This window comes from Streptomyces sp. NPDC097617 (assembly GCF_044761485.1).
Classification (GTDB): Bacteria; Actinomycetota; Actinomycetes; order Streptomycetales; family Streptomycetaceae; genus Streptomyces.
In genome coordinates this window covers 1-112,089 of sequence record NZ_JBIWCL010000002.1, presented here as the reverse complement: position 1 = coordinate 112,089, position 112,089 = coordinate 1, and the positions used below count along the sequence as shown (strand labels likewise).

General features: G+C 72.9%; 100 protein-coding genes, 1 tRNA gene, 10 pseudogenes and 1 riboswitch (1 of these 112 only partly in view). Of the genes and pseudogenes, 55 read left to right on the top strand and 56 right to left on the bottom strand.

Annotated features, from left to right (window positions below; translation table 11 throughout):
- Positions 1-588, bottom strand: the 5' portion of a protein-coding gene (locus tag ACIQZO_RS03745) for an IclR family transcriptional regulator (protein WP_403619549.1). It extends 231 nt beyond the left edge of the window; the window shows 588 of its 819 coding nt (coding positions 1-588); its start codon is at positions 586-588; its stop codon lies off the left edge, out of view.
- A 211-nt stretch (positions 589-799) separates the two neighbouring features.
- Between ACIQZO_RS03745 and ACIQZO_RS03740 the strand changes: the two genes are divergently transcribed.
- Together ACIQZO_RS03740 and ACIQZO_RS03735 are read left to right on the top strand one after the other, a co-directional pair.
- The gene (locus tag ACIQZO_RS03740; RefSeq protein WP_403619546.1) at positions 800-1,420 is read left to right on the top strand and encodes a bifunctional 4-hydroxy-2-oxoglutarate aldolase/2-dehydro-3-deoxy-phosphogluconate aldolase; all 621 of its coding nucleotides are present in this window, start codon (positions 800-802) and stop codon (positions 1,418-1,420) included.
- A 3-nt stretch (positions 1,421-1,423) separates the two neighbouring features.
- Positions 1,424-2,428, top strand: a complete 1,005-nt coding sequence (locus ACIQZO_RS03735) for a PfkB family carbohydrate kinase (protein ID WP_403619543.1) — start codon at positions 1,424-1,426, stop codon at positions 2,426-2,428.
- 198 nt (positions 2,429-2,626) lie between these two features.
- Here the strand turns inward: ACIQZO_RS03735 and ACIQZO_RS03730 are convergent, their stop codons facing one another.
- Both ACIQZO_RS03730 and ACIQZO_RS03725 read right to left on the bottom strand, forming a co-directional pair.
- Positions 2,627-3,955: a glycoside hydrolase family 18 protein gene (locus tag ACIQZO_RS03730; protein WP_403619540.1), complete on the bottom strand. Its 1,329-nt coding sequence runs from the start codon at positions 3,953-3,955 to the stop codon at positions 2,627-2,629.
- A gap of 108 nt (positions 3,956-4,063) precedes the next feature.
- On the bottom strand, positions 4,064-4,549 hold the full coding sequence (locus ACIQZO_RS03725; RefSeq protein WP_403619537.1) for a hypothetical protein: 486 nt from the start codon (positions 4,547-4,549) through the stop codon (positions 4,064-4,066).
- Between the two features lie 382 nt (positions 4,550-4,931).
- On the opposite strand from ACIQZO_RS03725, the gene ACIQZO_RS03720 reads away from it, so the two are divergent.
- Positions 4,932-5,005, top strand: a tRNA-Trp gene (locus ACIQZO_RS03720).
- Between the two features lie 165 nt (positions 5,006-5,170).
- On the opposite strand, the pseudogene ACIQZO_RS03715 reads toward ACIQZO_RS03720, so the two are convergent.
- The 4 genes and pseudogenes from ACIQZO_RS03715 to ACIQZO_RS03700 form a co-directional block, all read right to left on the bottom strand.
- Positions 5,171-5,481, bottom strand: a pseudogene (locus ACIQZO_RS03715) (hypothetical protein).
- Positions 5,478-5,930 carry a hypothetical protein gene (locus ACIQZO_RS03710; protein WP_403619534.1) on the bottom strand — a complete coding sequence of 151 codons (453 nt, stop codon included), beginning with the start codon at positions 5,928-5,930 and terminating at the stop codon, positions 5,478-5,480. Before ACIQZO_RS03710 ends, ACIQZO_RS03715 begins: the two are co-directional and overlap by 4 nt.
- Positions 5,931-6,038: 108 nt before the next feature.
- The gene (locus tag ACIQZO_RS03705; RefSeq protein ID WP_403619532.1) at positions 6,039-6,191 is read right to left on the bottom strand and encodes a hypothetical protein; all 153 of its coding nucleotides are present in this window, start codon (positions 6,189-6,191) and stop codon (positions 6,039-6,041) included.
- A 31-nt stretch (positions 6,192-6,222) separates the two neighbouring features.
- A complete protein-coding gene (locus ACIQZO_RS03700; protein WP_403619529.1) occupies positions 6,223-6,414 on the bottom strand; it encodes a hypothetical protein in 192 nt (63 codons plus the stop codon).
- Between the two features lie 196 nt (positions 6,415-6,610).
- Here ACIQZO_RS03700 and ACIQZO_RS03695 point away from each other — a divergent pair.
- From ACIQZO_RS03695 to ACIQZO_RS03650, 10 genes and pseudogenes are all read left to right on the top strand, one after another.
- A pseudogene (locus ACIQZO_RS03695) lies at positions 6,611-6,867 on the top strand (hypothetical protein).
- Positions 6,842-7,361, top strand: a pseudogene (locus ACIQZO_RS03690) (DUF6879 family protein). Before ACIQZO_RS03695 ends, ACIQZO_RS03690 begins: the two co-directional pseudogenes overlap by 26 nt.
- 19 nt (positions 7,362-7,380) lie before the next feature.
- Entirely contained in the window at positions 7,381-8,235 is an 855-nt protein-coding gene (locus ACIQZO_RS03685) for a helix-turn-helix domain-containing protein (protein ID WP_403619526.1), read from the top strand.
- A gap of 209 nt (positions 8,236-8,444) precedes the next feature.
- Positions 8,445-9,050, top strand: coding sequence for a DUF4352 domain-containing protein (locus ACIQZO_RS03680; protein WP_403619523.1), 606 nt, complete (start codon positions 8,445-8,447; stop codon positions 9,048-9,050).
- Between the two features lie 223 nt (positions 9,051-9,273).
- Positions 9,274-9,413: riboswitch (cobalamin riboswitch) on the top strand.
- Positions 9,414-9,461: 48 nt separating this feature from the next.
- The gene (locus tag ACIQZO_RS03675; protein WP_403620865.1) at positions 9,462-10,457 is read left to right on the top strand and encodes an ABC transporter substrate-binding protein; all 996 of its coding nucleotides are present in this window, start codon (positions 9,462-9,464) and stop codon (positions 10,455-10,457) included.
- Complete coding sequence (locus ACIQZO_RS03670; protein ID WP_403619520.1) at positions 10,454-11,482, top strand: FecCD family ABC transporter permease; 1,029 nt, start codon at positions 10,454-10,456, stop codon at positions 11,480-11,482. Before ACIQZO_RS03675 ends, ACIQZO_RS03670 begins: the two co-directional genes overlap by 4 nt.
- Positions 11,479-12,366: an ABC transporter ATP-binding protein gene (locus ACIQZO_RS03665; protein ID WP_403619517.1), complete on the top strand. Its 888-nt coding sequence runs from the start codon at positions 11,479-11,481 to the stop codon at positions 12,364-12,366. The genes ACIQZO_RS03670 and ACIQZO_RS03665 overlap by 4 nt, the downstream gene beginning before the upstream one ends.
- Positions 12,367-12,504: 138 nt before the next feature.
- Positions 12,505-12,930 (top strand): annotated as a pseudogene (locus tag ACIQZO_RS03660) (ATP-binding cassette domain-containing protein); the annotation flags it as partial.
- Complete coding sequence (locus ACIQZO_RS03655; protein ID WP_403620863.1) at positions 12,931-13,344, top strand: AAA family ATPase; 414 nt, start codon at positions 12,931-12,933, stop codon at positions 13,342-13,344.
- Complete coding sequence (locus ACIQZO_RS03650; protein ID WP_403619514.1) at positions 13,241-13,534, top strand: DUF6193 family natural product biosynthesis protein; 294 nt, start codon at positions 13,241-13,243, stop codon at positions 13,532-13,534. The genes ACIQZO_RS03655 and ACIQZO_RS03650 overlap by 104 nt, the downstream gene beginning before the upstream one ends.
- 144 nt (positions 13,535-13,678) lie before the next feature.
- On the opposite strand, the gene ACIQZO_RS03645 is transcribed toward ACIQZO_RS03650, so the two are convergent.
- The 3 genes from ACIQZO_RS03645 to ACIQZO_RS03635 all read right to left on the bottom strand — a co-directional run bounded on the left by ACIQZO_RS03645 (position 13,679) and on the right by ACIQZO_RS03635 (position 16,191).
- The gene (locus ACIQZO_RS03645) at positions 13,679-14,077 is read right to left on the bottom strand and encodes a VOC family protein (protein ID WP_403619511.1); all 399 of its coding nucleotides are present in this window, start codon (positions 14,075-14,077) and stop codon (positions 13,679-13,681) included.
- A gap of 154 nt (positions 14,078-14,231) precedes the next feature.
- The gene (locus ACIQZO_RS03640; RefSeq protein ID WP_403619508.1) at positions 14,232-15,875 is read right to left on the bottom strand and encodes a N,N-dimethylformamidase beta subunit family domain-containing protein; all 1,644 of its coding nucleotides are present in this window, start codon (positions 15,873-15,875) and stop codon (positions 14,232-14,234) included.
- Positions 15,876-15,885: 10 nt separating this feature from the next.
- Complete coding sequence (locus ACIQZO_RS03635) at positions 15,886-16,191, bottom strand: hypothetical protein (protein WP_403619505.1); 306 nt, start codon at positions 16,189-16,191, stop codon at positions 15,886-15,888.
- Positions 16,192-16,476: 285 nt separating this feature from the next.
- On the opposite strand from ACIQZO_RS03635, the gene ACIQZO_RS03630 reads away from it, so the two are divergent.
- The 7 genes from ACIQZO_RS03630 (at position 16,477) to ACIQZO_RS03600 (ending at position 22,960) form a co-directional block, all read left to right on the top strand.
- The gene (locus ACIQZO_RS03630; RefSeq protein WP_403619502.1) at positions 16,477-16,692 is read left to right on the top strand and encodes a hypothetical protein; all 216 of its coding nucleotides are present in this window, start codon (positions 16,477-16,479) and stop codon (positions 16,690-16,692) included.
- Positions 16,693-16,804: 112 nt separating this feature from the next.
- Entirely contained in the window at positions 16,805-16,930 is a 126-nt protein-coding gene (locus ACIQZO_RS03625; protein WP_403619499.1) for a hypothetical protein, read from the top strand.
- A 282-nt stretch (positions 16,931-17,212) separates the two neighbouring features.
- Positions 17,213-17,497: a hypothetical protein gene (locus ACIQZO_RS03620; RefSeq protein ID WP_403619496.1), complete on the top strand. Its 285-nt coding sequence runs from the start codon at positions 17,213-17,215 to the stop codon at positions 17,495-17,497.
- 13 nt (positions 17,498-17,510) lie between these two features.
- Positions 17,511-18,554, top strand: coding sequence for a galactose-1-phosphate uridylyltransferase (galT, locus tag ACIQZO_RS03615; protein WP_403619493.1), 1,044 nt, complete (start codon positions 17,511-17,513; stop codon positions 18,552-18,554).
- Positions 18,551-19,711 (top strand): galactokinase, encoded by a 1,161-nt coding sequence (gene galK, locus ACIQZO_RS03610; RefSeq protein WP_403619490.1) that lies wholly within the window; start codon positions 18,551-18,553, stop codon positions 19,709-19,711. The genes galT and galK overlap by 4 nt, the downstream gene beginning before the upstream one ends.
- 523 nt (positions 19,712-20,234) lie before the next feature.
- Complete coding sequence (locus ACIQZO_RS03605; protein ID WP_403619487.1) at positions 20,235-21,851, top strand: sigma-70 family RNA polymerase sigma factor; 1,617 nt, start codon at positions 20,235-20,237, stop codon at positions 21,849-21,851.
- A 155-nt stretch (positions 21,852-22,006) separates the two neighbouring features.
- The gene (locus ACIQZO_RS03600; RefSeq protein WP_403619485.1) at positions 22,007-22,960 is read left to right on the top strand and encodes an aldo/keto reductase; all 954 of its coding nucleotides are present in this window, start codon (positions 22,007-22,009) and stop codon (positions 22,958-22,960) included.
- Between the two features lie 34 nt (positions 22,961-22,994).
- On the opposite strand, the gene ACIQZO_RS03595 is transcribed toward ACIQZO_RS03600, so the two are convergent.
- The 3 genes from ACIQZO_RS03595 to ACIQZO_RS03585 form a co-directional block, all read right to left on the bottom strand.
- Entirely contained in the window at positions 22,995-23,726 is a 732-nt protein-coding gene (locus tag ACIQZO_RS03595) for a carbonic anhydrase (RefSeq protein ID WP_403619482.1), read from the bottom strand.
- A gap of 212 nt (positions 23,727-23,938) precedes the next feature.
- Complete coding sequence (locus ACIQZO_RS03590) at positions 23,939-24,829, bottom strand: ABC transporter permease (RefSeq protein ID WP_403619479.1); 891 nt, start codon at positions 24,827-24,829, stop codon at positions 23,939-23,941.
- Positions 24,826-27,549: an alpha/beta fold hydrolase gene (locus tag ACIQZO_RS03585; RefSeq protein WP_403619476.1), complete on the bottom strand. Its 2,724-nt coding sequence runs from the start codon at positions 27,547-27,549 to the stop codon at positions 24,826-24,828. Before ACIQZO_RS03585 ends, ACIQZO_RS03590 begins: the two co-directional genes overlap by 4 nt.
- 153 nt (positions 27,550-27,702) lie before the next feature.
- On the opposite strand from ACIQZO_RS03585, the gene ACIQZO_RS03580 reads away from it, so the two are divergent.
- Entirely contained in the window at positions 27,703-29,235 is a 1,533-nt protein-coding gene (locus ACIQZO_RS03580) for an ATP-dependent DNA ligase (RefSeq protein WP_403619473.1), read from the top strand.
- A gap of 69 nt (positions 29,236-29,304) precedes the next feature.
- Here ACIQZO_RS03580 and ACIQZO_RS03575 read toward each other — a convergent pair whose 3' ends face one another.
- Positions 29,305-30,285: a CorA family divalent cation transporter gene (locus tag ACIQZO_RS03575; RefSeq protein WP_403619471.1), complete on the bottom strand. Its 981-nt coding sequence runs from the start codon at positions 30,283-30,285 to the stop codon at positions 29,305-29,307.
- Positions 30,286-30,487: 202 nt separating this feature from the next.
- Here ACIQZO_RS03575 and ACIQZO_RS03570 point away from each other — a divergent pair, with 202 nt between their 5' ends.
- The 4 genes from ACIQZO_RS03570 to ACIQZO_RS03555 all read left to right on the top strand — a co-directional run bounded on the left by ACIQZO_RS03570 (position 30,488) and on the right by ACIQZO_RS03555 (position 33,068).
- Positions 30,488-31,171: a helix-turn-helix domain-containing protein gene (locus ACIQZO_RS03570; RefSeq protein ID WP_403619468.1), complete on the top strand. Its 684-nt coding sequence runs from the start codon at positions 30,488-30,490 to the stop codon at positions 31,169-31,171.
- 16 nt (positions 31,172-31,187) lie between these two features.
- Entirely contained in the window at positions 31,188-31,439 is a 252-nt protein-coding gene (locus ACIQZO_RS03565; protein WP_403619465.1) for a DUF6126 family protein, read from the top strand.
- Between the two features lie 70 nt (positions 31,440-31,509).
- Entirely contained in the window at positions 31,510-32,592 is a 1,083-nt protein-coding gene (locus ACIQZO_RS03560) for a dihydrodipicolinate reductase (RefSeq protein WP_403619462.1), read from the top strand.
- Positions 32,589-33,068, top strand: coding sequence for a carboxymuconolactone decarboxylase family protein (locus ACIQZO_RS03555; RefSeq protein WP_403619459.1), 480 nt, complete (start codon positions 32,589-32,591; stop codon positions 33,066-33,068). Before ACIQZO_RS03560 ends, ACIQZO_RS03555 begins: the two co-directional genes overlap by 4 nt.
- Before the next feature lie 155 nt (positions 33,069-33,223).
- Here ACIQZO_RS03555 and ACIQZO_RS03550 read toward each other — a convergent pair whose 3' ends face one another.
- From ACIQZO_RS03550 to ACIQZO_RS03540, 3 genes and pseudogenes are all read right to left on the bottom strand, one after another.
- A complete protein-coding gene (locus tag ACIQZO_RS03550) occupies positions 33,224-34,876 on the bottom strand; it encodes a GMC oxidoreductase (RefSeq protein WP_403619456.1) in 1,653 nt (550 codons plus the stop codon).
- Between the two features lie 91 nt (positions 34,877-34,967).
- Positions 34,968-35,593, bottom strand: a pseudogene (locus tag ACIQZO_RS03545) (DUF6629 family protein).
- A 4-nt stretch (positions 35,594-35,597) separates the two neighbouring features.
- Positions 35,598-37,082: a DHA2 family efflux MFS transporter permease subunit gene (locus tag ACIQZO_RS03540; protein ID WP_403619454.1), complete on the bottom strand. Its 1,485-nt coding sequence runs from the start codon at positions 37,080-37,082 to the stop codon at positions 35,598-35,600.
- 164 nt (positions 37,083-37,246) lie between these two features.
- On the opposite strand from ACIQZO_RS03540, the gene ACIQZO_RS03535 reads away from it, so the two are divergent.
- The 5 genes from ACIQZO_RS03535 to ACIQZO_RS03515 all read left to right on the top strand — a co-directional run bounded on the left by ACIQZO_RS03535 (position 37,247) and on the right by ACIQZO_RS03515 (position 44,871).
- The gene (locus tag ACIQZO_RS03535; protein WP_403619452.1) at positions 37,247-40,852 is read left to right on the top strand and encodes a S8 family serine peptidase; all 3,606 of its coding nucleotides are present in this window, start codon (positions 37,247-37,249) and stop codon (positions 40,850-40,852) included.
- 153 nt (positions 40,853-41,005) lie between these two features.
- On the top strand, positions 41,006-41,752 hold the full coding sequence (locus tag ACIQZO_RS03530; RefSeq protein ID WP_403619450.1) for a hypothetical protein: 747 nt from the start codon (positions 41,006-41,008) through the stop codon (positions 41,750-41,752).
- A 4-nt stretch (positions 41,753-41,756) separates the two neighbouring features.
- Entirely contained in the window at positions 41,757-42,128 is a 372-nt protein-coding gene (locus ACIQZO_RS03525; RefSeq protein WP_403619448.1) for a protein phosphatase, read from the top strand.
- A gap of 90 nt (positions 42,129-42,218) precedes the next feature.
- Positions 42,219-43,739: a cytochrome P450 gene (locus ACIQZO_RS03520; RefSeq protein WP_403619446.1), complete on the top strand. Its 1,521-nt coding sequence runs from the start codon at positions 42,219-42,221 to the stop codon at positions 43,737-43,739.
- Positions 43,740-43,902: 163 nt separating this feature from the next.
- Positions 43,903-44,871, top strand: coding sequence for a hypothetical protein (locus ACIQZO_RS03515; RefSeq protein WP_403619444.1), 969 nt, complete (start codon positions 43,903-43,905; stop codon positions 44,869-44,871).
- On the opposite strand, the gene ACIQZO_RS03510 is transcribed toward ACIQZO_RS03515, so the two are convergent.
- Together ACIQZO_RS03510 and ACIQZO_RS03505 are read right to left on the bottom strand one after the other, a co-directional pair.
- The gene (locus tag ACIQZO_RS03510) at positions 44,857-46,236 is read right to left on the bottom strand and encodes a gluconate:H+ symporter (protein WP_403619442.1); all 1,380 of its coding nucleotides are present in this window, start codon (positions 46,234-46,236) and stop codon (positions 44,857-44,859) included. The two genes, ACIQZO_RS03515 and ACIQZO_RS03510, sit on opposite strands and share 15 nt — an antisense overlap.
- A 12-nt stretch (positions 46,237-46,248) precedes the next feature.
- On the bottom strand, positions 46,249-46,770 hold the full coding sequence (locus ACIQZO_RS03505) for a gluconokinase (protein ID WP_403619440.1): 522 nt from the start codon (positions 46,768-46,770) through the stop codon (positions 46,249-46,251).
- Between the two features lie 131 nt (positions 46,771-46,901).
- On the opposite strand from ACIQZO_RS03505, the gene ACIQZO_RS03500 reads away from it, so the two are divergent.
- Complete coding sequence (locus ACIQZO_RS03500; protein ID WP_403619438.1) at positions 46,902-47,618, top strand: FadR/GntR family transcriptional regulator; 717 nt, start codon at positions 46,902-46,904, stop codon at positions 47,616-47,618.
- Positions 47,619-47,846: 228 nt separating this feature from the next.
- Here ACIQZO_RS03500 and ACIQZO_RS03495 read toward each other — a convergent pair whose 3' ends face one another.
- Positions 47,847-48,731, bottom strand: a complete 885-nt coding sequence (locus ACIQZO_RS03495; protein WP_403619435.1) for a sigma-70 family RNA polymerase sigma factor — start codon at positions 48,729-48,731, stop codon at positions 47,847-47,849.
- Between the two features lie 135 nt (positions 48,732-48,866).
- On the opposite strand from ACIQZO_RS03495, the gene ACIQZO_RS03490 reads away from it, so the two are divergent.
- Positions 48,867-49,220, top strand: coding sequence for a hypothetical protein (locus ACIQZO_RS03490; RefSeq protein ID WP_403619432.1), 354 nt, complete (start codon positions 48,867-48,869; stop codon positions 49,218-49,220).
- A gap of 2 nt (positions 49,221-49,222) precedes the next feature.
- Here the strand turns inward: ACIQZO_RS03490 and ACIQZO_RS03485 are convergent, their stop codons facing one another.
- From ACIQZO_RS03485 to ACIQZO_RS03470, 4 genes are all read right to left on the bottom strand, one after another.
- A complete protein-coding gene (locus tag ACIQZO_RS03485) occupies positions 49,223-49,753 on the bottom strand; it encodes an HIT family protein (protein ID WP_403619430.1) in 531 nt (176 codons plus the stop codon).
- Positions 49,754-49,781: 28 nt separating this feature from the next.
- Positions 49,782-51,155: an AMP-binding protein gene (locus tag ACIQZO_RS03480; RefSeq protein WP_403619427.1), complete on the bottom strand. Its 1,374-nt coding sequence runs from the start codon at positions 51,153-51,155 to the stop codon at positions 49,782-49,784.
- 239 nt (positions 51,156-51,394) lie between these two features.
- Positions 51,395-51,778, bottom strand: coding sequence for a VOC family protein (locus tag ACIQZO_RS03475; protein WP_030766748.1), 384 nt, complete (start codon positions 51,776-51,778; stop codon positions 51,395-51,397).
- Positions 51,779-51,785: 7 nt separating this feature from the next.
- A complete protein-coding gene (locus tag ACIQZO_RS03470) occupies positions 51,786-53,675 on the bottom strand; it encodes an ABC transporter ATP-binding protein (protein ID WP_403619424.1) in 1,890 nt (629 codons plus the stop codon).
- Between the two features lie 140 nt (positions 53,676-53,815).
- Here ACIQZO_RS03470 and ACIQZO_RS03465 point away from each other — a divergent pair, with 140 nt between their 5' ends.
- Positions 53,816-55,909 carry an AMP-binding protein gene (locus tag ACIQZO_RS03465; protein ID WP_403619421.1) on the top strand — a complete coding sequence of 698 codons (2,094 nt, stop codon included), beginning with the start codon at positions 53,816-53,818 and terminating at the stop codon, positions 55,907-55,909.
- Positions 55,910-55,963: 54 nt separating this feature from the next.
- On the opposite strand, the gene ACIQZO_RS03460 is transcribed toward ACIQZO_RS03465, so the two are convergent.
- The gene (locus ACIQZO_RS03460) at positions 55,964-57,763 is read right to left on the bottom strand and encodes a GNAT family N-acetyltransferase (RefSeq protein ID WP_403619418.1); all 1,800 of its coding nucleotides are present in this window, start codon (positions 57,761-57,763) and stop codon (positions 55,964-55,966) included.
- Between the two features lie 95 nt (positions 57,764-57,858).
- Between ACIQZO_RS03460 and ACIQZO_RS03455 the strand changes: the two genes are divergently transcribed.
- Complete coding sequence (locus ACIQZO_RS03455; RefSeq protein ID WP_403619415.1) at positions 57,859-58,281, top strand: DUF350 domain-containing protein; 423 nt, start codon at positions 57,859-57,861, stop codon at positions 58,279-58,281.
- A gap of 91 nt (positions 58,282-58,372) precedes the next feature.
- On the opposite strand, the gene ACIQZO_RS03450 is transcribed toward ACIQZO_RS03455, so the two are convergent.
- From ACIQZO_RS03450 to ACIQZO_RS03430, 5 genes are all read right to left on the bottom strand, one after another.
- Positions 58,373-59,605 (bottom strand): acyltransferase, encoded by a 1,233-nt coding sequence (locus tag ACIQZO_RS03450; RefSeq protein ID WP_403619412.1) that lies wholly within the window; start codon positions 59,603-59,605, stop codon positions 58,373-58,375.
- On the bottom strand, positions 59,602-60,645 hold the full coding sequence (locus ACIQZO_RS03445; RefSeq protein ID WP_403619409.1) for an alpha/beta hydrolase: 1,044 nt from the start codon (positions 60,643-60,645) through the stop codon (positions 59,602-59,604). Before ACIQZO_RS03445 ends, ACIQZO_RS03450 begins: the two co-directional genes overlap by 4 nt.
- Positions 60,646-60,761: 116 nt before the next feature.
- A complete protein-coding gene (locus ACIQZO_RS03440; RefSeq protein ID WP_403619406.1) occupies positions 60,762-61,685 on the bottom strand; it encodes a CDP-diacylglycerol diphosphatase in 924 nt (307 codons plus the stop codon).
- Between the two features lie 176 nt (positions 61,686-61,861).
- Entirely contained in the window at positions 61,862-62,542 is a 681-nt protein-coding gene (locus ACIQZO_RS03435) for a response regulator (protein ID WP_403619403.1), read from the bottom strand.
- Positions 62,539-63,906: a sensor histidine kinase gene (locus tag ACIQZO_RS03430; RefSeq protein ID WP_403619400.1), complete on the bottom strand. Its 1,368-nt coding sequence runs from the start codon at positions 63,904-63,906 to the stop codon at positions 62,539-62,541. The genes ACIQZO_RS03435 and ACIQZO_RS03430 overlap by 4 nt, the downstream gene beginning before the upstream one ends.
- A 65-nt stretch (positions 63,907-63,971) precedes the next feature.
- Here ACIQZO_RS03430 and ACIQZO_RS03425 point away from each other — a divergent pair, with 65 nt between their 5' ends.
- A complete protein-coding gene (locus tag ACIQZO_RS03425; RefSeq protein ID WP_403619397.1) occupies positions 63,972-64,934 on the top strand; it encodes an AEC family transporter in 963 nt (320 codons plus the stop codon).
- A gap of 297 nt (positions 64,935-65,231) precedes the next feature.
- Positions 65,232-65,627: a hypothetical protein gene (locus ACIQZO_RS03420; RefSeq protein ID WP_403619394.1), complete on the top strand. Its 396-nt coding sequence runs from the start codon at positions 65,232-65,234 to the stop codon at positions 65,625-65,627.
- Here ACIQZO_RS03420 and ACIQZO_RS03415 read toward each other — a convergent pair.
- Both ACIQZO_RS03415 and ACIQZO_RS03410 read right to left on the bottom strand, forming a co-directional pair.
- Positions 65,578-66,768, bottom strand: a complete 1,191-nt coding sequence (locus tag ACIQZO_RS03415; protein WP_403619391.1) for a serine protease — start codon at positions 66,766-66,768, stop codon at positions 65,578-65,580. The two genes, ACIQZO_RS03420 and ACIQZO_RS03415, sit on opposite strands and share 50 nt — an antisense overlap.
- Before the next feature lie 12 nt (positions 66,769-66,780).
- Positions 66,781-68,295: an FAD-binding oxidoreductase gene (locus ACIQZO_RS03410; RefSeq protein ID WP_403619388.1), complete on the bottom strand. Its 1,515-nt coding sequence runs from the start codon at positions 68,293-68,295 to the stop codon at positions 66,781-66,783.
- A gap of 161 nt (positions 68,296-68,456) precedes the next feature.
- Here ACIQZO_RS03410 and ACIQZO_RS03405 point away from each other — a divergent pair, with 161 nt between their 5' ends.
- Positions 68,457-69,650: a cytochrome P450 gene (locus ACIQZO_RS03405; RefSeq protein ID WP_403619385.1), complete on the top strand. Its 1,194-nt coding sequence runs from the start codon at positions 68,457-68,459 to the stop codon at positions 69,648-69,650.
- Positions 69,651-69,660: 10 nt separating this feature from the next.
- Here ACIQZO_RS03405 and ACIQZO_RS03400 read toward each other — a convergent pair whose 3' ends face one another.
- Positions 69,661-70,320: a class I SAM-dependent methyltransferase gene (locus tag ACIQZO_RS03400; protein WP_403619382.1), complete on the bottom strand. Its 660-nt coding sequence runs from the start codon at positions 70,318-70,320 to the stop codon at positions 69,661-69,663.
- A gap of 58 nt (positions 70,321-70,378) precedes the next feature.
- Entirely contained in the window at positions 70,379-71,893 is a 1,515-nt protein-coding gene (locus ACIQZO_RS03395; RefSeq protein ID WP_403619379.1) for an IucA/IucC family protein, read from the bottom strand.
- Positions 71,894-72,001: 108 nt separating this feature from the next.
- On the opposite strand from ACIQZO_RS03395, the gene ACIQZO_RS03390 reads away from it, so the two are divergent.
- Positions 72,002-73,570: an IucA/IucC family protein gene (locus tag ACIQZO_RS03390; protein WP_403619376.1), complete on the top strand. Its 1,569-nt coding sequence runs from the start codon at positions 72,002-72,004 to the stop codon at positions 73,568-73,570.
- A 25-nt stretch (positions 73,571-73,595) separates the two neighbouring features.
- On the opposite strand, the gene ACIQZO_RS03385 is transcribed toward ACIQZO_RS03390, so the two are convergent.
- The 4 genes from ACIQZO_RS03385 to ACIQZO_RS03370 form a co-directional block, all read right to left on the bottom strand.
- Complete coding sequence (locus ACIQZO_RS03385) at positions 73,596-74,555, bottom strand: amidohydrolase family protein (protein WP_403619373.1); 960 nt, start codon at positions 74,553-74,555, stop codon at positions 73,596-73,598.
- A 99-nt stretch (positions 74,556-74,654) separates the two neighbouring features.
- Complete coding sequence (locus ACIQZO_RS03380; RefSeq protein ID WP_403619370.1) at positions 74,655-75,527, bottom strand: NmrA family NAD(P)-binding protein; 873 nt, start codon at positions 75,525-75,527, stop codon at positions 74,655-74,657.
- Between the two features lie 62 nt (positions 75,528-75,589).
- Positions 75,590-76,099: a hypothetical protein gene (locus tag ACIQZO_RS03375; protein WP_403619367.1), complete on the bottom strand. Its 510-nt coding sequence runs from the start codon at positions 76,097-76,099 to the stop codon at positions 75,590-75,592.
- 112 nt (positions 76,100-76,211) lie between these two features.
- The gene (locus ACIQZO_RS03370) at positions 76,212-76,730 is read right to left on the bottom strand and encodes a MarR family winged helix-turn-helix transcriptional regulator (RefSeq protein WP_403619364.1); all 519 of its coding nucleotides are present in this window, start codon (positions 76,728-76,730) and stop codon (positions 76,212-76,214) included.
- Positions 76,731-76,965: 235 nt separating this feature from the next.
- Between ACIQZO_RS03370 and ACIQZO_RS03365 the strand changes: the two genes are divergently transcribed.
- The 3 genes from ACIQZO_RS03365 (at position 76,966) to ACIQZO_RS03355 (ending at position 81,014) form a co-directional block, all read left to right on the top strand.
- On the top strand, positions 76,966-77,793 hold the full coding sequence (locus ACIQZO_RS03365; RefSeq protein WP_403619361.1) for a GntR family transcriptional regulator: 828 nt from the start codon (positions 76,966-76,968) through the stop codon (positions 77,791-77,793).
- 366 nt (positions 77,794-78,159) lie between these two features.
- On the top strand, positions 78,160-79,221 hold the full coding sequence (locus ACIQZO_RS03360; RefSeq protein WP_403619358.1) for a glycine betaine/L-proline ABC transporter ATP-binding protein: 1,062 nt from the start codon (positions 78,160-78,162) through the stop codon (positions 79,219-79,221).
- Positions 79,221-81,014: an ABC transporter permease/substrate binding protein gene (locus ACIQZO_RS03355; RefSeq protein WP_403619355.1), complete on the top strand. Its 1,794-nt coding sequence runs from the start codon at positions 79,221-79,223 to the stop codon at positions 81,012-81,014. Before ACIQZO_RS03360 ends, ACIQZO_RS03355 begins: the two co-directional genes overlap by 1 nt.
- Positions 81,015-81,112: 98 nt before the next feature.
- Here the strand turns inward: ACIQZO_RS03355 and ACIQZO_RS03350 are convergent, their stop codons facing one another.
- Positions 81,113-83,320 (bottom strand): MMPL family transporter, encoded by a 2,208-nt coding sequence (locus tag ACIQZO_RS03350; RefSeq protein WP_403619352.1) that lies wholly within the window; start codon positions 83,318-83,320, stop codon positions 81,113-81,115.
- A gap of 258 nt (positions 83,321-83,578) precedes the next feature.
- Here ACIQZO_RS03350 and ACIQZO_RS03345 point away from each other — a divergent pair, with 258 nt between their 5' ends.
- From ACIQZO_RS03345 to ACIQZO_RS03330, 4 genes are all read left to right on the top strand, one after another.
- On the top strand, positions 83,579-84,826 hold the full coding sequence (locus ACIQZO_RS03345) for a sensor histidine kinase (RefSeq protein ID WP_403619349.1): 1,248 nt from the start codon (positions 83,579-83,581) through the stop codon (positions 84,824-84,826).
- Positions 84,823-85,491: a response regulator gene (locus ACIQZO_RS03340; RefSeq protein WP_403619346.1), complete on the top strand. Its 669-nt coding sequence runs from the start codon at positions 84,823-84,825 to the stop codon at positions 85,489-85,491. Before ACIQZO_RS03345 ends, ACIQZO_RS03340 begins: the two co-directional genes overlap by 4 nt.
- Before the next feature lie 143 nt (positions 85,492-85,634).
- Positions 85,635-85,853, top strand: a complete 219-nt coding sequence (locus ACIQZO_RS03335) for a hypothetical protein (RefSeq protein ID WP_403619343.1) — start codon at positions 85,635-85,637, stop codon at positions 85,851-85,853.
- A gap of 434 nt (positions 85,854-86,287) precedes the next feature.
- Positions 86,288-87,472: an ETX/MTX2 family pore-forming toxin gene (locus tag ACIQZO_RS03330; RefSeq protein WP_403619341.1), complete on the top strand. Its 1,185-nt coding sequence runs from the start codon at positions 86,288-86,290 to the stop codon at positions 87,470-87,472.
- A gap of 67 nt (positions 87,473-87,539) precedes the next feature.
- On the opposite strand, the gene ACIQZO_RS03325 is transcribed toward ACIQZO_RS03330, so the two are convergent.
- Positions 87,540-87,668, bottom strand: a complete 129-nt coding sequence (locus ACIQZO_RS03325; protein WP_403619338.1) for a hypothetical protein — start codon at positions 87,666-87,668, stop codon at positions 87,540-87,542.
- Between the two features lie 325 nt (positions 87,669-87,993).
- Here ACIQZO_RS03325 and ACIQZO_RS03320 point away from each other — a divergent pair, with 325 nt between their 5' ends.
- On the top strand, positions 87,994-90,813 hold the full coding sequence (locus ACIQZO_RS03320; RefSeq protein ID WP_403619335.1) for a TIM-barrel domain-containing protein: 2,820 nt from the start codon (positions 87,994-87,996) through the stop codon (positions 90,811-90,813).
- Between the two features lie 40 nt (positions 90,814-90,853).
- On the opposite strand, the gene ACIQZO_RS03315 is transcribed toward ACIQZO_RS03320, so the two are convergent.
- Positions 90,854-91,384: a DUF6817 domain-containing protein gene (locus tag ACIQZO_RS03315; protein WP_403619332.1), complete on the bottom strand. Its 531-nt coding sequence runs from the start codon at positions 91,382-91,384 to the stop codon at positions 90,854-90,856.
- A 223-nt stretch (positions 91,385-91,607) separates the two neighbouring features.
- Between ACIQZO_RS03315 and ACIQZO_RS03310 the strand changes: the two genes are divergently transcribed.
- On the top strand, positions 91,608-92,516 hold the full coding sequence (locus tag ACIQZO_RS03310) for a LysR family transcriptional regulator (RefSeq protein WP_403619329.1): 909 nt from the start codon (positions 91,608-91,610) through the stop codon (positions 92,514-92,516).
- A gap of 144 nt (positions 92,517-92,660) precedes the next feature.
- Here ACIQZO_RS03310 and ACIQZO_RS03305 read toward each other — a convergent pair.
- Positions 92,661-93,440: pseudogene (locus tag ACIQZO_RS03305) on the bottom strand (MFS transporter); the annotation flags it as partial.
- A 38-nt stretch (positions 93,441-93,478) separates the two neighbouring features.
- Entirely contained in the window at positions 93,479-94,078 is a 600-nt protein-coding gene (locus ACIQZO_RS03300; RefSeq protein WP_403619326.1) for a TetR/AcrR family transcriptional regulator, read from the bottom strand.
- 115 nt (positions 94,079-94,193) lie between these two features.
- Between ACIQZO_RS03300 and ACIQZO_RS03295 the strand changes: the two genes are divergently transcribed.
- The gene (locus ACIQZO_RS03295; protein ID WP_403619323.1) at positions 94,194-94,436 is read left to right on the top strand and encodes a DUF6158 family protein; all 243 of its coding nucleotides are present in this window, start codon (positions 94,194-94,196) and stop codon (positions 94,434-94,436) included.
- A 51-nt stretch (positions 94,437-94,487) separates the two neighbouring features.
- On the opposite strand, the pseudogene ACIQZO_RS03290 reads toward ACIQZO_RS03295, so the two are convergent.
- From ACIQZO_RS03290 to rpmG, 4 genes and pseudogenes are all read right to left on the bottom strand, one after another.
- Positions 94,488-94,670 (bottom strand): annotated as a pseudogene (locus ACIQZO_RS03290) (cobalamin biosynthesis protein CobW); the annotation flags it as partial.
- Entirely contained in the window at positions 94,598-94,897 is a 300-nt protein-coding gene (locus ACIQZO_RS03285) for a hypothetical protein (protein ID WP_403619320.1), read from the bottom strand. The pseudogene ACIQZO_RS03290 and the gene ACIQZO_RS03285, both read right to left, overlap by 73 nt.
- Positions 94,894-95,142 carry a type B 50S ribosomal protein L31 gene (locus tag ACIQZO_RS03280; protein ID WP_403619317.1) on the bottom strand — a complete coding sequence of 83 codons (249 nt, stop codon included), beginning with the start codon at positions 95,140-95,142 and terminating at the stop codon, positions 94,894-94,896. The genes ACIQZO_RS03285 and ACIQZO_RS03280 overlap by 4 nt, the downstream gene beginning before the upstream one ends.
- A gap of 51 nt (positions 95,143-95,193) precedes the next feature.
- Positions 95,194-95,358 carry a 50S ribosomal protein L33 gene (gene rpmG, locus ACIQZO_RS03275; RefSeq protein ID WP_403619314.1) on the bottom strand — a complete coding sequence of 55 codons (165 nt, stop codon included), beginning with the start codon at positions 95,356-95,358 and terminating at the stop codon, positions 95,194-95,196.
- A gap of 110 nt (positions 95,359-95,468) precedes the next feature.
- On the opposite strand from rpmG, the gene ACIQZO_RS03270 reads away from it, so the two are divergent.
- On the top strand, positions 95,469-96,050 hold the full coding sequence (locus tag ACIQZO_RS03270; protein WP_403619311.1) for a TetR/AcrR family transcriptional regulator: 582 nt from the start codon (positions 95,469-95,471) through the stop codon (positions 96,048-96,050).
- A gap of 47 nt (positions 96,051-96,097) precedes the next feature.
- Complete coding sequence (locus ACIQZO_RS03265) at positions 96,098-97,621, top strand: MFS transporter (protein WP_403619308.1); 1,524 nt, start codon at positions 96,098-96,100, stop codon at positions 97,619-97,621.
- Here the strand turns inward: ACIQZO_RS03265 and ACIQZO_RS03260 are convergent.
- Positions 97,584-98,963, bottom strand: coding sequence for a tetratricopeptide repeat protein (locus ACIQZO_RS03260; protein WP_403619305.1), 1,380 nt, complete (start codon positions 98,961-98,963; stop codon positions 97,584-97,586). The genes ACIQZO_RS03265 and ACIQZO_RS03260 overlap by 38 nt on opposite strands.
- Positions 98,964-99,101: 138 nt before the next feature.
- Here ACIQZO_RS03260 and ACIQZO_RS03255 point away from each other — a divergent pair, with 138 nt between their 5' ends.
- Positions 99,102-100,466, top strand: coding sequence for a M64 family metallopeptidase (locus ACIQZO_RS03255; RefSeq protein ID WP_403619302.1), 1,365 nt, complete (start codon positions 99,102-99,104; stop codon positions 100,464-100,466).
- Positions 100,467-100,637: 171 nt separating this feature from the next.
- Here the strand turns inward: ACIQZO_RS03255 and ACIQZO_RS03250 are convergent, their stop codons facing one another.
- Together ACIQZO_RS03250 and ACIQZO_RS03245 are read right to left on the bottom strand one after the other, a co-directional pair.
- Positions 100,638-100,826 carry a DUF6381 family protein gene (locus ACIQZO_RS03250; protein WP_189965219.1) on the bottom strand — a complete coding sequence of 63 codons (189 nt, stop codon included), beginning with the start codon at positions 100,824-100,826 and terminating at the stop codon, positions 100,638-100,640.
- Positions 100,827-100,957: 131 nt separating this feature from the next.
- Positions 100,958-101,704, bottom strand: coding sequence for a VOC family protein (locus ACIQZO_RS03245; RefSeq protein WP_403620860.1), 747 nt, complete (start codon positions 101,702-101,704; stop codon positions 100,958-100,960).
- A gap of 245 nt (positions 101,705-101,949) precedes the next feature.
- Between ACIQZO_RS03245 and ACIQZO_RS03240 the strand changes: the two genes are divergently transcribed.
- Positions 101,950-102,927: an isopenicillin N synthase family dioxygenase gene (locus ACIQZO_RS03240; RefSeq protein ID WP_403619297.1), complete on the top strand. Its 978-nt coding sequence runs from the start codon at positions 101,950-101,952 to the stop codon at positions 102,925-102,927.
- A gap of 91 nt (positions 102,928-103,018) precedes the next feature.
- Complete coding sequence (locus tag ACIQZO_RS03235) at positions 103,019-104,230, top strand: alpha/beta hydrolase family protein (protein ID WP_403619294.1); 1,212 nt, start codon at positions 103,019-103,021, stop codon at positions 104,228-104,230.
- 53 nt (positions 104,231-104,283) lie between these two features.
- Here ACIQZO_RS03235 and ACIQZO_RS03230 read toward each other — a convergent pair whose 3' ends face one another.
- Positions 104,284-105,579, bottom strand: coding sequence for a sulfite oxidase (locus tag ACIQZO_RS03230; protein WP_403619291.1), 1,296 nt, complete (start codon positions 105,577-105,579; stop codon positions 104,284-104,286).
- A 149-nt stretch (positions 105,580-105,728) separates the two neighbouring features.
- Between ACIQZO_RS03230 and ACIQZO_RS03225 the strand changes: the two genes are divergently transcribed.
- Complete coding sequence (locus tag ACIQZO_RS03225; protein ID WP_403619288.1) at positions 105,729-106,262, top strand: GNAT family N-acetyltransferase; 534 nt, start codon at positions 105,729-105,731, stop codon at positions 106,260-106,262.
- A gap of 445 nt (positions 106,263-106,707) precedes the next feature.
- Here ACIQZO_RS03225 and ACIQZO_RS03220 read toward each other — a convergent pair.
- The 3 genes and pseudogenes from ACIQZO_RS03220 to pip form a co-directional block, all read right to left on the bottom strand.
- Positions 106,708-106,962, bottom strand: a pseudogene (locus ACIQZO_RS03220) (pyridoxamine 5'-phosphate oxidase family protein); the annotation flags it as partial.
- 567 nt (positions 106,963-107,529) lie between these two features.
- Positions 107,530-108,300, bottom strand: a complete 771-nt coding sequence (locus ACIQZO_RS03215) for a restriction endonuclease (RefSeq protein WP_403619285.1) — start codon at positions 108,298-108,300, stop codon at positions 107,530-107,532.
- 439 nt (positions 108,301-108,739) lie between these two features.
- Positions 108,740-109,695, bottom strand: a pseudogene (pip, locus tag ACIQZO_RS03210) (prolyl aminopeptidase); the annotation flags it as partial.
- Between the two features lie 817 nt (positions 109,696-110,512).
- Between pip and ACIQZO_RS03205 the strand changes: the two are divergent.
- Positions 110,513-111,094, top strand: coding sequence for a hypothetical protein (locus tag ACIQZO_RS03205; RefSeq protein ID WP_403619282.1), 582 nt, complete (start codon positions 110,513-110,515; stop codon positions 111,092-111,094).
- A 173-nt stretch (positions 111,095-111,267) separates the two neighbouring features.
- Here the strand turns inward: ACIQZO_RS03205 and ACIQZO_RS03200 are convergent, their stop codons facing one another.
- Both ACIQZO_RS03200 and ACIQZO_RS03195 read right to left on the bottom strand, forming a co-directional pair.
- Positions 111,268-111,774: a GNAT family N-acetyltransferase gene (locus tag ACIQZO_RS03200; RefSeq protein ID WP_403619279.1), complete on the bottom strand. Its 507-nt coding sequence runs from the start codon at positions 111,772-111,774 to the stop codon at positions 111,268-111,270.
- 52 nt (positions 111,775-111,826) lie between these two features.
- A pseudogene (locus ACIQZO_RS03195) lies at positions 111,827-111,994 on the bottom strand (ISL3 family transposase); the annotation flags it as partial.
- Positions 111,995-112,089: the final 95 nt, after the last annotated feature.

Genomic DNA, 112,089 nt, shown 5'->3' with positions numbered 1-112,089 from the left:
CGCGGTGGTGAGCGTGCGCGGGGTCCGCCGCGGCAGCCCGGTGGCCCCGATCAGCTCCTTGGCCTCGTCGGCGGGGAGGTGGGCCAGAATGCTCTTGCCGATTGCGGTCGTGTGCAGCGGCATGCGCATGCCGACGCGGGACGCCGTCCGGAAGGGCTGGTCGTCACCGCCCTCCAGTTTGCGGATGTAGGTGATGGCCTCTCCGCTGTGCAGGGCGAGATGGACCGTCTGCCCGGTGGACCGCCGCAGTTCGCCGAGGATGCGACCGATGCTGGCCGGTTCCCCGGCGCCGACGAGGGCGGACAGCCCGCGCAGTCGCGGTCCGACGCCGTACCGGCTGTCCGCCTCCTGGCGCACGAAGCCCTGGTCGATCAGCGAGGCCAGGATGCGGAACGTGCTCGACTTGGGCACCGCGGCCGCCGCCGTCAGATCGGCGAGCCGGTGCGGTCCGCCGGGTGCGGCCACCGCCTCCAGGACGCGCAGGGACTTCTCCAGGGCGGAACCGGCCGCGGAGGTCCGCCCGGTCCGCCCGGTCCGCCCGGGCTGCACGGTCCGCCCCGCATGGCCGCCCGCTGCCGCTTCATCCATTGACACAGGTACTCCTGGCGTGGGTAGGGTCTAGACCATGTGGTTCCGTTACACAGTACGCTGTTCCACTACGTGGAACGAAGGGGAGGGTCCGTTGCCCGCTCACCCGTCCGCTCACGGGTCAGCCGGCCCGTCCGGTCACGCATCCGTTCCTGCGTCCGTTCCTGCGCCGGTTCCTGCGCCGGTTCCTGCGTCCGGTCACCTGTACGCGGTGCTGGCCGCCCAGCGCGTACTGCCCGTGCTGCGCAACACCGACGCCGACGAGGCCGTTCGCGACACCACCGCCCTCCTCGCCGCCGGCTGCCGCGCCGTCGAACTCACCACCTCCACCCCAGGCTGGGCCGCCGCCGTCACCCGCACCGCCGCGCTCCGCGACGTCCACGGCCGCCCCGCCCTGATCGGCGTCGGCACGGTCACCACCACCGCGCAGGCCGATACCGCCCTGGACGCGGGCGCCGCCTTCCTGATCTCCCCGTACCCGGCCCCCGAGGTCCGCGCCGTCGCCGTACGCCGCGAAGCCCTGTTCATCGAGGGCGGGTTCACCCCCGGCGAGATCGCCGCCGCCGTCCGGGCCGCCGGAGCCGCCAAGGTCTTCCCGGCCCATGCGGTCGGCCCGGGGTTCCTCCGCTCCCTGCGGGCCGTCCTGCCCGCGGCGGTGATCATCCCGACCGGTGGCATCCGGCCCGCCGAGGTGCCCGAGTGGCTCGCCGCGGGTGCGACGGCCGTCGGCATCGGCGGCGGCCTGCCGACCGACCCCGCCGAACTGGCCGACGTCTTCGCCCCGGTGGCCGACGCGTCCGGCGGGCCCCACGACGCCGCCGCGGAGCGCTGACCCGTGCCCGGAGGGTCCGCCGAGCGCTACGACGTCCTCGTACTCGGAGAGGTCCTGGTCGAGATCCACGCGGGCACCGCCCTGCGCGAGGCCGCCGACGGCACCCCGGCCCGTATCTCGTACTCCGGGGACGCGCTCAACGCGGCGGCCGCCGCGGCCGCCGCCGGCGCCCGGACCGCCCTGCTCGCGGTGGTCGGCGACGACGAGCTCAGCGTTCCGCTGCTGCGCCGGGCCGCCGGGCTCGGTGTGGACGTCACCCATGTCCGCCGCGCCCCGCACCCCAACGGCGCCTACCTGCTCTCCGCCGACACCGACGGCGACCGGGAGTTCGTCTACTGGCGCACGCACAGCGCCGGATCGACCCTGGGACCCGGTCACATCGCGTCCTGGCGCGAGCTGCTGACCGGCTGCGGTGCCCTCATCACCAGCGGTATCACCGGCGCCCTGTCCCCGAGCAGCCGCGACGCCGTACTGGCCGCAACCCGCCTCGTGCACGGGGCGGGCGGGCACGTGACGTACGACCCCAACTTCCGCGCCCGGCTCACCGGTCCGGCCGAGGCCCGGGAACTGCTGGCCCGGATCGCACCGCTGACCGGGCTGCTCAAGACCTCCTGCCCGGCCGACGCGCGGGCCCTCGTCGACACGGCAGACCCGCGCGCCGCCGCCGCCCGCTGCCGCGCGCTGGGCGCCCGTACGGTCGCGGTCACCGCGGGCGCCGACCGCCTCCTGCTGGACGACGGCACGCGGGCCGTGTTCCACCCCGTGCCCGTCAATCCCGAGCCGGTGGACGCGACCGGCGCGGGCGACTGCTTCACCGGAACCGTCACCGCCCGGCTCGCCCTCGGCGACACCCTCGCGGACGCCGTGGCCTACGGCATGGCCGCCGCCGCCCTGTCGGTCTCCGGCCGCGGCGGCACCGGGCGCGTCCCCGCCTTCACCGAGACGGCCGCGCTGGCCGCCTCGCACCGACGTACCCGCCCGCCTCGACCGGGGTCTGCGGATCGGTGACCCGGCCCGCGGCGAGAACCAGCCGCGAGGCCCGGTGTCGTGAGGCGGTTGACCGCCCGTACCGTCTCGTGGTTCTCGTGGTTCTCGCGGCGGAGCGTGGGTGGAGGGACGCCGCCGGGCCGGATGGTCTCCGCGGCCCGGCGGCGCCGGTCAGGGGCCCGGGGGACGAGCCCGGGGGTCGGTCCGGGTCGGCGGCGGTCAGCGGCCGCGCAGGCCCCGGTCGACGGCCGTCATCAGCTCGCCGTCGGAGGTGTCCGCGTCGAGCGACCAGAACATCGCACCGCCGAGGCCGTGTTCGCGGATGTACCCGGTCTTGGCGCGCAGCACCTGCGGGTCGTCGTACGTCCACAGGGTGGTGCCGTCGAAGAGCCAGGCGTGGCCGCCGCGCCGGTCCCGGTGGATCGTGTAGGTGCCGGAGTCGGCCAGCTTCTTCAGCGCCTTGTAGTCCTCGTACCCGGCGGCCCAGGTGGCCGGTGCCGGGCCCGTGGCCGGTTGCCCCATGCCGTCCCCGCCACCGCTGACGCCGGTCCAGCCCTGGCCGTAGAACGGCATGCCCATCACCAGCTTGCTCGCGGGGGCGCCGCGTCGCAGCCAGGCGTCCACCGTGCCGTCGACACTGAAGTCGCCGCGGGCGCGGAGCGCGGACTGCTGGGCGGTCGTCGGTTCGCCGGAGACGTGGAAGTCGTAGCCCTGGAGGGTCACGAAGTCGAGGTCGCGCATGATCCGGCGGACGTCGAAGCCCGCGTCGATCTTGGCGGGGGCGGTCGGGACGAAGGCGCTCAGCTCGTACGTGGTCTTCTTCTTCTGGCTCCGCGCGTACGCGTCGAGCTGTGTGCGGAACTCCTTGACCAGCGCGGTGAAGTTCTGCTTGTCCTCCGGCCGGTACTTCGTGTCGGTGTCACCCGCGGAACCGGGCCACTCCCAGTCGAGGTCGATCCCGTCGAAGACGCCGGCGGCCGCTCCCGCACCGCCGCGGGCGCCGTCCTGGGGAAGGTTGCCCTTGATGTAGAGGTCGATGCAGGACTCGACGAAGGCCTTGCGGGAGGCAGGGGTGAGCGCGGCGTCCGAGAAGTGCGTGGACCAGCTCCAGCCGCCGAGCGAGATCAGCACCTTGAGGCCGGGGTGCTTGGCCTTGAGCTCGCGCAACTGGTTGAAGTTGCCGGCGAGCGGCTGCTCGCCGGTGTCGGCCACCCCGTCGACGGAGTTCGCCGCGTCGAGCGGACGTACGTAGTCGGCCCAGGCGTCGGCCTCGCCGGGCACGTTCCCGGTGAAGCACTTGCCCTGCGGGCTGACGTTGCCGAAGGCGTAGTTGATGTGGGTGAGCTTTCCGGCGGAGCCGTTCGCCTCCAGGTCCTGGACCTGGAAGTCCCGTCCGTAGACGCCCCATTGGGTGAAGTAGCCGACCTTCTTGTACGAGCGGTCGTGGCCGCCGCCGTCGGCCTGCGCGACAGCGGCGGGCGCGAAGGCGGTCAGCAGGGAGAGGGAGCAGGCGGCGACGGCCAGCCTGCCGAGCATGCTGCGGCGCATGGGCTTCCTTTGCGGATGCGGGGAGCGGGGCGTGTGCGCGTGCGCTGTGCATGCCGGAAACTATTGGTCTGGACCAGATGGGTCAAGGGCGCGGCCGAAACTCGTCCACTACGGGATCGGCAGGCTCCACTGGCCGACGTCGTCGGCCAGACCGCCGTTGAGGGCGAACTGGACCGCGGCCGGTTCGGCGTCGGCGGGGAGCCGGAAGGTGATGAAGCCCTCCGCCGTGGCGCCGGGGTCGAGCGTGACGGTGCCGGGGAAGGCCGGCCCGGCCGTGGTGGGGAGGCCGAGCCCGGTGGACCGCTGCCCGGCGGTGTCCAGTAGATGCGCGGCGGGCGCGGGGGAGTCCTGGTAGACGGCGGTCCCGGTGTTCTCCAGGCGGAAGCGCGTGGCGACGAGCCGGTCGGTGGCGGTGGGCCGGTCGGGCCCGGTGGCGGTCGCGGGGTCCACCACCTGCGTCAACGTGACGTCGAGCCGCTGGCCGGGCAGGGTCCCGGCGAGGGAGATCGTCTCGCCCGAGCCACCGGGGGCGGCGCCCAGCAGAGCGGTGGTGAGGAGCGCGAGAGCGACGAGGGGTCGTCGACATCGGAGCATGACGGAACCTCCCGCTGCACAGGTCCCCCCGCCCACCATCCTCCGCGCCCCCGAGCCGCGCCACCGTTCACTGCCCGTAGCCCCCGGAGCCCGGCCGCGTCACGACCTCGCTCGGCCGAGCCTCCCGTACCCGGCGGTACCGCCGCACGCCTCGCCGGCGGACGTGAGAAGAGTGTGGCGGCGTCCAGCCGCGGCGGTCACGCTGCCGGCCCGAAGCCGGCGCACAAGGTCTCCCTCGTGCCGATCGGCCCTCTTCCGCCGAGCCCACGGCGGGTACGGGGCTCCGACGGCCAGGGTCGGAGTGCCCGCTGCTTCCCCGACACGCTGAGCGGGCTATTCAGTGGATCTCCGGATCCGGCTGTGCCAAGGTTGGTTTCACCGAAGGGGTGTAGCTCAGCTGGCCAGAGCGCCGGTCTCCAAAACCGAAGGCCGCAGGTTCGAGTCCTGCCGCCCCTGCAATGCGGTGAGTGCCCCACTTGGGGCCTGCCCTGCGAAAACACCGAAGCCCCGCCGAGACATCGGCGGGGCTTCGCTCTGTTCACGATCGACGGCTGGCCCCCTGCTGGCCCGAGCGGCTGCTGATCTCAGCCGTCGAGCCTGACACCTGTGGGGCCCGTCGACCTACACCGGCGGGCGGCCGGGGGTCGGCGCGGGCGGCGGCGACGGCAGCGCCGGGCCCGGGTTCGGCGGCATCTTCGGGCTCCCGGTGCCGTGCTTGCCCATCTTCAACTTCCTTCCGTTGAGCCCGTAGATACCGAGCGGGGGGGGAACAGGTCCACGCGGGCCGGATAGCCGCCCTGCGCGCAGGGGATGCACAGCAGGTCGCCGCCGTGGCTGTGTGGGCGGGGGCGCGCCGTTTCTACCTGCGCCCGCCAGCAGGCTTCGCAGGTCGTGACGTCCGTCGGGGAGGCCACGTACTCGGTGGTGATCACCACAGGTCCGGAGAGGCGTCGAACCCGGCGGCCTTGACAGCGGTCATGCTGCGGTCCTGCCAGCCGGGGGCCGGGGACTCTGTGCCGGTGACGGCCGGGTAGTGGTGGACGAACACGCCGAGCCGTACGCAGAGTCGGGCGGAGATGGCGGTGTTGTCGATGAGGGCGTGCCAGCCGGCGTCGACGGGGCCGGACGGGGCGAGGCCCACGTCCGGGTAGCAGGCCATCGCGGCCACGAACTTCAGAGCTTCGAGTACCCGCTGCTCTGCGGCGACCCAGCCCAGCTCGGGGTGGGTTGTAGCGAGGGTGGCGGTGACGATCGTGAAGTCGTCCCCGGACAGCAGTGAGCGGGCGTCGTGGATGTCGATCGTCATGGCGGAGCCGTACGAGGGCGGCGGCGGGCGCTCGCCCTTTCCGGCGCTGCACGGGGGCGGGGGTGGACTGGCCATGGGCGTCTCCTCCGGGGATGTGTGTTCGGTGTGTGGTGGTGCAGGCCCGCCCCGGGCGCCCGACGGGGGGTTTGCCGGACGCGCGGGGCGGGAGTTGAAAGGCCGGGATCAGGCGATCCCGTATCGGCCACCCAGACGGCAGCCCAGCGCGTGGACCAGGACGCCGCCCTCGGGGCCACCGAGCGGCAGGGACGTGGCCTTGCACTCCGGGCAGAGGCGCGGCTCGGTCTTGCCCTGCGGCGGGTACGTGCGGGCGCTCACGCGATTGCCTCAATGTTCGCGACGGCTGTGGTCAGCTCGCGGCCGCCGCCGTGCGGGCGGATGTAGGCGACTCCGCCCACCGGTCCTCGTAGCTCGGGGCGGCGGCGGTGTTCTCGACGACCACGGCCATGAGCGTGCCCTGCGTGCCGGACGCGATATCCCGCACCGGGCGCCGGAGCAGCGGGTGAGGGACCTCGGTGTTCGCATCGTGCGGGGTGGCCATGCCGGTGCTCCCTACCGTCGTCAGCGGGTGGTGCATCAGAGCGTGACGAGGCCGGGATCGCTGCCGCCAGGGATGTGCAGATCTGTGCATCAAGTCAACCCGCCAGGGAACTTGGCCACATCGGGACCTTGACCGGGCACCCGCCGCCCACAACGCTGATGCACAGAAGTGCACAGGCCGATAGCAGGAGGCAGGCATGCCGCTACTGTTCGTAGGGATCGACCCCAGCACCGGAGACAAGCAAAGCCCCACGGGTGGGCCGACGTAGAACACGGCGAACTCGTGCTCCAAGGATGGAAGCCCAGCCCGGAACTGGAGGCCGAGTGCGCAGCCACCGAAGTACCGGGGCACGCGATCGGAATCCCCGAAGGAGAAGCGGTCATCCGCATCCCCGCCCGCATGCTGCACATGATCAGGGAGACGTGCGATGCGCTCGACGCCCACGTTCGATGAGCTGATGGCCAGCTGCACCACGGCCGTCCACCTGGAGATGCGCGACAGCTACGCCGTGGACTACGAGACCGGCCCGTTCGCGGACTGGCGTGCGGGGTACCGGCACGATCCGGCCAACCGGGCAGCCTGGTGGCGGCCGTGGCTTGACCTCGTGGCGGAGGCGACAGGCCGCGGCGTCACGATCCACCGGGCCCGGATCGTCTCCGAACCCGTCAGCGAGTACACCCGCTTCCTCTCCGGCGGCGACGTTCACCAACGTCGCCGCCGGAGAGGAGGTGCGCTGGCTACCCCGCCGCCGAGCCTCGGACATCGCCCTGCCGGGCAACGACTTCTGGCTGTTCGACGACGAGTGGGTCCACTGGAACCACTTCGCCGGCGACGGGTCGTCCCTCGGCGAGGAGATCACCAGCGACCCGGTGTCCGCGAAGCTGTGCGTTGAGGCCTTCGGCGCGGTCTGGGCGAGGGCCACGGCGCACGCCGAGTACAAGATCTGACAGGACGGTCCGACGCTCGATGCCCGCCTCCCCGTCGTCCTCCGCGCAGGCCGCCCGCGCAGCCGTGGCAGCACGGCTGCGTGACCTCCGCAAGGGCGCGGGGCTGACCGTCGCCGAGCTAGCCGGGCTCTGCGGCTGGCACCACTCCAAGACGTCCCGCATCGAGAACGCGCGGACCGCCCCTTCGGCCCGGGACATCCACCACTGGTGTCGCGCCTGCGGCTGCCCGGATGAGGCGCCGGACCTCGTCGTCCGCTCCGTGAACGCCGAGTCGATGTACAGCGAGTGGCGCCACCAGGTACAGGGACTGAAGAAGCTCCAGAACTCCTGGCCCCGGGTCTTCCAGGAGACGCGGCTGTTCCGAATCTACTCGTCCACCCTCGTGCCCGGCCTGCTGCAGACCGAGGGGTACGCGGGCGGCCTGCTCGGGACGATCGCACGGTTCCGCAGCTACCCGGAGGAGGGGGCAGAGGCGGCGCACGCCCGCGTCGACCGCTCCCGGGTCATCCACGACCAGGGGCGCCGCGCCGTCTTCCTCGTCGAGGAGGCCGCGCTGTACTACCGGATGGGCACCCCCGACGCGATGGCGGCCCAGCTCGGCTACCTCCTGACCGCGGGCGCCCTGCCATCGGTGTCCCTGGGAGTGATCCCGCGTGCGGTGGAGCAGCGCACGGTCCGGCCGCTGGAGACCTTCCACGTCTACGACGACACGTTCGTCTCCGTGGAGCTTCTCTCGGCGGAGGTCAACATCATGCAGCCCACGGAGATCGCGCTTTACTTGAAGGCGTTCGAGCAGCTGCGCGGCATGGCCGTATACGGCGCCGCCGCCCGCGCGCTGGTCGTCAGCGCCATCGAGGCGCTCGGCCACGCCTGACCCCGGACGCACGAAAGCGCCCATTCCCCGTTTGGTGGATCCGTTCACCCGCTCCCGGGGCGAGTGCGGAGCAACCCCCGTGGGAACGTTCGAGGATGGATCCGACCCAGTGGTTGAACTTTTGATTGTCACGGTTCGGACACTGCCGCCCCTTGTCACCCGTCCGCCCATACGGTGACCGCATTCGCACCAGTCCCCTGGGGGTTCTCATGTCGCAGCAGTTTCCACCGACCGGCCAGCAGGGCGGATTCGGATACCCACCCCCACCGCAGCCCAAGAAGGCCAGCGCCGGAAAGATCGTTGGGTTCTCGTGCCTCGGCATCGTGGGCCTGTTAGTCCTCCTCGGCATCATCGGCGCGCTACTCGGCGGCGGCGACGGGGACGACAAGGCAACGGCAACGAAGGATCCTGACACGTCGCAGGCCGCAGCGCCGTCGGTGCCCGCGAAGTCGGCCGACACGAAGACATCGGCCGCGCCCGAGAAGAAGTCGGCGGTCGCCGTGGTGGCGAAGAAGGCGGCGTTCAAGGCGTCGATTCTGGCGAAGGGCGATGGCTACACCAGCGTGTCCGTCACCGTCACCAACAACAGCAGCAAGGAGATCAGCGTCAACCCGCTCTATTTCACGATCACCGACACCGCGGGTACCAAGCACACCATCGAACTGGCCGCTGACGAGAACCAGATCGCAACCGTCGACCTCGCCCCCGGGGAGAACGTCACGGGCAGCATTACGGGCAAGGGCAGCTTCACAGCGAAGACCGTGACCTACACCGACGGACTCATCGGGGACGCAGTTCGAGCTGACGTCTCGTAAGGCGTCGCCACACCTCCGCAGTGGATCGCCTGTGGCTGCGTTCCGCTGCGGGGAGCGAACGTTCGACGGTACCTACGCGTCAGGCGCCGAGTGGTGCGGGAGGAATTCTCGGACCTCAGATCGCTGCAGGCGGCAACTCACCGACGCGGCCTCCAACGGCGGGGCCCGGCGGATGTGGGGCAGGCCGGGGGGGCCGGGCCTTGGGGGCCGGTGGCCTGGCCGCCTTCTGGCAGACTGGGCGCGTTACCCAGGCGGTGCAGGACAGGAAACCGGTGTGATTCCGGTGCGGTCCCGCCACTGTGACCGGTCGTTCCCCCGTGGGGGGCCGGGAGTCAGACACTGACGCACCGCCTCTGCTCGCTCTTTCACGTCGACCAGGGGACGCGGATCCCCCGGAGAGGCCCCGTCATGCTGTCGCGTTCCCGCGCCGCCCTGCGCGCGCTCATACCCGTCGCACTCCTGATACCCCTGGCCGCGTGCGCCGGTTCCCCCGAGGCGTCGAAGGACAAGGCCGCCGGGGACCCCGCCGCCGCGCCCGGCTTTCCGTACACCCTCACCAACTGCGGTGTGAGCAGCACCTACCAGGCCCCGCCGCAGCGCGCGGTCGCCATGAACCAGCACGCCACCGAGCTGCTGCTCGCCCTCGGGCTGGAGGACCGGATCGCCGGGTCCGCCTACCTCGACGACGCCGTGCTTCCCGTGTACCGGCCCGCCTACGACAAGATCAAGGTGCTGGCCAAGGAGTACCCCTCCAAGGAGGTCCTGCTCGGCGCCGACCCCGACTTCGTCTACGGCGGCTACGCCAGCGCCTTCGACAAGGGGCAGGGCCGCGACCGCGAGGGACTCGCCAAGACCGGTATCAACTCCCGTCTCAACGTGGAGTACTGCACCGAGGGCAAGGTCGGCCTCGACCAGCTGAAGACCGAGATCACCGAAGTCGCGCGGACCTTCGGCGTGCCCGAGCGTGGCGCGAAGCTCGTCGAGGACGAGCAGCGCCGCATCGACGCCGTGACCACCCGGGTCAAGGACCGGGCCCGGCCGTCCGTCTTCGTCTACGACTCCGGGGAAGCCTCCGCCGCGACCTCCGGCGGCAACGGCATCGGCAACGAGATCGTCTCGCTCTCCGGCGGCACGAACGTCTTCGCCGACCTCAAGGACACCTTCGGCGACGTCTCGTGGGAGCAGGTCATCGAGCGCCGGCCCGCGGTCGTCCTCATCTACGACTACGGCGGCACCACGGTCGAGGCCAAGAAGCAGCGCCTGTTGAACGACCCCGCGCTCGCCGAGGTTCCCGCCGTCAAGAACAAGCGGTTCGTCGTGCTGCCGCTGTCCTCGGCCGTCCTCGGCGTGCGCGTCGCCGACGCCGTCGAGTCGCTGGGCAGCCAGCTCCACCCCGCCGCCCCGTGAGGCTGCGCACCGCCGCCGTCCTCCTCGTCCTGGTCGTCGCGCTCATCGCCTCGGCGGTGGCGGGCCTGGTGCTGGGGGCGGTACGGATCGCCCCCGACCGGGTCTTCGACATCATCCTCGGCGGCCTGTCGGGTGAGCGGCGCACCGGTGCGTTCGCCGCCATCGTCTGGGACGTGCGGCTGCCGCGCGTCCTCCTCGGGGCCGTCGTCGGCGCCGGGCTGGCGGTCGCGGGCACCGTGCTGCAAGCCCTCGTACGCAATGAGCTCGCCGACCCCTTCCTGCTCGGCGCCTCGTCCGGAGCCTCCGCCGGAGCCGTCCTCGTGATCGTCTTCGGTACGGGGGCCTTCGCGTTCGGCATGGGCCTGCCGCTCGCCGCCTTCGCCGGCTCCATGGCCGCGCTCGTCGCCGTCTACGCGATGGCCCGGCGCGGCGGAACCATGACCACCGGACGGCTCACCCTCGCCGGCGTCGCCGTCCAGTACGTCCTGTCCGCGCTCACCAGCCTCGTCCTCGTGCTCTCCGCGCACCCCGACCAGATCCGCTCCGCCCTCTTCTGGACGCTCGGCGGCCTCGGCGGGGCCCGCTGGGACGAACTGGCCCTGCCCGCCCTCGCGCTGCTCCTCGGCACAAGCCTGCTCATCGCCCTTGCCCGGCCGCTCGACCTGCTGCTGGCGGGGGAGGAGGGCGCGCGCACCCTGGGCCTCGACACCGCGCGCTTCCGCGCCGCCGCCTTCGTGCTCACCTCGCTCGTCATCGGCGTGCTCGTCGCCTACAGCGGAGCCATCGGCTTCGTCGGACTGATGGTGCCGCACGCCGCCCGGATGGTCGTCGGCGCCGGGCACCGGGCGCTGCTGCCGGTGGCCGCGCTGGGCGGGGCGGTGTTCCTGACCCTGGCCGACCTGGTCGCCCGTACCGCCGCCGCGCCCGCGGAGATACCCGTCGGCGTGGTCACCGCGCTCGTCGGCGGGCCGTTCTTCCTGTGGATGCTGCGCCGCTCCACCCGTACCGAAGGGGTCACCGGATGACCGGGAAGAGGGATGCGGCCCCGCCGGTGGAACTCGGCGTCGAGGGCGTGCGTTATGAGATCGACGGGCACACGCTGCTGCACGGGATCGACCTCGCCGCCCGCCCCGGTGAGACGGTGGGTGTGGTCGGCCCCAACGGCAGCGGCAAGACCACCCTGCTGCGCTGCGTCTACGGCGCCCTGCGCCCCACCGCGGGCCGGGTGCTGCTGGACCGCGCGGACGCCGCCGCGCTCAGCGTCAAGGACCGGGCCCGGCGCGTGGCGGTCGTACCGCAGGACGCGAGCGGCACCCTCGGGCTGACCGTCCGCGAGGTCGTCGCCATGGGCCGCAGCCCGCACAAACGGTTCTGGGAACAGGACGGACCGGGCGACGCCCGGCGGGTGGCCGAGGCCCTGGAGAGCGTCGGCGCGGGCCCCTTCGCCGCCCGCCGCTTCGACGAGCTGTCCGGCGGCGAACGCCAACGCGCCCTGGTGGCCCGCGCCCTGGTCCAGGACACCGGCCTGCTCGCCCTGGACGAGCCGACCAACCACCTCGACATCCGCTACCAGCTGGAGATCCTGGCCCTGGTCCGCGCCCTGCCGGCCACCGGCCTGCTCGTCCTGCACGACCTCAACCTCGCCGCCGCCTACTGCGACCGCCTGTACGTCCTGTCCGGCGGCCGGGTCGCCGCCTCGGGCCCGCCGCACGAGGTGCTCACCGAGGAACTGCTGGCCGAGGTGTACGGGGTACGGACCCGCGTCGAGGTCCACCCGGACACGGGCGCGCCGAACATCGTCTACCTGCCCGTGAACGGCGACAGGCGACAGGCGCACGAAGACCGGATGACACCGGGTGGCGAAGCCGGGGCCGGTCCCGGGGCCGGATCCGCCGCGTCCGATGCGTAAGCCGCGCTGGCTTGTTTCAAGCGGCGGGTCCGGAAAACGTCCGGCTCTTTTCCGCCAAACGACTGCGTGACCGGCGAAGCATCTCGGGTTCCGGAGGTGCTTCGACAGGTATCTCCGGGCCTTGCGGCGCACGGAGGAATGAATAATCAGGACCGTACGTTTCGCTACGGTCGCCGCACACGTCCCGTCCTGAACGGACTGGACCTGGTCCTCACTCCGGGCCACACCGTTCTGCTCGGTCCGAACGGGGCGGGAAAGAGCACCTTGCTCGCGCTCGGTGCGGGCGCGCTCGAGCCCGGTTCCGGGCGGGTGGGTCTCGGGCCGTTGTCCGCCGGCGGCTCTCGCGACGCCCGGACCTACCGCCGCAAGGTCTCCTGGCTGCCGCAACGCCCGGGCTTCCTGCCTGGGTTGACCTGACGTGAGCACGTGGCCTACATAGGCTGGCTCAAGGGTATGCAAGAACGTGAGGCCTGGGCAGCCGCCCCCGCAGCGATCGAACGAGTCGGCCTGGCTGAGAGGCTGAACGACCACATCAAGACCCTTTCCGGTGGCCAGCAGCAGCGCGTGGCCATCGCCGGGGCGCTCGTCCACCAGGCGGAGGTGCTGCTCCTGGACGAGCCGACCGTGGGGCTCGACCCGCACCAGCGCCGCCGCTTCCTCGACCTGCTGGTATCGCTGCGCGGCACCGTGCATGTCATCGTCTCGACCCACGACATCGGTGACCTCGACGGGGCATTCGACGAGGTGGTGGTCTTCGAGTCGGGCAGGGCGAGGTTCCAGGGACCTGTAGCGCTCTTCGACAGCTACGCCGCACCCGACTGCGCCCCGGCCGCCGACTGGAGAGCGCGTACGCCTCCGTGCTGGAGGCCGCGGAATGATCACCTGGGCCAATCTCCGCGCCTCGGCCGCCCCATGGGTGGTGCTGCCCGCCCTCGTCTTCTCGGGCCTCTACATCACCGCCAACCTGACGGACAGTGAGAGCTGTCGGAAGGTCGCAGGGATCGTCGCGGAACGGTGGCAGGAGTTCCTGGGGTTCGGGACGGACGTGATCGACTCCGCCATGGTGCGAGCCGCGTACGAGCAGCAGCGGCTCCGGGTGCTCCTCCCCGGGGTCAGCCACGGCATCCTCCACCTCAGCCGGTGCACGGGCACGAAGGACGACCTGTGACGGCGACGCCGGTGGTCGGAGTCGTGGCTGACAGTTGAAAGGTGACAGCTGACAGTCGTCGTGGCGGAGGGACCGGGCCGGACCGAGCTCCGGTCCGGTCCCGGTCCTGGCTCGCGCCGCGCACTCGGTGGAAGCCGGCCGGTCCTACGCGGCGCCGGGTTCCTGGTAGCCGTACGGGCGGGTGATGATCTCCATCCCGTGTCCGCTCGGGTCCGTGAAGTAGACCCCGCGACCCCCGTCGTTGTGGTTGATCTCGCCGGGGTGCTTGCCGTGCGGGTCGGCGAAGTACGGGACCCGCGCCGACCGGATCTTCTCGAACGCCGCGTCGAACTCCTCCTCGGAGAGGAGGAACGCGTAGTGCTGCACGGTGATGGACGCGACCGGGATGGTCGCGAAGTCCAGGGTGACACCGTTCGCGGTCTCGACGGGAATGAAGGGGCCCCACTCGGCGCCGACTTCGAGGTCGAGGATGTGTGCCAGGAAGGTGGCCGACTCCCGGTTGTCACGGGAGTGGATGATCGTGTGGTTCAGCTGAACGGACATGAGTGAATGCCTCCGAAAGGCACGTCACGGCGCCTCCATGCCTCACCCGGTCGGTGACCGACACGCGATGCCGTGATCACGATCCTAGACACCCGGTTCGGGCGAAGTCCACCCTTTCCACCCCCGCGCCCCGTCCCTGTCCGCGTGCCGCGCCTCACGAACTCCCGTACACCGCCTTGACGTTGTCCTGCGCCGGGTGCGTCCGGCCGGCCGGGCCCGCCGCGAACACCCGCAGGAGGTTCTCGGTCACCCGCGTGGTCAGCGCCCCCGAGCGCGCGTCCAGACCGTGGTTGCGCCCGCTGCGCCCGTCGCCGGTCGCGTCCAGCGCCTCCACCCACCGCATCGTCCCGGTGGCGAACACCCCCGCCCCGCTCGGCACCGTGTAGTAGGCCGTGTCCTGGTGGCTGGGCCGGCCCTCGCACACCACGGGGGAGTGGGCCAGGATCTCGATCGGCCGGGGCGTCGGGAAGCCGGTGTTGACCTTGTCGTACTCGACGCCGACCAGGTGCTCGAAGCGGTCGCCCGCCTGTGCGCCGGCGCCCTCGAAGAGCCAGTGCCCCGGGTTGGTCACCACGTACGGGGCGTCCACCGGATAGCCGTCGTAGATCACGCCGAGCAGTGAGCTCTCCGGATCCGCGCCGGGCGCCGAGCGGAAGTCCACCGTCGCCGGATGGCCCCGCTTGAACCCCGGATCCTGCTCGTAGGAGGACTTGTAGCAGACGAGCGTACGGTCCGGCCCCAGGTCGGAGGCCTCCAGTCGGATCCGGCGGAAGCAGCAGTTCGCGCCCAGGATCGCGATGTTGGTGCCGGCGTCGCGCGCGGCCGTGAAACGCTCCCGCTGCTCCGGAGACCAGTACTCGTCGTGCCCGAGGGAGAGCACCGCGGCCGCTCCCTCCAGGAGCCGCTTCTCCCGTGCCACGTCGGTGGTGGTCGTGTACGCGAGGGGTATGCCGAGCCGCTCGGCCAGAGCCACGAGCGGAGCCTCGTACACCAGGAACAGGCCCGCGCCGTCGTCGTACTCGTACGGCCGGTCGAAGCTCACGGCGAGGGAGCGGGAGGCGAACCCGCCGCTGGGGCCGTCGTAGCTGCCGTAGCCGCCCCAGCGGTTGTAGGCCTGCCAGGTGGCCACGGCGTTGACCACGACCGTACGTCCGTCCGTCGTCGCCGAGCGGACGGTGAGCGGGACGAAGCGCTGGCCCTCGCCGCCCTGCGCGTCCAGCCGCAGGAGGTAGCAGCCCTCCGGCCAGCCCTTCGTCTCGACGGTTGCGGAACGGGTCCACCGCGTGCGGACCATCCTGGTCCCGGCGTCCACGGTGTGCTCCGGCTGCCGGGCCCCGGGCAGGGCCTCGGAGCGCCACACCAGCCGCGCGCGGGCGCCGCCGTACCAGCCCATCCGGTAGGCGGAGACGGTGAAGCGGGGTGCGGTCGTCGACACGTGCAGCCCGAAGGACTCGCCGGACAGGACGCTGACCCGGTCCGCGAACCCCTCGATCGCCCGCGTCGGGCCGGCCTTGGTCACCGGCCAGTCGGCGTGGCCCGGGCGGGCATTCTCGGCCTTGACGTCGAAGCCGTGCGACCCCGCCGCCGACGGCTTCCCACCCGGCGCGGCGGACTCCGGCTCGGCTCCTGCAGCCGCCCCGGATTCGCCGTCGCCGCTCGCGCAACCGCCGACGGATCCGAGCCCCGCGGCCGTGGCCGCCCCCGTCGCGATGGCGAGGAACCGCCGCCTGCCTGCGCCTTCGCCTGCGCCTTCGCCTGCGCTGTCCGCGGTGAGCCCGGCCGTGTACTTCCGATCCATGGAGGGCACGTTATGTGACGCTTGGGCCCACGTTTCCACCGGCCTGCTCGCTCCGGCCGGTCTCCGGGTGGGGCATGATCCGGATCGTGACGCGCCCGCCTCTGCCGACCACCGAGTCCGCCGTCGCCGCGATCCGGGCCATCGCGGCCGAGTACGGGCTGCCCATGGCCGTCACCGACGACATCGGCGCCGACCGGATCTCGCGCAGGACTTCCGCGCCCCTGTTCTCCGTCCTCGACCCGGACGGATCGTGGACGGAGTGGAGTTCCTCGACGTGCCCCGGGTCGCCGTCCCGCCGTCCCGCCGTCCCTGACATCCGTCTACAGCCGACTGGCCTTCGCGCATCGAGGGCCCCGCGCTCACGCCCTGGCTCGCCGACCGCATCCGCGACCGGTGAGGTGTCCGGCCGACGGACAACCGGGCGAGCGGCGGTCGGGGCGACCGGACCGATCAACCGTCACGAGCCGCCGGCCCCGGCAGTCGGTCGGCGTGAGACTCGACCTTCCGGTGGTCAGGGCCGTACGTTGGCGTGCAGCCGACCGGCGACGGGGCAGCGTGCCCCGGGAGTCCGGTGACGGGCTCGGACTACGGAGGAGCGACTGTGGACGGTTCACCCGAGGGCCAAGCGGACGTGCTGAACGCGGTGGTGCTGGCGATGAGGTTCCGGATGGCGTACGAGGACGTCTGCACCGCCTACTGGGGCCGCCCGGCCGGGGAGTTCGAGCAGGCGCTCATGGAAGCCGCCCACCGGCGCGGTGTGCCCGTCGACGAGACCTTCGCGAAGCGAGCCGCGTTCGAGCTGTTCGCGTGGGAGTAGCCGGGTCAGGCCCCCACGGGACTTCCGCGCGCCGAAGTGCCGTGCCCGGACGAGGCGAAGTCGGCCTGGGGCGGCCCCCGTCGGACCAGGACCAGCAGACTTCGGGTAGCGCGTGGTGACATACCGCGGCGCACACGGACGGTGCGCGGTACAGCAGTTGTGGCAGCTGCTCGAACCGGTCCACGCCGACGTCCACTTCGACCCGGAGACCTACGAGGAGGCCGGCGCGCCCGGCTAGCCACCGAGGACCGGTGGCCGACGTACTTCGCCCAACACGCCGCCCCGCCCGCCCGGCTGCTCTCGGCCGGACCGTCTCCGCCGAGCGCTCCCTGCGCGCCCTGTTCGGCGAGCGCGCCCCTCCCCTCCCCTCCCCCCTCCCCTCCCCCCTCCCCTCCCCGCTCGAGCGGCGCGCCGCCCTGGCGGCGACCCACGGCTTCCACGGCCTCGAACTGCGCGCCACCCCGGGGAACCCCTGCACCCCGGCATCGCGGCCTCCGACCGCAAGGGCATCCGGGGCAGGGTGCGCGCCACCGACCCGGCAGCTGTTCGCCCGGCAGTTCCGGCCGACGCCTACGTCGACCTGTCCGGCCGGGAGACCGGCCCGGTCCGGCTGAACGGCTTCCTCCTCGGCCACCACGACACCCCGCGCGGGCCGCAGCGCCCGCTCTACGCCCCGGCACCCCTCTGGCGGACCGCGGCGGACGCCGACGAGATCATCGTGCTCGAACTGGAGCGCCCCGGCACCGAACCGCACCTGCGCCACCGGCCCGACCTGGGCCGCACCACGGTCGTCACCCTCGAATGAGAGAATTCCCCATGTGAAGCGCACGAGCACCCGCCTGGCCGACGGCCGCGAGATCCTCTATTACGACACCGGCGACGGCGCCGCGCGCGCCTTCCCCGACACCCGCCCGCTCGGCACGTCGGCGTCCGCGACCAGCTCCGAGGTACGGCGCGATCCACTCCTCGGCGACCGCGTCGTCATCGCCTCCCACCGGCAGGACCGCACCTACCACCCGCCCGCCGACGCCTGCCCGCTGTGTCCCTCCACCGAGGGACACGTGAGCGAGATCCCGGCCCCCCACTACGAGGTGGCCGTCTTCGAGAACCGCTTCCCTTCGCTCGCCGCGGACACCGGCCGCTGCGAGGTCATCTGCTTCACCCCCGACCACCTGACCTCCTTCGCCGAGCTCGACGAGGAGCGCGTCGCTCTCGTACTCGCCGCCTGGAGCGACCGCACCGCCGAACTCTCCGCCCGCGAGGGGATCCGGCAGGTCTACTGCTTCGAGAACCGCGGCGCCGAGATCGGCGTCACTCTCGCCCATCCGCACGGCCAGATCTACGCCTTCTCCTTCGTCACCCCGCGCACCGCCCGCATGCTCGCCACCGTCGCCGCCCACCGCGCACGCACCGGGGGCAACCTCTTCGATAAGGTGCTGGCCGCCGAACGCGCCGAAGGCACCCGGGTCGTCCTCGAAACGGAGCAGTGGACCGCCTTCGTCCCCTACGCGGCGCGCTGGCCGTACGAGGTCCACCTCTACCCACGCCACCGGGTCCCCGACCTGCCCGCCCTCGGCGACGCCGCCCGCGCCGAGTTCCCGCGGGTCTACCTGGAGCTGCTGCGTCGCTTCGACCGGCTCTTCGACCGGCCCGAGCCGACCCCGTACATCTCCGCCTGGCACCAGGCCCCGACCGGCGAGGGCCGCGAGGACTTCGCCCTCCACCTGGAGCTGTTCACGATCCGCCGGACCGCGGACAAGCTGAAGTACCTGGCCGGGACCGAATCCGGCATGGAGGCCTACATGAACGACGTGCGGCCCGAGGACGCGGCCGCGCGGCTGCGAGAGGTGGCGAGCGCGTGAGCAGCACCGCGCAGGACGGCTTCCGGCAGCTGTACGGGTATGCGCCCGAGGGAGTCTGGGCGGCACCGGGCCGGGTCAACCTGATCGGCGAACACACCGACTACAACGACGGCTTCGCCCTGCCCTTCGCCCTCCCGCAGCGCACCGAGGTGGCCGCCGCCCGGCGCACCGACGCGATCCTGCGGGTCCACTCGGCCGACGCCCCCGGCGGCGCGGTCGTCCTCGACCTCGCCGGTCTCGATCCGGCGAGCCCTCCGCGGGCCGCCGCGAGCTGGGCCGCGTACCCCGCCGGGGTCGTGTGGGCCCTGCTGGACGCCGGACTTCCGGTCGGCGGCGCCGACCTGCACGTACGGTCCGACGTACCGACGGGCGCCGGCCTGTCCTCCTCGGCCGCCCTGGAGGTGGCCACCGCACTGGCCCTCACCGACCTGTACGGGATCCCGCTCACCCGCCCCGAACTGGCCGTGCTCGCCCGCCGCGCCGAGAACGCGTACGTCGGGGTCCCCTGCGGGATCATGGACCAGATGGCCTCGGCGTGCGCCACCGAGGGACACGCCCTCCACCTGGACACCCGCAGCCTCGAGCTGCGCGGCATCCCCTTCGACTGCGCGGCGGCCGGTCTGCGCCTCCTCGTCATCGACACCCGGGTCAAGCACGCACTGGCCGACGGGGCCTACGCCGAGCGCCGGGCCTCCTGCCACCGGGCGGCCGAGGACCTGGGCCTGCCCGCCCTGCGCGACATTGCGTACGAGGGTCTGGAGCGGGCGCTGGCCCGCCTCGGGGACCCGGTGCGGCGCAAACGGGTCCGGCACATCGTGACCGAGAACGAACGGGTCCTGCGCATCGAGGAGTTGCTGCGCGCCGGCCGACTGCGCGAAGCGGGTCCACTGCTCACCGAAGGACACGTCTCGCTGCGCGACGACTACGAGGTGTCCTGCCCGGAGCTCGACCTCGCGGCGGCCACCGCCGACGCGGCGGGTGCGTACGGGTCCCGGATGACGGGCGGCGGCTTCGGGGGCTCGGCGCTGGCCCTGATCGACGCGGAGGCCGAGCAGACGGTGACGCGCGCGGTGACGGAGGCCTTCCGCCGCGCGGACTTCGCCCCACCCCGCATCACGCCGGCAGCCCCGTCCCCGGGCGCCACCCGCGTCGTCTAGGCCGACGCGCGGGTCATGGGGGACGCGGTCGGCCGCCCTGCACGTGGCGGGGGTGCCGGAGCGGATCGCCGAGGACGCGTCCTCGGGGCAGGCCCGACACTCCGGTTCGTGTCATTCTCCTCACCCGCGCGGAGGCTGGAGAAGAGGAATCCACGAAACGCGTTCCCGCTCCGGAGAACGACGCCGCTGTGCCCGAGGGCGGTGGCCGCGGCGATCGGGAGCGATCGCATCCCCTGCGCAGAATCCTGGTGACAGCCTCAACACACTTACCGGGCCCGCTTGTTGGGCACCTGGGCGCATCTCATGGCATCGCGGACCGGGTGCGTCCACCCGGCTGGTCCCGTCGGTCGGCCCGCGGATACCGCTACTGTCCGAGTCGCGCGCCCACGACAGGTCGGTTGCTTGCGGCCCGGCAAGGGTGCACACTTGCGCGAATTCCGGTTCGGGCGCAGCGTCGCACCCTCATGACGGATGTACCCGGGAGCGACGCCCGGGTCGTCAAAAAGCTACACGGGAGCACGTGTTGAGTACGCCGAGTACCGTCCGCCAGCAGCATCTCCGAAGCCTCAGCGACGGCGAACTCTGCGCCCTGTTGCGTGGGCACACTTCGGAGACCGACGCGGCGGTCAGCGACGTGATGGATGAGGTGTTCGCCCGTCACCATCCCTCGGTGCTCGCCTACGCCCGTACGTGCTGCCGGGAGCTGTCCACTGCCCAGGACCTCGCTGCCGAGGCCTTCGCCCGTACGTACCGAGCCATTGCCTGGGGTGCCGGACCCGAGTACGCCTGGCGGCCTTACCTGCTGACCTGCGTTCGCCGTCTGGCGGCCACCTGGGCGCGGCAGGCCGCCCGTACCCGGCTGTCCGACGACTTCGAGGAATGGGCCGCCCGCCTCTCGGACGGCCAGGACACAGAGGACGCCGTCTTCACGGCGGAGGAGGGATCACTGGTCCTGCGTGCCTACCGGTCACTGCCCGAGCGCTGGCAGGCCGTGCTGTGGCATTCCGTTGTCGAGGACGAGCCGGCGGCTGATACCGCGGTACGCCTGGGGATATCGGCGGGAGGTGTCGGCTCACTGGTCGCGCGTGCGCGGGAAGGCCTGAAGGAGGCGTACCTGCGTGCTCACCTGGACCAGACCACCAGCGACGAGTGCCGGCACTACGGAGGGCAGATCGCCGCCAGGCTGCGCCGACCGGGCAAGCGCCTCACCCGGGACCTCGGCCGCCACCTCCAGGGGTGCGACGAGTGTGTGCGGGCCGAGCGCGACCTGCGTGACGTCAACGGCCGTCTGGGCGTGCTGCTGCTGGGTGGAATCCTGCTGTGGAACCCCGCTTCCTTCCTGTCGGCCCTGGGTGGGAACGGCACCCAGGTCGTCGCAGCCACACTGAGCGGGACGCAACTGGCCGGATCCAAGGCCGGTGCCGTGAAATGGGTGGCTGCGGCTGCGGCAGCGGTGGTGGGAACCGCGGCCATGGTGGTCGCCCTGCTGCCGGCCGACTCCGGGAGCGGCAGATCCGGCGAGGCCGCAGCCCCCGCCAGAACTCCCGCGGCCCAGCGCGGCCCGCTCCCGGAGGCAGCACCGATCGTGGCCATCGGCCCGGCGGCCTTCGCCACGGCTCCCGCCACAGGCCTCCCTTCCGCCTCCCCGTCCGCCTCGCCGACTTCGGCGTCGCCCTCGCCGGATCGCACCGGGGCAGCTCTGGTCAACGTGGGCTCGGGGCTGTGCGTCGGCATGGGCGGCGCCGGTTCCGGCGGCCCGTTGCAGCTCGAGAAGTGCACCGGTAAGGCCGATCAGGCGTGGCAGCGGCTGCCCGCTCAGCGGAACACGTACCAGCTCCGCAACGCGGACACCGGCACCTGCCTCGACGGAACCACCGGCGGCGGGAATCTTGCCGCGGTCACCCTCCGCCCCTGCCGGACCGGCGCGGACCGGGCGACGCAACTCTGGCGGTTCGAGCCGGACGCGCGAGCCGGCGCCTACCGCGTCTGGTTCGTGCCGAAGGTCCCGAACAGCGATTACTGCGACCATCTGCTGGGCCCGCGGAACTGGCCGAAGGCCGACCCGCCGCGTCCGGGATCGGCGATGGTGCACCTGCCCAACTACTACAACTCGGTCAACCTGCTCTTCGCCCTGCGGTGACCGAGGGCGGGCCGGGCGGCGAGTGGGGACGGAGTCCGCGCGTGTCACGCGGAGTTCACAGCCGGCTGCCCGGATTTCCGTCCCGGGCCCTGGCGGGACGCCTAGACTGACTGCTCAGTTGATCATGTACCCGTCGAGTCGGAGGAACGAAACGCATGCGCTATCTCCCCCTGGGCAGTTCAGGACTGCAGGTCTCCGCCGTCGGCCTCGGCTGCAACAACTTCGGTGGCCGACTGGACGCCCAGGCCACCCGCGCTGTCGTCGACGCCGCCCTGGACGCGGGCATCACCCTCCTGGACACCGCCGACATCTACGGCGGCGCCGGGGGCTCCGAGGTGCACCTCGGGCAGGCCCTCAAGGGCCGTCGCGACCAGGTCGTCCTCGCCACCAAGTTCGGCTACGACGGCGTGGACATGAAGTACGGGCCCGCGGCCGGATCCCTCGGCGGCCGTGCGTACATCCGGCGGGCCGTCGAGGAGTCCCTGCGCCGCCTCGACACCGACCACATCGACCTCTTCCAGCTGCACAGCCCCGACCCGGCCACCCCGATCGCCGAGACCCTGGCCGCGCTCACCGAGCTCGTCGCCGAGGGCAAGGTCCGTTACATCGGCCACTCCAACCTCTCCGGCTGGCAGCTCGCCGAAGCGGCCCACGTCGCCCGCGAGACCGGCTCGGTCCCCTTCGTGTCGGCGCAGAACGAGTGGTCGCTGCTGGAGCGGTCGGTCGAGCGCGAACTGGTCCCGGCGGCCCGCCACTACGGCGTCGGCGTGCTCCCGTACTTCCCGCTCGCCAACGGCCTGCTGACCGGCAAGATCCGCCGGGGTGCGCCCGTACCGGCCGGCTCCCGCCTCGAGGGACGCGACTCGTACGTCACCGAGGAGCGCCTCGACGTCGTCGAAGCGCTCGCCGCGCTCGGCGAGAAGCACGACCGGACGGTCCTGGAACTCGCCATCGGCTGGCTCTCCGCCCAGCCCGGCTGCGCCTCGGTCATCGCGGGCGCGACCTCCCCCGAGCAGGTGCGGGCCAACGCGGCCGTCGCCAACCGCCCGCTGGACGCGGAGCTGCTGGCCGCGATCGACGCGATCCCGGGGGCGCGCAAGCCCGAGTGACGCCGGGGGCCGGCACGATCCGAAAGAGACGGTTCTAGGCGGGCGCGCCCGTCAGGACGTCCACCTTGCCGCTGTCCAGCGAGTAGTAGGCGCCGACGACGGCCAGGTCGCCCTTCTTCACGAGGGGCGCCAGGTCGGCGTTGGCGCGCAGTTCGTCGGCGGTGATCCGGATCTGCTGGTGGATCATGGTGTCGACGGGGTCGGCGCCCGGGTTCCGGGCCGTCAGCCGGTAGGCAGGTTCCACCGCCTTCACGATGGCCTGGAGGTTCCCGGGCAGGGGCGCGTCGTCCTTCAGCGACTTGTACGCCGCTTCGATGGCGCCGCAGCGCTGGTGCCCGAGCACGACGATCAGCGGAGTGCCGCCCGTCATGGGCCCGTACTCGACGGAACCTGTGACCACCGGGCCGATCGCCTGCCCGCCCGTGCGCAGGACGTACAGATCGCCCAGCCCGGTGTCGAAGACGAGCTCGGGCGCCACCCGGGAGTCGATACAGGTGAGGACCACCCCGAACGGGTTCTGCGCCTCGGCGACGAGCTCGCGCCGCTCGGGATCCCGGTCGGGGTGCTCCAGGTTCCCGCTCACCCAGCGCGCGTTGCCCGCCATCAGGCGGGCGTACGCGGCCTCGGGAGTGTCCGGCCCCGGCCGAGGGGCGGCGGCCGTGGCCCTCGGGGTGCTCGCCGAGGAGCATCCGGAGAGTGCGACGGCGGCGGCCGCGAGGCCACCGGCCAGCACGGTCCTGCGAGCCGGAAGTCCTGCTGTGTCCATGGGCCGTACCCCTCGGTCGTGATGACCGCGATTGTTCAGCGTGCCGAGGGTGTTCCGACCGGTGCCACACACGGACGCGGCCGCATTGCCACGGACGGCCCCACGGGAACGGCCCACGGTCGGCCCCCGCGCGGCCCACGGGAACGGCCCACGACCCCCGGTGCGCCGGGGGTCGTGGGCCGCAGGTCGTGGACCGTGCGCCGTGGGGCCGGTCAGGACACGATGTCCTTGCGGGAGAAGCCGCGGAAGGCCAGGGCGAACAGCACCAGCGCGTACGACACCGACACCACCGTCCCCTTGACCATCCCGCCCCACTCCAGCTGCGGCTGCAGGGCGTCCGCCCAGGCGAACTGCCAGTGCGCCGGCAAGAACTCCCGCCACGAGCCGAGCGCTGTCACCGCGTCCAGGACGTTGCCGACGATCGTCAGCCCGACCGCCCCGCCCACCGCGCCCAGCGGCGCGTCCGTCCGCGTCGACAGCCAGAAGGCCAGACCCGCCGTCACCAGCTGCGACACGAAGATGAACGCCACGGCCAGCGCGAGCCGCGGCACCGCGTCCCCGGCCGCCAGGGCCCCGCCCGTCGGGAGTTTCAACGGCCCCCAGCCGTACGCGGCCGTACCCGCCGCCAGCGCCACCACCGGCAGCAGCACCATCGCTGCCAGGCTGAAGCCCAGGGCGACGACCAGCTTGCTCCACAGCAGCCGCGCCCGTGGCACCGGCGAGGCCAGCAGATAACGCAGCGAGGACCAGCTCGCCTCGGAGGCCACGGTGTCCCCGCAGAACAGCGCCACCGGCACCACCAGCAGGAAGCCGGCGGAAACGAACAGGCAGGTCGCGGCGAAGTTCGCGCCCGAAGCCGTCGCCGTGTCGATCAGCGTGATCCGGTTGTTCCCGCCGCGCCCGCCGCGCCCGCCGCGCCCGCCGTCCGGCCCGCCGCCCACCGCGAACGCGATGATCATGATGAAGGGCAGTGCGGCCAGTACCCCGGCCATCACCAGCGTCCGCCGCCGGCGCCACTGCCGCAGCGCCTCCACGCGCAGCGGCAGGGTGCGGCTCGCCCGGTAGCCCGGGGCCACCTCCTGCACCGTCGTCACCGTGCTCATGCCGCACCTCCGATCAGGGTGAGAAACGCGTCCTCCAGTCGCCGGTGCGGTCCCACTCCGGTCACCGGCACCTCCAGCCGCACCAGTTCCGCGATCAGCCCCACGGCCGTCGCGCCTTCGAGCCGCACGAGCAGCCCGTCATCGGCGACCACCACGGAACCCACTCCCTCCAGCGCCGCGATCTTCTCGACGCTCACCTCGTCCGCCGGCTCCGCCAGCGTCACGAGCAGCATGTCCCCGCCACCGGTGATCTCGGCGACCTCGCCCGCCGCGACCCGCTGCCCGCGGTCCATGACCACCAGGTGCGTGCAGGACTGCTCCACCTCCGACAGCAGGTGGCTGGAGACGATGACCGTCCGCCCGCCCGCGGCGTAGCGGATCATCACGTCCCGCATCTCCCGGATCTGCGGCGGGTCCAGACCGTTCGTCGGCTCGTCGAGGATCAGCAGGTCCGGCATTCCGAGCATGGCCTGTGCGATCGCCAGCCGCTGGCGCATGCCCTGCGAGTACGTGCGTACCGCGCGCTCCAGCGCGTCGCCGAGCCCGGCGATCTCCAGGGCCTCGGCCATGTGGGAGTCCTCGGCCGGCCGGCCGGTGGCCTGCCAGTACAGCTCCAGATTGGCGCGCCCCGTCAGGTGCGGCAGGAATCCGGCGCCCTCCACGAAGGCCCCGACCCGCGAGAGCACCGGCGCGCCCGCCCGTACCGCGTGCCCGAACACCCGGATCTCCCCGGCGTCCGGCGAGATCAGCCCCATCAGCATCCGCAGCGTGGTCGTCTTCCCGGCGCCGTTGGGCCCGAGCAGCCCCAGGACCTGCCCCTTCTCGACGCGGAAGGACAGGTCCCGCACCGCGTACCGGTCCTGCGACTTCGCGTACCGCTTGGTCAGTCCGGTGATCTCCAGCGGTACGTCGGCCAGCGCGGCCTCCGGGTGCGCCGCACCGGACCGGGGCCCCGTCGACCCCCGGCCGGTGCGCCGGATCCCCAGCAGTGCCGCGGCCAGTGCCACCGCGCCGAGCGGCAGCCACCAGAGCCAGGCGGGCAGCACGGCCGGCGCGGTCCGCACCTGCGCGGCCACGGGAACGGCCAGCGGGCTCTCCACCGCGACGGTGTAGGCGGCCGGCGCCGCCGGGGTCGCGTAGCCGAGGTCGGTCGCGGCCACCACCAGCCGCAGTCGGTGGCCGGCCGATGCGGAGTGGTCGATCGCGGGCAGCGTCAGCCGCACGGTCGTGCCCTGCTGGGCGTTCTCCACCCGTACGGGGGCGACCAGCTGGCTGGGCAGCACCTGCTGCCGGCCGTCGGGCCCCACGTCGTACACCTTGCCGAACAGGACGGCCGAACCGTCCGCAGCTGTCGACCTCACCTTCAGGGTGAGGGTCGGGGTGCCGGTGATGCGCAGGTCCTCGGTGAGCGGCGCCGTCTCGAACCGGGCGTTCTGTCCGGGGAAGTCCAGCGAGAAGCCGGCCCCGAAGGCAGCGAGCTGCCCGCCGATCCCGGGCAGCGCGGACAGGGCGGGCGGCGCGCCGCCCGCCGGATTGGCGAAGGTCTGCTCCCGCCCGGTCAGGGCGAACTCCTGCGGACCCGACATCAGCCCGGGGTAGCGATCGCCGCTCGCACCGCGCAGCGTCACCTCGCCGTCTGTGGAGTCGATGCCACCGGAGCGGGTGACCCGGAACGCCGGGCCGGTGTCGGCGCCCTCGTCCTCCTTGAGGTGGCGGTCGAACCAGGAGGCCACCCGGGCCTCGACCCGGTCGGCCTCGCGCATACCGCCGTCGTGACCACCGGCCGCCCAGTCCACGGAGACGGGCGCGCCGTTCGCCGCGATGGCCTTGGCCATGGCATCGGCCTGGTCCAGCGGGAAGAGGGAGTCGTCCTGGCCCTGCACGATCAGGGTCGCCACCTTGATCCGGTCACCGACGGCCGAGGGGCTGCGCTGCTCCAGCAGGGCGCGCGCCTCGGGATCCGGCTTGCCCGCCACCGCGACGCGTTCGTACATCGCGCAGAGCTCGGCCTGGAAGCGCCCGCAGCCGGGCGCGGCCGCCGGGCCGGCCGGCCCGCCCGGGCCGGCCTGCTGCATCCCGTCGGTCGAGCCGCTGGTGAAGAAGATGCCGGACCACAGCTTCTTGAAGACGCCGTTCGGGAAGAGGGCGTCCGCGAGGTTCCAGTAGGTGATCTCCGGGGCGATCGCGTCCACCCGGCGGTCGTGACCGGCCGCGAGCAGCGAGATCGCGCCGCCGTACGAGGCTCCGGAGACGCCGACGCGCGGATCACCGGCCGCGTCGAGCTTCACCTCCGGCCTGGCCGCGAGCCAGTCGATGAGCCGGGAGACGTCCTTGACCTCGTACTCGGGGTCGTTCAGGCCGATCCGGCCCTCGGAGCGGCCGAAGCCGCGCGCCGACCAGGTCAGGACGGCGTACCCGTCCCGGGCGAGGCGCTCGGCCTGCTCGCGGACATCGTCCTTGCTGCCGCCGAAACCGTGCCCGAGCAGGACGGCGGGACGCTTTTCCCTACCGTCGCCGTCCCCCTTCCCGTCGTCCGCGGTGAAATAGGAGGTGTCGATACCGGCGCCGGGCATGGCCAGCACCTGGTCCTGGCGGTGCACGGCGGGCGCGTCGCCGGATGCGGACGCGGCCGTCCACGTACCGGCGCCCGCCACGACGGCGAGCGCGGCGGCGCCCGCGAGCAGGCGGTCTCGGCGGCGCCGGGGCAGTCGGAGCTTCATACGAGCACCCTAAAGGCCCGCTACCCGGGCTCCGAGCACCCACAGGCGGAACCCCAGACCTTCTCAAGGACTAGTCCGGACCCCGGGCGTACCGCACCCGCGGTACACGCCCCCGACCTGCGCGGTACCTCGGCGGGCGGGAGGATGGGCCGCATGCTGCTGGCCGACGTCGCTCGCGTGTCCCGGGAGGTCGCCGATACCTCCGCCCGGTCCCGCAAGACCGCCCTGCTCGCCGAGCTCTTCGCCGCGGCGCCGCCCGACGAGGCCGGCCTGGTCATCTCCTACCTCTCGGGGCGCCTCCCGCAGGGCCGCCCGGGCATCGGATGGCGCACGCTCGGCCAGGAGATCGAGCCGGCCGCCCAGTCCGGCCTGAGCGTCCGGGACGTCGACACGGCGGTGAGCGAACTGGCCGCGGTGGTTGGCACCGGGTCCGTGGAGCGGCGCGGCAGGATCCTCGCCGACCTCCTGGGCCGGGCCACCGAGGCCGAGCAGGCGTTCCTGCGCAGCCTGCTGTCCGGCGAGGTGCGCCAGGGCGCGCTCGACGCGGTGGCCCTGGACGGCGTGGCCGCGGCCGCCGCGGTGCCCGCCGCGGCACTGCGCCGGGCGGTGATGCTGGACGGCTCGCTGCCCCGGGTGGCGGCGGCCGTACTGGCCGAGGGCGAGCAGGCCCTGCGCGCGGTCACACTGCGCGTGGGACAGCCCGTACAGCCGATGCTGGCGGGTACGGCGAAATCGGTCGCGGAGGCCCTCGACGTCCTCGGGCCGTGCGCGGTGGAGGAGAAACTGGACGGGATCCGGGTCCAGGTCCACCGCGAGGGCGACGACGTACGGATCTACACGCGCTCCCTGGACGAGATCACCGGGCGGCTGCCGGAGGTGGCGGAGCTGGCCCGGGGGCTGCCGCAGGAGCGGTTCATCCTCGACGGGGAGGTCATCGGACAGGCCGCGGACGGCCGCCCGGTCCCCTTCCAGGAGATCGCGAGCCGCGTCGGCTCCCGGGTCGACGTCGAGGCGGCCCGGCGGACGCTTCCGGTCGTCCCGTACTTCTTCGACGTGCTGGCCGTGGGCGAGGAGGTCCTCCTCGACCTGCCGGTGCGCGAGCGGTACACGGCCCTCGCCGCGCTCGTATCCGAAGGCGCGCGGGTCCGCCGGCTCGCCGTCGAGGACCCGGGGGAGCAGGTGGCGGCCGCCGAGGAGTTCTGGGCCGAGACCTTGCGCCGCGGCCACGAGGGCGTCGTCGTCAAGGCGCTGGACTCCTCCTACGCGGCCGGCCGGCGCGGCAAGCACTGGCTCAAGGTGAAACCGGTGCGCACCCTGGACCTGGTGGTCCTCGCCGCCGAATGGGGCCACGGGCGGCGCACCGGCCTGCTGTCGAACCTGCACCTGGGGGCGCGCGGCGGCGACGGTACGTACGCCATGCTCGGCAAGACCTTCAAGGGGCTCACCGACGAGATGCTGCGCTGGCAGACGGAACGGCTGCGCGAGCTGGCTATCGAGGATGACGGCTTCACCGTCCGGGTCCGACCGGAGCTGGTCGTCGAGATCGCCTACGACGGCCTCCAGCGCTCCTCCCGCTACCCGGCCGGAGTGGCCCTGCGCTTCGCCCGCGTCCTGCGCCACCGCCCGGACAAGACGGCGGCCGAGGCGGACACGGTGGACACGGTCCGGGCGGCACATGCCAGCTAGAGCGGGCAACCGCCTGGGTCGAGGACAACCTCCTGGGGCGCGGGCGACCGCCCGGGGCGAGGAGACGACCTACTCGTCGTCGAGGCCGCTGTCGTCCTCGCGCAGCCTGCGCCACAGCCGGGTGCGGTGGAGCGCGTAGAGGGCCGCGAGGAGGAAGACCACCTGCAGGCCCACGGCGAGCAGCCAGAAGACGGCTCCGCTCTCCAGCTCGTCCGTCAGGTAGGCGAAGTTCATGCCGAAGAACCCCGTCAGGAAGGTCAGCGGCAGGAAGATCGTGGAAACCACCGCCAGGCGGTTGATCACGCCGTTCTGATCGCCCGACACCAGGGAGGAGTAGCTGCCGAAGGCCCGTCGGGCGGTCTCCTGGAGGGATTCGATGTCCGTGAGCACCAGACTCGCGGTGCGCCGGTATTCGCGGACGAGCTGCTGGCGCTCCTTGTGGAAGCCCCCGTTCATCACCCGGCGCGTGACGCTCTCCTCCGCCACCCGGTGGTAGGGCAGGAGGGTGTGGTGCAGGAGGGCCGCCGTGCGCCGCAGCCGTGCCAGGCGGTAGAGCTGCTCGGGCTCGCGGCGCCGGAACATGGCGTCCTCCAGGTCCTCCACCTCAAGCAGGGCCTGGACGGCGGCCCGGCGGTAGGTTTCCATGGCCTCGTCCAGCAGCAGGAACAGCATGGCCACGGAGTCCGGCGGGTTCTCGAACGGGAACCGGGCGGTGACGTTCCCGATCAGGGGGGCCGGCCCCCGGTGCACCGTGACGAGGTACCGCTCGGTCACCAGGGCGTGGACATCTATGACCCGGTCGGTGTCGACGGCGGGTACGACGAACGCGGCGCTCTCACCGAAGAGCTCCGCCCGCGCGGACTCCCCCTCGCGCCCGAGCCACGCCACGTCCTCGGCCTCCAGGCCGAGCAGATGGGCGAGCGGCTGCTCGCCGGGCGCGGCCTCCTCGGGCAGTTCCACGTCCACGAACAGGAAGCGGGACGAGGCGAGGCGCTCGCGTGCCTCCGACACATGGCCGCGCGTCAGGGTGCCCTCCGGCATGGACATCATCGATACGATCATCGTCCCTCGCCGTAGGTCATCCGGTGCGCTGCCTCCCAGCCTGTACGGAGCGGGAAGCCGCGCAACCGCGGTGGCGCATTCGCCCGGCGAGGGACCCACGAACAGGTGAGGGCCGGGTCGCCCGACGGCCTGGTTTGCCTCAGAGGCAAGGCGGTTTGCCAGGGAGGCAAGAGTCTGGCTCAATCGGGGTATGACACCCGGATCCGACACCGGCCCCGAAGGCGCGGCCGGTACCGACGAGCCGGCGGACGAGCTTCCCGCCGTGGCCCCGCAGCTGCGCGAACTGCGCCGCCGCGCGGGCCTGACCCTGGAGGCCGCCGCCGCGCGGGCCCGGCTCTCGCCCGCCCACCTGTCCCGGCTCGAGACCGGCCGGCGCCAGCCCTCGCTGCCGCTCCTGCTCGGACTGGCCCGCACTTACGGCACGACCGTCTCCGAGCTGCTCGGCGAGACTCCCGCCGTCGCGGATCCCATCGTACGGTCCGGCGGTCCGGGCGCCCGCGAGGCCGACGGCTGGACCTACTGGCAGGCGGGCGGCTCCGGCCGGGGGATGCAGGCGCTGCGCGTACACGTGCCCCACGGCCGCAGCCAGGGCGAGCTGGTCCGCGTACACCCCGGCGAGGAGTGGCTGTACGTCCTGGAGGGGCGGCTGCGGCTGCACCTGGGCGAGGCCGAGCACCTGCTGGAGCCGGGGGACAGCGCGCACTTCGACTCGCTCACACCGCACCGGATCGGTGCGGCCTCCTCGGGCGGCGCCGACCTGCTCTTCGTCCACACCCTGCTGCAGAGCAGCCTCGCCGGGCTGTGCCTCGGCGGCGCCACCACGACCGCGCCCGCGCCCACCGGGCCGGCGCCCATGACCACGCACCACCGATAGCGGAGGAGCCGTACCCATGTCCCAGGCCGAGAAGCCCGCGACCGTGACCGCGAACACGACCGTGACCGCGAACACGAACACGAACACGACCACGGACGCGACGACGACCACGGACGCGGCCGTCACCGCGCCCGCGACCATACGGGCCCGCTTCGAGTCCAAGTTTCCGCGCGGCCTGATCATCCGGCTGGTCGCCTACCTGTTCGTCGGCCACCTCTTCGCCTTCTTCGTCTACCTCCTCTTCGTCCTGGGCGGCCAGAACCAGTAACCCGCCCGGGAAGTCGAGTTCAGGCCGCGCGACTCTGGCAACGTAAGGGCCCTGTGGCTACCCTCCGCGCATGATTTCCACGGTTGTCTGGGGTACCGGCAACGTGGGCCGTCTGGCGATCCGTGCCGTCGAGGCCCATCCCGCGCTCCAACTCTGCGCAGTCATCGTCCACAATCCAGCCAAGGTCGGCCGCGACGCGGGTGAACTCGGGCAACTCGACCGCCTGTTGGGGGTCGAGGCCACCGACGACATCGAAGCCGTACTGGCCGCCCGCCCCCAGGCGGTGGTGTACGCCGCGTCCGGGGATGTCCGGCCTGACGAGGCCCTCGCCGACATCACCCGGGCCGTCCGGTCCGGGGCGGTCGTCGTCAGCCCCGCCCTGTACCCGCTCTACGACCACCGCAACGCCCCGCCCGAGTTCCGCGACCCGGTGCTCGCCGCCGTCGCGGAGGGCGGCGGCTCGCTCTTCGCCTCCGGTGTCGACCCCGGGTGGGGCAACGACGTGCTCCCGCTCCTGCTCAGCGGACTCGGCAGCAGCATCGACGTCATCCGCTGCCAGGAGATCTTCGACTACTCCACCTACGACCAGCCGGACTCCGTCCGCCACCTCGTCGGCATGGGCCGGCCCATGGACCACGAGCCGATGATGCTCATGCCCTCGATCCCCACCATGGTGTGGGGTGGGCAGATACGCATGATGGCCCGGGCTCTCGGGGTCGAACTCGACGAGATCCGCGAGACCTCGGACCGCCGGGCCCTCGATACCACGGTGACCACCCGGACCATGGGCGAGTTCGAGGCGGGCACCCAGGGTGCGATCCGCTTCGAGGTGCAGGGCATCGTCGAGGGCGAGCCGCGCATCGTCATCGAGCACGTCACCCGTATCCACGCCTCGTGCGCACCGGACTGGCCCGCACCGCCGGGCGGCGGCGACGGCGCCCACCGGGTGGTCATCGAGGGCCGCCCGCGCATCGAGGTCACCATCGAGGCCACCGACGAGGGCGAGAACCGCTCGGCGGGCGGCAACGCCACCGCCGTCGGCCGCCTCGTCGGCGCCATCGACTGGCTCGTCGAGGCGGAACCCGGCCTCTACGACGCCCTCGACATCCCGCTGCGCCCCGCCATCGGCAGACTCGGAAGGAAACAGTCATGAGGATCGACATCCCTGAAGGCCGGCACCCGATCGAGTACGTGTGGGGTGACATGGTCCCCGGCATCGGCATGGCCGCCGCCAACTTCTCCCTTTCGGTGTACGCCCACACCACCCTGGGACTGCGCGAGTTCGAGGCGGCCCGGCTGCGCGTCGCGCAGATCAACGGGTGCGTCTTCTGCCTCGACTGGCGCACTGAGCGGGAGGGGGAGAAGGTCGAGGAGAAGTTCTCCGAGGCGGTCACCGAGTGGCGTACGACCGACGCGTTCGACGAGCGCACCCGGCTGGCGGCGGAGTACGCCGAGCGGTACACGCTCGACCACCACGGGCTCGACGAGGAGTTCTGGGAGCGGATGACCGCCCAGTACAGCCAGCTCGAGATCGTGGAGCTGACGATGAGCATCGGGTCCTGGCTGGCCTTCGGCCGGCTCAACCACGTGCTGGGTCTGGACAGCGTCTGCGTACTGCCCGGGCACTGAGCGGCGGATCGCGGTCCCGAGAGCGGTCCCGGGAGCGGCGCGTCGCGGCGCGAGCGCGGCGACGGGCTCGGCCACGGGCGCGGCGATGAGGGCAAGAAAAAGGGGGCCGTTCGGTTGATCCGAACGGCCCCGGCCGCTGGGGGGAGGACGCGGCCCTACGGGAGGTCGGTGGCGATGATCTTCTCTATGTTGCGTTCGGCGAGTGCCGTGATGGTGACGAAGGGATTCACGCTCGCGTTCCCGGGGATGAGCGCGCCGTCGATCACGTACAGGCCGGTGTAGCCGTGCAGGCGCCCGTAGTTGTCGGTCGCCCTGTTCAGGACCGCGCCGCCGAGCGGGTGGTAGGTGAGGGTGTCGTTCCAGATCTTGTTGAGACCGAACAGGTCGGTCCGGTAGATCGTGCCCTCCTTCGAGTTGATCTTGTCGAAGATCGTCTTGGCCATGGAGATGGACGGCTGCTTCCAGGCGGTCTGCCAGCTCAGGTCGGCCTTGCCCGTCGCCGCGTTCCAGGTGAATTCGGCGCGGTTCGGGTTCTTGGTGATCGACAGGTAGAACGAGGCGTACGTCTCGATCCCGGTGGGGAGGGGCGCGACCTCGGCGAACGCGCCGCCCGCGTCCCAGTTGTCGATGCCCGAGCAGGGGATGGTCGACTGGAGCTTGCCGGTCGGGTCCCACAGGTGGTTGGCGCGGCCGCACATGACGTTGCCGTTCTCCCCCCAGCCCTTGCCCACCTCGCCGTTGAGGTTCGGCAGTGCTCCGGTGGCCTTCAGCTTGACCAGGAGCTTGCTGGTGCCGACGCTGCCGGCGGCGAAGAAGACCCGGTCCGAGGTCACGGTCTTGGTGGCGACGGTGTCGCCGGTGGTGTTGATCTGTTCGATGGTCACCGTGTAGCCGCCCCCGGCGGCGGGGGAGACCGAAGTGACCTTGTGCAGCGCCGAGATGGCGACCCGGCCGGTGGCCTTCGCCTGGGCGAGGTAGGTCTGCACCAGCGACTTCTTGCCGTGGTTGTTGCCGTAGAGGATCTCTCCGGCCAGGGCCGACTTGGTCGCGGTACCGGCGGCCTCCCGCTTCATGTAGTCCCAGTCGTACACGTCGGGCACGAAGGTCCAGGCGAATCCGGAACGCTGGGCGTGCTTGCGGCCGACGCGGGAGAACTGGTAGCAGTCGGCGGTGTCGAACCAGGCCGGGTCGATCATGCCGACCCCGAGACCGGCGTTGGCCCTGGGGTAGTAGGTGTTGTACATCTCGTCGGCGTCCACCGAGGGGAGGACGGCGGCGAAGTTCGCGCGCTTGGGCGTGACCGCCATACCGCCGTTGACCAGCGAACCGCCGCCGACCCCGCGGCCCTGGTAGACCGTGATGCCGGCGAAGTCCTCGGCGTCCAGGATCCCGGTGTACTTCGGGACGTCCTTGTCGATCGGGAAGCCGAGGAAGTTGCTGAGCGGGGCCTTGGTCCGGGTGCGCAGCCAGAACGAGCGGTAGTCCGGGGTGGTCACCTTCGGGAAGATCTTGCCGTCCGAGCCCGGGGTGTCCCAGGACATGCCCATCTCGATCATCTGGACGTCCACGCCCGCCTGCGCCAGCCGCAGGGCCGCGACGGATCCTCCGTAGCCGGTGCCGATCACCAGAGCCGGTACGCGGGCCCCGTCGGCGATCGGGCCGGGTGGGGCGGCCTCGGCCGAGGCCGCGTGCGCCGGGGTGATGTGAGCGGCCAGGGTCACCGCCCCGATAATAGAACCTGTTCTACCGAGGAAACCGCGACGGGAAAGCCCGTTGGAGCCGTTTTTGGGCAGGGATCTTTCGCTCATGTGACGTTCCTCACTCGTGGTGGAATGGGAACGAGTTCTACTGCTGACCGCGCGTGAAGTCACTACATACGTCTAGGTAACTTTCGGTCGATCACGTGACAGGGGAAGCGGCCGGAGGGCGCCGGACCCAGCCCAGGACCAGCAGCGACGCGACCGCAGCGAAGGTGCACCAGGTGGAGGCGAATTCCAGCCGCCACGGCGCTGAGCAGGCCAGCGCCCCCGCCGCCAGCGCCAGGCCGAGGGTCCGCAACCGCCGGTCACCGCCGAGCAGCAGGGAGCCCAGAGTGGAGAACAGGTAGCCGGCCAGCACCAGCGGCATCCACGGAACATTCACGCCGTAGCCGATGGTGTGGCCCCGGATCTCGGCGGTCACCGGCCGGGTCGCGAGGCAGTACGCGAGCACCGCGGCGGTGGCCAGACCGGTGGCCAGCGGCCCCCACAGGCGGCGCCGGGCCCCGGCGCGGCCGCCAGCAGGACCCCGGCCGGCACCCAGAGCGCCAGCAGCGGCAGGGCGATCACGGCCCAGGCGGTGGCGGCCGGGGAGCAGCCGCCGCCCGTACGCCAGACGGCCGCCTCCACCACCTGGTGGAGGCCCAGCAGCAGCGGCAGCGCGGCGACCGGCAGGTCGCGGGCCCGCCGCACCCGCGCCACGCACACGATCCCGGCTGCGGAGATCGCCGTGCCCGCCACCAGGTCCGCCGTCGCGCCCCAGCACACGGGATCAGCCGCGCCGCTCGGGAGGCTCGAGCGGCGGCGAGACCAGTGCGCAGTGCGTCTGGCACTGCGGGTGGCACACCGCCCCGGGCGCGGGGGAGCGTACAGTCGTCCAGGCCACGACCGCGCCGACCAGCAGCGCCCCCGCGCACCAGGGCATGGCCCGGCCGAACGCGGCGTCGAACTGGCTCGCCGAGCGGTACGACTCCGGGCCCATCCCGGCCAGCAGTGGCAGCGCCGCCACCGCGAGCAGTCCGGCGGCGCGCGCCGCGGCGTTGTTGATGCCGCTGGCCAGGCCCGCCCGGCCCGGGTCCACCGAGGAGAGCACGGTCGCCGTCAGCGGGGCCACCAGGGTCACCATGCCCATGCCCATCACCAGCATCGCGGGCAGCACGTCGGTGATGTACGAGGCCTGCGGCCCCACCCTCAGCATCAGCAGCATTCCGGCCGCGCACAGCAGCGGCCCCAGTGTGAGCGGGATCCGCGGCCCGATCCGCTCCCCGAGCTCGCCCGAGCGGGCCGACAGCAGGAGCATCAGCACGGTCGTCGGCAGCAGCGCCGCCCCGGCGGCCAGGGCCGAGTATCCGGCCACCACCTGGAGCTGGAGCAGGATGAGGAAGAAGAACCCGCCGAAGGCCGCGTACACGCACAGCGTCACCAGGTTGACGGCCGTGAACTGCCGGGAGCGGAAGATCTCGGGCGGCACCATCGGATCGGCCCGCCGGCGTTCCACGAGGACGAAGGCGATCCCCAGCAGGACGCCGCCCACGGCCGCGACGATCACCGACGGCGACCCGGTGGGAGCCTCGATCAGCGCATAGGTGATCAGGGCGAGGGAGCCCGCGCCGAGGGCCGCCCCGGCCACGTCGAAGCGCCCGTGCGCCTGCGGGTCCCGGGATTCCGGTACGTGCCGCAGTGCGACCGGCACGCACAGCGCGGCCACGGGCACGTTCAGCAGGAACACCCACCGCCAGCCCGGCCCGTCCACCAGCCAGCCGCCGAGGAAGGGGCCCACCGCCGCGCCCACCCCGCCCAGCCCCGACCACAGGCCCACCGCGCGGCCCCGGTCATCGGCGCGGATCGACCCCTGGATCAGCGCGAGGGAGCCGGGTGTCAGCAGCGCCCCGCCGACGCCCTGCAGGGCCCGGGCGGCGACCAGTACTCCGGCGTTCGGTGCGATGCCGCAGAGCAGCGAGCCCACCGCGAACCACACGACACCCACTACGAAGATCCGGCGCCGCCCGAAGCGGTCGCCGAGGGCCCCGCCGACCAGGATCAGTCCGGCCAGGGTCAGCAGATAGGCGTTCACCGTCCACTGGAGCACGGCCAGGTCGGCGTCGAGGTCCTCCCCGATGCGGGGCAGGGCCACGTTCACCACGGTCGAGTCGAGCATGGCCATGGTCGACCCGAGCACGGTGGTCAGCAGGATCCACCGGCCGCGTGCGGACGCGAGCACGACGGAAGGGACATCCGGCTCGGCGGCGGCGGTCATGACTTCAGGCTGGCCCGTGCGGCCGGTACGGGCCACCGGGGCGCGCCGCAGGACGGCCGAAAAGCCCCCCTTGTAATGAGCATGACGCCTCATTCACCATGACCCGCGCACGTCACGCGCACCCTTCCCGCACAACCCGCACACGGCGTACGAGGAGACAACACGTGGCCCAACGCAACAACCGGTCCTCACGGTGCTCAGGATCAGCAGGATCGTTACGGCCCTCCCGGTCCTTACGCACGGCGCTCGCCGCCCTCACCTCGGTCCTGCTCCTGCCGATCGGCGCGGGCGTCGCCGCGGCCGCGCCGGATCCGGTCCCCGGCCCGAGCGCGGCCGAGCTCAAGATCGAACCCAAGCTCCGCGCCCAGCTCGACGACTCCGCCAAGGCCGCCTTCTGGGTCTACCTCGACAGCGCCGCCGACCTCACCGCCGCGGGGAAGCAGCAGACCCGCGCCGCCAAGGCCGAAACGGTTCTGCGGATCAAGAAGGACCACGCCGCGCGCAGCCAGGCGGAGGTCGTCAAGACCCTGCAGGGCGCAGGAGCCGAGTACACCTCGTACTGGATCGTGAACGCCGTGCGCGTCGTCGGCAGCCAGAAGCTCGCCGGGAGCCTCGCCCAGCGCCCCGAGGTCGCCCGGATCGACGCCGACGACAAGGTCGACCTCCCCAAGCCCACCGAGGGCAAGCGCGAGAAGGCCGTCGCCGACGCCATCGAGTGGAACATCGACCGGATCAAGGCCCCGCAGGTCTGGGACCAGGTGGGTGTGCGCGGCGAGGGCATCGTCGTCGCCAACATCGACAGCGGCGTGGACTACACGCACCCGGCCGTGAACAACCAGTACCGCGGCAAGAAGGCGGACGGCACGTACGACCACGCCTACAACTGGTTCGACCCGGCGGGCGTGTGCACCACCGCGGCGCCCTGCGACAACAACGACCACGGCACCCACACCATGGGCACGATGGTCGGAGACGACGGCGGCGCCAACAAGATCGGCGTGGCTCCCGGCGCCAAGTGGATCGCGGCCAAGGGCTGCGAGTCGAACTCCTGCTCCGAGGCCTCCCTCCTCGCCTCGGGCCAGTGGATCGTCGCCCCGACCGACCCGAGCGGTCAGAACCCGCGCCCCGACCTCGCCCCGCACATCGTCAACAACTCCTGGGGCGGTGGCGGCGGCGACACCTGGTATCAGCAGGTCGTCGACACCTGGCGGGCGGCCGGCATCTTCCCGGCCTTCTCCAACGGGAACTCCGGCCCGAGCTGCAACACCGCCGGCTCACCCGGCGACTACGCCAGCTCCTACAGCTCCGGCGCCTTCGACATCAACAACGCCATCGCGTCGTTCTCCTCGCGCGGCGCCGGCCCCGGCGGCATCGTCAAGCCGAACATCGCCGCCCCGGGCGTGAACGTGCGCTCCTCCGTCCCCGGCGGCGGGTACGAGGCCTTCTCCGGCACCTCGATGGCCTCGCCGCACACCGCGGCCGCGGTCGCCCTGCTCTGGTCCGCCGCGCCCGCCCTGGAAGGCGACGTCGCCCAGACCGAGTCGCTCCTGGACGGCACCGCCCTGGATACCGACAGCAGCCAGTGCGGCGGCAACGCTGCCGACAACAACGTCTTCGGTGAGGGCCGCCTCGACATCCTGGCCGCCGTGAACGCCGCCCCGCGCGGCGCCATCGGCTCGCTCGGCGGCACCGTACGCGCCGGCGACCAGCCCGTCGCGGGCGTGAAGATCACCGCCGACGGCCCGATCGACCGTACGACCACCACCGCGGCCGACGGCAGCTACCGCTTCGCCTCCCTCTCGGTCGGCGACTACACCCTGACCGCCGCCAAGTTCGGCTACGGACAGCAGACCGCGACGGCCACGGTGACCGAGAACGGCACCGCCACCGGCGACTTCACCCTCACCCAGGCCGCCTCCGGCAAGCTCACCGGCACCGTTTCCTCGGCCGCCGGCCCCGCCGCAGGCGCCTCCGTCACCATCGCGGACACCCCGGTGACCGCGACCGCCGACGCTCAGGGCCGCTTCGAAGTCACCCTGCCGCACGGCACGTACGACGTGAACGCCACCCACGCCTCCCGCTGCGTCACCGGCGGCACGGCAAAGGTCACCGTCGCCGGCGATGCCACCGTCGCGGTGAACCTGCCCGAACGCACCGACGGCTACGGCTACGCCTGCGCCGCCGCGGGCGACCGCCCGTACGTCGAGGGCACCCGCCAGCTCGCGCTCACCGGTGACAACACCACCGAGCGCGTCGACCTGCCCTTCCCGCTGCCCCTGTACGGCAAGACGTACGGCCAGGCCTGGATCGGCACCAACGGCACCGTCAGCTTCGGCGGCAACAACACCAGCGACATCAACGGGGACCTCCCGAGCACGGCCACGCCCAACGCGGCCCTGTACCCGTTCTGGGACGACCTCGTGGTCGGCGCCGCGGGCAGCGGCTCCGGCGTCTTCACCGCCGTCACCGGCACCGCTCCGCACCGCAGCTACGTGATCGAGTGGCGCCAGGTGGCCCACTGGTCGGCGCAGACCGACAAGTTCTCCTTCTCGGCCACCATCGGCGAGGACGGCACCGTCTCCTACTCCTACAAGGGGACCGGCGGAACCGGGATCAAGGGCGGCTCCTCGGCCACGGTCGGCGTGGAGAACGCGGCCGGCACCGACGCCTTCAAGTACTCCTTCAACACGGCGGTCGTCACGGACGGCCTGTCCATCGCCTTCCGCACCACCAAGAGCGGTGTGGTGGCCGGCCGGGTGCTCGACGCCAACGACGGCAACGGTGTCGCGGGCGCGACGGTGACCGTCGGCACGGGCGACTCGGCGGTCTCCGCCACCACGGCGGCGGACGGCGGATACGTCGTCCAGAGCCCGTCCGGCTCGCTCTCCGTCTCGCTGGCGGCGCCGCAGTACGAGTCCGCCACGACGACGGTGAACGTGAAGGCCGCCGACGTCACGGCCGTGACTCAGTCCCTGCGCACCGGAAGGGTGACGGCCTCCAAGCCGTCCGTCGAGGTCGTCCTCCCGGCGAACCAGCAGCGGACGCGGACCCTGGACCTGACCAACCCGGGCCTCGGCACGGAGTTCACCGTGTCCGAGGATGCCACCTGGCTGACCGCCACCCCGGCGACCGGCAGCCTCGCGACCGGCGCGAAGGTCCCGGTCACCCTTTCGGTGGACACCACCGGGCTGACCCCGGGGGCGGTCCTCACCGCCGACCTGAAGATCACCTCGGCGAGCGGCCGGGCGCCGGTCCTCTCCGTCCCGGTCAAGGTCGTCGTTCCGCGCTACCAGGTCGGCGTGGACGCCGGATCCGGCTACGCCACCACGGACAGCCTGGGTGACACCTGGTCCCCGGACCGCAAGTACACGAAGGGCTCCTACGGCTACCAGGGCGACGGCTCCGTCCAGTCCACCGGCCGCACCATCGCCGGCACGGACGACCAGCGGATGTTCCGCAACGCCCGTGAGGGCATGTACGAGTACCGCTTCGACAACGTGCCGAACGGTATCTACACGGTGGAGCTGGGCTTCGCGGAGCTCTCCTCCACCAAGCCGAACAAGCGCGTCTTCGACGTCCTGGCCGAGGGCACGCAGGTCCTGCCCTCCCTGGACATCTCCCTGGAGGCGGGCACGTACACGGCCCTGACCCGTACGTACACGGTCACGGTCACGGACGGAGTGCTCAACGTCCGCTTCGTCACGCACAGCAAGTTCGGCAAGCCCCTGCTGAACACCCTGCGGGTGACGGACCGCCCGGACAAGAGCTAGTCCGAAGGCAGGCGGGGGCGGGGCGCCGGCGGGCGCCCCGCTCCTTCCTGCTTCCCGCCGCAGGAGAGCGGGCCACGGCATTCGGGTGGGGGAGCGCGGACTCTGCCGCCACCTGCCGGGAGCCCGCCGTCCGGCTCGTTAACGTGGGCGACCATGACCCCCCTGTGCGACCAGGCCACCGCCGTCCGGGCCCTCGTGGAGTCCGCCGACCCCGGGGCGGTGTGGGCCATCGGCGGTCCCGAAGGCCCCCGGGCGGGTTCGGAGGACGGACACCCGGCGGGCGCCGCCCTCGACGTCGGCGGCCTGACCGACGTCCTCGCGCTCTGGCCGGTCGTCGGCAGCCTCGTCGAGGAGGGCGCGCTGCGGCTGCACACGCCGCTCACCGCCTACGGGGGCGCGGCCGCCGCGGACACCCCCGCCGGGACCACCGCCCACCACCTCCTCACGCATCCGGGCGGGACGGCCGCCCTCACCCGGCTTTCCGAGCACCTCTCCGGCAGCCCGCTCGCCGACCTCGCGGCCACCCGCGTCTGGCGCCCCCTGGGGATGACCGACACCCGGTTCGCCGACGGCACCCTGAGCGCGCCCCTCACCGACCTGGCCCGCTTCCTGTGCCACCTCCTCGCACCGGCGTCGGCTCCGGCCCCGGCGGGCATCAGCCGCGCCTGGACGGCCGAGTCGCTCCGCATCCGCACCGGCGAACTCACCCCCGCCCGCGGCCTGCTCTGGCACCCCGCCCCGCACGGGGTCTGGACCCACCACGCCCCGCACGACGGCGGCCCGGCCCTGTGGATCTCCCCCCGTCACCACCGCTGGGCGATCCTCCTCCCGACGGCCGGGCAGGGCGCGTTGCGCACCGCCTTCCGAGAGGCGGCCTTCGCCTCAACCGCCTTTGAATGACCGCTTGTTGGATGCGGGCCGTGCGATGCTGGGAGCCGCCCGCCAGGAGGTCGGACCCCGCGCCGAGCACCTCGTGGAGGAGATTCCGGACGCGGAGCTCACCGCCGACCCGCTCCGCACGGTCCAGCGGCTCGCCGGCGTCGCCGGGCTCGCCCTCGATGCGGGCCTCACCACGCTCGTGCGCTGCCACTCGGGCTACAACAGGTCCGGCCTCGTCGTCGCCCAGTGCCTCGTCGACCGGGGCCTGACCCCCGCCGCGGCCATCGCCCGCGTACGCGGCGGGCGCTCCCCGTGGGCCCTGCACAACGAGGCCTTCGCCGCCTACTTCACCGCGGGACTCGACATCGCCGCCCTGCTGGTCGGCCTGGACCCCTGACGTGGTCCTCGGGGCGCGGGGTGCGCAGGTGGGACGTACGGTGATGCCGTTGTCGCCGAGCGTTGTCGCTCCCGCCGCGGAGGTACACGGATGCGTACGGTCCAAGGGACCGCCCTCGACGGGCTCCGAGCCCGGGTGCGGGCCCTCGCCGCCCGGCGGCGGCCCGAGCGAGTCGGTCGTTCCCCCCGCGGCGAGGCACCGCTCGCGGACCGAGGGCCGGCCGTGCCGGGGATGGGCGCGGGAGGCGCCGGCCGGCGGACCTTCGTCAAGGAGTCGCCGCGGTACGCCGCCCTCGTCTCCGGCACCGCCCGCCGCGCCACCCTCGACGGACTCGGCGACCTGCTGCGCGGCCTCGCCCGGCCCCGTCCCGACGAGGTGCGCGCCTCCGCCGCCGCGCTGCGCGCCCTGCGGGCCCGCCACGGGGAGGCGCCCGTCCTCGTACGCACCCGCTCCGGGCGCACCGTCCTCGTCCTCCTCGACCCGCGGGACCTGCACCGGTTCTACGCCGAACCCGTCAGCCTCCTCGCCCCGGCCCCGCCGGGCAAGTGCCGGGGCCCGGTCCCCGAGGAGCCCGCCGACTCGGGCTGCTCCCGCGGCGAACCCGGCGCGGAGCGGCGGCAGGCCGGCGCCGAGGTGCTGGCCGCGGGCCTGCCCGTGCACCCCTCCTGCCGGCCCTTCCTGGCAGCCCTCGCCGAGGAGGCCCGGCACCTGACCGCAGGCTCGGGTACCCGCTCGGGTTCCGGCTCGGGCTCGGGCTCCGCCACCCTCGACCTCGCCCGGGCCCGGAACGCCGTGCGCCGGGCCGCCCGGCGGATGGTGCTCGGCGACGCGGCCGCCGCGGACGAGGAGCTCACCGGATGGCTCACCCAGCTGAGCGCCCAGGGCGGCAGTCAGCGTGGCGGACGGGTGCGCGCCGCCCGTTCCGTGCACGACAAGGCCCGCCTACGCATCCAGGAGTACGCAGCCCGCGCCGACGCGGACACCCTGGCCGGCCGGGCCGCCCGCCACGCCGACCCCACCGGGACCCTGGACCCCGTGGCGCAGGCCGAGCACTGGCTGCTGGCCATGGACGCCGTCCCGGAGACGCTGCTGCGCACCCTGCTCCTGCTCGGGGCACACCCCGCGGAGCAGGACCTGGCCGCGGCCGAGGCGGCCGCGGAGGTCGCCGCCGGCGGGGACCGGGGCGAGCTGCCCCGGCTGCGGGCCTGCGTACGGGAGTCCCTGCGGCTGTACCCGGTGGTGCCCGACCTGATCCGCGTCACCCGCGCCGAGACCGAATGGCGGGGCGTGCGCTACCCGGCCGGCACCTCGGTGCTGCTGCCCGCCGCGTTCCACCAGCGGGACCCCGAACGGGTTCCGGCCGCGCACGTGTTCGTGCCCGGCCGGTGGAAGAACCCGGGCGCGGACCAGGACCTGCGGATGGCGCCCTTCAGCCACGGCGGCGGCCGCTGTCCGGGCGACCAGCTCGGTCTGATGATGACGGCCGCGCTCTGCGCCGAGGTACTGCGGAGCCACCGCATCGCGGGCACCCGCCCGGTCCTGGACCCGGTGGGACCGCTGCCCGCCACCCTCGACCCGCACCGGATCAGGCTCACGCTCACCCGCCGCTGACGGCGCCCCGGACCCGTCCGACCGAACCGCCGAACCGCCGGACCCCGACCGAACCGCCAAACCCGTCCGACTGAACCGCCGGACCCCGTTCGACCTGCCGGACCCGCCCGACCCGCCCGACCCGCCCACCCCCGAACCCCCTGCCGAGCCCCCCGAGGATGACATGCCCGACGCCGCGACCTCCGCGTTCACCGCCCCGGACATCGACCTGCTCGACGCCCCGTGCCGCGCACTCGCCGAGGCCGCCGACGCGGTCGGCGAGGCCGCCCGCCACGCCTCCGGCCTGGCCCTCGGCGCGCGGTTGCCCGCAGCCGCCCTCGCCCGGGGCGGCCGGACCAGGCTCGGCTGGCGCACTCTGCTGCGTACGCTCACCGACCCGTCGGGTCTCGGCTGGGCACCGCGCGGCCGCGGAGTGGCCCGGGCCGGCCGGCTCGCCGGAATCCTGGCGGGCCGGGAGAGCCTCGCAATCAGCATCGCGGTCTGCGGACTGAAGGCCCGGATCCGCGCCGCGAGCGCGGGCCGACCCGAACTGCTCGACGATCCCGGGGCGGCCGCCGTCCTCGGCGCGGTCGGAGCGGGACGCCAGGGCGAGGCCGTCCGGTTGTTCCGCGCCATCATGCGCGAGCAGGGCGCCGAGCACGCGTTCTCGCTGCTGGCCCCGTCCTTCGCGGACATCCTCGCCTGGAACGCCCTGACCGACGCCAACCCCTTCAACGACCACGCGGGCTGGCAGGTCGCCACCGGCCGGGCCGAGACCGCCGAACCCGTTCTCGGACTCGGCGCCGCCTTCTGGGCCTTCTGCGACCGCGGCCCGGGTCTGCCCGAACGGCCCCCGACGGGGCCCGCGCCCGGCGGCCGCCCGGCCCGCCGACGTATCACGCAGGCGCCGTCGCGGCCGGCGCCCCGACCGCCGGACGGCGGCGGCCTGAGCGGACACGCGGCGGCGCTGCGCACGCACGCGTTCCGGCTGCACGCGGTGGCCGGGGCGCCGGAGTGGTACGGCCCGGAGGCCGAGGCGCTGCGCGCCGAGGTCGCCAGGCTCGCGGCCCGCTGCGCGAGGGCCGCGGGCGGCCTCGCCCTGGCCGCGGCCCAGCTGAAGGAACCGCTGAGGGAACCGCTAAAGGACCAGTGACAGCAGCAGGACGAGAACCAGGCCGACCACCGAGATGATGGTCTCCATCACCGACCAGGTCTTCAGCGTCTGCCCGACGGTCATCCCGAAGTACTCCTTGACCAGCCAGAAGCCGGCGTCGTTGACGTGGCTGAAGAACAGCGAGCCGGAGCCGATGGCCAGGACCAGCAGGGCGGTCCCGGTGGTGGACATGTCGGCGGCGAGCGGGGCCACGAGCCCGGCCGCCGAGCCGGTGGCCAGGCGGATGGCCACGGCGATCAGCCAGGCCAGCAACAGGGTCGGAACGGCCCAGTCCTTCGACACGTCCAGGATCATCTGACCCACGCCCACGTCGATCAGCGTCTGCTTGAAGCCGCCGCCCGCACCCACGATCAGCAGGATGCCGGCGATCGGGGCCAGGGACTTCTCCACCGTGGTCGATATTCGGGCCCGGGTGAAGCCGGCCGCCCGGCCGAGGGTGAACATGCCCACCAGGACCGCCGCGAGCAGGGCGATCATCGGCGAGCCCGCGACATCGGTCACGCGCTGCACCGGGCTCGCGGGGTCGTCGACCACGATGTCGACCAGGGCCTTGACGAGCATCAGGGCCACCGGCAGCAGCACGGTGAACACCGTGGCGCCGAACCGGGGGCGGTGCTCCGGGTCCGCCGCGGGGCGCGGCGCGATCATGTTCTCGGGCGGCGCGATGTCCACCCAGCGCGCCGCGTACCGGGAGAACAGCGGCCCGGCGATGATCACGGTCGGAACGGCCACGACCACACCGAGCGCGAGGGTGACCCCCAGATTGGCGTCGAGGGCGTCGATCGCGACGAGGGGTCCGGGATGCGGCGGGACCAGCCCGTGCATCACCGACAGCCCGGCCAGCGCCGGGATGCCGATCCGCATCAGGGAGTAGTTGCCCCGCTTGGCCACCAGCAGCACCACCGGGATCAGCAGCACGATGCCGACCTCGAAGAAGAGCGGCAGCCCGATCACCGAGGCGATCAGCACCATCGCCCACGGCATGGCCCGGCCCTTGGCCCGGGCGAGGATCGTGCCCACGATCTCGTCCGCGCCGCCCGAGTCGGCCAGCAGTTTGCCGAGGATCGCACCGAGCGCGATCAGTACGCCGACGCCCGCGACGGTGGCGCCGAGTCCGGCGGTGAAGCTGGCGATCGTCTTGGCCAACGGCGCGCCCGCGAAGACCCCGAGGGTCAGCGAACCGACCGTCAGGGCCAGGAAGGCATGCATCTTGAGGCGGGTGATGAGCAGGACGATGACGGCTATGCCCGCGAGGACGGCGATCCCCAGCTGGGTGTTCCCGGCCGAGGTGATCGGTCCGGTGGCGGCCGCTGCCAAAGTCTCGACGATGAGAGCGGTGGTCACGGTGACGTTTCCTCAGTTCTGACGGGTGGGCAGGCGGCGCAGCGCGGCCAGCGCCCGCTCGGTGATGTCCTGCGGGGATCCGGACACCTCGACGACGACGCCGGGTTCGTCCTCCTGGAGCGGCTCCAGCGCGGCGAACTGAGAGTCCAGCAGGGTGGTGGGCATGAAATGGCCCTTGCGGTCCGCCATGCGCCTCTCGATCAGCGGGCGGTCGCCGGTGAGGTGGACGAAAACGGCCCCGGGCGCCGCGGCGCGCAGCCGGTCGCGGTAGGCGCGCTTGAGCGACGAGGCGGCGATGACCCCGCCGTGCAGGTCGCCGCTGTTGCGGATCCACTCGCCGATGGCGTCCAGCCACGGCCCGCGGTCCGCGTCGTCCAGCGGGATGCCGGCCGACATCTTGGCGACGTTGGCCGCCGGGTGGAAGGCATCGCCCTCCGCGTACGGAATGCCGAGTGCCTCGGCGAGCAGTCGGCCCACGGTCGTCTTGCCCGTGCCGGCCACGCCCATCACCACAATGACGCGCTGAGTGCTCACGCCTACCTCGCTGTCCTCGTCGACATCGGTTCGTGTGGCCCCACTGAAGCGCATTAAGTACTACGTATTCAAGCCTCCGGTCGGAAACATCATATCTTTCGTTGCCGAGGACGTCACCGTACGCTTACGCCATGACCACCGAAGGCAGTCCTGGACCTGGGCAGGGGCTCCACACCCACGTGCTGGACACCCTCGGGCTCGCGATCACGGCGGGGGAGTACCCGCCCGGCAGCGTCCTGCGCACCGACGAGATCGCCGAGCGCTTCGACGCCTCCCGCACCGTGGTCCGGGAGGTCGTCCGCGTCCTGGAGTCGATGCACCTGGTCGAGTCCCGCCGCAGGGTCGGCGTCACGGTGCGCCCCACCGACGAGTGGAACGTCTACGACCCGCGCGTGATCCGCTGGCGGCTGGCCGGCACCGACCGGCCCCGGCAGCTGCGTTCCCTCACCGTGCTGCGCTCCGCGATCGAACCGGTCGCGGCCGGACTCGCCGCGACACTGGCCACGCCGCAGCAGTGCGCCGAACTCACCGAGGCGGCCCTCGGTATGGTCCGCACCTCGCGCGGCCACCAGCTCGAGGGCTATCTGCGGCACGACATCGCCTTCCACCGCGTCGTGCTGAACGCATCCGGCAACGAGATGTTCGCCCGCCTCGGGGACGTCGTCGCCGAAGTCCTCACCGGCCGCACCGAGCACGCGGTGATGTTCCACGATCCCGACCCCGCCGCCGTCACCCTGCACGTGCAGGTGGCCGAAGCGGTGCGCGAGGGCGACGCGGCGCGCGCCGAGGCGCTGACCCGCCGGATCGCGGTGGGCGCGCTGGAGGAACTGGACGTACTGGCGCCCTGAGCGTCCGGCCCGGGGCCGGCGGGTCAGCCGCAGCCGCCGCACCCTCCGCCGCATCCCCCTCCGCAGCCACCGCCGGTGGAGGAGTCGGAGCCGCGCGACTCCTTCCGTTCCCGCGCCCGTTCGCGCCCGCGCTCCTGCGGCCGCGGCACGGAATCGCTACGGCCGCTTCCGGCCGTCGGATCTCCTGCGGTCCTGCGGTCCTGCGGTCAGGGGTCGAATGGTCAACGGTCAGACGTCGAGCGCGGCGATCTCCAGCGCGCCCAGACGCTCCGGTTCCGCCACGATGTCGATTTCGGTGATCAGGCCGTCCTCGATCGTGAACCCGAGGACCAGGAACAGCCGGCCCAGCGGGGCCATCGCCAGGCCGACCGCTCCGTCGATCAGGGCGGGCGCCGTCGCCCCCGCCCGCCGCATGGCGGCCATCGCACTCGTGGCGACGGTGCCGGCGCCGCGCAGGAGGATCGGGGCGGCGCTGGGCACGACGGCCGTGTCGGCACGGAGCACCACGTCGGGGTGGAGCAGGGCGACGAGCGCGTCGAAGTTCCCGCCGCGGGTGGCGGCGAGGAAGGCCTCCACGACGTGGCGTCGGCGCGTCGGATCGGCCTCGGGTGCCGGCGGGGCCCCCTTGACCCGGCGGCGGGCGCGGCTCGCGAGCTGACGGGTCGCCGCCGGGGTCTTCTCGATCATCGGGGCGATCTCGTCGAAGGGCACGGCGAACAGGTCGTGCAGGACGAACGCGAGCCGCTCGGCGGGCGCCAGCCGGTCGAGCACGACGAGCAGCGCCAGCCCGACCGAGTCGGCCAGCACGGCCTCCTCCTCGGGGTCGACCGCGGCCTCGCGGTCGGCGACGGGGTCGGTGGGGTACGCGTCCACGGAGTCCTCGCGCCGGGATTCGCGCGAGCGCAGCATGTTGAGGCACACGCGCGAAACGACGGTCGTCAGCCAGCCTCCGAGGTTCTCCACCTCGCTGACGTCGGACCGGCTCAGCCGCAGCCAGGCCTCCTGGACGGCGTCATCGGCCTCGGCGAGGGAACCGAGCATGCGGTAGGACACCGCTCTCAGGTGAGAGCGGTGCTCTTCGAAACGCTCCGTCAGCCACGCGTTCCCGTCCACGGGTCCCCCACATCGATTGCGCACACCGGATGATCAAAACAGATCATGGCGGCTGCTGGATAATGGCTCCCGAACAACAGAAGCGAGTGGAGACGCCGGGTGCACAGGGTGGCCCGGCAGAAGAGGGAGCCCCCGATGGACGTGCAGCACTTCGAGCGGATCACCGCATTCATCGAGGCGCGGCTCACCCCGCTGTTCGACGAGGCGACGGGCAGCGAACACGGTTTCGCCATGGACGACACCTCCCGCGCCCTGCGCGCGCTGCGCAACTCCGTCCTGGAGGCCTCCGCCATCAAGGGCCTCATCGAGAAGCGGGAATCCGCCGAGCCCGCCATGCGCCGCGTCATCGACCAATCGGTGGAGCACAACTGGGACGTGCTGCGCGGGATCGCCCGCCAGTGGGAGGACCACGCGGACTTCCGCCACGAGTTCAAGCACCACGCGTGGGAGCTCGACCACCACCACACCCCCGCGCCCGCGCAGGCCTGATCTCACCGAGGCGGTACGAGTGCTCCGCGCGCGGCCACGGCCGCGCGCAGGAGCGCTGCCGTGGCGGCCCGCTCCTCGGGCGACGGCGACAGCACGCCGTTCTCGGTCATCAGGGCGTGGAACTGCTGCCGCTCGTACGGAACACCGGGCGGCAGCGCCGCGACGTGCCAGTGCAGGTGGGCGTTGCCCAGCCGGCTCCCGAGCGAGTACAGGTAGGTCCGCTCGCAGTCGAGGACGTCCTCCACCGCGAGCGCGACCTCCCGTACGACGAGCATCAGCCGGGTGTAGGCCGACGCGTCCAGATCGCGGACGGCATGCTCGATGTGCGCCCTGGGGGCCACCAGCACCTTTCCGGGGAGCGTGGGCCAGCGGTCGAGGAAGGCCACATGGTGCTCGTCCTCGAAGACGCTCTCGTGCGCGAAGTCGGGGTGTCCGGCAAGAAAGGCGCAGACGAAGCACGGCCCGCCGCGCGTCCGTTCGACGTACGCCTCGAGGTCCATCGGTTCACGGTCCATCGGCATCGGTGTCGGCACCGGCGCATCCTCTCACCGGCCCCGCCCCTCAGCGGCCGGACGCCACATCCCGCAGGCGCCCCGTCACCACCAGGTTGCCGTCGGGGGTGCGGCGTGCGAGGTCGCCGGTACGGAAGAAGCCGTCGGTGGTGAAGGCGCGCGCGGTGCGGTCGGGCGCCCGGTAGTAGCCGCGCGGGGTGCCGGGACCGCGGGCGAGGAGTTCGCCGGACTCCCCGTCGGGCACGTCCCCGCCGTCGACGCCGACCACGCGGATCTCGTCTTCGGGCGAGAGCGGGCGCCCCCGTGTCGTGAGTACGGTCTCGTCCGGGTCCGCGGGCCGGGTGACGGTGAAGAGCCCCTCGGCCCTGCCCGACACCCGCTGCAAGCGGCCCAGTTCGGGGCCGACGCGTTCGGCGGTCGTCCGCGCCAGATGCTCACCGCCGATCTGCACGAGGCGCAGGCTGCTCACGTCGACCCGGTCCGCGGCAGCGGCATCGGCAGCGGCGTCGAGCCAGAGGCCCGCGGCGGCGGGCAGCAGCGAGGTGACGGTGACCCGCTCCCGTGCGACGACCGGGAGGCACGCGGCCGGGTCCGTGTCCTCGGCGAGGACGACGACGCCACCGACCGACAGGGTGCCGACGATGCCGGGGCAGCCGAGCGCGAAGTTGGACTCGGCGGGAAGCGCGGCGAGGTACACGTCTTTCTCGGTGAGCGACACCAGATCGGCTGCGGCCCGCACCTGGTAGGCGTAGTCGTTGTGGGTGCGCGGTACGAGCACGGGCTCCGCGTCCGTACCACCGGAGAGCAGGAGGAACGCGACCTGATCGGCGCTCTGCGGGAGCGGCCGCTCCGGTGGGGAGTCGATGGAGGCCAGGGGGTAGTAGTGGCAGCCCGCCGCGTCGATGGTGAAGCCGCCGTACGGGGACGCCTCGCCCGGGGCCTCCAGGGTGAACACGCGTCGCAGGAAGGGCCCTTGGGCCGCGATCTCCGCCGCCATCGCCGTGAGGTCGAAGCCCTGGTGGGTCGGGGGGCCTACGTGGCCGACGGCCTGGCTGACCCGTACGAGGCGGGACACCTCGGCCGCCCGGTGCGTCACCGGGCAGAGCACGGGGACCGCACCCATGCGCATCAGCGCGAACACGGTGATGACGAACTCGGGGACGTTCGGCAGCTGGACGACGACCCGCTGACCGGGACGCAGGCCGCGCAGCCGGAACCCCGCGGCCATCCGGTCCACCCGCCGGTTCAGCTGCCCGTACGTGATGCGGGTGCAGCCGTGCACGAGCGCGGTCCGCGGCCCGTTGTGCCGGGCCCAGCCGCGGAGCAGGTTGTCCAGCGTGTTGCCGCGCCAGTGGCCGGCCGCCCAGTAGCGGTCGACGAACGCCTCGGGCCAGGGAGTGCAGCCGTCGAGCATGGATGTCATTCGCTTCCTCGGGACCGACCTCGCCGTGTTGACCTCGGCAAGCCAAGCTCTCAACACGCCGCGACGCAATGCGCGTTCCCGACCAAGGACGCGCCGCGCCCTCGGTCGAAAGTCCAATGACAGGCCGGGAGGGAGGGCCGCAGCCCGCGCCGCGCCCGAAGACGCGGCACGGGCTGCGGCGGTCGTGTGACCCGGCGACCCGGGGGTCGGGCCGTCGGGCCGTCAGGGACGGTCGGGGCTCAGGCGGTGTCCGCCGTCTTGCGCGGGGTGGTCTGCTGGACCGCCCAGCCGTTGCCGTCGGGGTCGGAGAAGTAGACGAAGGAACCCCACGGCAGGTCCTGGATCTCCGTCACCTCGACCCCGCGGCCGCGCAGGTCCTCGTACGCCTCCTCGATGTCGGTGACGACGACCTGCATGTTGTCCAGCGACCCCGGGGTCATCCGGGTCAGCCCCTTGCCGATGGCGATCGAACAGGCAGAGCCCGGCGGGGTCAGCTGGACGAAGCGGATGTCCTCACTGACGGTGACGTCGTGGTCGGCGTTGAAGCCGAGCTTCTCGTAGAAGGCCTTGGCCCGGTCGATGTCGGTCACGGGGACGGCGACGAGTTCCAGTTTGATGTCCATGACAGCATCATGCTCCCGACACCGGTGCCTCGCCGTCCGACACCGCGAACTGCGTGCGGTACAGCTCCTCGTAGCGCCCGCCCGCCGCCAGCAGCGCGGTGTGCGTGCCCCGTTCCACGATCCGGCCGTCCTCGACCACCAGGATCAGGTCCGCCGCCTGCACGGTCGACAGCCGGTGCGCGATCACCACCGCGGTCCGGCCGGCCAGGGCCTCGCCCAGGGCTTCCTGCACCGCGGCCTCCGAGGTCGAGTCCAGGTGCGCGGTGGCCTCGTCGAGGATCACCACCCGCTGCCGGGCCAGCAGCAGCCGAGCGATCGTCAGCCGCTGCCGCTCCCCGCCCGACAGCCGGTAGCCGCGTTCCCCGACCACCGTGTCCAGTCCGTCCGGCAGGGAGGCGACGAGCCCGTCCAGCCGCGAGCGCCGCAGGGCCTCCCAGATCTCCTCCTCGGAGGCCTCCGGGCGGGCCAGCAGCAGATTGGCCCGTACCGACTCGTGGAAGAGGTGCCCGTCCTGGGTGACCATGCCGAGCGTTTCGCGGATCGAGTCGGCCGTGAGGTCGCGTACGTCGATCCCGCCGAGGCGGACCGCGCCCGCGTCGGCGTCGTACAGCCGCGGCAGCAGTTGCGCGATGGTCGACTTCCCCGCGCCGGACGAGCCGACCAGGGCGATCATCTGGCCCGGCTCGGCCCGGAAGGACACCTCGTGGAGCACCTGGGTGCCGCCCCGGGCATCGAGGGCGGCGACCTCCTCCAGGGAGGCGAGCGAGACCTTGTCGGCGGCCGGGTAGCCGAAGGACACGCGGTCGAACTCCACGGCCACCGGCCCCTCTGGGACCCGGCGGGCGTCCGGCTTCTGCGCGATGAGCGGCTTCAGGTCGAGGATCTCGAAGACCCGCTCGAAACTCACCAGCGCGCTCATCACCTCGACGCGGGCGCCGGCGAGCGCGGTCAGCGGGGCGTACAGCCGGGTCAGGAGGAGGGCGAGGGCGACGACGGAACCGGCTTCCAGGGACCCGCGCAGGGCGTAGAAGCCGCCGAGCCCGTAGACGAGGGCGAGGGCCAGCGCCGAGACCAGGGTGAGGGCCGTGATGAAGGCCGACTGGGCCATCGCCGTACGGATCCCGATGTCCCGCACCCGCGCCGCCCGGGCGGCGAACTCCGCGGACTCGTCGGCGGGCCGCCCGAAGAGCTTGACCAGCGTCGCGCCGGGAGCGGAGAACCGCTCGGTCATCTGGGTGCTCATCGCGGAGTCCAGCGCGGCGGCCTCCCGCTGCATCGCCGCCATCCGCGTCCCCATCCGGCGGGCCGGCAGCACGAACACCGGCAGCAGTACCAGCGCCAGCAGGGTGATCTGCCAGGAGATGCTCAGCATCACGACGAGGGTCAGCACCAGGGTGACGGTGTTGGCGACCACGCCCGACAGGGTGTTGCTGAAGGCCCGCTGGGCGCCGATCACATCATTGTTGAGCCGGCTGACCAGGGCCCCCGTCCGGGTCCGGGTGAAGAAGGCGACCGGCATCCGCTGCACGTGGTCGAAGACCGCCGTCCGCAGATCCAGGATCAGCCCCTCGCCGAGGGTGGCGGAGAGCTTGCGGGTCAGCAGTCCGAGCCCGGCCTCCGCGACCGCGATCAGTGCGATGAGCAGCGCCAGCCGGGTGATGGCGGCACTGTCGCGGCCGTCCACGATGGCGGTGACGACCCGGCTGGCGAGCACCGGTGTGGCCACCGCGAGCAGCGCCGTTATCACGCTCAGCAGAAGGAAGAGGGTCAGCCCGCGACGGTGCGGGCGGGCGAACGCGGCGACGCGGCGCAGGCCGGCCCGGGAGAACGGGCGGCGGTCCTGCTCGGCGTTGATCGCGCTGTGGAGCGACATCCAGGCGGTGACTTCCATGTCCATGGCCGAGACGCTAGGACCTCAACCAAAGTCGAGGTCAAGGTATTTGTTCGAGACCGCCCGTACGTGTGTCCAACTGCCGTCCGGAGGAGGGATATTCGCGACCCTCACCCCTTGTCGGTGCCCGGTGGCATCATCGGTTCATGACGCAGGGATCCGAGTCCGTACGCTTCAACAAGCGAACCACCGACACCGTCCTGCACCGCTTCGAGCAGTGGGCCCGGGACACCCCCGGGGCCCGGGCGCTCATCGCCGGCCCGGACAGCCTGACCTACGGGGAGCTGGACGCGCGCGCCGACCGGCTGGCGCACCGCCTGCTCGACTCCGGCCTGCCGCCCGGCAGGCTCGTCGCCGTCGGCACCGACCGGCAGAGTGAACTGGTCGTCGCCCTCCTCGCCGTCCTCAAGGCCGGCGGCGCCTACACCGTCATCGACGTCGCGACCCCCCACGCCGGGCGGCTGCAGCTCACCGCCGCCGAACCGGTGGTCCTGCTCACCGATACCGCCCACCGGGCCGCTCTCGACAACGGCACCGGCCTGCGGGTGATCCGGCTCGACGAGGAGGCCACGATCGCCGGGCCGCGCGCCGAACAGCCGCCGGCCCCTTCCCCCGACCGGCCTTCTGACCGGGTCACCGACCGGCTCACCGACCGGCCTTCCGGCCATTGCGCCCTGCCGCCCCGCCGGACCGCGGCCCTGCTCTTCAGCGGGGCGGCCGAGCCGCGCGCGGTTCCCGTCGGCCACGGGCTGCTCCTCGCCGCCCACGAGAGCTGGGCCGAGGTCGCCCGGCCGACCCCGCAGGACCGGCACCTGATCACCGCCGGGCCGGACGTGACCGCCTTCGCCGCGGGCTGGACCCGCGCCCTGTGCTCGGGCGGCGCCCTCGTACTGACCCCGCGCTCCCCCTGGAAGCCCGAGAACATCCGGGCGGCGGTCGAGACCGACCGCGTCACCGTCCTGCACACCGACCCGGCCGGCGCCGCCCGGCTGCTGATCGAGGACGCGCAACCGGCCGCCGCCACCGGCCCGCCCGGCCACCGCGGTTCGGACCCCGCCTGCCGTTCGCTGCGGCTGCTCGCCGTCTCGGGCGACCGGCTCTACCTCGACGAGCAGGCGACCCTGCAGGTCAGGCTGCGTCCCGGCGCGCGCGTGCTCAACGTCTACGGCCCCGCCGAGTGCGCCGGCGTCGGCACCTGGTTCGAACTGCCGCAACTGCCCCACCCGTTGGACGACCCGGAAGCGATCTCCCTGCTCGGCACCCCGTTCCCCGGCTGCCGCGTCGAGGTGCACGGCGGCGAGATCCGCCTCACGCCGCCGGACGGCGGCGACGCCGTACCCACCGGAGACCTCGGCCTGCTGCGCGAGGACGGGCTGCTGGAGTTCGGCGGCCGGATCCGGGACCGCATCGCACTGCCCGACGGCCGCTGGGTCGACCCTTACCCGATCGAGTGCGCCATCCGCGGCCACGCGGGCATCGGAGCCGCCATCGTCAAGGGGGTCGACGGCCCCCGCGGCCCGCGGCGGCTCGTCGCGTACGTGGCCCCGCCGCCGGGCGGGCCGGCGTGGCCCGCCGGGGTCCTGCTGCCGGACGTCGAGGAGCTGCGCGACCACCTGGCGGGCAAGGTGCCCAGGGAGGAGTGCCCGCGGAACGTGATCCGCCTGCGCGCCCTGCCCCGTAGCGCGGCGGGCCGGGAGGACCGGGACGCCCTGCCCCTGCCCATCCTGCCCGCGGCGGCGCGGGGCGCCGGCAGCAAGTCCGGGAAGTACGGGGCCGCCCCGAGCCAGGGCGAGGTGCCGGCGTCCTGCGCGGCCGGCTGCGGGGGAGTCGTCCTGGGCCTCGTCGCCCTGATCATCACCAATCTCCTGTGGCCCGGATCGACCGACCTCACGGGAGTGCCGCAGCCCTGGGCGTTCCTGTTCTCCGTCCTCTACCTCTTCGAGTGCCTCGCCTTCGGCGTCGGCGTGGTCTTCCTGTTCGGCGGTCGCGCCCGGATGCGCCGCCAGCGCCGCAGCCCCTCCCTCACCGTGGCCGCCCATCTGGCAGTTTCCTACCTCCTGTTGGCCTGGTGGCCGCAGGACAACCTCTACCGGCTCGCGGCCAAGCACGACTGGCCGCAGCAGGCCGCGCTCGTCTACACCTTCAACGTCCCGCTGATGATCGCGGGCGCCGTCGTCGCGGCCTACGTCGTCGCCAGGCCGGCGGACCCCTTCGACTTCCACGACCCCGTCGACGACTGACAGGCGGATCGGACCTCCGACCCGCACCGCCGCCGGGCCGGCCGCGCAGGCCGGCTACGGCGGGCCGAACATCGCCCCGACCGCCAGGGCCTCGGCCCGCACCAGCTCCTCGGCCGCGTCCAGCACCTTCTTGCTGCGCGCGGCCACCAGCACACCCATCCAGGGCGCCGGTTCGAAGGCCCCGGTCGGGATCGCGGGCACGAACACCGCCCCGAGTTCCGCGCAGCCCCGCACCAGGGCCGCGCACAGCTCGTCCAGCTGGGCCTCGGGCAGCCGCGCGCCCAGCTCCACCCGGTCGGCGATCCGTACGAGGTGCCCCGCGCCCCGCAGCACGTCGAGCCGGGCCGCCACCATGAAGGCGATCGACGGACCTGTCAGCCGCAGGTTCGTCTCGGTCGGCGCCAGCCGCCCCTGCCCGTCGGCGACGAAGTCCACATCGAACCAGCCCCGGTAGCCGGAGTCCGCCAGCCCCCGGCCCACCGCCGCCCCGAAGGCGATGAGGGGCTTCACGGCCCCTTCGGGCACCACCCCGGGCCCCACCGTGGCGCCCCGGTAGCAGCCGTCCGCCACGTCCATCACCGCCCCGCCCACCTCGTGCACATGGCCCGCGTCGTCGACGAAGCCGTCGTACGTCAGGTCCCGCGGCCCCCCGGTCCCGGCCGGGTCCGCTCCGCCGTCCGCCGGACGGCCGACGTACTCCTCCAGCAGCAGCGGACCGCGCGGCAGCCGCCGTAGCACCGCCCGCGCCCCGCCCGCCGCGCGGACCTGCGCCGGGGTGACCACCGTGGTGCCCGAACCCCCGACACCGTGCTCCGTTTTCACCACGGTGCTCTCGCCCGCCCGGGTCCGGGCCGCCAGCATCCGCGCCGCCGCCCACCGCCCGTCGGCCCGCCACTGCCGGGGGAGCACGATCCCCGGATGCCCGCCGTCCGCCAGGATCCGCCCGAAGAGCCCGTGCGCCGCGGACTTCGACTCGTAGCGCAACTCCCCGGCCCGCCACGGCCGGCCCGCCAGCCGCCCGAACGGCCGGGTGCGCCCCCATGGTACGAGGGGCAGTCCGGCCCCCGTCAGCAGCGCGGCCAGCGCCGGCCGGGCCCGTACGGCGTCGGCGAGGCCAGGCCCCCCGTCCACCAGGCCGTCGTACACCTCGAGCCCGGTCCAGCCCAGCTGGCGGCAGACCAGTTCCGTCCAGCCGCGCGGCACTGCCCGCGGCAGCACCAGCGCGGCCGGATACGGGCTGTAGAAGGCGGCCAGGCAGGCGTAATGGTGCGCCGGCCGCTGCTCCCGGTCCAGGGTGGCATCGGCGAACTGCGCGTTGAACTCACCGACGTTGCCCAGGTGCACGGCCCGCCCGCCGCCGGTCCAGGCGCGCGCCCAGTCGGCCAGCGGGGCGGGCGTCACCTCGAAGCGGACCAGGGCCGAGCCGCCGCGGGCGCCGTCGGCCGGGCTCCCGACCGGGTCGGGCGCCACCGCCCCCATCGCCCGGTAGAACCCGCTCGCGTGCGGATCGGAGTCGATCACCAGCCGGCGCACCCCGAGTTCCGCGGCCCGCCGGAGCACGTCCCGGTAGAGGAGCCGGCCCACCCCCTGCCCGACGGCCGACGGCTCCACGAAGAGCAGACCGAGGACCGCGAGCGGCGCAGCCCCCTCCAGGGACGCGACCCCGAGCACCTCGCCCCGCTCGCTTTCGGCCACGACGATGCGGCGGGACGTCACGTCGTCGGCCCGGATCCGCAGCTCCTCCGCGCACGCGGCCAGGAAGTCGGCGTCGTACCCCCAGTACGCCTTGGACCGCATCACCAGCCCGGTCAGGTCCTGTGCCTCGGCCGGCCGCGCGGCCCTGACCTTTACCATCTGCTGACCTCCCCATGGTCCGCGTCAAGGCCGTGCGATAGATTCGGCCTCTCCACGGCACATACTTTCCCACCCACGCGGAGACAGGCTTCTCAATGAGCGACATCATCAATGGACTTGGCCGCACCAGCGCCTACGGCGCCCTCGGCCTGGTCCTGCTGATCCTCGGCATCGTCCTCGTGGACGTGCTGACGCCCGGGAAGCTCCCCAAGCAGATCTGGGAGGAGCGCAACCGCAACGCGGCCCTCTTCCTCAGCTCCGCGCTCCTCGGCATCGGCGGCATCGTCTTCACCTCGATCTGGACGACATACGCGGACTTCGGCAAGGGCCTGCTGTCCACCGCGGCGTTCGGCCTGCTCGGACTGGTCCTCATGGCGGTGGCCTTCCTCGTGCTCGACCTGGTGACCCCGGGCAAGCTCGGCGCCATCGTCGTGGACCCGCAGCCCCACCCGGCGGTCTGGGTCTCGGCCGCCTGCAACCTCGCCGTGGCCGCGATCGTCGCCGCCTCGATCGCCTGACGCGCAGCGCCCGCAGGCGACGAGAGCGCCGCTCCTCCGAGGGAGCGGCGCTCTCGCCGTACTCGGGACCCGGTGGCCGGGGCCGGGGCCCTCAGGCGAGGCCCAGCGCGAACACCGCGAACCCCGCCGCCAGCAGCCCGGCCACGGTCCGGCGCAGCGTGCTCGCCCCGCGTCCCTCCCGCGGCGGTACCTCGAACCTGCGGGCGTACCGGGCGATCCCCACGAACAGCGCCGCGAACACCGGCATCCACGCCAGCCGCGCCGCGATCCAGGCCGCGCTGTCGGGCGCCGTCGTGAGCCCGGCCAGTTCGCCCACGAACGAGCCGGGCACGGCCGCGGCCAGCATGGCCGTCTGGTGCCAGCACAGGATCGTCATGGCGGACAGGTTGATCACGACCACGGGAGCCCACAGGGCCGGCCGCGCCAGCACCTTCGCCAGCCGGTCGCGCAGCAGGATCGCGGCACCCGACTGGGCCGAGGCCAGGGCCAGTACGAGGAGCGACGGCGGGTGCGAGTTGGTCCGGGCCGCACCCGGTACGCCCACCATCGACGCCGGATAGTGGAAGACCGCCAGCAGCGCCGCGAACAGCAGCGTCCCGCCCACCAGCAGGAGCCAGGCCCCGCGCCGCCCGAGGCGCCGCTCGCCCCACGAGACGCCGAGCTGGTACGCGAACAGCCAGCCCGGCAGGATGTTCACCACGGAGAGCCAGGAGGGTACGGAGTCGGCGAGCGGCCCGTAGCGCAGGAAATCCACCACCGTGACCGATACCAGCAGCGGGGCCGCGGCCCAGCCGCCCAGGCGCCGGGCCGCCCGCACGCAGTACGGGGTCAGCGCGGTGACCACCACGTACACGCCGACGAACCACAACGGCTGGATCACCAGCGTGGCCCCGGTCCGCAGCGATGCCTCCGGCACCCCGGCCGCGTACAGCAGGGGCGCGGCCAGCGCCCACACCACGGTCACCCCCAGCACCGGCCGCCCCAGCCGCACGACGCGGCCCTTCAGCCATGCGCGCGTCGACCCGGTGCGGCGCGCGAACGAGAGCGCCGAGGCGTACCCGCCGACGAGGAAGAAGATGCCGAGCATCTGGAGCACCCAGCCGGCCGGTGCCAGTCCGCCGAGGGCCGACAGCGGACTGGCGTTGTGCAGTGCGCCGTCGGCGTCGAGCGTGAAGCCGCCGAGCAGCCAGTGGCCGGTGGGTACGGCCAGCAGCGCCAGGGCGCGCAGACCGTCGATCGCCCGGTCGCGGTGGGCGGGGGTCTGCCGGTCGATGCGGGCGGCGGCCCTGCGCAGCGGGGCCAGGGCCGAGGCGGAGGCGCTCATCTGGCCTCTCCCTTCGCGATCGTGGCGAAGGCCGCCAAGGACTGGGTGCCGGGCGTGAAGTAGCCGGTGTGGCCCTGTACGTCGGCGGCGGGCACCCGGCGGGCACCGAAAGCGGCGGAGGTCGGGTCGGCGCCGTGGCCGATGCCGGCGAACTCGACGTTCGGGACGTCGGCTATCCAGTCGGAGGGGCCCCGGGCCGCCCAGACGCGTGCGCCGGTGCGCAGGGCGGCCGCGGTGTCGGCGCGCATCCCGGGGGAGCCGAAGGCCACGATGTCGGTGGCGTCGGTGTGCCGGGCCGCGATCCCGCACACCACCGAGCCGTAGCTGTGGCAGAACAGCACCGGGTCGGGCGCGCCGACCGCGTCGAGTCCCTCGGTGAATCGGGCCAGGCGGGCCGCTCCGGCCCGGGCGAGGCGGCCGTCGGCGGCGTCCAGGCCGACGCCGACCGGGGTGGTGTAGCCGATCCAGGCGACGACGGCGGTGGACCCGTCGGTCGCGCCGCGCAGCGCACGGGCCATTGCGGCCGGGCCGGTGTGGGGCGTGCGCCGGGCGTCGTAGCCGGCGGCGTCGTTGTCGGACCCCGGCACGATCACCGATACGTGCTCCGCGTGCTCCAGGTCCCCGAACACCTCGGCCACCTGGCCCCGACCGCGCGGGTCGAAGGCCAGGATCCGGCGGTCCGGCGCGGCGAGGGACGCGTACCGCGCCTCACCCGTGGCGGCCGCGGCGATCCGGTTGGCCTCGTACCGCAGGGGGAGCGGAGCCCCGTCCAGGTTGCCCACCACCAGCGGGTGGGACCGCAGCAGCTCCCGGCGCGCGGCGTCGTCCAGCCCGGCGAAGAACGCCGCCACCTCGCGCGGCGTGGCGGTCGCGGGATCGGGAAGCGACCGCCCGGCCACCGTGTCGGCCCGCCAGGCGACGGTGCCCGGCGGCGGCCCGGTGACCGCCGTCTGACCGTCGCCGGAAGCCCAACCGGCACTCCCCCCGACGACGGTCACCGCGAGCGCGGCGGTGACCAGGGTCCTTCCGAAGCGGCGCATGCCCCTTCTCCTCTCCTCGTGACGAGGAGGAAGGTAAGTAGGGGGTATCGGCCGGGACGTCGGACCGGGGAGCCAAGTCGGATGTCATACCCCGGTAGGGGGTGGAGGAGAGACCGTCAGTAGACGAGCAGATGGTCGCAGGTGTTCGTCCCGCTGGGGAGCGAGCTGTCGCTGTTGAGGACGTAGAAGGACCGGTCGAATCCCATCGCCGTCATCTTCGGGACGACGATCAGGGTCTGGCCCGCCATGTCGAGCCCCAGCGGTCTCACCACGTTCTGGTTCAGCAGGACGAAGAGGTTCTGCGTGAGCGCGTCCAGTCTGAGGATCCGGTACGTGCGGTCGCCCGTTCCGTCCGCTCCGGTGAGGGCCGCCTGGTACTGCGTGTCCCTCCATTGCGACGGCGCAGGAGCGACACGTCCCGCTGCCTCCAGGGCTTGCAGCCGCCGCTGCGTGCTCGCCCGGACCCCTGCCATGTGGATGTGCAGCTGGTGGAAGTACCGGGCGCTCTGCGAGTTGATGCCCAGACCGATGTTGGGGAACACCACGGGGACGTCACCTCCGCTCCGGCCGGTCTCCCACGCCTCGTGCCAGTAGTTCGCGACATTGGGCGACACGAGGAAAGGGCACTCGATGCCCGTGATCCGACAACTCGGAAGGAGCAGGTAGTTGTGCGGGGACGGCGGCCTGCCGTTCAGCACCACGTAGTTGGGGGTCGTCTTGAGGCAGTCCGGCCGCTGCCCGCTCGGCGGGACGATTCCCCGGGTGCAGTACTGCACGTCCTGCCACAGCGGGTCGGTGTCCGAGGGCAGGCCGCACAGGGACTGCATCTGGGTGGGAGGGCACGGGTTCTGTCCGCCGCCGGGCGGATTCGGATCCGTGGGACAGGGGCAGCACGACGGCTTTCCGGGGACGGGGTCCGGACCGGTCGCCGCGGACGCGCTGCCGCCCGTCCCGGTCAGCAGTGCTCCCGCGCCCAGGGCGCCCGAGAGCGCCACGAACTGACGCCGGGGCATGTCGTTGGTCCTGTCGATGGCATTCATCCGTGAGCTCCGATGGTCGACGACCGCTGCTTCGCTGTGCTGAGCCGAGCGAGGGGCGACGCATCCGGCGGATCGAGCCCTCGCTGATCCGCTCACAAAATAGGCGGTGGTCCGGTCTTTTCCCGGCAAGGAAATGGGGGAGGGTGCGCTATTACGCCGGAAGGCGGGCAGCCGGGTCAGGCGGAGTCGCCCGGCCGCACCAGCCCCGCCTCGTACGCGAAGATCACGGCCTGGGCCCGGTCCCGCAGATCGAGCTTGGCCAGCACCCGACCGATGTGCGTCTTCACCGTCTGCTCCGCCAGCACCAGGTGCCCCGCGATCTCCTGGTTCGACAGCCCGCGCGCGATGAGCTCCAGCACCTCGGTCTCGCGCGGCGTGAGCCCCTTCAGCCGCAGTGCGGGATCCTTGCGCGGCGCCGGGCGCTGCTGGACGAAGTCCGCGATCAGCCGCCGCGTCACCGAGGGCGCCAGCAGCGCCTCGCCCGAGGCGACGACCCGGACCGCCGCGATCAGATCGGCCGGCGGGGCGTCCTTGAGCAGGAAGCCGGAGGCCCCCGCGCGCAGCGCCTCGTACACGTAGTCGTCGATGTCGAAGGTGGTCAGCATCAGCACTTTCGGCCGGTGCACCACCCCGGGCGGAGGGTCGAGGATCTCGCGGGCGGCGGTGAGCCCGTCCATCTCCGGCATCCGCACATCCATCAGGACCACATCGGGGTGGGTGGAGCGGGAGACCTGCACCCCCTGCCGCCCGTCGGGGGCTTCGCCCACCACATCGATGTCGGCCTGCGCCGACAGCAGCGCGGCGAACCCGGCCCGCACCATGGCCTGGTCGTCGACGATGATCACGCGGATGGTCAACTGCCGTCCTCGTTCATAGGGGTGGGCTCGGTCGGGTCGTTCAACGGGAGCCGGGCGGCGACCCGGAAGCCGCCGTCGGGCAGCGGACCGGTGTCGAGCGTCCCGCCGGTCAACCGTACGCGCTCCCGCATGCCTACCAGGCCGTGCCCCGTGCCGGAAGTCTCCACCTCCACCACGGCGTCCCGGGCCGGGCCGTTGACCACGAGCACGAGGACCTCGCCCTCGTCCACCGTCACCGAGACCCGGGTGGGCGCACCCGGCGCGTGCCGCACCACATTGGCCAAGGCCTCCTGCACGATCCGGTACGCCGACAGATCGACCGCCGGGGGCGCCGCCCCGGCCGCGCCGGCCGCCAGCGACAACTCCACCGGCTGCCCGGCCCGTACGGTCGCCTCCACCAACTGCTGGAGCCGGTCGATGCCCGGCTGCGGGGCCCGCTCGCCGTCGGCCCCGTTCGCCCCGTCGCCGCGCAGCACGGTCAGCAGCCGCCGCATCTCGCCCAGCGACTCCCGCGCGCTCGCCGCGATGGCCGCGAACTCCTCCCGCACCGGCTCCGACATGCCCGGCACCCGGTACGGGGCCGAGTCGGCCTGCACCGTGATCACCGACATGTGGTGGGCCACCACATCGTGCAACTCGCGCGCGATCCGGGCCCGCTCCTCCAGCAGCGTGCGCCGGGCCCGTTCCGCCTCGCTGATGCTCTCCTGCTCGGCGACCCGCTGCTGAGCGTCGCCGAGCCCCCGCAGGGCGCCCGTCAGCGCCAGCACGACCCCGCCGAGCACGAAGAGCAGGGCGGTGGTGTTCATGACGCCCGCGGGCTGGGAGAAGCCCAGCACGGTGCCGATGGCGCCGGTCACCAGCCATACGCCGACCAGGGTCCGGACGGACTCGCGCAGTCCCAGAGCGGCCATGAGGACCAGGTAGCCGACGATGGTCATCGGCGGCCACGGCCAGGAGTGCCCGGCCACCTTGTCGGCGCCGATCAGCAGCACCGCGGCGACGGTGTCGGCGGTCAGGACGACGACCCAGGCGTGCACGGGCCGGGTCACGGCGAGGAGCAGCGGCACGGTCTGCGCCACTCCCAGTGCGCCCGCCCAGCCGCCGCCCACCCCATAGCCGTTGGCCAGCACGGCAATGGTCACCGGCAGCAGGGTGACCACGAAGATGCCGACGACGACGAAGGGCATGGCGCGCTGCCAGCGTTTGGGCGACTGCGCGAACAGGGGCTGCGCCGCACCGGCGGGCGTGCGCAGCACCACGGCGAGTCGCGCCAGCGCACCGGGCACGCGGCCCCCGGCCGCCGACGAGGTGCGGATGCGTTCGCGGGTCCGGCCGCTCGTCCGGGTGCGGGCTCTGTCGCTCATGATCGCACCAGCCTATGCGCCGACGGGCCCGAAAGCGGGAGAGCTAGGCTGCTCGCCTGTCGATCATGGGGGATACGGGCATGGGTGGCGCCGCCGCGTTGGAGAAACTGCTGCCGGTACTGCTGGCCTTCGGCGGCGGAGTGCTGCTCGCCCGCAGGAAGGTCGTTCCGGCCGAGGCCTCGAAGGTCTTCTCCGACTACGCCTTCCTCTTCGCCGTCCCCTGCTACCTGTTCGGCAACATCTACGCGAGCGACCTCGGGGCCCTGTTCAACTGGCGGGCGATCGGTGGTTACGCCGGCGCCGCGGCCCTCGCCGTACTGGCGGTGGCCGTGACGGCGGTCGCCCGCGGTCTGCGCGAACCCCGGGACGTGGCCCTGCGCGTGATGGCGGGTGTCCAGGTGAACACCGCCTATTTCGCCGTCCCCGTCTTCATCACCGTGTTCGGGACGGCGGCGCCGATCTTCCCGATCCTGCTGTTCCAGGTCTGTGTCCTGTCCCTGGTCGTCATCGCCCTCATGGAACTGGGCCGCGCCGGACCCGAGGCCGGCGGCCCGGGCCGCCGCCTCACCCGGGCCGTCGGAGCCTCGCTCGCCACCCCGCTGGTCGTCGCCTGCAACGCGGGGATCCTGCTCAACCTGCTGTCGGTACGGATCCCGGCCGTCGTCCTGGACGGCGCCGCCTTCGTCGGGGACAGCGCCTCACCGGTGGCCCTGTTCGCCCTCGGCCTCCACCTGGGCGGCCTCGGCCTCGACCTCCGGGGCACCACGCGCGAGGAACTCGCCCTCATAGGCTTCAAGTGCCTGGCGTTCCCGCTGCTGACCTGGGCGGTGTGCGGATGGCTGTTCGGCGTGCGCGGCGAGTGGCTGGCGTACCTCGTCCTGATCGCGGCGATGCCCACCCCGCAGAACCTGTTCATCTTCGCCCAGCGCTACGACGTCGGTGTGGACCTCTCCGCCTCGATCGTGATCAAGACCTCGATCGTGTCGCTCCTGCTGCTGCCCCTGTGGTTGCAGACTGCCGCACTATGAACACCGTTGACCCTGCCTCTGGTTGCGCCCACGGCCTCGCGATAGCGGGCGGCGCCGTCACCTTAGGACTGCTCGCCGCCTGGACCGTGCACGACCTCGAAGATCCCTGAACGGCTTCGGCCTGCACGGGCTCGTCCACGTCGCGTCACGGGCCTGGCGCTCGCGGGCGCGGCCCCCGCGGCCCCGCACGCCGTCGCACGCCGTCGCCCGCCGGATCCACCGGGCCGCGTCCGGGCGGTAGCACCGGGGGCGGGGCATCCGCTCGTACCCCGGGCGGCATCGGCTCGTTGACCCGGCATGGAACTGCCGACCATCGCGGCGCCGGGTGTCGGGGAACGGGCCGACGCCGTGGCCGATGCCGCCTGCCACCTCTACGACACCATCGCCCCCCGGGGCACCGGCGGGCCGGGCGGGTGGAGCCGGAGCGCCGCGGAGGACGCCGCCGAGGCGATCGAGACCACCGCGCACGCCCTCGCGTCCATCGACCCGGGCGCCGAGGTCGTCCTCGCGCCCGTCCACGCGGCCCTCGCCGACCTGCGCCGCCGTCTCGGCCTGGCGCCCGCCGACGCGCTGACCGGCGACGGGCTCGCGGCGACCCCGCGTACGGTCGGCAACCCGCGCCGGACCCGCTGGGTACGGGTGCTCACCGCGACGCCTTCGCCCCGGCAACCGCCTTCTCGTACAACTTCCTGATGTCCGCGCCGAAGTAGGAGCTGTAGGAGGTGTCGGGCGTGTCGCCGCCGGTCTTCCAGCCGCCGATCACCCCCACCACGTCACCGGTCCCGGTGCGCGCGTCGTAGCGGTTCAGGAACGGGCCGCCGCTGGTTCCGCCCGGGTACCCGGTGCAGTTGATCCGCAGGAACGAACCCGGGATCGCCTTGTCGGTGCTGGTGAACTTCGTGGTCCGGTTCGCGCACAGGCGCGGCCGGGCGGCGGAGGACGGGTAGCCGATCAAAGTGACCTGTGCGTGCGCGTAACCGGCCCCGGTCACCAGCCGGTTCCCGCCGACCACGGTCTCCACCGGCCGGCCGCGGGCGTCCGGGCCGACCTGGGCGAAGGCCACGTCCAGGGCGGCGGCGCGGTCGACGCCCTGGGACCGGTAGCGCGGGTCGATCCAGATCCTGGAGCGTCCGGCCGCGTCCCGCACGACCGGGAACATCCCGTACGGCTGCGGCTTCGCCTTGGTGTACCTCGGTACGAAGGCCACCTGCTGGGTGTCGGAGCCGAGCAGGCAGTGCGCCGCGCTGAGCACCAGGTTGCGGCCGGGGGAGGAGACCACGCTCGCGGTGCAGAAGTAGGCCCCACCGCCCTTGACGAGGAACATCCGGCCGGCGACCGGAACGCCGTCGAAGTTCTGCCCGACGCCGGGGGTGAGGGCCGGCAGCCGCGGAACCACCGGGGCCGGGGCCGGCGCCGGCAGCGGAGCGGGAGCCGATGGCGTGGGCGTCGGTGTGGGTGTGGGTGTGGGTGTCTCGGCCGGTGTCGGCAGCTCGGCCGGCAGCTCCGTCGAGGGCGAGGGCGAGGGCGAGGGCGGCGAGGGCGAAGCAGGTGCCGGTGTCGGTGTCGGTGTCGGTGTGTCGGCCGCGATCGGCGCGGGCGTCTCGGGCAGTTCCGGTGGCGCAGGGTCCACCGGCCCCGGCAGTTCGGGCGGCGCGGGCGGCAACGGAAGGGCGGAGGCCATCCGTTCGGCGGTCCAGAAGGACCGGGCCTCGAGCGCCGACCAGCGGCCGGCGGCCACCGGGGCGGCGGCGCTCCCTGCCTCGGCCACCGGCAGCGGCCCGCCGGGCACCAGCAGGGCGGCCGCCACCGCGGCCATGATCAACGTACTTCGCATACCGGACACTCCCTAAACGGCCTGGGGAAATTGGAAGAGCCGGTCCGGGTCGTAGGCACGCCGGACCTCCTGCAGGCGGGCGAGGTTCGCGCCGTAGTAGGCCTCGCGCCAGTCGGTGAGCTTCGGGTCGGTGTAGTTCTGGTAGGCGCGCCCGCTCGCCCAGGGGCGCAGGGCCTGCCAGAGCCCGTCCAGCCAGTCCTGGTGCCGGTCCACCTCGGCGGCCGGCGCCGACTCGGGCCAGCGGACGAGGTACTGGGCGAGGAAGGCGCTGTCGCGGTGCACGAAGGCGGTGGCGCCGGCCGGGACCCGGTTCATCGCGCCGCCGCAGACCCCGTCGAACTGCACCACTGCCCCTCCGCCCGGGGGAACGTCCGTCCCGTACCGCCGGACCGCGTCCAGGACCGCGCCGATCGCCGCGTCCGGCAGTCCGCCGCCCGCCCAGAAATCGGACCGGGCGGCGTACGAATCTCGGCCGAGCCGACCCTGCGGGTCCCGCCCGGGCAGGCTGCCCGGAAGCCGGCACTGGGAGGGGCTCAGCTCCAGGCAGCCCGACATGGCCAAGGCCGTGTCCTCGTGGCCGCTTACGACGACCCAGTTGTCCCGCGGCGCCCCGCCGACCAGGTCCGACAGCCGCGTCAGCTGCCGCTCCAGCTCCTGCCTCCCGTCGAGGCACACCACCCGCACCGCCGGCGGCCCCGCAGCCTCGGGCCCGCCCTCGAGGGTGAATTCCACCTGGCTCCAGAACGGGTCCGGCAGCGCGGTCAGCCAGCGCTGCCAGCCGCGCAGCACGGCCGCGGAGTCACCGGCGGGCCAGTGGAGTTCCGCGAAGGCGCACGCGCCGACCGGGTGCGTCCGGAAGCGGAACTCGGTGACGACGCCGAAGTTGCCGCCGCCACCGCCGCGCAGGGCCCAGAAGAGGTCCGGATCGCGATCGGCGGAAACCTCGCGCACGGTCCCGTCGGGGGTGACCACGCGGGCCCCGGTGAGCCGGTCGGCGGTGGTGCCGTAGGCGCGCGAGGCCAGGCCCAGACCGCCGCCGAGCGTGAGGCCGGCGATGCCGACGGACGGGCACAGCCCGGTCGGAACCGACCGGCCGCGCCCGGCGAGAGCCGTGTGCACGTCCCCGAGCCGGGCCCCCGCGCCGATCCGGACGCCGTCCCCGTCGACGGAGACCGCCGCCATGGTCGAGGTGTCGACGACCAGCCCGGCGCCGCGCGTGGACCAGCCGGCGTAGCTGTGCCCGCCACCGCGCGGGACCAGGGGCGCCGCCGAGCGCCGCGCGAAGTCCAGGCAGACGGCCACGTCCCCGGCGTGCGCGGGATAGGCCACCGCGGCCGGGGCGACGGCGTCGTAGCGGGGCTGGAACAGCCGTCGGGCCTCGGCGTAGTCGCGGTCCCCGGGGAGCACCACGCGCCCGTCGAGCCCGCGCGCCAGTGCGCCGTAGTCCGGGGTCCGGGCCGCCGCACCGACGGTGGCGAGCACGGCCGCGGCCGCGCTGCCCAGGACCTGGCGGCGATTGAGGCTCATACCTCCTTCCTGCCACCGCCCGGGGCGATAGCCGCGCAGGCGGGTCCCACACGTACCGGGGTGCCCCCTGAACGGCGCACAGCCGAAACGGTTCGGCTTGTCCGATCGACATACCGGAAAACCGTTCCGCGACCGGGGAACGGCCGCCGTACGCTGCCCCCATGCCTCTCGTGGATCTCAGTACGCCCGCCGACGACTTCAACGCGGACCCGTACCCCTTCTACGAGGCACTGCGCACCGCCGGCCCCGTCCACCGACTGGTCCTGGGAAGCGACCGCACCTGGCTGGTGGTCGGTCACGAGGAGGCCCGGCAGGCCCTGACCCACCCGGCACTGTCGAAGAACTGGCTCGGATCCGACCTGTTCGCGAACACCCCCGTCCATGCCGTCGCGACCAACATGCTGGACGCGGATCCGCCCCACCACACCCGGCTGCGCCGCCTGGTGGCCCGCGAGTTCACCTCCCGCCGCGTGGAGTCCCTGCGGCCCCGTGTCCAGCGGATCACCGATGAGCTGCTCGACGCGATGGCGGCCCGGCCCGACCGCCGGGCCGACCTGATCGCGTCCTTCGCGGTACCGTTGCCGATGACCGTCATCTGCGAACTCCTGGGCGTCCCGGGCCTGGACCGGGCGCGGTTCCGCTCCTGGTCGGGCGAGATCGTCGCCCCGCTGGACGGGGTGGGCGCGGACCCCCGCGTCCTGGAGGAGATGACCGCCTACCTCTTCGAACTCGTCGCGGCCAAGGCCGAGGACCCGGGCGAGGACCTGCTCAGCGCCCTGATCCGGACCCGTGACGAGGACGGCGGCCGGCTCTCCCCGGACGAGCTGATCGGGATGGCCTTCCTGCTGCTCGTCGCCGGTCACGAGACCACCGTCAACCTGATCGGCAACGGCGTACGGGCCCTGCTCGCGCACCCCGGGCAGCTGGCCGCGCTGCGCGCCGACCCGGACGGGCTGATCGACGGGGCGGTGGAGGAGATGCTCCGCTACGACGGCCCCGTACAGCACGCCACGTACCGCTTCGCCGCCGCGGACCTGGAACTGGGCGGCGTCCCCATCGCGGCCGGCTCCTCCGTCCTGGTCGCCCTCGCCGGGGCGGACCGCGATCCGGCGCGGTTCGCGCAGCCGGCGGCGGACGTCTTCGACATCCGCCGCTCCGGGCCGGGCCACCTGGCCTTCGGCCACGGCATCCACTTCTGCCTCGGCGCCCCGCTCGCCCGCATGGAGGGCCGTATCGCGATCCGGTCGCTGCTGGAGCGTTTCCCGGACCTTGCCGAGGACCCGGCGTCGGGCCCGCCGGACTGGCTCCCGGGCGGCCTGATGCGGGGCGTGACCCGGCTGCCCCTGTACTGGTGAGCGCCCTCGTTCAGCCCTGACCCTTGCGGGCCAGCAGGAAGCCCTGGGGCGACTTCTCGTCGGGGGCCGGCTCGCGGACCAGGCGGGCCACCTCGGTCAGTCCGGCGCCGACCAGCAGCTCGCCGATCAGCCCGGGCGGGTTCCAGTACACGTCGAGGTCGACCGGATGCCCGTACGCGTGGTCCAGCCGGATCCTCTCGTCGCCCGCCGTGAAGGCGATCAGGAGGTGGCCGCCCGGCGCCAGGACGCGGGCGAACTCCGTGAACAGCGACGGCAGCCCCGAGGGCGGGGTGTGCACGGTGGAGTACCAGGCCAGCACCCCGCCGAGGACCCCGTCGGCCACGTCCAGGGCCGCCATGGAGCCCACCTCGAACCGCAGCCCCGGATACGTCCGCCGGGCCACCGCCACCATCGCCGGGGACAGGTCGACGCCGAAGGCCCGTACGCCGAGCCTGTCCAGATGAGCCGTCACCCGGCCCGGACCGCAGCCCAGGTCGGCCACCGCCCGGCCCCCGCCGCCGGCGTCGTCGCGCACGTAATCGGCGAAGGCGGCCAGCATGGCCCGGTCCAGCGGCTTTTCGGCCAGTTCGGCGCTGACCAGCCGCGCGTAGTCGACGGCGACGGCGTCGTAGGACGCCCGTACGGAGCTGAGGTACGAGGTCTCTGTCATGCCCCTGAACAGTAGCCTCCGGAGTCCCTCCGAGGGGAAACCGAGCAAGTGCTCCCAGTCACCCACCGGCCAGCGGATTGGGCAGTTCCGCCCACTGGTCGCCGGGGACCCCGGGGCTCAGCCGCATCAGCGTGAGCGCCTTGGTCGGCAGCGGCCCGGTCAGCAGTGCCTCGGTGTCCGGGCCGGCCGGCAGGGCGGCCGCCTCGGCGAGGGCCTCGGCGAAGGCCCTGGCCGACCCCGCCGTGGCGCCGATCGCCCCCGTCAGCAGGGACCCGAACAGCTTGCGCCGCAGGACCGGCACCTCGTCGGTGACCAGCCTGCCGGACAGGGGCGGCACCGGCAGGCCGTGCCGGGCCAGCCGGGCGGGGCTGATCCGGATGTCGGCGAGATCGCGGTAGACCAGCCGCACCGGGGCGCCGGTGGGGGAGAGGACGACGAGCAGGTTCTGACCGTGGGCCTCCAGAGCCACCCCCAGATCCAGCACCCGCAGGCACACGGAGAGCGCGAGCCGGGCGAACTCGGCCCGCCAGGCCGCCGACCGCGCCGGCTCGTAGGAGGCCAGGGACGCCACCGGGAGCACCCGCTCACCGGCCGCCGCGTGCGCGTACACCTCCGGCGGTTCGCGCAGCACGGCCGCCAGGTCCGGGCTGTGCGCGGTCGTGGCGCCCAGGGTGCGCGTGATGTGCAGCCGGCCGTCGAGCCGCTCGGTCAGGCCCTGGGCGAAGGCGGAGACCGCCGCCGCGGTCTCGATGGAGTAGAGGGAGATGTCCCGCACGGACGAGGTCAGCCGCGCGCTCAGCGCTGTCTTCACATGCGCCCCGCCGTCGGCGGGGGCCAGCGTGCGCAGGGCCATCAGCGGGTGCGCCGCGAATCCGCCGCGCACCCGCTCGTGCTTCAGGACGTGCGCCGCCTGCCAGGGATGTACGGGGACCAGAATCCGGGTCCCGTCCCGCAGCCCCGCCGGCCAGTCACCGGTGACCAGGCACTCCTCGGCCCGTACGGCGACCAGCCCGAGCTCCACCACCGTCCGGTGCTCGGGCGCGTACGCCAGCTGCTCGGCCACCGAGAAGCCCGGCCGGGAACGGCAGTTCGGGTGGTACGGATGCCCGTCGACCACCCGCTGCTCCCACTGCCAGGTGTCCCGCGGGGCAGGATCGTCGGTGGCGGACGGCTGCCCGGCGCGGGAGAGCGCGAGCGAGGCCGTACAGGCGTCCAGCTCGGCGGCGAACGGCTCCCCGTGCGGCACCCCGAGGGCCGTCACCAGCCGCGCCGCCTGCCGGTGCGGCCTGCCGTCGAGCAGCAGCTCGCTCACGTACGGCGCGGTCGCGTACGGATCCGGCAGCGGGCCCTCCAGCCTGGCGCCCCCGGCCACCAGGACGGTCAGGCCGTCCGGCGCCCGCTCCCGGCCCACGACCCAGGGCAGCGGTTCGAAGGCCAGGGCCCGCCAGAGCCGGGTCAGCACGGCCGCCCGCGCGCCCTCGAGCGCGGCCGCGTACGACGGCCCGAGCGACGGTCGGACATCGGCCAGTTCGGCGGCGAAGGCCTCTTCGGCCGGGGAGGGGGAAAGATGCATGCTGAGGCTCCGGCATCGGAATATCGCTTTACGGGATGATCAAGTAATGATTGCGGATACCCAAGATCACGGCTGGTGGTTGCGCCCTGCGAACCCCCGGCGCACCGGATGGACCGAATGGAATCAGTGGACCTCAACACCGCCGCCGACGCGTATGCCGCCACCCCGCTCCTGAACTGCCTGCTCAGGGAGGCGGCCGACCCCGCCGAGGGGTACGGGGCGGGCGCGGCCACAGATGCGCGCGTCCACCGGCTGCGCGGCAGTGGACGGCTGCTGCGGGTGGGCGGCGGACGCCGGGACCTGCGCCCCGAACTGCGCGCGGCGGACAGCTGGCACCCGCTCGACCACACCGAACTGGTCAAAGTCGTCTCCGACGAACTGACCCGTTTCACCGGCCTCCCCAACGACGAACTCCCCGTCGAGATCACCGACAGCCGGGACGCGATCGCCGCGCTGCTGGCCGCCCGGTCCGCCGCGCAGCCCCCGGCGGACCCGTACCTCCTCTCGGAACAGTCCCTCGTGATGGGCCACCCGCACCACCCCGCCCCCAAGGCCAGGGGCGGGGCCCCGGCCGGAAACTGGTTGCCGTACGCGCCCGAGGCCTACGCCCGCTTCCCGCTGGTGCTCCTCGGGCTGCGCGAGGACCAGGCCGTCGAGGAGGGCGGCCCGGCCTCCTCCACCGCGATCGACTCCCTCGCCGACGCCCTCGACGGGCCGAGCGCCCCAGCCGGATACCGGCTGCTGCCCGCCCACCCCTGGCAGCTCGACCTGGTCGCCGAGCGGCCCGCGGTGCGCGAGGCCTTCGCCGACGGGCGGCTGCTGCGCCTGGGCGAGAGCCGGCGGCCGGCCTGGCCGACCGCCTCGATCCGGACCCTGTACGTACCGGAACCGGCGGCCGACCTCTTCGTGAAGTTCAGCCTCGACGTCCGGATCACCAACGACGTCCGCCGGCTGTGGCGCCACGACCTGCTGAAACTGCGCCGCACCGACGCGGCCGTCGAGTCCGCTTTCGCCGCGCTGCGCCGGACCGGCTCGCCGGCGGCCTGGCTGGCCGACCGGGGCTACCGCACCGCCGCCTTCGCCTTCGAGGAGCTCGCCGTCCTGGTCCGCGACGGCCTGCACGCCCACACCGTGCCCGACGCCACACCGCTGCTGGCCGCCGCGCTCGCCGAGGGGTATCCGGGCAGCCCGCCGACCGGGACCATCGACCCGGTCCGGTGGTGGCGGGCGTACCTGCGCCAGGTGGTGCCGCCGGTGCTGGAACTGTTCGCCCGGCACGGCATCGTGCTCGAGGCCCACCTCCAGAACACCGTGGTCGCCGTCGACGCCGCCGGCCTGCCGGTGCAGGCTCTCTTCCGGGACGCGGAAGGGGTCAAGACGCTGCCGGACCTGCCGCGGGCCGACGGCTGGCAGCGCCTGGTCTACTGCCTGGTCGTCAACAATCTGATGGAGATCGCGGGCGCGCTGGCCGGACGCCACCCGGACACCGCGCCGCACCTGTGGCCGGCCGCACGGGAGGAGTTCCTGCGCTACGACAGCGCCCGGGGCCTCCCCGAGATCGCCGAACTGCTCACCGCCGCGACCGTGCCCGGCAAGACCAACCTGCTGCTGCGCTGGACACGGGCGGACGGCGCGGACGCCCGCTACCTGCCGCTGGCGAACCCGCTGCGCGAGTAGGCCGCTCCTGCGCCCGCCCGAAGGGTCAGGGCCCGGAGAGGCCCAGCAGGTCCGCCGCGTTCGTGTCGAGGATCGCCGTGGCCTCCTGCGGGCTGAGGCCCGACTCGCGGACGTAGTCCACGGCGCGTACGAAGACTTCCCCGTCCTCGTACGGGAAATCCGTGCCGAGCACGAGACGACCGGCCCCGAAGGACGCGGCCGCGGCGGCCAGCGCCGGTCCGTGCACATGGCTGACCGTGTCGTACCAGAGGCGGCCGACGGCCACCGAGGGGAGTTCGGGGGTCTGCGGGGACTCGAAGGCCAGATGGTCGTCGAGCCTGCGGGGCAGCAGCGGGAGGGCGCCGCCCAGGTGCGAGGCGAGAATGCGCATCCGCGGATAGCGCGCGGGAATGCCCGCCAGGATCAGGTGCATGATCGCCACGGTGTCCTCGACCGGCGCTCCGACCATCCACGTCATGCCGTGCTCCGTGATCAGCGGGCTGGCGGCGCCCTCACCGGCCGGATGGATGCACAGGACGGCGCCGCGCCGGTCGAGCTCCTCGTAGAGGGGGTGGAACACCGGATCGGCCAGGGTGCGGCCGAGAACGGTCGTGGTCACGCCCACGCCGACCGCGCCGAGGTCGTCGAAGGCACGGGTGACCTCGCGCAGCGCGGCGTCGACGTGGGGAAGGGGCAGTGCGGCGAAGGCGCGGAAGCGTCCCGGAAAACGGGCCACCAGCTCGGCGTACGACTCGTTCGCCGCACGGGCCAGCGCCGCGGCTTCCGGCTCGCCCGGCAGATGCGGGGACTGCGGTGCGACGGAGAGCACCTGGAGGTCGATGCCGGCCCGGTCCATCAACGCGAACCGGTGCTCCAGGTCGGCCTCGGTCGCGGCGGCGCCGATCCCGCGCTGGGTGCCCGTGTCGGTCTTCCCCAGTCGTTCGAGGCGGTCGAGGTAGTCCACGGTCCACAAGTGCGCGTGCACGTCGATACGCAGAGCGCTCACCCTTCGATGGAACGCCTTTCGCGCGGCGCGGGCCAGTCGAGGGGCGCGTTCCACGGGCGCCCTCACGGGATCCCGCTGCCTTCCGCCGCGCCCGGTGCCCTACGGGCGGAAGTGCGCGCGGTGCTCGTGGAGGAAGGCGTCGAGGGTGCGGGGCGGGCGGCCGAGGATGTCGGTGACGGTGGTGGTCGGGGCCTCGGGCCGGGCGATGGCGAGTTGCTGTATCTCGGTCACGTGGTCGGCGAGCCAGCGGGGCATGCGGGCGTGGCGGATGAGGTGGTCGCGCAGCTCGTCGGGGCCGAGGTGGACGTAGCGGATCCGACGACCGGTCAGGGCGGTCAGTCGCGAGGCGAGTTCGGGGTGGGAGACGGCTTCGGGTCCGGTCAGGGTGTAGGTGCCGCCGGCGATGTCGGTCCGGGTGAGGGCGGCGGCCGCGACGTCTGCGATGTCGCGGCAGTCGATGTAGGTACAGGGCGCCTCGCCCGTCGTGCCGAGGATGATGCCCTGGGCGACGGTGGGAGCCAGGCGCAGGAGGTTCTGTGTGAACGCGTAGGGGCGCAGGACGGTGTGGGCGAGGCCGCTGGCGCGCAGGTGTTCCTCGATGGCGTGGTGTCCGCGGGAGACGGCGACCGGGGAGTCGGGTTCGGCGGCCGGTGCGGAGATCTTGACGATGTGTCCGATGCCGGCGCGGGCGGCGATGTCGATGACGCGGGTTTCGAGTTCCACCTGTGCGGGGCTGTTGGCCATGGCGAGGAAGAGCTGGTCGGCGCCCTGGAAGGCGGTGTGCAGCGAGTGGGGGTCGGTGGCGTCGGCGTACTGCACCTCGACGGGCACTCGGTGTGCGCCGGTCGTCCCGGGGATCGGCGTGTGCGGGGTACGGGTCAGTGCGCGGACGGGTGTGGAGGGGGTGCCGGGCGTGTCGGACGTGAGGAGGCTGCGCAGGAGGGCGTTCCCGGTCGCTCCGGTCGCTCCCATGACAACGATCATCGTGTGCTCATTTCCTGGTGACTTCCCGGCGGCGGACGCCGCCGGGCGGGCTATGCGGCGGACGCAGTGGTGGCGCTGCGCCAGCGCAGGGTGACGATGGTGGTGGCGAGCGCCGCGGAGACGGGCAGGTCCACGCGCAGGCGCTCCAGCCACGGGGTGGCGGGGACCTGGGTGTGGGCGGGCAGCCACTGGGCGCTGGACCATCCCAGCAGGGCCGCCGCGGCGACGGCGGTGAGGACGAGTGCCGCGGTCAGCACGCCGCGCGGCGCGGTGACGGTCCACCGCCGGGGCCGTCCGCCGTTCCTCAGCCAGGTGCCGACCAGGAACGCCACCGCGGCGGAGGTGCCGGCGATGGAGGTGCAGGCGGCGACGGCCAGGTCCGGCTGCCCGGTGAGGACCCCGGCCGTACCGGCCGTCAGTGCCGGGGCGGTGTAGGCGGTCAGCACCTCACGCCACAGGGTGAACGGCCGGGACGGCCGGGACGGCCGGGAGGGCCGGGAGGGCCGGGAGGGCCGGGAGGGTGCTCGGTCTCGGCCGGTTCTGTCCTTCGTCGGGGGCATGCTGGCCTCTTTCTCGGGTGTGAGAGGGGAGTAAGGTAATTAGGCAGCTAACTATTGCCTCGCAAAAAAGGGCCCCACCCGGAGAGCGGGGCCACGATGCGGCGGGGGCGGCTCAGTCGGCGGCCAGGGCCGCACTGCCGCGTACGACACGGGCGAGCAGATCCAGGAACACCGCGCGCTCCTCGACGGAGAGCCCGCCCACCATCGCCTCGAGCCGCCCGAAGTGGTCGGATGCCATGTCGCGCAGACGCTGCGCTCCGCGCGCGGTCAGGACGGCGACCGTGCCCCGGCCGTCCTCCGTGGACGGTCGGCGGGCGATCAGGCTCTCGCGCTCGAGGCCGTCCAGCAGGCCGGTGACCGTGGCCCTGGAGACGCCGAGGTCTTCTGCGAGGCGCGAGGGGGACTTCTCCCCGCCGTGGTCCTCGAGATCGGCGAGCAGGCGGTAGCGCCCCGTCGACAGGCCGAACCTGGCGAAGTGCGCCTCGGCCGCCCGGCCGACCCGCGCGCCCGCCGAGATCAGTCGCACCGCGACCAGTACCGCCTGCGGGTCGACTTCCAGGCCGTAGTGCTCGACCTGCCGCCTGGCCTGGTCCAGGGTGGGTGCCTCGCCGTCGATGCCGTCCCTCGTCATGGAATTAATATGGCGGCTAATCACTTCTCGTGTCAAGGCGCTCCGGTCCGCATCCCTGGGCTCGGCGGGCTTCTGCGAGCGACTGGGGTCGCCCTCGTGGGGAGCGCCCGGGCGCGGGTGCGGAATCGGCCAAGGTGTCCCTCGAGTCCGATCCGTACTCACTGATAGGTATAGACCAATGCTACGTTGAGGAGGCAGACCGCGCAGTCCTTGACCACCCGTCAGAGGAGAAGCCATGCCCTCCCCTTCGCGGGGCGGCGGCCAGGCCGCCATGCCCAAGTACCAGCGGATCGCCGCAGCGCTGCGCGGCGATCTCGACCGTGCCGCACACGCCCCCGGCGGCAGACTGCCCTCCGAGCGCACCCTCGCCGCCCGTTACCAGGTCAACCGACAGACCATCAGGGCGGCCCTCCAGCACCTGCGCGAGGACGGCCTCGTCGTCACCGGCCGACGCGGCACCCGCCCCGCCGCCACCGTTGTCCCCACCGTCCCGGCCGTCCCCACCATCCCCACCGTCCCGGCCGTCCCCACCATCCCCGCCGCCTCGGGCGTCTCCGCGCTCCCGGCCCCGGCGCCCTCCGCCGCGCCCGCGCCGACCCGGAGCCGGATCGCCTTCGTCACCGTCCCGCCCTCGCTCGCGACCCTCCTCGGCATGGCCGGCGGAGACCGCACCCTGGTCCATCACCACCGCGAACGCGGGCCGGCCGGAGAGACCCTCCGGGACGCCGTCACCTACTTCGATCCCGGGGTCGTCGCCCGGAGCCCCGAACTGGCGGTCCTGCGGAACCGGACGGCGGGCACCGGCGAACAGGACCTCATCCCCCTGCGCCGCTGGCTCGACCGGGCCGCCGCGGGCGGCAGGGTCGCCGAGACCCTCACCATGACCCGCGTCACCCACCCGCAGGCCTCCGCCCGGACCTGCGGCCTGACCGTGCGCCGCACCCTGCACGACAGCTCCGGCCACCTGCTGGCCGTCACCGACCTCGCCTTCCCCACCTGGGACCGCCTCACCTTCCACCGGGACCGCCGCGACCACGCGACCACCGGTTTCCGCATCACATAGGTCGCCCACGGCGCGCTGTGGCCTCGGCCACACCCCGGGAGGCGGGTTTTCGGGCCCGGCGGCCGGTCCGGCCGCCGGGCCGCGGCCCCAACTCGCCCCCGAGGGGGCGGTGTACCGGTCCTGGGTCGCCGGCCGCGGTCCGGCCGGGGGTGTCAATCCGCGGGCGCGGAGCCCGTGCCGGGTGCGTGAGGAGGATCACCCTTGCGTTTGCTGGGGTGAATGCCGGGAATCGGCGCTGCTGGAGCGGAACCACGTCCTCCGGCCATTCGTGCCGCAGGCGCGGCGCACACGGGCAGATCCCGTCCCGCTCCACGGCCCGCCGGTCCGCCGGCGCGCGCCGTACTTGGTACGACCCGTGAGGTGTATGTGTCCACGCTCCAGGCCGAGCACGTCTACAAGGTGTTCGGGAGGCGCCCCGCCGACAGCGCAGCTGCCGTCCGCGCGCTCCAGAACGGCGCCGACCGCGACGAGTTGCGCGCCGACGGGACCACGGCTGCCGTGATCGACGCCTCCTTCGACGTGCAGCCCGGCCAGATCTTCGTGGTCATGGGCCTCTCGGGATCCGGCAAGTCCACTCTGCTGCGCATGCTGAACGGCCTGCTCGAGCCCACCTCGGGACGCATCCTCTTCGGCGGCCAGGACCTCACCGGGCTGAACGCGAGCGAGCTGCGCCACGTCCGGTCCACCAAGATCTCCATGGTCTTCCAGCACTTCGCCCTGTTCCCGCACCGCAACGTGCTGGAGAACGCCGGCTACGGCCTCGAGGTGCAGGGCGTGCCCCGCCCCGAGCGCGAGCGGCGCGCCACCGAGGCCCTCGCCCTGTGCGGGCTCGAAGGCTGGGAGAAGTCCTGGCCCGACGAGCTCTCCGGCGGTATGCAGCAGCGCGTCGGCCTGGCCCGGGCGCTGGCCACCGACGCCGACCTCCTGCTGATGGACGAATCCTTCAGTGCGCTGGACCCGCTGATCCGCCGCGATATGCAGGACCAGCTGCTGGAGCTCCAGAAGCGGCTGAAGAAGACCATCGTCTTCATCACCCACGACCTCAACGAGGCCATGCGCCTCGGCGACGGCATCGCCGTCATGCGCGACGGCCGCATCGTCCAGCAGGGCACCGCCGAGGACATCCTCACCCGACCCGCCGACGACTACGTCGCCTCCTTCATCCAGGACGTGGACCGGTCCCGCGTGCTGACGGCCGACGCCGTCATGGACGATCCGGAGCCCACCGCCGACGCCTGTGACTGTCCCACCGTCACCGCCGGGACCCCGCTCGCCGACCTGTGCGCCGTCAGCGCCCGGGTCCCGCACGCCGTCGCCGTCACCGACGCGGAGGGCTCCGTCATCGGCTCCGTACCCCAGGACCGCCTCATCGCCTTCATCGGTGACGAACAACGGCCCCCGATGTACTGCGCGGAGGTGGCCGCGTGATGCCCCGCCTTCATCTCGGCGCCTGGGTCGACAGTGGAGTCGACTTCCTCCAGAGCCACCTCTCCTGGCTGTTCGAGGCCATCAGTTCGCTGGTCACCGGCCTCTACGACGGCATCGACGCCGTGCTCTCGGCCCCCGCCCCGCTGCTCTTCGCGGGAATCCTCGCGGTCGCCGCCTGGTGGCTGCGCGGCCTGCTGGCCGGTGGGCTCGCCTTCGCGGGCTTCGCGCTGGTCGACTCCCTCGGCCTGTGGGAGGACGCCATGTCCACCCTGTCCCTGGTGCTGGTCGCCACGCTCGTCACCCTGGCCTTCGCGATCCCGCTCGGCATCCTCTCGTCCAGGTCCGACCGGGTCAGCGCCCTCCTGCGGCCGGTCCTGGACTTCATGCAGACCATGCCCGCCATGGTCTACCTGATCCCCGGCATCATCTTCTTCGGGGTGGGCGTGGTGCCCGGCATCATCGCCACCATCATCTTCTCGCTGCCGCCGGGCGTCCGGATGACCGAGCTCGGCATCCGCCAGGTCGATCCGGAACTGGTCGAGGCCGCCGAGGCCTTCGGCACCAGCCCGCGCGACACCCTCGTACGCGTCCAGCTCCCGCTGGCCCTGCCCACCGTCATGGCGGGCGTCAACCAGGTCATCATGCTGGGCCTGTCCATGGTCGTCATCGCCGGCATGGTCGGCGGCGGCGGACTCGGCGGCGCCGTCTACAAGGCCATCGGCAATGTCGACATCGGCCTCGGTTTCGAGGCGGGCGTCTCCATCGTCATCCTCGCCATGTACCTGGACCGGATGACCGGGGCGCTCGGCCGCCACGTCTCCCCGATCGGCCGCCGTACGCTCGCCAAGGCGCGGGCCGCCGCGACCGGCGCCGCCAAGCTGTGGAACCACCGCCCCCAGCCCGCGTACGCGATCAGCGGCGCCGTGGTCCTGGCGCTCGTCGCGGGCGGCCTGAACACCTTCGGCGGCTCCACCGCCGAGGAGGGCCCGGCCGGCGCCGCGAACACCGGCAAGGGCCGCACCCTGTCCGTCGGCTACATCCCGTGGGACGAGGGCATCGCCTCCACCTTCCTGTGGAAGGAACTCCTGGAGCGGCGCGGCTACAAGGTCGACGCCCGCCAGCTGGAGGCCGGGGCCCTGTACACCGGCCTGGCCGGCGGCCAGCTCGACTTCCAGACCGACTCCTGGCTGCCCGTCACCCACGCCCAGTACTGGGAGAAGTACGGGAACAAGCTGGAGGACCTCGGATCCTGGTACGGCCCCACCTCGCTGGAGCTGTCCGTGCCCTCCTACATGAAGGACGTGCACTCGCTCGCCGACCTCAAGGGCAAGGCGGACCGGTTCAAGGGCCGCATCATCGGCATCGAGCCGAGCGCCGGCGCGATGTCGATCCTCAAGGACAAGGTCCTGAAGGACTACGGCCTCGACGGCGAGTACAAGGTCGTCGACGGCTCCACTCCCGGCATGCTCGCCGAACTGAAGCGGGCCTACGAGAAGAAGGAGCCCGTCGCGGTCGTGCTGTGGTCCCCGCACTGGGCGTACTCCTCCTACGAGCTGACCAAGCTCGAGGACCCCCGGGGCGCCTGGGGCAAGGGCGACGGCATCCACACCCTGGCCCGCAAGGGCTTCGGGGAGGACGAGCCGAAGGTCGCCGAATGGCTGAAGTCCTTCAAGCTCACCGAGGAGCAGCTGACCGGCCTGGAGGCGAAGATCCAGGAGACCGGCAAGGGCAAGGAGCAGCAGGCGGTCCGCGCCTGGCTCCAGGACAACCCCGAGGTCGACCGGCTCGCCTGACGCCCGAGGCGGCCGGACGGCGAAGGCGCCGCCGCACGCAGGACCCGTACGTCGTACGGTCCCGCGCGCGGCGGCGCCTTCGTCATGCCCGGGGCGGCTCAGCCCACCAGTACCCGGTCCGGGGTCCGCTGCGGGTCGGTGTCGCCGGTGTCCGCGCCGGAGCGGCGCGGGCGCACCGGCCACCACAGGGACCGGCCCAGGAGGGTGGCCAGCGCGGGCACCAGCACGATCGACAGGACGAAGGCGGAGAGCATGATCCCGAGGGCCGTGGCGAAGCCGATCTGCTGGGTGGAGGGGGCGGGGGTCACGGCCAGGCCGCCGAAGGAGGCGGCCAGCACCAGGCCCGCCGTGGCGATGGCGGGCGCCGTGTGCCGGACGGCGCGGCCGACCGCGGCGCGGGCCGGACCCGGCCGGGCCATCTCCTCCCTGATCCGGTCGCTCATCAGGATGTTGTAGTCGGTGCCCAGCGCGACCACGAACAGGAACAGCACGAGCGGCAGGGTGAAGTCCACCCCGGGCCGGTCCAGGGCGTGCTGGAACACCAGGGTCGAGGCGCCGAGGGTGGCGGCGAAGCCGAGCCCGACCGCGGCCAGCAGGATCACCGGCGCCAGCAGACTGCGCAGCAGGGCGAGCAGGATGAGTGCGATGAGCGCGGCCGCCACCGGGAAGACCACCCGCAGGTCCTTGTCCACCGCGGTCGCGATATCGGCGAAGATCGCCGCTGTGCCGCCCACGTGCGCCTCCGTACCGGCGGGGGTGTGCGCCGCGACCGCGGACCGGACCGGCCCCGTCACCAGGTCGCGCGCTTCCTGTCGCTGCGGGTCGGCGGTCAGGAACAGGTCGATCCGCGCGGCCCGCCGGTCCTCGGTCAGCACGGTGTCCGCGACCTGGCCCACGCCGGCGACCCCGGCGAGCGCCTGGGACAGTCCGCCGAGGCGCTCGGAACTCAGGGCGGCGCCGTCCGAGGAGGTGACGAACACAGTCGTCGGGTCCGACACTCCGGCCGGCAGGGCGTGGGAGATCTCGGCCGCGGTGGCCACGGCGGCGGTTCGCTCCCCGCCCCCGCCGCCCTGGCCGTAGTCCATGCGGATCCCCATGACCCCGGCGGCCAGCGTGCCGAGCAGCGCCACCGAGGCCAGGACCAAAGTGAAGGGACGACGGGCCACCCGCTCGCCCATCCGCGCGGCGGAGCCCGCGCGGGGCGCCCGCTTCAGGGCCCGGGAGGGCCAGAACATCTTGCGGCCGGTGACCGCCAGCAGGGCCGGCATCAGCGTCAGGCTGCCCAGCAGCATCACCAGTACGGACAGCGCGATGGCCGGCCCGAGGACCCGGAACTGGCCGAAGGAGGCCACCCCGAGCGTGGCGAACGCCGCGACGATGGTCAGGGCCGCCGAGGTGATGGCCGTACCCACCCGCCCGGCGACCTGGGCGGCCGCCTCATGCCCGGACTGCCCGGGGTGTTCGCGCAGCTGCTCCCTGAAACGGAAGAGGAGGAACAGGAAGTAGTCGATGCCGATGCCCATCAGCACCACGCTGATCAGACTCGGTGTGGACTCGGCCAGTCCGGTCCCGGTCAACAGCGCGGCGCCGACCACCACGCCCGCCGCGGCGCCACCGATGATGCTGACGGCGAGCAGCGGCAGCAGGGCCGCCAGGGCGCTGCGGAAGACGAAGACGTGCAGCAGGACGATCACCAGGAGCATGGCGATGCCGACGGCCGTCGACCGGGTCTTCTCGGCGTCCGTCGTGTCCACGCGGTCGGCGATCCCGCCGGTGAAACCGGTGCGCAGGCCCTCCTTCGCGAGCCCCTCCCGGACGGAGTCCCGCAAGGCCCGGTAGGTCTCCTGCACCCCGGGATCGGCGGGGTTCCCGGTCAGTTCGACGGACAGCAGCCGGAAGGGGCGGTCGGGCGCCGTCATGGCCGGACTCACCCGGGGGACCTGTGAGTGGTCCTGCGCGAGGGGCATGGTGTCCTTGGTCCGGGGCATGACGACCCGCTGTCGCGACAACTGCGCGGCCTGCGCGTCGATGCGCCGCTCGTCGGCGGCGCTCAGTGGCGCGTCGTCCGACCGGGCCACCAGGACGGTCAGGAGATTGGCGTCCGGGTCGGCCCCGAACCGGTCCTCGGCGATCTGCAGGGCGGCCGCCGAGTCGTAGTGCGCGGGCAGGAAGCCGCCGCTGCCGGTCTGAATGGCGCGGAAGACGAACGCCTGGCCCAGGACGGTCGCCGCCAATCCCAGGACCGCCCACAGGGCGATCACCTTCCACGGACTTCGCGTCGAGAATCCGGTCAGGGCGCGGATCACTGGTTTCCTCCGGTCTGTGCGGTGCCGGCCGGGGGTTTCCGGCCTGACTCAAGACCATCAGGGGGGAGTGGACGAAACGTCAGGTCGCAGGAGGATCCCCGGTCCGGGACCAGGGTCCGGTCGCCGCCGCCGACCAGGACTGCGGTCCTGGTCCGGACCCCGACCACGGGTGGGCGGCACGGGTGACCCCCGGTGCCAGAATGGGTCTCGACCACCGGGGAGCAGGACCGGCGGCACAGGGGCGGGCGTGGGCTGGGCATGAGTACGGATACGGTGGCGGGCGCGACCGCGATCGCGGGCCCGGGCACAGGGGCGGGGGCGGACGCCGAGGCGGACCGCGGGCCGTGGACCCGCAACGACGCGCTCGTCGCGGTGGCGGCCGCGGCCGCCGACCTCGTCGGCTTCTCCGTGACGACCCTCACGCAGAACGGGACCCTCAGCGTCACCGCGGCCGCCCTGCTGGTGGTCTCGGCGATGTGCCTGCTGGCCCGGCGCGTCAGCCCGGTGCCCGTGCTCGCCGCGGTCCTGGCCCTCTGCGCCCTGGTGAACACGGCCGTTCCGCTGGCGCCGCACTTCACGCTCAGCCTGACGACCGCCCTCTACTCGGTGGCCCGGATCAGCCGCCCCGCCGTGGTCGCGGTCGCGGCGGCCGCGGCGGTACCGCTGGCTTCCGCGGGCCACAGCGGCTGGCCCCTTCCCTTCGGCTGGTGGGGGCTGGCCGGGAACGCGGCCGCCGCGCTCATCACCCTCACCGCGGCCTGGGTGGTCGGCCACCGGCAGCGGGAAGCGGTGACCCAGCGGACACGGCTCGCCGACCGGGCGGTGGCCGAGGAACGCCGCCGGATCGCGCGCGAACTGCACGACATCGTCGCCCACCACATCACCACCATGCAGCTGATGGCCGGCGGGGCCCGCGCCAATCTGGCGTACGACCCGGAGGCGGCCCGGAAGGCCCTCGTCACCCTGGAGGACTCCGGGCGGATGGCGCTGCGCGAGATGCGCCAACTCCTCGACGTGCTGCGGGCGGGGGAGGAGCCGGAACACACTCCGCCGGCGCCGCAGCCCGGGGCCGACGACCTCGCCCGGATCATCACCGAGTCCCGGCTGGCCGGGACGGAGACCGAGTTCACCGTGGACGGCCCGGTCCGCCCGCTGCCGCCGAGCGTGGGCCTCACCGTCTTCCGCATCGTCCAGGAGGCGCTGACCAACACCCGCAAGCACGCCGGCCGGGCGCGGGCCCACGTACGGCTCACGTACGACCGCGACGAGGTGGGCGTGGAGGTGCGCGACGACGGAGCGGGGGCGCAGGTACCACCCGCACGCCCCGCCGCGGCCTCCGGGTACGGTCTGATCGGTATGCACGAGCGGGTCGCCCTGCAGGGCGGAACCCTGGAGGCCGCCGCCCTGACCGGCGGTGGATTCCGGGTGGCGGCCCGTATCCCGGCCCCGGTCCCGGCACCCCTCCCGGGCGCGGGAGCGGGCGAGAGAGAGGAACGGCACGGATGATCCGTGTGCTCATCGCCGACGACCAGCCGCTGGTACGGCGAGGCCTGGCCCTGATCCTGGGCCCCGACCCGGAGTTCGAGGTCGTCGGCGAGGCCGAGGACGGGGCCCGGGCGGTGGCCCTCGCCCGGGAGCTGCGGCCGGACGTGGTCGTGATGGACATCCGCATGCCGGTCCTCGACGGGGTCAAGGCCACCGAGGAACTCGCGTGCACGCTCCCCGGGACCCGCGTCCTGGCCCTCAGCACCTTCGACATGGACGAGTACGTGGTCGCCGCCCTGCGCGCCGGCGCGTACGGCTTCCTGCCCAAGGACATATCCCCGGAGGAGCTGATCGCCGCGGTCCGCATCGTCCACGCCGGCGAGGCCGCCGTGGCGCCGCGGCTGCTCAGCCGGCTGCTCTCCGCCTACGTACGGACCCCCGAGCGGCCGCGGTCGTGGGCGGCCGGGACCCCCGTCGAACTCACCCCGCGCGAGCTGGAGATCTGGCGGCTCATGGCCACCGGCCGGGGCAACGCGGAGATCGCCGCGGAACTGGACATCAGCGTCTCCACGGTCAAGAACCACATCACCGGCATCTTCGGCAAGCTGGGCGTCCGCGACCGCGCGCAAGCGGTGATCGCGGCGTACGAATCGGGCCTGGTGGCGGCCGGCGGTGCGAGCGGTTGATCACCAAGTGCCCGTAAGAGCACCGGATTCCTCCTGCTGTCCGCACCTCTGACCAGCCAAAACACTGGACGATTCGCCCGTGCGCACAGCGGCCCGTCCATGGCACAGTGCGATCAGTCCAACCGCACGACGAGGGAGCCTCCATGCGCGATCAGCACGCCACGCCGCTCACGGCCGCCCCCGAGTGCCTGCCGGAGCCCCGCCCGCTGCCCTGCTGCCCCGTGTGCGCGGACGCGCCGGAACTCATCTCGTGGCGTCAGCGTCCGGGCCGGCCGGTGGTCCTGGTCTTCGACCCCTGCGGCCATCGCTGGTCCTCCCCGGCCCCACCGTTCCTCGCGGTCACCCCACCGCGCCCCGCCTAGCCGGTCCGCGCAGCAGGCCCGTCGTTCCCCTCGCCGCCCGCGATCCGCGGACGGCGAAGCGCTTTTCCGGCGGCCGGCGGCGGCCTGACCTGCGGCAGGAGCGCGGCCTCACCCATTCGGCGTAACTGCGGTCGATGTGCTCCCCAAGGGTCCTGCCGGTGCCGGGGGTCGGAGCACGTCGTGGCATCCCTGTCACGGGGGTTCGTAGCGGTGGCGGGTGTTCGGGTCCTGTGCCTTCCATGGAGGCAGGCATGTCCGGCTGTGACGGTGCCGTGGGCCCCGCCCCGTACGACCCCGGGCGACCCCACCCGCATCGGACTGCTTTTGCCCCGGCCCACGAGAGGCCGACTTCTCACCAGGCACGCGGTCCGCATGAGGCCGGCCGATCACTCGTCACAGTCGCAGTCGCACGTCCATTGAGGAAGGGAAACGCCATGCTGTCGACACCCCAGGCCTTCGGGCAACTCACGGTGTGCTTCTGGGACCCATCCGATGGCTCCCTGCCGGATGACTCCTGGTACAGCCTCGTCCTTGTGGGGTTCGAGGGCACCCAGATGGCCGGGATCGTCATCTTGGTGAAGGAGACCGACCCGGCCCCGGACAACCCCCTGCTGTGTGCTCCCGTTCGCTTCGACCAGCTCGGTGACATGGCCTGGCGGCCGGTGGCACCGGACGGATACCTGGCCCTCTCTGATGTGTTCGAACCCGAGGGGGGTGACCCCAACAGCTGCGGTGACGCACGCTGGTGCATGTGTGTGAAGGAAGGGCCGTGGAGCGACGGCCACACCTATGTCAGCACCAACGCGCCTGTGGAGGGCGAATGCGGCCCCTACGGAGGCTGGCGAATTGCGGTCCCCCAGTACACGGGTGATCCGGACGGCATCCTGCTGACGACCGACGGTGCCTTCGTCTACTCGCCCGATGCGGCGCCTGTGGACACCCCCGTTCAAAACCTCCTGAACCTGCCGCCGGTCCTCGTGAGCGGGTCTCCCCCGGCTCCGCCGACCATGGACAGCTACGACGAGCCGGTCGGGCAGACCGTTCCGTCAATCGACCGGACGGTCCTCGTCCCGTTCATCGCCATTCAGGACGGGACGGGCATCGAGTGGCAGCTGGCCAACTCGCCCTACTACACGGTCATCCGCAAACGCAGTTACACCCTGGGCTTGTACGGAAACAATCAAGGGGACAGCACACAAACCCAGTCCCATGCGTACACGTACGGCGTCAGCAGCTCCGAGTCCCAGACGTTCAGTACCTCCGTCGGGGTCACCGTCGGCTTCGAAGGCGGCGTGGACATCTTCTTCGCAGAGGCCAAGGTCTCCACATCGCTGTCGGTCAATCTCGGCTACGCGTCCTCCACATCGGTCACGGACATGGAGTCGGAAACGATCACACAGAACCTCGTCATAGAACCGATGACTGCCGGGGCCATGTACAACGAGACCCATACGATCGACGTTCACCGGCAGGACGGCAGTTCCGCCAGCGTCACGGGTCCTCTCACGTTCCAGGCGTACACCTCCGTCTACTACGTGAGTTACGACGGATCGGGCTCACAGCAGCGACGTGAGCCGGTACGACCGCACGAGCCCAGCCTGCCGCTGCCCGGGATCTGACCGGGCCCGGCCGCCACCGGCGCCCGGCGAGGGGTGACGCCCCCGCCGGGCGTCCGGCATGCTCACCTCAGACGGCGCTCGTACGTTCCGGCGCCACCACGCCGAGCCCGGCCCGGGCGAGCAGCAGCGCAGCGCCCGGTCCGCCCGGTCCGGCCGGTCCGGCCCCCACCACGGCCACATCGACGTCGATCCCCATGCCGCGCACCCTGTCCGCAGGGTTACCTACACCTGTCGGATGCTCAAATCTGCGTGGTGGAAGTCGATTTCGAGCATCATCTTTCATTCAGGGTCGCCGGAGCGCTATCTTGCCGGGAGCATGCCAAGAGCTGTGTCCGGGTTCGGAACCGCACGAGGAGCTGCCCATGAGACTGCCAAGCATCCGCAGGAGCCAGAGCCAGAGCCAGAGCCAGAGCCAGAGCCAGAGCCAGAGCCAGAGCCAGGGTCGGGGTCGGGGTCGGGGTCGGGGTCGGGGTCGGGGTCGGAGTCGGGGCCGGGGCCGGCAAGGCCCGTTAGGCAGCCGGGTGCACCCGGCACGGCGGCGCAGGTGGCGCAACCCGGCCGTCGCCCTGCTCGCCGCCGCCCTCGCCGTCACCGGCCTGGCCGCCGCCGGCCCCCTCGCCGTCCCCGCATCCGCCGCCCCGGCGGAGGCCGCCGGAGCCACCGCCACCGCCGGCAACGTCACCGGATTCACCCGGTCCGGGAACACCTTCACCATCACGGGCTCCACAGGAGCCAAGGCGCGCGTGGTCGTCGCCCGCGCCGACATCTTCCGGCTCTGGCTCTCGCCCGACGGGTTTTTCACCGACGATCCGGCCGGCTCCGACCTCGCCCCCACCACCGACTTCGGTTCCGTGGCCGCGAGCTACTCCGACGCGGGCGCGTACTACCGGATCACCACCGGATCCCTCTCCATCCGGGTCAATAAGAAGCCCCTCCGGTTCTCCGTGTACCGCGCCGACAACACCACCCCCGTCTGGCAGGAGACGCAGCCCACCAGCTGGACCGGCGGCCGGACCACGCAGTACCTGGCCCGCGGCGCGGACGAGCAGTTCTACGGCACCGGCCTGCGCCTGGGCGAGTGGGCGCTGCGCGGCAAGACCGTGCCGATCGCCGTCGACAACAAGTGGCGCGAGAACGACAACGCCAGCCCGGCCCCCTTCTACATGTCCACCAACGGCTACGGCGTCATGCGCAACACCTGGGCCCCCGGCTCCTACGGCTTCAACGCGCCCACCACCCTCGCCCACGACGAGAAGCGCTTCGACGCCTGGTACTTCACGGGCGATTCCCTCAAGTCCGTGCTCGACGCGTACACCGACGTCAGCGGAAAGCCCTTCATGGCTCCCTTGTGGGGCTTCGAGCTGGGCAACGCGGACTGCTTCAACGCCTCCAATCCCGACTACCAGGGCGATCACAACAGGCCGCGCCACCAGACCACGCCCGACGTCGTCGGCTACGCGTCCGACGCCCGGTCGGCCGACATGCCCTCGGGCTGGTTCCTTCCCAACGACGGCTACGGCTGCGGCTACACCGCGCCCCTCAAGTCGACGGTGGACGCCCTGAAGGCCAAGGGATTCCAGACCGGCCTGTGGACCTCCACCGGCCTCGGCTCCATCGCCGACGAGGTGGGCACGGCCGGCAGCCGGGGCGTGAAGACCGACGTGGCGTGGATCGGCAGCGGCTACAAGTACGCCTTCAACGGCGTGCAGCAGGCCGTGGACGGGATCGAGAAGAACTCCGACGCCCGCCGCTACGTCTGGACCGTCGACGGCTGGGCGGGCACCCAGCGCAACGCCGTCGTCTGGACCGGCGACACCCACGGCACCTGGGACGACATGCGCTGGCACGTCCCCGCCATCACCGGAGCGGGCCTGTCCGGCCTCAACTACGCGGCCGGCGACATCGACGGCATCTTCGGCGGCAGCCCGAAGACGTACACCCGGGACCTCCAGTGGAAGGCCTTCACCCCGGCCTTCATGACCATGTCCGGCTGGGGCGCGGCCAACCCGTCGGCCGGCTACCACGACAAGCAGCCCTGGCGCTTCGCCGAGCCCTACCTCTCCGTCAACCGCAAGTACCTCCAGCTCAAAATGCGGTTGATGCCCTACCTGTACACGATGAGCCACGTCGCCCACGAGAGCGGCGTACCCAGCACCCGCGCCATGGTCCTGGAGTACCCCGACGACCCGGTGGCCCGCGGCAACCTCACCAGCGGCCAGTTCATGGCCGGCGACTCCTTCCTCGTCGCGCCCGTCGTCTCCGACACCTCGGTCCGCGACGGCATCTACCTCCCCGCCGGGACCTGGACCGACTACTGGACGGGCCGGACGTACGCGGGCCCGGGGTGGCTGAGCGGGTACCAGGCGCCCCTCGACACCCTGCCGCTCTTCGTCAAGGGCGGCGCCGTCGTGCCGATGTGGCCGCAGATGAACCACACCGGCGAGAAGCCCGTCTCCACCCTCACCTACGACATCCACCCGCGCGGCGCCTCCTCCTTCAGCCTCTACGAGGACGACGGCCGCACCCGCGCGTACCAGTCCGGTGCCTACGCCCGCCAGCGGGTCGACGTCAGCGCCCCGAAGGCCGGCTCCGGCGCGGTCACCGTCTCCGTGGGCGCCCCCACCGGCAGCTACACCGGCAAACCGGCATCCCGCGGCTACGAGTTCACCCTGCACGTGGCCACCGCGCCCGCCACCGTCACGGTCGACGGCGCCCCCGCGACGGGCCTGGCCTCCAAGGCCGCCTACGACTCCGCCGCGTCCGGCTGGTTCTTCGACCCGGCGGACCGCTCAGGAGTGCTCTGGATCAAGACCGGAACGAAGGCGGGCGCCTTCACCGTCTCGGCCACCGGCACGAGTCTCCCCGCGGCCGAACCCCTGCCCGCCACCACCCCGATCGACCGCTCGGCCTGGTCCCTGGTCCACGCCGACAGCCAGGAGACCGCCGCCGAGAACGGCGCCGCCGTGCGTGCCTTCGACGGGAACCCGGCCACGATCTGGCACACCGCCTGGTCCTCCGGCACGCCCGCCGCGCTGCCGCACGAGATCCAGATCGACCTCGGCGCCCGCTACGCGGTGGACGGCCTCGGCTGCCTTCCCCGCCAGGACGGCGGGGTCAACGGCCGGATCGGCGGCTACGAGGTGTACGTCTCCGACAGCACCGCCGACTGGGGAGCGCCCGTGGCGACCGGCACCTTCGCCGACACCGAGGCCGCGAAGCATGTCGCCCTGCCCCCGAGGACCGGCCGCTACCTCCGTCTGAGAGCGCTGACCGAGGCGGGCGGGCGGGGCCCGTGGACCAGCGCCGCCGAGATCACCCTGACCGGCCGCCCCGCCCCGTGACCGTCCGCCCGGCCTCCTGACCGGCCGACAACCCGCCGCATCAGCCGCCGAGTACGGCCCGGCACTCCCGCCGGGCCGGCTCGCTCAACAGCCCGCGCCACCTCGTGAAGAGGGCGAGGAGTGCGGTTCCGTACGCCTCACGGAACGCCGGTTCGATCCGCGCGAGGTCGAGTTCGTTGGCCGCCGACAGCTCGGCGAGGTCCCGCCGCAGCTCCGGGGCGGGGGAGTGGAGGCGGCCGGTGAACCGGTCCCGGAAGGCCGGTTCCTCGCGGTCGAGCGTCGGGTAGGAGGCCGCCCGGTCGCAGGCGGCGTACAGGTACACGATCCCCTCGGCCTCCTGCCCGATCGCCGCGGCCAGCTCGGTCCGCCGGGCGAGCGGCAGCAGGGCGGTGGGGAACCCGTCCGTACCGTAGAACGCGTGGCACAGACCGGCCCGTTGGAGCGCGGGCCGCGCACCCCAGGACGCGAGGAGCTCCCGTACGCGCTCCAGGTGGGCGAGGAGCGTGCCGCCCGGGTGGGCGATGTCCCGCGCACCGAGCGCGCGCAACCATGCGACGGCGTGATCCGACACCGATATCTCCCCCTGTCGCTCCGGTCGGTTCGGGACCGTCCGGGTGGGTCCAGTGGGCCGGGTGGTGGGTCGACACCCGGCCCCGCCCGTGCCTGGGGTCCGGACCCCGTGGCGCGGGCGGGGGACGGGTTGCCGCCCGGGCCCTGCACCGATCCTGATCCCATCCAGAACCCAAGTCAATCCTCCGATTTACTCCCCATATCCAAGCGATACCTTGGGTGTTGTGACTCTCGATGATCTTCGCGTGTTCGTGGCCGTCTGCCGCGCCGGCAGCCTCAGCGCCGTGGCCCGCGACCTCGGCCGCACCCAGTCGGCCGTCAGCCAGCACGTCCGCCGCCTGGAGAAGGAGACCGGCACCGGCCTCCTGGAGCGCCACGCACGTGGCGTCGTACCCACCGAGGCCGGCCGCATCCTCCAGGCGGCCGCCGCCGACGGCATCGCGGGACTCGACGGCGCCCTGCGCCGCGTGGAGGACCTCGTCCGGGGCGGCGGCGGCACCGTCCGCGTCACCACCGGAGCGACGACGGTGCGGCACTTCATGTCCGAGGCCGTCGTCACCTTCCGACGCCGACACCCCTCGGTGAGCCTGGAGTTCCAGACCGAGAACTCCAGCCGCAGCTGCTTCGACGCCCTCGCCGCCGACGACCTCGACCTCGCCTGGATCACCATCGGCGGCCCGGTCCGCGGCATCGAGCAGCGCCCCGTCCTGCGACTGCCCTGGGTACTCGCCGTCGGCGCCGACGACCCCCTGGCCGCCCGCGCCCGCGTCGACCCCGCCGACCTCGCCGGCATCCGCCACATCCGGCTGCCCGAGAACTCCGCCTCGCGCGCCCACCTGGACGCCGCCCTCGCCGAAGCCGGTATCCGGGTGAGCTCCGACACGAGCGTCGCCGACTGGGACACCGCCCTGCTGCTCGCCGAACTAGGCCTCGGACACGCCGTCGTGCCCGCGCTGCCCGGCTGGCAGGTCCCCGGCTCGGACGGCCCGCTGCGCCTCGTGCCGATCCCCGCGCTGCCGCCCCTCGCGGTGGGCTGGGCCGTCCGCCGCCGGTCCGCCCTGGCCGCGCCCGCCCTCGCCTTCGCCGACGAGGTCGCCCGCAGCTGCCGGGCGCGCGCCGCCGGGCAGCAGTGACGCCGCCACCAGGCCCGCCGCGGCCGGCGCGGCCAGGGCCACCAGCGAGGAACCGTGCAGCCCGGAGCCCGCGGCGACCGCGATCCCGAGGGCCGGACCGACGTTCATGGCCGTCTGCTTGAGCCCCCCGACGACCCCGGCGTATCCGGCGGGGGCCTCGCCGACCACGGCCCCGGTGGCGGTGACCATCACGGTGGTGAAGCCCGCGCCGAGCACCCCGAAGGCCACCGGGGAAGCGGAGCCCAGCCCCGCGATCCCGGCGACGACCAGCCCCGTACCGGCCAGTGCGGTCGGGCGCGCCCCGAACCGGCGCAGCGCCAGGCCCGCCACCGGCGCCCCCACGACCATCAGCGCGGTCAGCGGCAGCACCCGCACCCCCGTGGCGAGCGGGTCCAGTCCCTCGACGTCCTGGAGCTGGAACGTGGCCGTGAACAGCGCCCCGAACATGCCCGCGGAGACCACGAGCAGCAGCCCCATCGAGGCCGTCACCGCCATGGACCGGGCCACGGCATGCGGTACGAACGGCCGCGCTGCCCGCCGCTCACGGCGTACGAACAGGGCCGCGAGCCCGGCGGCGCCCCCGAACCCGATGACGGTGGGCGCGGCGGTCCACCCGTACACGGGTACGCCGACCAGCGCGTGCACGAACACCGCGAGGGCCGTCGCCAGCAGGGCCGCACCGGTCACCTCCAGCGGCCCGCGCTCCGTGCCGGCCGAGGCGGCGGCGAAGCCGAGCACACCGATGAGCAGCAGTCGCGGGTGCCCGTACCGGTCGCCGAGGCGCCCGGCCACGACCAGGAACGCGGCCACCGCGAGCAAGTAGGCGGTGCTGGTCCACTGGACCTGCGCCACACCCGCCCCCAGGTCGCGCCGCAGGCTCGGCTGAGCCACGGTCAGTACGGTGCCGTCGAGGGCGACGAGCATGGCTCCCGCCACGCTGACGAGCAGTGAGATCCGCTGCCTCATACGGGCTCCGGACCGAGGTGCGCGTTGACGGCGGCGTCGACGAGCCGGCCGACACCGTCGACACCGCTGCCGAGCATCAGCGGCAGGCTGCCCCAGCGCCACAACTGCGCCACGCCGTGCAGGTTGGCCCACAAGGCGGCGGCGGTGACGGAGGGATCGGCGGCCCCGCAGTGGCGGACGAGCGTGACGAGGAGATCGAACATCGGGATCGTCGTCTCGCGCAGCCGCGGCTGATCGGAGGGTGCCCGGCCCGTACTGTCCAGCAGATCGTGCCGGAACATCAGCTCGAACATCCCCGGGTGCTCCAGCGCGTAACCGACGTACGCGCACCCGATCGCCCGCACCCGTTCCCGCGGGGACGACTCCCGCGCACCGGTCGCACCGGTCGTGAAACGCACGCCGAGTTCCTCGAACCCCCGCCGGGCGATCGCCGACAGCAGCGACTGGTGGGTGGGGAAGTACCGGCGCGGCGCCCCGTGCGAGACGCCCGCGCGCCGGGCGATCTCCCGCAGGCCCAGAGCCCCGGCACCCTCGCTCAGGACGAGCTCCACACCCACATCGATCAGCCGCTCCCGGAGCGGTCTCTCCTGGTCCATGGCCCCTGTCTACCGCACGTGAGTAGACAGTGTCTACTCCACCGGAGGCCCGGTCCCGCGGTGCGGGGGATGATGGGGAGGCGACCCCACGGCCGGTGGAGGAGGTGTACGTGCCATGACGGAGCACGACGGCGGTCCGGCGGCGCGGAAACTGGAGGAGGGCCGGCTGCTCAAGGAGCTGGAGGCCATTCACCGCACGCGCCACGAGACCCTGCTGCACGGGTCGGACGACGCCCTGGTCACCCACACGAAGCGGATGAACGAGCTGGAGCACGAGTACGTCCGCCGCCACCCCCAACGCGCCCAGACCCCCGGCCGCACCCGCTCGGGCGCCCGCGCCCGCACCGACGGAGACTAGGCCGTTCTGACGCGCGGTTGCGCCGCGTGGGCCAGGATGCGGCGCGTGTGGTCAGGAGGCGGGGTCGAGGAGGGGGCCGAGGGCGGTCGGCAGGTGCTGCCAAGCCTTGCGGCCGGCCGTGAACTCGGCGTCGGTCAGCAGGCAGGAGCCGAGGAGCCCGGTCAGGCCCTCGCGGTCCAGGGCCGGTGAGGTGAAGACCAGGTGCTGGCAGCGGTCGCCGTGCTCGGGGTGCCAGACCGGCGTGGCGACGCCGGCCCCGTCCGCCTCCTCGCATGGGTGAGTTCCAGGGCGGCGCAGCCGTGCGCGGCCACGACCTCGGCCATGGCGCGCGGTTCGACGGCCGCCGCGGCCAGGTCGTGGCGCAGGGCGACGCTGCCGGGCACGGTGGCCGGCAGTGCCCGTACCGCGCGTCGGCGGGCATCCCGGTGGAGCCCGCCGACGATGGCGACGGGCAGGCTCACGGCTTGCTCCCGTAGCGGCGCTGGAAGCGCTCGACGCGCCCGGCGGCGTCCAGGACGCGGGCGGTGCCGGTGTAGAAGGGGTGGCTCTGCGAGGAGATCTCGACGTCGATGACGGGGTAGGTGCGGCCGTCCTCCCATTCGACTGTCCTGTCGCCGGTGGCGGTCGACCGGGTGAGGAAGGCGAAGTCGGCGGCCTTGTCGCGGAAGACGACGGGGCCGTAGGCGGGGTGGATCGCAGGCTTCACGGTGCGCTCCTTCGGAATGTGGTGGCGGTGCGGAACGTGGTGGCGCGCGGGTCAGCGCTCTTCGCGGAAGTCGACGTGCCGGCGGACGACCGGGTCGAACTTGCGCAGCACCATGCGGTCGGGGTCGTTGCGCCGGTTCTTACGGGTGACGTAGGTGTGGCCGGTCCCCGCGGTGGAGCGGAGCTTGACGATCGGGCGTACTTCGTCGCGTGCCATGCAGGCAGTATACGAAAATGATTGCCAGTTTCAATAGAGACTTCGATCCTGAGTCGACTTTGCTTCGAGTGAGACAATTTTGTATCGTTCGACGTGAAGGAGGCTCATTCATGGTGAACGAAGAAGAACTGCTGGACGGCGCCGCCCGCGTCCTCGCCGGCGATCACAGCGCCTCGATGGTGCAGATCGCCGCCGGCATCGGTACCAGCCGCGCCACGCTGAGCCGCCGCTACGCGACCCGTGAGGCCCTGCTCAAGGCCGTCGCCGTCCGGGCGATCGAGGTGGTCGATGGCTGCCTGGCCCCGCTGGACCTCGCGGAGAGCGCCGACGCGGCCGCCTTCGACACCGCCCTCGAGGAACTGGTCATCGCCCTGATGCCCGCCGCCCACCTCTACGGCTTCACCTCGCGGGACGCCACCGTCCTCGCGGACCCGGAGTTCCGGGCCGGTGTCGACCGGCAGGACCGGCGGGCCCTGGCCTTCCTCGCCCTCGGCCAGCGGCTGGGCCGGCTCCGCGCCGACCTGCCGCCCTACTGGATCTGGTACTCGCTCTGGGGCCTGCTCGACGCGGCCGCCGAGGGCGTGCGCGACGGGCATCTCGCCCCGCGCCAGATCGGCCACCTGGTCCTGACCTCCTTCCTCAGCGGGGCGCGGCCGCTCCCGCGGCCCCCCGCCGGCGCTCCCGCGCCCTGAAACTCCTCACCGCCGTGCGCGCCGTGCGCACCTCTGAACGGAACCCCATGCACACCCCCGCGCTGGACCCCCGTAGGTGGATCGTCCTGGCGATCCTCTCCGGCAGCCTCCTGCTCATCTCCATGGACACCACGATCCTCAACGTGGCCTTCCCCTCGCTCGTCGGCGACCTGCGGCCCGGCGCCGTGCAGCAGCTGTGGATCATCGACGTCTACGCGCTCGCCCTGTCCGGACTGCTGGTCACCGCGGGTGCGCTCGGTGACCGCTGGGGGCGCAAGCGGCTCCTCATGGCGGGCTTCGGCATCTTCTCCCTGGCCTCGCTCATAGCCGTGTTCTCCACCGAGGCCTGGCACGTGATCGCGGCCCGCGCCCTGCTCGGCATCGGCGGCGCGGCCATCATGCCCTCCACCGTGTCGATCCTGCGGACCGTCTTCACCGACGCCAAGGAGCGGGCCTTCGCACTCGCCGTCTGGGCGGCCGTCTTCGGCGGCGGCATGGCCTTCGGACCCGTCGTCGGCGGGCTCCTGGTCCAGGACTACGGCTGGCACTCCGCCTTCCTCCTCAACCTGCCCGTCGCCGCCGTCCTCGTCGCGGCCGGTCTGCGCTACCTGCCCGAATCGCGTTCCCCGCGCGGCACCGGCCGCTGGGACTGGTGGGGCGTCGGCCAGTCCGTCGTCGGCATGCTCGCCCTCGCCGGCGGTATCAAGCAGCTCGGCAAGAGCGGCATCGCCGACCCGATGCCCTGGGCCCTGCTCCTGCTCGCCGCCGCCCTGCTGACCGTCTTCGTACGCAGGCAGCTGCGCCTGGACAACCCGCTGCTCCAGGTGCGGCTGTTCACCAAGCCCGCCTTCAGCGTCGCGGCCACCGCGATCTTCCTGCCCATGGTGGGGATGGGCGCGATCCTGTTCCTGGTCACCCAGTGGTTCCAGTACGGCGAGGGCTACACCCCGCTGGAGGCCGGGGTGCGCCTGCTGCCGGCCCCGCTCGCGCTGATCGCCGCCTCGATGGTGGCCCCCTCGCTGATGCAGCGCTTCGCGATCCGCCACGTGCTCGGCGCCGGGCTGGTCGTCCTGGCCGTCGGCATGGCCCTGCCCTGGACCTTCCAGCAGTTCACCGACCTCGGCTACCCGGCCTTCGCGGCCGCCCTCACCGTGATGGGTCTGGGCGCCGGCCTCGCCACCACCGTGGCCTCGGTGACGCTGGTCTCCGCCGCGCCCGTGGCCGAGGTCTCCAGCGCCGCCGCCATCGAGGAAACCTGCTACGAACTCGGCTCGGCCATGGGCGTCGCCGTCCTCGGCTCCACCGCCGCCGTCCTCTACCGGGGCAACCTGCCCGCCCTGGACCTGGACGGCCCGAGCTCCGCAGCCGTCCGGGACTCCGTCGGCGAGGCCGCGCACACCGCCGAACGCCTCGGCGGCGCCGTCGGTCAGGCCCTGCTCGACACGGCCTCGCACGCCTACACCCTGGCGATCACTCCGGCGTTCCTGCTGGCCGCCGTACTCGCGGTCGCTGCGGCGGCCACGACCTGGACGCTCATTCCGCGGGACCTGCGGCCGACCGAGAACCACTGACCCGGGCGGGCCGCGGCGCGGGCGCGGCCGGGGCCGGCCCCAGGGTGGTGGTGCCGGGCGCCGCCCGGTGGCCGAGGCCCGTGCGGTACGCGTCCATGGCCGCCTCGACCCGGCCCGTACGCCGCAGCAGATCGCCCAGCAGCCGGCACAGGTCCGCGAGATCACCCGTCGCCCCACTGCGCTCCAGCAGTGCCAGCGCCTGTACGTAGTGCTCCTCGGCGGACTCCGACTCGCCGCGCTCCTCGGCCATCAGGCCGAGGAGCCGGTGCGCTCCGCCCGCGTGCACGGCGCCGTGACTGTCACCCAGCTCCAGCAGCGCCGACAGCAGCCCGGCGGCCTCCTCGTACCGCCCGAGCTGGCGCAGTACGTCGGCCAGCTCGACCTCCACCTGCGCCGTGTAGAGCCCGGCACGGCGGGCCGACAGCATGTCCCGGGCGATCCGCAGCTCCCGCTCCGCCGCAGCGAGTTCGCCGTTCTGCGCCTGTACGTAGCCGCGCATCCAGTGGCAGTGCGCGAGGTCGGTCCGAAGCCGCAACTGCCCGTATATCTCCTGCGCCTTGGCCAGTGAGGCGTCGGCCTCGGCCACGCGCCCCCCGGCGAGGAAGGTTCGAGCCACCTGCCGGTGCATGCCGGCCACCAGCGCCGGGTCGCTGACCTGCGGAGCCAGCGCGAGCGCGAGCTCGGCGGCGCGGGCGGCCCGGGCGTGGGCGCCCATGTCGAGGTACGGCCCGATGATCGCGGCGTTGAGCAGCACCAGCGCCTCGGGATCGGCCAGCCCGCTCGCGCCCAGCTCGTCGATGGTGGCCTCGAGCAGGTAGCAGGCGTAGCGCAGCTCTCCCGCGAGCAGGTGCGCCACCGCGCGGCCGCGGATCGGCCGGGCCCGGCGGGGGAGCGGCTCGTCGGCCAGGAGGCGCTCGGCCGCCTCGAAGTGGGCGATCGCGTCCGGCAGTTCCCCGGACTCCAGCGCGCACTCGCCGAGTCCGAGCCGCGCCTCCGCTTGCTCCCGGACCAGCCCGAGCTGCTCGGCCTCGGTGAGCAGCCGCCGGTAGCGCACCGCGGCCTCGTCGGCGGCGCCCGTGGCGAGCGTCTGCTGGGCGTCGGTGAGGGCGAGGCGCAGCTCGGTCGCCAGATGGGCGGGGCGGCCGGTGGTCAGTTCCTCGTACGAGGTGCCCAGGCGTGCGGCGAGGAAGCGCAGGGCGGTCTCGGAGGGCCGGACCTTGCCCGACTCCAGCGTGGAAATATAGGCCGAGGTGTAGGAGGGCTCGGCCAACTGTCGCTGGGTCAAACCGAGTTCACCGCGCATGCGCTGAACCCTGCGACCGATGCGGGCCGGTTCGTCCATGAAATCCCCCTTGTTGCTCGAACTCCCCAGTATTCAGGGGGAGCAGGCATTGCGCACCTCCCGTGCGCCACCTAGTTTAAGCAGCCGATTCACTGGACTTAACAACCTGCTTAACTTCCGTTCCCCGGGGAGGACTTCATGGATCCAGTCAGACGTTCCGCGAGACGAGCGGCGCTGCGCGGAGCCGTCGCGGCGATCTGCGCCACCGCCGCGCTGGTGGCCGCCGGTCCCGTGGGCGCGGCCGACGCCGCCGGCGCCGCGACCGGGTCCCGGGTGGAGGTGGAGATACCGGGGCCGGAACACGGCGGTGACGCCGGATCGGGCCACGCCCGCGTACCGGCCGCGGGCAGCCCCGCGAAGTCCGCAGGCCGGCTCTCACCGGCCGAGCGGGCGGCCGACGGCGAGGTCACCAAGATGATCGACAACGGCTCCACCGCCGACCGCCTCGACGTCGTGGTCATCGGGGACGGGTACACCGCCGCCGAGCTGGGCCGCTTCCACACCGACGCCGAGCAGAAGTGGGCCGAGGTGAGCGCCGTCGAGCCCTACACCACGTACCGGAACCTCTTCAACGTCTGGACGGTCGACGCGGTCTCGCACGACTCCGGAGTCTCCGGCGACCCCGACCCGGCCACCGTGCGCGACACCGCGCTCGGCTCGTACTTCTGGTGTGAGAACATCGAGCGGCTGCTCTGCGTCGACCAGCCCAAGGTCGACGCCTACGTGGCGAAGGCGCCCGCCGCGGACCTCGTCATCGTCCTGTCCAACAGCGCCAAGTACGGCGGCGCCGGCTACAACGAGCCCAGTGCCACCCTCGGGTACGAGGGCATATCGACGGCCTCCGCGGGCCACCCGAAGTCCGGCCAGGTCGCCATCCACGAGACCGGCCACTCCCTCGGCAAGCTCGCCGACGAATACTTCTACCCCGGCGTTCCGGAATACGAGAAGTACGCCGGACCCGAGCCCGCGGAATCCAACAGCTCGGCCCTGCCCGCCGAACGCATGGCCGCCCGGCGGGCCAAGTGGTACCGCTGGCTCGGCGAGGAATCCCCCGACGGCGGCACGGTCGGCGCGTACGAGGGCGGCAACTACTTCGTGACGGGGCTGTACCGGCCCACCGACAACTCGCTCATGCGGGTTCTCGGCAAGCCCTTCAACCTGCCCGGCGTCGAGTCGATGATCGCCGGCTTCTACCAGCACGCTCGGATCGCCACCCCGCTCACCCCGACCGAGCGCACCCTGCGGCTGCGTCACACGGCGAAGGTGTCCGTACCGAGACTGGCCGGCGCGGACGGCCGCCAACTCGCGGTCCGCTGGTACCTGGACGGCCGGGAGCTGAAGCGCTTCCAGGGCCGCACCGAGGTCTCGGTGGCGGAGCTGTGGCTCTTCGACCTCCGCACGCACCGCCTGTCGGTCACGGCCGAGGACCGCACCCCGTCGGTGCGCGACCCCAAGGTCATCCGCACCCTGCGCTCCACGGTCGACTGGAACGTCCGGCTCTAGACCGTCTCCGGCCCGGGGGTCACGTCCCGATCGGGGGCGGCTGTGGTGGACCGGCCGCCGGTAACCGCACGCCGCACGCCGGGCATCGCACACCGGCCGGTGGCCGGGGCGAGGGGGATCGCTGCGGCCACCGGCCGGTGCGGGTGGGGTGGGGGAGAAGAGGCGTACGGGCTACATGGGGTCCATGCCCCGGTCGTCCATACGGCCCTCCTGCTCGCTCTGCTCCTGGAGGCGGCGGGCCTTCTCCTTCAGCCGACGGCGCTCCTCCGGGTCGGTCGAACGCTCGGCCGCGGCGTTGAGTTCCTGGGCCTTGGCGCGCATCTGCTGGGACCGGCCGCGGGACTCGCCTGAAACGCTCATGTTCGCTCCTTGGATCTGTGGGAGAGCGGGCGGATTCAGCGAACCAGGACTGCCGTGCGCCCGCATCTCGAAGCGTCACCGAGTGTGAACCGCGCCGACGCGGACGCCGCCTGGGCCTGGGCCGGGTCCGGTCAGTCGGGGTCCGTCCCGAGGGACGTGGTCAGGGTGAACAGGGCCCCGTCCGGGTCGCGGAGCGTCACCCACCGCTCCGTCGCGTTCGAGGTGACGTCCGAGACGGGCCGCCCGCCCAGCGAGACGGCGGCCTCCACCGCCGGCTGGAGCTTCGGCACGCGGAAGTGGACGTGCCAGCGGGGCCTGGTGTGCGGGGAGTACGCGGCCATCTCCACAGGCCCGCTGTTCAGGCGGGCGACGGGCTCGCCGTCCTGCCGCAGCACGACCTGGTCCTCCTCGTACGAGACCTCGCAGCATCCGGCGCGGCCGGTGGCCCACTCCAGCACCGCGCCGTAGAAGATCGCTGCGTCGAAGGCGTTCCTGGTGCGCAGTTCCAGCCAAGCGGGCGAGGGGCCCCTGCCCACCCGCCAGCCCGCCTCCACATTGCCCTCCCAGATCCCGAAGACGGCGCCGTCCGGATCGGCGACGAGCGCGGCGCGGCCGCCGGACTCGAAGGAGACCGGTCCGACCGCGATCGTGCCGGTCCGCTCCCGGATCCGGTCCACCGCCACATCGGCGTCGTCGACGGCGAAGTATGGGGTCCACGCCGCGGCGACCCCCAGGTCCGCTGCCAGCGCCCCGATGCCGGCGACCGGCACCCGGCCCTGGAACGCCGCCGAGAACGCCTCGCCCAGGCGCGTCGGGCGGAATCTCCAGCCCACGACCGCACCGTAGAAATGCTGGGCGGTGCCGAGGTCGCGCGTCATCAGGCTCACCCAGCACGGGGCCCCGAAGACGTCCCTCGTCGAAATCTCCACCGTTCGCTCCGTCTCTGGTGACCCCTCGCTGCCCCTCTCATTCTGGTGCTTCTCGGGACGATCCTCGCGACCCACGGCGGCGAATGCGCACAGAAAGTGTCCGAGAATCACGCTCCGTGGTGATCCCCTCCAGGTGGTGCGCGGCGATAGCCTCGGTCCCGGACGCGCCCGCAGCCCCGGAAGGCAGGTCTCCCATGGCCGGATCCCAGATTCCCGTGATCGACCTCGGGCCGTGGCGCTCCGGCGGACCCGAAGCCCGCACCCGTACGGCCGCCCGTGTCGACGAGGCCCTGAGCGCGGCCGGTTTCCTGCTGGTGACCGGGCACGGTGTCGACCCCGCGCTGCCCGCGCGGATCAGGGAGGCGGCGGGCCGGTTCTTCCGGCTGCCCGCGAGCGCGAAGGCTCCGTACGCCGTCCCGGTCGGCGGCCGCGGCTGGCTCGGGCCCGGGGCGGAGGCCAACAGCTACGCGGAGGGGGCGGCCTCCCCGCCCGACCTCAAGGAATCCTGGTCCTTCGCGGCCGAGGACCCCACGGGGATCCCCTCCGTGGACGCCGAATGGTTCGTGCCCAACGTGTGGCCCGCCGAAGTGCCGGGGCTCCGGCCGCTGGTGACGGAGTACCTGGGCCTGATGCGGTGCCTCTCCGACGAGCTGCTGGAGCTCCTGGCCTGCGCCCTGGGCCTCGCCGAGGACCACTTCACCCGCCACACCTCGCACCCCACCTGGGGGTTCAACCTCAACTGGTACCCGGGCACCGAGGTCGTCGGCCCGCCCCTGCCCGGCCAGTTCCGCATCGGGGCCCATACGGACTTCGGCACCGTCACGGTCCTAGACCGGCAGCTGGGGGCGGGCGGGCTCCAGATCCACACCGACGCCGACGGCTGGCAGGACGCGCCCTACGACCCCGCGGCGCTCACCGTCAACATCGGCGACCTGATGGCCCTCTGGACCGGCGACCGCTGGCGCGCGGGGCGCCACCGCGTACTGCCCCCGCCCGCCGACACCCCTGCCGAGGAACTGATCTCCCTCGTCTACTTCTACGAATGCGACCCGCACACCCGGGTGGAGTCACTGCCCGCCCCGGTCGGCCGGGTGGTGCACGACCCCGTCGACTCGCACACCTACCTGCGGGGCCAACTCGACGCGATCAGTGTGGCTACGCCTCAGGCGTGACCTGGCGCCCTCGCCTGCGTCCAGGGGCTGATGGCCGGGATCCCCCGCTGAGCTGACGCTCCGCCAGAACCACACGCATAACGTGATGTTCATGACCTTCATCACGTTCATCACGTGCCGCAGAACCGCCGCCGCTCTGACCCTGACCGCGTTCCTCCTGCCGCTTCCGCCCGCCGCCGCCGGCACCTCGGTCGCCGCGGACACGTCCGCCACTTCCGTGACCTATGCGCCCGCGGCGGCCGGGGCCGAGAGCCGCCGTACAAGGGTGGAACTCCCGTACCCCACCGGCCGGTTCGCCGTCGGCCGGGAGGACCTGCACATGGTGGACCGCAGCCGCACCGACCCCTGGGCCGGATCCGGGCCGCGCGAGCTGATGGTCACCATGCGCTACCCGGCGCGCCACGATGGCGGCCGCACCGCCCGCTACCTCACCCCCGAGGAGGCCCGGCTGCTGCTGGTCGACCGCGGACTGGAGCAGGTGATCCCGGTCGAGACCCTGACCGGCACCCGCACCCACGGCCGGACGGACGTCCCGCCGGTCGCAGGCCGCCACCCCCTGATCGTCCTCTCCCCGGGCTTCACCGCCCACCGGGCCAGTCTCACCTCCCTCGCCGAGGACCTGGCCTCCCGCGGCTACGTCGTCGCCTCGGTGGACCACGCGTACGAGAGCGTGGGGACCGCCTTCCAAGGCGGGCGCGTGCTCACCTGCCTGGCCTGCGAGAAGGTCCGGGACGAGGCGGGTTACCGGACCCTCAGTGACACCCGCGCCCGTGACGTGTCCTTCCTCCTGGACCGCCTCACCGGACGCGATCCCGTATGGCGCCACGCCGGACTCATCGACAAGGGCCGCATCGCGATGGCCGGGCACTCCATCGGCGGCGCCTCGACCGCGGCCGCGATGGCGGCCGACCGCAGAATCCGGGCCGGGATCAACATGGACGGCGGATTCTCCACGCCGGTCCCCGCGGCCGGACTCGGCGGGCGCCCCTTCATGCTGCTCGGCGCGCAGCAGCGCGGCCCCGGCGGCAACGCGAGCTGGGACCGCGACTGGCCGCTGCTCGACGGCTGGAAGCGCTGGATCACCTTCGCCGACTCCGGCCACTTCACCTTCACCGACTTCCCGGCGATCGGCGAGCAGCTCGGCCTGCCCGACGCCGAGGCCCCGCTGCCCGGCGGCCGCTCCGTCGAACTGACCCGCCGCTACGTCGCCGCCTTCTTCGACCAGCACCTGGGAGGCCGCCCGCAGCCCGTGCTCGACGGCCCGTCCCCGGACGCGCCGGAGGTCGCCTTCCACACCCCGTGAGCGAACACCGAGGCCCGGCCCGGGCCTCAGCCCGGGCCCGGCAACGGCCCCGGTCAGACCACGGTCACCGGGTGGCGGACCACCGCGTCGAAGAGGTAGCCCTGCGTGTTGTGGACCGACCGATCGGGCTGCGTCCGCCCGGTCGCGTCGGTCGCCCGCGCCAACAGCGAGGTCGTACCCGTGGCCCGCGGTGTCCACGGCACCGACCAGCGCACCCAGCCGCCCCGGCGCGGGGTGTCGTGCAGGACGGCCCGCCGCCAGTGCCCGCCGCCGTCCGTGCTGACGTCGATCCGGGTGACCGGCGCCGCCGCCGACCAGGAACGGCCGGTCAGCAGCCGGGTCCGGTGCACGGGAAGGGTGGCCCCCAGCTCCAGCTCGAAGGCGCTCTTGAGGGTCTGCCGGGTCAGCGGTTCACTGCCCTGCGCCGGGTGCTCGGGCCCGAACAGCCGGTACATGTCGGTGTTCCACGGCGAGTACAGCGGCTCGTCGCTCACCTCGATGTCCCCGACCCACTTGATCGAGGAGATGCCGACCCAGTCCGGTACGACGAGGCGCACCGGCCCGCCGTGGTCCGCAGGCAGCGGCTGCCCGTTCATCTCGTAGGCCAGCAGTACGTCGTCCAGCGCCTTCGAGACCGGCAGCGGGCGCCGCACCCGGCCCAGGTTCACCCCGTTCGCGACCACCTCGTCGTCCAGGCCGCTCGGCAGTACGTCCACGGCCCCGCGGGCCACGCCCGCCAGGCGCAGTACGTCCGACAGCCGCGCACCGCGCCAGCGCGCGACGCCGATCGCGCCCAGGGTCCAGGCGGTGCCGGCGACCGGCTGGCCCTGCTGGGTGGTGTAGAAGCTCCGGCCGTTACCCGCGCACTCGATGAACAGCGTCCGCTCCACCGGGCGCAGAGCGCGCAGCCGCTCGTACGACAGCTCCAGTGGGCCGCCCGCGAGCCCGTCGCCCCACACCTTCAGCCGCCATGTGCGGGCGTCGATCCGCGGGGTGGAAGTGTGGTTGCGCACGAAGAACCGGTCGATCGGGGTGAGCGGGCCCGTGCCGCGCAGGGCGGCGAAGTTCGTCTCCGCGTTCGTACCGCGGAGAGTGAACAGCTCGGGCGGCAGCGCCTTGACGGTGCGGGGCACCGGCACCGGATCGGCGAGGGGCACGACCGGCGCTCCCGGCGCCGCCGCGGCCGTGCGGGCGTCCGCGGTCACGCCCAACGATCCGGCGGCGGCCCCCACCGCGAACAGCCTCAGCAGATCACGGCGGTCCACCCCGGCGGAGCGGGCGCGGCCCCGCGCCCACTGCCGCAGGCGCGTGCGGTCGTACCGGCTCTCGTCCGACAGATCGAAGGGCATGGCAGGAGCACTCCTTGGTCGCGGTTCCCACGGACCGTAGAGGTCCGCGGCGAGCCGCGGGAACCTTCCCGCCGTGCCTGCCATGAACCCGCAGCATCACCGCAACGGCCGATTACCGCTGGTCGGCGGATTTTCGGCAGGATGAGGGCATGACCGAGATCCGTACCCCCCGACTCCTCCTCCGCCGCTGGACCGACGACGACCTCGTCCCCCTGTCGGAGATCAACGCCGACCCGGAGGTGATGCGCTGGATCGGCGAGGGCGACACCCTCGACCTGGACCGGACCGCCGAGGTCATCGAGCGCTGGGAGGAGGAGTGGGACGAGGAGGGCTTCGGCATCTTCGCCGTCGAGCTCCTGGGCTCCGGCGAGCTCATCGGCGCCGTCGGCCTCTCGATTCCCGAGCACCTGCCCGAGGCCCTGCCGGCCGCCGAGATCACATGGCGCCTCGGCCGCCAGTACTGGGGCCAGGGCTACGCCTCCGAGGCAGCCCAGGCCACCTTGGAGTTCGCGCTCCAGGACCGGGGCCTGGACCGGGTCGTCGCCATCAACCGGGCGGGCAACGAGGACTCCGAGAACGTGATCCGCAAGCTCGGCATGGTGCTGGAGCGCGACACCACGGACCCGCGCCACGGGCACCTCCTGCAGATCCACGGCATCGACCTCACGGAGTACGAGGCCTGATCCGCGCGGCCGCATCAACCGATCGGTCGACTGCGGGGTCCACCGGACCGCCCGCGCGCTCCGCCCACCGGTCGGACGCGCCGGGGGCCGCCGCGAGGCGAGCATGGACGGGGGAGCGGGAGGGCGTACCGGGCCCGCCCCGCCCGGAGCCGAGAGGGACGCCGACACCATGAACGCGCACGACCGACTCCTCCTCGACGCGGCCCGCCGCGGCGACACGGCGGCCGTGGGCGCGGCGCTCGCCGCCGGGGCCGCCGTGGAGGCCCGCGACGAGCAAGCCGGCCGTACCGGCCCGCGCGCAGTGCTCGTCGCTCCAGTCCAGTGGAACCGGACGCCCCAACAGCCTGGCCAGCGTGGACCGCACGCACGCCAGCCCGGCCGCCGAGGCCCGGGCCGGGACATCGGGGGAATCGCTCTTCCGGCCGGTGGAGGTCGCGAGCGGCGCTCAGAGGTTGCCGAGGTCCGAACTGACCCACCGTTGCGGCCGCATGCGGATGACGATCTGCTCCCCGTGTTCCTTCCAGGCGAAGTCGACGTAGCCCTCGACCTTGTCCGTCGGCAGGTACCGGGTCGAGAGCTCCACCAGCTGCTCGCGCTTGGCCGCAACGGTCGAGATGACCGGTCCCTCGACCGACACGTACCGGATCGTCGGGTCCAGGCGGTCCACCATCAGGGTGAACCGGCCCGCGGCCCGGATCAGACAGAGGTCGGGACGGTCGAGGAGGTCGTGGGCGGCGTTGACGGTGAACGGCACCGTCGACACGTGGAGCGTGGGCTCGCCGTCGAGGCTGGGGACGCGGGTGACGGACAGCCCGGGTCCGGGGACGCCGTAGGGGAGGTGATCCCCGCGGACCATCGCCCGGCGGTCGCGGAGTGTGGCTACGGCGGCAGCCAGTACCTGGCCTGCGGTGGCTTCAGGTGTTCCGAGGTACAGGTGGACGTCGATGCCGTGGGCGCCGAGGACCTGGAGCTCGGTGAGGGGGCCGGTTGCTGTGTCCGCGACGCCGACTCGGTTCAGGAGTGCGGTACTTCGGTACAGGCCGGCGAGTTCCTTGCCCTGCCAGGGCCCTGACTCGACCTCCATCGAACCCGGCATGAAGGGGCGGATCCAGTCGGTGCGGAGGGTCATGGTGCCGGCCGACACGAGCACGCGATGGCGAAGGTCGGGAACTACGACCAGCCGTCCCAGCACTGGTCCACGTCCGGATTTGGGCGCTTGACGCTCTGCGGCCTCAGCCTGGTGGTGCTCCTCGGGAGCAAGGCCCTTTCAGGCTTGCACTTCTGCGTCCGTCGGGGCTTGCGGTTGCGCCGCTTCCGCGGCGGTTTCCCAGGGAGGGGGCGTCCGCGACTCCGTCCATGCGGCCAGGTCGTCGCCGTCGACGCAGACGATGCCGCAGGCAGCGGCGTACTCCTGGGCCGGAGCCGTGAAGGAGCTGGTGGTCACCACCACCGCCACATCGGCCTCGTGGACGGCGAAACAGGTGCCGCCGAAGCGTTGCAGGTCCTGCGAGCCGACCCGGTGGGCTTCGCCGTAGTGCTTGCACTGGACGACGACGCGCAGGCCGTCAGCTGTCATGGCGATCACATCGGCACCCAAGTCCCCTGCCCCGCCCACGACTTCCACCTGGAGGCAGCCGTCCCGGGCGCACAACGCTGCGATCGCGTGCTCGAAGCCGTCGGCGTCCACCGCCGCGTGGTCCAGGGCGTCGGGCCCCACCTCGGGCACGTCGGTCGGATCGGCCACGGGCTGGGCAGCGGCAGACGGCACGAGGAGGGCCGTCGCAGCGAGCGGATCTGCGGTCGGCGGGTACGCGGTCGCTACGTAAGCGGTCCCCGGGTACGCGGGTACGCGGCGCCGGACGGGTGCCATGCTCCACCGGGCCAACGCCACCCCGGTCGCCAGGACGATCACTGTGAGGATCGGCATCACTGGTATGCCGCCGCCCACCCCCGCCTGCGCCGTCGTCCGCACGAACACGGCCAGTCCGCCCAGGCAGATGCCCACGAGCCCGACCGCCAGCATGACGTCCCGCCCCACGGACCCGGCACCCTCGCCTGCGCCGTCCCGACGGCCTCCTGATATCGCCATCCAGGACCCCTCCCTCACTCATTCGCCGGGTGGACCCCGTACGCACTCTCGTCTGATCACGAATCGCGGATCCAAACGGCCCACGTCGGCGTGGGGCGTGCCATCCGGCCCGCGGGGGAGCGTCCGACGGGGGGCCGCGGGGCCGACGCGGCGCCGTGGCGGAGCCACGGCGCTCCGGAAAAGGGGCACGGCGATACGGCCAGGCCTGGGGCCGCCGCTTCACCCTGTCCCGCAGCGCCAGCGCACGGCGAACGGAGGGCTCTCCGCCCGCCGGCCGGGCGACGCATCGCAGAGCGGGCTCGCGTGAGGCGGCAGGCCGGCGCCAGCTCGGTCCCTCAGGCCGGTGACCAGCCGCATTGGCGTGCCGCCCGCCCGCCCTCACCTCCGGTCGGCGAATCGCCTCGAGGGCCTCGAGCACCCGGGCCCGTGTCGTATCGCCACCCAGGTGACCGGCATCAGAGACAACGGTCAGCTCCGCATCGGGCCATGCGCGGGCGAGTTCCCACGCGGTGTCGAGCGGTCCGCCCATGTCCAGCCTGCCGTGGATCAGCACCCCCGGGACACCGGCCAGGCGATGCGCATCGCGCAGCAGCGCGCCTTCCTCCAGCCACGCGCCATGAGAGAAGTAGTGCGAGCAGATCCGCACCAGGGCCAGCTGCGCGGCCGCAGGGCGGTCGCCGTACGGATCGGAGGCGCCGTTCGTCTCCCCGGACAGCACCGCGTCCTCCCACCGGCACCAGTCGGCGGTGGCCTTCTCCCGTACCGTGGCGTCCGGATGGTCCGCGAGGCGCGCGTACGCCGCGACGATGTCGCCCTCTCGCGGTGTGCCCGGGGCTCCGGCGAGGAAGCGTTCCCACTCCTCGGGGAAGTACCGGCCGACCCCCCCCGGTAGAGCCAGTCGATCTCGGAGCGCCGGGTGGTGGTGACGGCGGCGATGACGATCTCCGACACACGTTCCGGGTGCGTATCGGCGTAGGCCAAGATCAACGTGGAGCCCCATGAGCCGCCGTACAGGAGCCAGCGGTCGATGCCCAGGTGCTCCCGCAGCCGCTCCATATCGGCGATCAGGTGGTGGGTGGTGTTGTGCCGCAAATCGGTCGTGGGATCGCTCGCGTGCGGTGTGCTGCGGCCGCAGCCGCGCTGGTCGAACAGGACCACCCGGTACCGGTCCGGGTCGAAGTACTGGCGCGCCTCGGCCCCGCAGCCCGATCCCGGACCGCCGTGAACGACGAGCGCCGGCTTGCCGTCCGGGTTGCCGCAGGCCTCCCAGTACACGAGGTTGCCGTCGCCGACATCGAGCATCCCCTTCTCGTACGGCTCGATCGGCGGGTACGGCTCGACCATGTCCAGACCTCCCGAGAACCGGATGCAACAACACAAGGCTGCGGCATGGGCTGAGGCGATACCAGGGCCCCTGCGTACGGGCGTGGTCACCAGCCGCGGCTGGTCTCCTCGCCGCCGGTGACCTCGACGAGGAAGGCCTCCCGGGTTGCCCCGTACTGGGCAACGGCCCCACGGTATCCGGCTCGCGGAATGTGCCCGCGGAGGGCTGCCGCCGACGTGAGTGTGCCCAGGCTCCCCGACAGCGACGGGCGGGTCAGGTCCGGGAAGGTGGCGACGAGGTGGGCGCAGTCGAGCTCGGTGATCCCGTGGACGGTGAGGTGTTCGACGCCCGCCCGCAGGGCGCCGCGGGTCGTTAAGGTTCGGCCGACCCTCGGCTGTGCACGTCAGCGCGCACGGGGCGGTCCGGTCCTCGCGGGCGCCGCTGTCCCAGAACCGCTGCCGGTGACCTGCGAGGCGGTCCAGGCGCCGAGCGCCTCGGGCACCGCGACGACATCGCCGATGGCGACCGGCCTCGATGGTCGGTCTCGTCCCCTGCCCGGATGCTGGCGGCGTGCGTCTGACCGGCTGCGTCCGACCCCGCTGCGTTCGAGGGCCGGCACGTGGTCCTCCGCCGCTCCGCCTGGGCGCACAAAGTGGGCCCCACGACATCTCTGCAGCACGGGCCTCAGGCCGGAGGCACCTCCCCGCTGATGCCGGGCGGGCCAACCGCAGTTGTTGTTGCGACCGCGCCGATGTGAGGCGTGCGCGGGCCGGGCACAGTGGCAGGTGGGGATCCGGCCGTCCGTCGGCAGGAATGCGTCGAGAGGGTGGTGGGCTCGTGGAACGGGACTGGTGGACGGTGGAGTTCGGGGACGTGCACGCGGGCGCGGCAGGCGTCCTGATCGGCGGCATCGAGCCGGGTCCGGTGTACTTCGACGTCGGGAGCGGCCCGAACGTGCCCTCGACGACGCACTGGACGGCCTACGACGGCCGCTCGCGCCGCCCCCGCGCCGAGGCGCTCAGGGCGGTGTGCGCGTGCGGCTGGCGAGGCGCCGCGGAGTACCCGCTGGACTGGGCGGCGATCGGCGACCAGCCGCTGTACGAGACGGACGTCGACCTCGCCGGCCCGCTCGCGGACTGGACCGCACACCTGTCCGTCGTCCGCGACAAGGCCGTGCCCCTCCCCGAGCCCTTGGCCGCGCTCCTGGTCGAGATCGCCGCGCACCTGAACACCACGGCCGCGGACACACCGTTGGCCGCGCTGCGCGCCGCCGGCGTGCTGGAGCGGATCACGGCCCGGGTCGGCCGGGCAGCAGCCGGGATGCTGGACCCCGATGTGTCCGCCGCGACGGTGGCCACCGCGCTGGGCACCATCCGCTCCAAGGCCCTGGTCGTACTCCTGACCGCCCAGGACCGGTAACGGCATCGCAGCACAACATCCGCCCTGTTGGGTTCCAGGTATGGCGGGGCGATCCGGAGTCGAGACCACGTACCTCGGGATGCCACCGTCCATCCCGCCGGTGCTTGGGAGGTGGGGGATTCGCCCGACGCGGTCTCGGATGGGGGCCAGGCCGCAGGGGGTATACGCGATTCCTACTTCAACGCTGAACGAGGATCGATGCACCAATGCTTGGTCTTCAGGACTCGGTCTGCGAAGTTCACGTCCCGCTCTTCAAGAAATCGGAATCCCAGGGAACGACAGATGCCGTTCGAAGGAGCATTCGCTGTCGCGGGGAACGCGTGCACGAGCCCCCACCGGCCGTCGTCCCGGGCAAGCTCCAGCAGTGCCTGCACCGCCCGCTTGCCCACCCCATGTCCCTGGAACTCCGGCAGTATCATCCAGCCGATCTCGGTCATCTCCTCGCCGTCTTCCGCGTGAGACCAAAGAGTCACGGTTCCCGCCACCGCAGTGGGATCCTCATCGAGAACGATCATCTTGATCCACTGAGTGCCCGACTCCGCACTTCGAACATCGCGACGAACCTTCTCCTCCATGCCTTTACGGGGAAGTGGCCCACCGAGATCGCTCATCATGGCCGGGTCGCACCGCATGCGTACGTACGCATCGACATCGCCGAGTTGGACATCGCGCAGTTGCATCCGTACTCCTCTGTCGGCTCTCCGCTTACTGTGCCTCGATCATCCTCGACGTACGGCGGGAGCATTCCAGCAGTCCGACACCCTGACCGAGAAGGTCGTGGACCTTGCGCCGTCGGTCGCGGGTGGTCTGCTCGTGGACCCCGCCGGGACGGGGCGGGTTGACGGTGGCCCAGCAGGGGGCGTGGGCCCGCACTTCGACCAGGACCGTGTCGCATGGATTGTTGATGGGTCGGGCCGGGGCGCCCTGCCGGGATTACTCCCGGTGGGTTTCCCCGCCCCGCCCTCCGAACCCGGCGTGCGGCTCTCACCGCACCG

What these genes read in the sequence shown, in the direction of transcription:
- ACIQZO_RS03650 (WP_403619514.1), top strand. Translation starts at nt 13,241, where the DNA reads ATGATCACCTGGGCCAATCTCCGCGCCTCGGCCGCCCCATGGGTGGTG.
- ACIQZO_RS03410 (WP_403619388.1), bottom strand. Translation starts at nt 68,295, where the DNA reads ATGAGCCTCAATCGCCGCCAGGTCCTGGGCAGCGCGGCCGCGGCCGTG.
- ACIQZO_RS03395 (WP_403619379.1), bottom strand. Translation starts at nt 71,893, where the DNA reads ATGCATCTTTCCCCCTCCCCGGCCGAAGAGGCCTTCGCCGCCGAACTG.
- ACIQZO_RS03475 (WP_030766748.1), bottom strand. Translation starts at nt 51,778, where the DNA reads ATGGACATCAAACTGGAACTCGTCGCCGTCCCCGTGACCGACATCGAC.
- ACIQZO_RS03260 (WP_403619305.1), bottom strand. Translation starts at nt 98,963, where the DNA reads ATGGACGAACCGGCCCGCATCGGTCGCAGGGTTCAGCGCATGCGCGGT.
- ACIQZO_RS03530 (WP_403619450.1), top strand. Translation starts at nt 41,006, where the DNA reads ATGACCCCCCTGTGCGACCAGGCCACCGCCGTCCGGGCCCTCGTGGAG.
- ACIQZO_RS03515 (WP_403619444.1), top strand. Translation starts at nt 43,903, where the DNA reads ATGCCCGACGCCGCGACCTCCGCGTTCACCGCCCCGGACATCGACCTG.
- ACIQZO_RS03265 (WP_403619308.1), top strand. Translation starts at nt 96,098, where the DNA reads ATGCACACCCCCGCGCTGGACCCCCGTAGGTGGATCGTCCTGGCGATC.
- ACIQZO_RS03575 (WP_403619471.1), bottom strand. Translation starts at nt 30,285, where the DNA reads ATGATGTCCATGCCGGAGGGCACCCTGACGCGCGGCCATGTGTCGGAG.
- ACIQZO_RS03480 (WP_403619427.1), bottom strand. Translation starts at nt 51,155, where the DNA reads ATGACATCCATGCTCGACGGCTGCACTCCCTGGCCCGAGGCGTTCGTC.
- ACIQZO_RS03490 (WP_403619432.1), top strand. Translation starts at nt 48,867, where the DNA reads ATGGACGTGCAGCACTTCGAGCGGATCACCGCATTCATCGAGGCGCGG.
- ACIQZO_RS03585 (WP_403619476.1), bottom strand. Translation starts at nt 27,549, where the DNA reads ATGAAGCTCCGACTGCCCCGGCGCCGCCGAGACCGCCTGCTCGCGGGC.
- ACIQZO_RS03710 (WP_403619534.1), bottom strand. Translation starts at nt 5,930, where the DNA reads ATGGCCAGTCCACCCCCGCCCCCGTGCAGCGCCGGAAAGGGCGAGCGC.
- ACIQZO_RS03340 (WP_403619346.1), top strand. Translation starts at nt 84,823, where the DNA reads ATGATCCGTGTGCTCATCGCCGACGACCAGCCGCTGGTACGGCGAGGC.
- ACIQZO_RS03415 (WP_403619391.1), bottom strand. Translation starts at nt 66,768, where the DNA reads ATGCGAAGTACGTTGATCATGGCCGCGGTGGCGGCCGCCCTGCTGGTG.
- ACIQZO_RS03520 (WP_403619446.1), top strand. Translation starts at nt 42,219, where the DNA reads ATGCGTACGGTCCAAGGGACCGCCCTCGACGGGCTCCGAGCCCGGGTG.
- ACIQZO_RS03640 (WP_403619508.1), bottom strand. Translation starts at nt 15,875, where the DNA reads ATGGATCGGAAGTACACGGCCGGGCTCACCGCGGACAGCGCAGGCGAA.
- ACIQZO_RS03600 (WP_403619485.1), top strand. Translation starts at nt 22,007, where the DNA reads ATGCGCTATCTCCCCCTGGGCAGTTCAGGACTGCAGGTCTCCGCCGTC.
- ACIQZO_RS03450 (WP_403619412.1), bottom strand. Translation starts at nt 59,605, where the DNA reads ATGAGCGCCTCCGCCTCGGCCCTGGCCCCGCTGCGCAGGGCCGCCGCC.
- ACIQZO_RS03465 (WP_403619421.1), top strand. Translation starts at nt 53,816, where the DNA reads ATGACGCAGGGATCCGAGTCCGTACGCTTCAACAAGCGAACCACCGAC.
- ACIQZO_RS03665 (WP_403619517.1), top strand. Translation starts at nt 11,479, where the DNA reads ATGACCGGGAAGAGGGATGCGGCCCCGCCGGTGGAACTCGGCGTCGAG.
- rpmG (WP_403619314.1), bottom strand. Translation starts at nt 95,358, where the DNA reads ATGGCACGCGACGAAGTACGCCCGATCGTCAAGCTCCGCTCCACCGCG.
- ACIQZO_RS03635 (WP_403619505.1), bottom strand. Translation starts at nt 16,191, where the DNA reads ATGTCAGGGACGGCGGGACGGCGGGACGGCGACCCGGGGCACGTCGAG.
- ACIQZO_RS03400 (WP_403619382.1), bottom strand. Translation starts at nt 70,320, where the DNA reads ATGACAGAGACCTCGTACCTCAGCTCCGTACGGGCGTCCTACGACGCC.
- ACIQZO_RS03440 (WP_403619406.1), bottom strand. Translation starts at nt 61,685, where the DNA reads ATGAATGCCATCGACAGGACCAACGACATGCCCCGGCGTCAGTTCGTG.
- ACIQZO_RS03355 (WP_403619355.1), top strand. Translation starts at nt 79,221, where the DNA reads ATGCCCCGCCTTCATCTCGGCGCCTGGGTCGACAGTGGAGTCGACTTC.
- ACIQZO_RS03375 (WP_403619367.1), bottom strand. Translation starts at nt 76,099, where the DNA reads ATGCCCCCGACGAAGGACAGAACCGGCCGAGACCGAGCACCCTCCCGG.
- ACIQZO_RS03200 (WP_403619279.1), bottom strand. Translation starts at nt 111,774, where the DNA reads ATGCAACTGCGCGATGTCCAACTCGGCGATGTCGATGCGTACGTACGC.
- ACIQZO_RS03470 (WP_403619424.1), bottom strand. Translation starts at nt 53,675, where the DNA reads ATGGACATGGAAGTCACCGCCTGGATGTCGCTCCACAGCGCGATCAAC.
- ACIQZO_RS03240 (WP_403619297.1), top strand. Translation starts at nt 101,950, where the DNA reads ATGGCCGGATCCCAGATTCCCGTGATCGACCTCGGGCCGTGGCGCTCC.
- ACIQZO_RS03595 (WP_403619482.1), bottom strand. Translation starts at nt 23,726, where the DNA reads ATGGACACAGCAGGACTTCCGGCTCGCAGGACCGTGCTGGCCGGTGGC.
- ACIQZO_RS03425 (WP_403619397.1), top strand. Translation starts at nt 63,972, where the DNA reads ATGGGGGATACGGGCATGGGTGGCGCCGCCGCGTTGGAGAAACTGCTG.
- ACIQZO_RS03405 (WP_403619385.1), top strand. Translation starts at nt 68,457, where the DNA reads ATGCCTCTCGTGGATCTCAGTACGCCCGCCGACGACTTCAACGCGGAC.
- ACIQZO_RS03245 (WP_403620860.1), bottom strand. Translation starts at nt 101,704, where the DNA reads ATGACGCGCGACCTCGGCACCGCCCAGCATTTCTACGGTGCGGTCGTG.
- ACIQZO_RS03345 (WP_403619349.1), top strand. Translation starts at nt 83,579, where the DNA reads ATGAGTACGGATACGGTGGCGGGCGCGACCGCGATCGCGGGCCCGGGC.
- ACIQZO_RS03225 (WP_403619288.1), top strand. Translation starts at nt 105,729, where the DNA reads ATGACCGAGATCCGTACCCCCCGACTCCTCCTCCGCCGCTGGACCGAC.
- ACIQZO_RS03335 (WP_403619343.1), top strand. Translation starts at nt 85,635, where the DNA reads ATGCGCGATCAGCACGCCACGCCGCTCACGGCCGCCCCCGAGTGCCTG.
- ACIQZO_RS03370 (WP_403619364.1), bottom strand. Translation starts at nt 76,730, where the DNA reads ATGACGAGGGACGGCATCGACGGCGAGGCACCCACCCTGGACCAGGCC.
- ACIQZO_RS03300 (WP_403619326.1), bottom strand. Translation starts at nt 94,078, where the DNA reads ATGGACCAGGAGAGACCGCTCCGGGAGCGGCTGATCGATGTGGGTGTG.
- ACIQZO_RS03230 (WP_403619291.1), bottom strand. Translation starts at nt 105,579, where the DNA reads ATGCCCTTCGATCTGTCGGACGAGAGCCGGTACGACCGCACGCGCCTG.
- ACIQZO_RS03420 (WP_403619394.1), top strand. Translation starts at nt 65,232, where the DNA reads ATGGAACTGCCGACCATCGCGGCGCCGGGTGTCGGGGAACGGGCCGAC.
- ACIQZO_RS03555 (WP_403619459.1), top strand. Translation starts at nt 32,589, where the DNA reads ATGAGGATCGACATCCCTGAAGGCCGGCACCCGATCGAGTACGTGTGG.
- ACIQZO_RS03455 (WP_403619415.1), top strand. Translation starts at nt 57,859, where the DNA reads ATGAGCGACATCATCAATGGACTTGGCCGCACCAGCGCCTACGGCGCC.
- ACIQZO_RS03550 (WP_403619456.1), bottom strand. Translation starts at nt 34,876, where the DNA reads ATGAGCGAAAGATCCCTGCCCAAAAACGGCTCCAACGGGCTTTCCCGT.
- ACIQZO_RS03330 (WP_403619341.1), top strand. Translation starts at nt 86,288, where the DNA reads ATGCTGTCGACACCCCAGGCCTTCGGGCAACTCACGGTGTGCTTCTGG.
- ACIQZO_RS03295 (WP_403619323.1), top strand. Translation starts at nt 94,194, where the DNA reads ATGACGGAGCACGACGGCGGTCCGGCGGCGCGGAAACTGGAGGAGGGC.
- ACIQZO_RS03590 (WP_403619479.1), bottom strand. Translation starts at nt 24,829, where the DNA reads ATGAGCACGGTGACGACGGTGCAGGAGGTGGCCCCGGGCTACCGGGCG.
- ACIQZO_RS03700 (WP_403619529.1), bottom strand. Translation starts at nt 6,414, where the DNA reads ATGGCCACCCCGCACGATGCGAACACCGAGGTCCCTCACCCGCTGCTC.
- ACIQZO_RS03390 (WP_403619376.1), top strand. Translation starts at nt 72,002, where the DNA reads ATGGACCGAATGGAATCAGTGGACCTCAACACCGCCGCCGACGCGTAT.
- ACIQZO_RS03365 (WP_403619361.1), top strand. Translation starts at nt 76,966, where the DNA reads ATGCCCTCCCCTTCGCGGGGCGGCGGCCAGGCCGCCATGCCCAAGTAC.
- ACIQZO_RS03460 (WP_403619418.1), bottom strand. Translation starts at nt 57,763, where the DNA reads ATGGTAAAGGTCAGGGCCGCGCGGCCGGCCGAGGCACAGGACCTGACC.
- ACIQZO_RS03570 (WP_403619468.1), top strand. Translation starts at nt 30,488, where the DNA reads ATGACACCCGGATCCGACACCGGCCCCGAAGGCGCGGCCGGTACCGAC.
- ACIQZO_RS03645 (WP_403619511.1), bottom strand. Translation starts at nt 14,077, where the DNA reads ATGTCCGTTCAGCTGAACCACACGATCATCCACTCCCGTGACAACCGG.
- ACIQZO_RS03445 (WP_403619409.1), bottom strand. Translation starts at nt 60,645, where the DNA reads ATGCGCCGCTTCGGAAGGACCCTGGTCACCGCCGCGCTCGCGGTGACC.
- ACIQZO_RS03540 (WP_403619454.1), bottom strand. Translation starts at nt 37,082, where the DNA reads ATGACCGCCGCCGCCGAGCCGGATGTCCCTTCCGTCGTGCTCGCGTCC.
- ACIQZO_RS03250 (WP_189965219.1), bottom strand. Translation starts at nt 100,826, where the DNA reads ATGAGCGTTTCAGGCGAGTCCCGCGGCCGGTCCCAGCAGATGCGCGCC.
- ACIQZO_RS03500 (WP_403619438.1), top strand. Translation starts at nt 46,902, where the DNA reads ATGACCACCGAAGGCAGTCCTGGACCTGGGCAGGGGCTCCACACCCAC.
- ACIQZO_RS03680 (WP_403619523.1), top strand. Translation starts at nt 8,445, where the DNA reads ATGTCGCAGCAGTTTCCACCGACCGGCCAGCAGGGCGGATTCGGATAC.
- ACIQZO_RS03730 (WP_403619540.1), bottom strand. Translation starts at nt 3,955, where the DNA reads ATGCGCCGCAGCATGCTCGGCAGGCTGGCCGTCGCCGCCTGCTCCCTC.
- ACIQZO_RS03255 (WP_403619302.1), top strand. Translation starts at nt 99,102, where the DNA reads ATGGATCCAGTCAGACGTTCCGCGAGACGAGCGGCGCTGCGCGGAGCC.
- ACIQZO_RS03235 (WP_403619294.1), top strand. Translation starts at nt 103,019, where the DNA reads ATGACCTTCATCACGTTCATCACGTGCCGCAGAACCGCCGCCGCTCTG.
- ACIQZO_RS03565 (WP_403619465.1), top strand. Translation starts at nt 31,188, where the DNA reads ATGTCCCAGGCCGAGAAGCCCGCGACCGTGACCGCGAACACGACCGTG.
- ACIQZO_RS03430 (WP_403619400.1), bottom strand. Translation starts at nt 63,906, where the DNA reads ATGAGCGACAGAGCCCGCACCCGGACGAGCGGCCGGACCCGCGAACGC.
- ACIQZO_RS03270 (WP_403619311.1), top strand. Translation starts at nt 95,469, where the DNA reads ATGGTGAACGAAGAAGAACTGCTGGACGGCGCCGCCCGCGTCCTCGCC.
- ACIQZO_RS03380 (WP_403619370.1), bottom strand. Translation starts at nt 75,527, where the DNA reads ATGGGAGCGACCGGAGCGACCGGGAACGCCCTCCTGCGCAGCCTCCTC.
- ACIQZO_RS03685 (WP_403619526.1), top strand. Translation starts at nt 7,381, where the DNA reads ATGCCCGCCTCCCCGTCGTCCTCCGCGCAGGCCGCCCGCGCAGCCGTG.
- ACIQZO_RS03325 (WP_403619338.1), bottom strand. Translation starts at nt 87,668, where the DNA reads ATGGGGATCGACGTCGATGTGGCCGTGGTGGGGGCCGGACCGGCCGGA.
- ACIQZO_RS03725 (WP_403619537.1), bottom strand. Translation starts at nt 4,549, where the DNA reads ATGCTCCGATGTCGACGACCCCTCGTCGCTCTCGCGCTCCTCACCACC.
- ACIQZO_RS03580 (WP_403619473.1), top strand. Translation starts at nt 27,703, where the DNA reads ATGCTGCTGGCCGACGTCGCTCGCGTGTCCCGGGAGGTCGCCGATACC.
- ACIQZO_RS03560 (WP_403619462.1), top strand. Translation starts at nt 31,510, where the DNA reads ATGATTTCCACGGTTGTCTGGGGTACCGGCAACGTGGGCCGTCTGGCG.